93 protein-coding genes and 4 pseudogenes (2 of these 97 running past the window's edge) are annotated in these 115,343 nt (G+C 46.5%); 22 read left to right on the plus strand and 75 right to left on the minus strand.

From position 1 onward, the window contains the following. The 5 genes from AC58UW_RS07925 to AC58UW_RS07945 all read right to left on the minus strand — a co-directional run. Positions 1 to 1,909: the 5' portion of an MMPL family transporter gene (locus AC58UW_RS07925; protein ID WP_497420157.1), read on the minus strand. It extends 323 nt beyond the left edge of the window; 1,909 of the gene's 2,232 nt are visible here — the first part of the coding sequence; its start codon is at positions 1,907 to 1,909; its stop codon lies off the left edge, out of view. A 64-nt stretch (positions 1,910 to 1,973) separates the two neighbouring features. Beyond that, positions 1,974 to 3,107, minus strand: coding sequence for an HD-GYP domain-containing protein (locus AC58UW_RS07930; protein ID WP_497420158.1), 1,134 nt, complete (start codon positions 3,105 to 3,107; stop codon positions 1,974 to 1,976). A 119-nt stretch (positions 3,108 to 3,226) separates the two neighbouring features. After that, on the minus strand, positions 3,227 to 4,039 hold the full coding sequence (locus tag AC58UW_RS07935; RefSeq protein ID WP_497420159.1) for an undecaprenyl-diphosphate phosphatase: 813 nt from the start codon (positions 4,037 to 4,039) through the stop codon (positions 3,227 to 3,229). 103 nt (positions 4,040 to 4,142) lie between these two features. Next, positions 4,143 to 5,591 carry a bifunctional metallophosphatase/5'-nucleotidase gene (locus tag AC58UW_RS07940; protein WP_497420160.1) on the minus strand — a complete coding sequence of 483 codons (1,449 nt, stop codon included), beginning with the start codon at positions 5,589 to 5,591 and terminating at the stop codon, positions 4,143 to 4,145. Beyond that, the gene (locus AC58UW_RS07945; RefSeq protein ID WP_497420161.1) at positions 5,588 to 6,058 is read right to left on the minus strand and encodes a molybdopterin-binding protein; all 471 of its coding nucleotides are present in this window, start codon (positions 6,056 to 6,058) and stop codon (positions 5,588 to 5,590) included. Before AC58UW_RS07945 ends, AC58UW_RS07940 begins: the two co-directional genes overlap by 4 nt. 135 nt (positions 6,059 to 6,193) lie before the next feature. Here AC58UW_RS07945 and AC58UW_RS07950 point away from each other — a divergent pair, with 135 nt between their 5' ends. From AC58UW_RS07950 to AC58UW_RS07960, 3 genes are read left to right on the plus strand one after another with little or no spacing between them, the layout of a single operon-like run. Further along, a complete protein-coding gene (locus AC58UW_RS07950; protein WP_497420162.1) occupies positions 6,194 to 6,892 on the plus strand; it encodes a molybdenum cofactor biosynthesis protein in 699 nt (232 codons plus the stop codon). A 21-nt stretch (positions 6,893 to 6,913) separates the two neighbouring features. After that, positions 6,914 to 7,978 carry a ThiF family adenylyltransferase gene (locus AC58UW_RS07955; RefSeq protein ID WP_497420163.1) on the plus strand — a complete coding sequence of 355 codons (1,065 nt, stop codon included), beginning with the start codon at positions 6,914 to 6,916 and terminating at the stop codon, positions 7,976 to 7,978. Positions 7,979 to 8,024: 46 nt separating this feature from the next. Next, positions 8,025 to 9,068 carry an HD-GYP domain-containing protein gene (locus AC58UW_RS07960; protein ID WP_497420164.1) on the plus strand — a complete coding sequence of 348 codons (1,044 nt, stop codon included), beginning with the start codon at positions 8,025 to 8,027 and terminating at the stop codon, positions 9,066 to 9,068. Positions 9,069 to 9,075: 7 nt separating this feature from the next. On the opposite strand, the gene AC58UW_RS07965 is transcribed toward AC58UW_RS07960, so the two are convergent. The 14 genes from AC58UW_RS07965 to AC58UW_RS08030 all read right to left on the minus strand — a co-directional run bounded on the left by AC58UW_RS07965 (position 9,076) and on the right by AC58UW_RS08030 (position 20,569). Beyond that, on the minus strand, positions 9,076 to 9,465 hold the full coding sequence (locus tag AC58UW_RS07965) for a DUF350 domain-containing protein (protein WP_497420165.1): 390 nt from the start codon (positions 9,463 to 9,465) through the stop codon (positions 9,076 to 9,078). Continuing rightward, the gene (locus AC58UW_RS07970) at positions 9,462 to 10,115 is read right to left on the minus strand and encodes a signal peptide protein (RefSeq protein ID WP_497420166.1); all 654 of its coding nucleotides are present in this window, start codon (positions 10,113 to 10,115) and stop codon (positions 9,462 to 9,464) included. The genes AC58UW_RS07965 and AC58UW_RS07970 overlap by 4 nt, the downstream gene beginning before the upstream one ends. Next, positions 10,112 to 11,308: a glutathionylspermidine synthase family protein gene (locus AC58UW_RS07975; RefSeq protein WP_497420167.1), complete on the minus strand. Its 1,197-nt coding sequence runs from the start codon at positions 11,306 to 11,308 to the stop codon at positions 10,112 to 10,114. The genes AC58UW_RS07970 and AC58UW_RS07975 overlap by 4 nt, the downstream gene beginning before the upstream one ends. 4 nt (positions 11,309 to 11,312) lie before the next feature. Then, positions 11,313 to 12,065 (minus strand): hypothetical protein, encoded by a 753-nt coding sequence (locus AC58UW_RS07980; protein ID WP_497420168.1) that lies wholly within the window; start codon positions 12,063 to 12,065, stop codon positions 11,313 to 11,315. Next, positions 12,062 to 12,283, minus strand: a complete 222-nt coding sequence (locus tag AC58UW_RS07985) for a hypothetical protein (protein WP_497420169.1) — start codon at positions 12,281 to 12,283, stop codon at positions 12,062 to 12,064. The genes AC58UW_RS07980 and AC58UW_RS07985 overlap by 4 nt, the downstream gene beginning before the upstream one ends. Before the next feature lie 116 nt (positions 12,284 to 12,399). Beyond that, positions 12,400 to 13,509, minus strand: a complete 1,110-nt coding sequence (locus AC58UW_RS07990; protein WP_497420170.1) for a C40 family peptidase — start codon at positions 13,507 to 13,509, stop codon at positions 12,400 to 12,402. Between the two features lie 181 nt (positions 13,510 to 13,690). Next, complete coding sequence (gene sufB, locus AC58UW_RS07995; protein WP_167061261.1) at positions 13,691 to 15,088, minus strand: Fe-S cluster assembly protein SufB; 1,398 nt, start codon at positions 15,086 to 15,088, stop codon at positions 13,691 to 13,693. Positions 15,089 to 15,154: 66 nt separating this feature from the next. Next, positions 15,155 to 15,589 carry a Fe-S cluster assembly sulfur transfer protein SufU gene (gene sufU, locus AC58UW_RS08000; RefSeq protein WP_497420171.1) on the minus strand — a complete coding sequence of 145 codons (435 nt, stop codon included), beginning with the start codon at positions 15,587 to 15,589 and terminating at the stop codon, positions 15,155 to 15,157. Further along, positions 15,576 to 16,802, minus strand: coding sequence for a cysteine desulfurase (locus AC58UW_RS08005; RefSeq protein WP_497420172.1), 1,227 nt, complete (start codon positions 16,800 to 16,802; stop codon positions 15,576 to 15,578). The genes sufU and AC58UW_RS08005 overlap by 14 nt, the downstream gene beginning before the upstream one ends. Beyond that, positions 16,799 to 18,094, minus strand: coding sequence for a Fe-S cluster assembly protein SufD (gene sufD / locus AC58UW_RS08010; protein ID WP_497420173.1), 1,296 nt, complete (start codon positions 18,092 to 18,094; stop codon positions 16,799 to 16,801). Before sufD ends, AC58UW_RS08005 begins: the two co-directional genes overlap by 4 nt. A 57-nt stretch (positions 18,095 to 18,151) precedes the next feature. Further along, positions 18,152 to 18,982 (minus strand): Fe-S cluster assembly ATPase SufC, encoded by an 831-nt coding sequence (sufC, locus tag AC58UW_RS08015; RefSeq protein ID WP_145659645.1) that lies wholly within the window; start codon positions 18,980 to 18,982, stop codon positions 18,152 to 18,154. Positions 18,983 to 19,147: 165 nt separating this feature from the next. After that, positions 19,148 to 19,717, minus strand: coding sequence for a DUF1802 family protein (locus AC58UW_RS08020; protein ID WP_497420174.1), 570 nt, complete (start codon positions 19,715 to 19,717; stop codon positions 19,148 to 19,150). Between the two features lie 116 nt (positions 19,718 to 19,833). Further along, on the minus strand, positions 19,834 to 20,007 hold the full coding sequence (locus tag AC58UW_RS08025) for a hypothetical protein (protein WP_497420175.1): 174 nt from the start codon (positions 20,005 to 20,007) through the stop codon (positions 19,834 to 19,836). Positions 20,008 to 20,110: 103 nt separating this feature from the next. Further along, a complete protein-coding gene (locus AC58UW_RS08030; protein ID WP_497420176.1) occupies positions 20,111 to 20,569 on the minus strand; it encodes a Dps family protein in 459 nt (152 codons plus the stop codon). Positions 20,570 to 20,769: 200 nt separating this feature from the next. Between AC58UW_RS08030 and mtnK the strand changes: the two genes are divergently transcribed. Both mtnK and mtnA read left to right on the plus strand, forming a co-directional pair. Then, entirely contained in the window at positions 20,770 to 21,996 is a 1,227-nt protein-coding gene (mtnK, locus tag AC58UW_RS08035) for an S-methyl-5-thioribose kinase (RefSeq protein ID WP_497420177.1), read from the plus strand. Continuing rightward, positions 21,993 to 23,069 carry an S-methyl-5-thioribose-1-phosphate isomerase gene (gene mtnA / locus AC58UW_RS08040; RefSeq protein ID WP_497420178.1) on the plus strand — a complete coding sequence of 359 codons (1,077 nt, stop codon included), beginning with the start codon at positions 21,993 to 21,995 and terminating at the stop codon, positions 23,067 to 23,069. Before mtnK ends, mtnA begins: the two co-directional genes overlap by 4 nt. Before the next feature lie 313 nt (positions 23,070 to 23,382). On the opposite strand, the gene AC58UW_RS08045 is transcribed toward mtnA, so the two are convergent. The 16 genes and pseudogenes from AC58UW_RS08045 to ybaK all read right to left on the minus strand — a co-directional run bounded on the left by AC58UW_RS08045 (position 23,383) and on the right by ybaK (position 41,300). After that, positions 23,383 to 24,336: a cupin domain-containing protein gene (locus AC58UW_RS08045; RefSeq protein ID WP_497420179.1), complete on the minus strand. Its 954-nt coding sequence runs from the start codon at positions 24,334 to 24,336 to the stop codon at positions 23,383 to 23,385. 34 nt (positions 24,337 to 24,370) lie between these two features. Further along, the gene (locus AC58UW_RS08050) at positions 24,371 to 25,384 is read right to left on the minus strand and encodes a Gfo/Idh/MocA family protein (protein WP_497420180.1); all 1,014 of its coding nucleotides are present in this window, start codon (positions 25,382 to 25,384) and stop codon (positions 24,371 to 24,373) included. A gap of 103 nt (positions 25,385 to 25,487) precedes the next feature. Next, entirely contained in the window at positions 25,488 to 26,324 is an 837-nt protein-coding gene (locus AC58UW_RS08055; RefSeq protein ID WP_497420181.1) for a M15 family metallopeptidase, read from the minus strand. Positions 26,325 to 26,518: 194 nt separating this feature from the next. Further along, a complete protein-coding gene (locus tag AC58UW_RS08060; protein WP_497420182.1) occupies positions 26,519 to 27,814 on the minus strand; it encodes a homocysteine synthase in 1,296 nt (431 codons plus the stop codon). Between the two features lie 171 nt (positions 27,815 to 27,985). Continuing rightward, positions 27,986 to 28,870 (minus strand): ABC transporter ATP-binding protein, encoded by an 885-nt coding sequence (locus AC58UW_RS08065; protein ID WP_497420183.1) that lies wholly within the window; start codon positions 28,868 to 28,870, stop codon positions 27,986 to 27,988. Position 28,871: 1 nt separating this feature from the next. Continuing rightward, on the minus strand, positions 28,872 to 31,778 hold the full coding sequence (locus tag AC58UW_RS08070) for an ABC transporter permease (protein WP_497420184.1): 2,907 nt from the start codon (positions 31,776 to 31,778) through the stop codon (positions 28,872 to 28,874). Between the two features lie 21 nt (positions 31,779 to 31,799). Further along, on the minus strand, positions 31,800 to 32,834 hold the full coding sequence (locus AC58UW_RS08075) for an efflux RND transporter periplasmic adaptor subunit (RefSeq protein WP_497420607.1): 1,035 nt from the start codon (positions 32,832 to 32,834) through the stop codon (positions 31,800 to 31,802). Next, positions 32,824 to 33,513 carry an ABC transporter ATP-binding protein gene (locus AC58UW_RS08080; RefSeq protein ID WP_497420608.1) on the minus strand — a complete coding sequence of 230 codons (690 nt, stop codon included), beginning with the start codon at positions 33,511 to 33,513 and terminating at the stop codon, positions 32,824 to 32,826. The genes AC58UW_RS08075 and AC58UW_RS08080 overlap by 11 nt, the downstream gene beginning before the upstream one ends. 105 nt (positions 33,514 to 33,618) lie before the next feature. Further along, on the minus strand, positions 33,619 to 35,202 hold the full coding sequence (locus AC58UW_RS08085) for a response regulator (RefSeq protein WP_497420185.1): 1,584 nt from the start codon (positions 35,200 to 35,202) through the stop codon (positions 33,619 to 33,621). Beyond that, complete coding sequence (locus AC58UW_RS08090; protein ID WP_497420186.1) at positions 35,199 to 36,899, minus strand: sensor histidine kinase; 1,701 nt, start codon at positions 36,897 to 36,899, stop codon at positions 35,199 to 35,201. Before AC58UW_RS08090 ends, AC58UW_RS08085 begins: the two co-directional genes overlap by 4 nt. Positions 36,900 to 37,240: 341 nt before the next feature. Continuing rightward, positions 37,241 to 37,963: an amino acid ABC transporter ATP-binding protein gene (locus AC58UW_RS08095; protein ID WP_497420609.1), complete on the minus strand. Its 723-nt coding sequence runs from the start codon at positions 37,961 to 37,963 to the stop codon at positions 37,241 to 37,243. A 13-nt stretch (positions 37,964 to 37,976) separates the two neighbouring features. Further along, positions 37,977 to 38,624: an amino acid ABC transporter permease gene (locus AC58UW_RS08100; protein WP_497420187.1), complete on the minus strand. Its 648-nt coding sequence runs from the start codon at positions 38,622 to 38,624 to the stop codon at positions 37,977 to 37,979. 84 nt (positions 38,625 to 38,708) lie between these two features. After that, positions 38,709 to 39,500, minus strand: a complete 792-nt coding sequence (locus tag AC58UW_RS08105; RefSeq protein WP_497420188.1) for a basic amino acid ABC transporter substrate-binding protein — start codon at positions 39,498 to 39,500, stop codon at positions 38,709 to 38,711. 248 nt (positions 39,501 to 39,748) lie between these two features. Further along, a complete protein-coding gene (locus AC58UW_RS08110) occupies positions 39,749 to 40,051 on the minus strand; it encodes a YunC family protein (RefSeq protein ID WP_145659671.1) in 303 nt (100 codons plus the stop codon). Between the two features lie 107 nt (positions 40,052 to 40,158). Continuing rightward, positions 40,159 to 40,695, minus strand: a complete 537-nt coding sequence (locus AC58UW_RS08115; protein WP_497420189.1) for a YcxB family protein — start codon at positions 40,693 to 40,695, stop codon at positions 40,159 to 40,161. A gap of 125 nt (positions 40,696 to 40,820) precedes the next feature. Continuing rightward, positions 40,821 to 41,300, minus strand: a pseudogene (gene ybaK / locus AC58UW_RS08120) (Cys-tRNA(Pro) deacylase). A gap of 116 nt (positions 41,301 to 41,416) precedes the next feature. Between ybaK and AC58UW_RS08125 the strand changes: the two are divergent. Next, complete coding sequence (locus AC58UW_RS08125) at positions 41,417 to 41,920, plus strand: hypothetical protein (RefSeq protein WP_497420190.1); 504 nt, start codon at positions 41,417 to 41,419, stop codon at positions 41,918 to 41,920. A gap of 40 nt (positions 41,921 to 41,960) precedes the next feature. On the opposite strand, the gene AC58UW_RS08130 is transcribed toward AC58UW_RS08125, so the two are convergent. The 6 genes from AC58UW_RS08130 to AC58UW_RS08155 all read right to left on the minus strand — a co-directional run bounded on the left by AC58UW_RS08130 (position 41,961) and on the right by AC58UW_RS08155 (position 46,570). Beyond that, positions 41,961 to 43,805 carry a putative bifunctional diguanylate cyclase/phosphodiesterase gene (locus tag AC58UW_RS08130; RefSeq protein ID WP_497420191.1) on the minus strand — a complete coding sequence of 615 codons (1,845 nt, stop codon included), beginning with the start codon at positions 43,803 to 43,805 and terminating at the stop codon, positions 41,961 to 41,963. A 229-nt stretch (positions 43,806 to 44,034) separates the two neighbouring features. Continuing rightward, positions 44,035 to 44,400, minus strand: coding sequence for a DUF423 domain-containing protein (locus AC58UW_RS08135; protein WP_497420610.1), 366 nt, complete (start codon positions 44,398 to 44,400; stop codon positions 44,035 to 44,037). 36 nt (positions 44,401 to 44,436) lie between these two features. Beyond that, positions 44,437 to 44,739, minus strand: a complete 303-nt coding sequence (locus AC58UW_RS08140; protein ID WP_497420192.1) for a hypothetical protein — start codon at positions 44,737 to 44,739, stop codon at positions 44,437 to 44,439. Between the two features lie 91 nt (positions 44,740 to 44,830). Next, positions 44,831 to 45,751, minus strand: a complete 921-nt coding sequence (locus tag AC58UW_RS08145; protein ID WP_497420193.1) for an AEC family transporter — start codon at positions 45,749 to 45,751, stop codon at positions 44,831 to 44,833. Further along, positions 45,752 to 46,090: a DUF1904 family protein gene (locus AC58UW_RS08150; RefSeq protein ID WP_497420194.1), complete on the minus strand. Its 339-nt coding sequence runs from the start codon at positions 46,088 to 46,090 to the stop codon at positions 45,752 to 45,754. 36 nt (positions 46,091 to 46,126) lie between these two features. Continuing rightward, a complete protein-coding gene (locus AC58UW_RS08155; protein ID WP_497420195.1) occupies positions 46,127 to 46,570 on the minus strand; it encodes a MarR family winged helix-turn-helix transcriptional regulator in 444 nt (147 codons plus the stop codon). Positions 46,571 to 46,772: 202 nt separating this feature from the next. Between AC58UW_RS08155 and AC58UW_RS08160 the strand changes: the two genes are divergently transcribed. Further along, a complete protein-coding gene (locus tag AC58UW_RS08160) occupies positions 46,773 to 49,034 on the plus strand; it encodes an AraC family transcriptional regulator (protein WP_497420196.1) in 2,262 nt (753 codons plus the stop codon). Between the two features lie 49 nt (positions 49,035 to 49,083). On the opposite strand, the gene AC58UW_RS08165 is transcribed toward AC58UW_RS08160, so the two are convergent. The 3 genes from AC58UW_RS08165 to AC58UW_RS08175 form a co-directional block, all read right to left on the minus strand. Further along, entirely contained in the window at positions 49,084 to 50,652 is a 1,569-nt protein-coding gene (locus tag AC58UW_RS08165; protein ID WP_497420197.1) for an extracellular solute-binding protein, read from the minus strand. A 74-nt stretch (positions 50,653 to 50,726) separates the two neighbouring features. Beyond that, positions 50,727 to 51,620, minus strand: coding sequence for a carbohydrate ABC transporter permease (locus AC58UW_RS08170; RefSeq protein ID WP_497420198.1), 894 nt, complete (start codon positions 51,618 to 51,620; stop codon positions 50,727 to 50,729). A gap of 19 nt (positions 51,621 to 51,639) precedes the next feature. Further along, entirely contained in the window at positions 51,640 to 52,563 is a 924-nt protein-coding gene (locus AC58UW_RS08175; protein ID WP_497420199.1) for an ABC transporter permease, read from the minus strand. 252 nt (positions 52,564 to 52,815) lie between these two features. Here AC58UW_RS08175 and AC58UW_RS08180 point away from each other — a divergent pair, with 252 nt between their 5' ends. Continuing rightward, positions 52,816 to 53,754 carry a hypothetical protein gene (locus AC58UW_RS08180; RefSeq protein WP_497420200.1) on the plus strand — a complete coding sequence of 313 codons (939 nt, stop codon included), beginning with the start codon at positions 52,816 to 52,818 and terminating at the stop codon, positions 53,752 to 53,754. Between the two features lie 282 nt (positions 53,755 to 54,036). Continuing rightward, entirely contained in the window at positions 54,037 to 54,276 is a 240-nt protein-coding gene (locus AC58UW_RS08185; RefSeq protein WP_497420201.1) for an NHLP leader peptide family RiPP precursor, read from the plus strand. A gap of 41 nt (positions 54,277 to 54,317) precedes the next feature. On the opposite strand, the gene AC58UW_RS08190 is transcribed toward AC58UW_RS08185, so the two are convergent. Then, positions 54,318 to 56,219 carry an ATP-binding protein gene (locus AC58UW_RS08190; protein ID WP_497420202.1) on the minus strand — a complete coding sequence of 634 codons (1,902 nt, stop codon included), beginning with the start codon at positions 56,217 to 56,219 and terminating at the stop codon, positions 54,318 to 54,320. Positions 56,220 to 56,580: 361 nt separating this feature from the next. Between AC58UW_RS08190 and AC58UW_RS08195 the strand changes: the two genes are divergently transcribed. Next, entirely contained in the window at positions 56,581 to 57,057 is a 477-nt protein-coding gene (locus AC58UW_RS08195) for an Lrp/AsnC family transcriptional regulator (protein WP_497420203.1), read from the plus strand. A 39-nt stretch (positions 57,058 to 57,096) separates the two neighbouring features. Here AC58UW_RS08195 and AC58UW_RS08200 read toward each other — a convergent pair whose 3' ends face one another. The 5 genes and pseudogenes from AC58UW_RS08200 to AC58UW_RS08220 all read right to left on the minus strand — a co-directional run bounded on the left by AC58UW_RS08200 (position 57,097) and on the right by AC58UW_RS08220 (position 63,009). Next, positions 57,097 to 58,053: a 3'-5' exoribonuclease YhaM family protein gene (locus AC58UW_RS08200; protein WP_497420204.1), complete on the minus strand. Its 957-nt coding sequence runs from the start codon at positions 58,051 to 58,053 to the stop codon at positions 57,097 to 57,099. 324 nt (positions 58,054 to 58,377) lie between these two features. Further along, positions 58,378 to 58,725: pseudogene (locus AC58UW_RS08205) on the minus strand (TatD family hydrolase); the annotation flags it as partial. Positions 58,726 to 59,082: 357 nt separating this feature from the next. Next, positions 59,083 to 60,504, minus strand: a complete 1,422-nt coding sequence (locus AC58UW_RS08210) for an RtcB family protein (protein ID WP_497420205.1) — start codon at positions 60,502 to 60,504, stop codon at positions 59,083 to 59,085. A 15-nt stretch (positions 60,505 to 60,519) separates the two neighbouring features. Beyond that, on the minus strand, positions 60,520 to 61,302 hold the full coding sequence (locus AC58UW_RS08215) for a nucleotidyltransferase domain-containing protein (RefSeq protein ID WP_497420206.1): 783 nt from the start codon (positions 61,300 to 61,302) through the stop codon (positions 60,520 to 60,522). A 294-nt stretch (positions 61,303 to 61,596) separates the two neighbouring features. Then, a complete protein-coding gene (locus AC58UW_RS08220; RefSeq protein ID WP_497420611.1) occupies positions 61,597 to 63,009 on the minus strand; it encodes an RtcB family protein in 1,413 nt (470 codons plus the stop codon). A gap of 163 nt (positions 63,010 to 63,172) precedes the next feature. Between AC58UW_RS08220 and AC58UW_RS08225 the strand changes: the two genes are divergently transcribed. Together AC58UW_RS08225 and AC58UW_RS08230 are read left to right on the plus strand one after the other, a co-directional pair. Beyond that, a complete protein-coding gene (locus AC58UW_RS08225; protein WP_497420207.1) occupies positions 63,173 to 64,498 on the plus strand; it encodes a helix-turn-helix transcriptional regulator in 1,326 nt (441 codons plus the stop codon). Beyond that, positions 64,473 to 65,315, plus strand: a complete 843-nt coding sequence (locus AC58UW_RS08230; protein ID WP_497420208.1) for a WYL domain-containing protein — start codon at positions 64,473 to 64,475, stop codon at positions 65,313 to 65,315. Before AC58UW_RS08225 ends, AC58UW_RS08230 begins: the two co-directional genes overlap by 26 nt. A gap of 267 nt (positions 65,316 to 65,582) precedes the next feature. Here the strand turns inward: AC58UW_RS08230 and AC58UW_RS08235 are convergent, their stop codons facing one another. From AC58UW_RS08235 to AC58UW_RS08280, 10 genes are all read right to left on the minus strand, one after another. Further along, a complete protein-coding gene (locus AC58UW_RS08235) occupies positions 65,583 to 66,479 on the minus strand; it encodes an aldo/keto reductase (RefSeq protein ID WP_497420209.1) in 897 nt (298 codons plus the stop codon). A 49-nt stretch (positions 66,480 to 66,528) separates the two neighbouring features. Beyond that, positions 66,529 to 67,470 carry an aldo/keto reductase family protein gene (locus AC58UW_RS08240; protein ID WP_497420210.1) on the minus strand — a complete coding sequence of 314 codons (942 nt, stop codon included), beginning with the start codon at positions 67,468 to 67,470 and terminating at the stop codon, positions 66,529 to 66,531. Between the two features lie 1,040 nt (positions 67,471 to 68,510). Next, positions 68,511 to 70,889 (minus strand): glycosyl hydrolase family 95 catalytic domain-containing protein, encoded by a 2,379-nt coding sequence (locus AC58UW_RS08245; RefSeq protein WP_497420211.1) that lies wholly within the window; start codon positions 70,887 to 70,889, stop codon positions 68,511 to 68,513. A 77-nt stretch (positions 70,890 to 70,966) separates the two neighbouring features. Continuing rightward, the gene (locus AC58UW_RS08250) at positions 70,967 to 72,628 is read right to left on the minus strand and encodes a type 2 periplasmic-binding domain-containing protein (protein ID WP_497420212.1); all 1,662 of its coding nucleotides are present in this window, start codon (positions 72,626 to 72,628) and stop codon (positions 70,967 to 70,969) included. 115 nt (positions 72,629 to 72,743) lie between these two features. Continuing rightward, a complete protein-coding gene (locus AC58UW_RS08255; protein WP_497420213.1) occupies positions 72,744 to 73,643 on the minus strand; it encodes a carbohydrate ABC transporter permease in 900 nt (299 codons plus the stop codon). A gap of 22 nt (positions 73,644 to 73,665) precedes the next feature. Next, positions 73,666 to 74,520: an ABC transporter permease gene (locus tag AC58UW_RS08260; RefSeq protein ID WP_497420612.1), complete on the minus strand. Its 855-nt coding sequence runs from the start codon at positions 74,518 to 74,520 to the stop codon at positions 73,666 to 73,668. A gap of 352 nt (positions 74,521 to 74,872) precedes the next feature. Further along, a complete protein-coding gene (locus AC58UW_RS08265; protein WP_497420214.1) occupies positions 74,873 to 77,260 on the minus strand; it encodes a glycoside hydrolase family 95 protein in 2,388 nt (795 codons plus the stop codon). A gap of 119 nt (positions 77,261 to 77,379) precedes the next feature. Beyond that, on the minus strand, positions 77,380 to 79,713 hold the full coding sequence (locus tag AC58UW_RS08270) for a helix-turn-helix domain-containing protein (RefSeq protein WP_497420215.1): 2,334 nt from the start codon (positions 79,711 to 79,713) through the stop codon (positions 77,380 to 77,382). 389 nt (positions 79,714 to 80,102) lie between these two features. Next, positions 80,103 to 80,978, minus strand: coding sequence for an ABC transporter permease (locus tag AC58UW_RS08275; protein ID WP_497420216.1), 876 nt, complete (start codon positions 80,976 to 80,978; stop codon positions 80,103 to 80,105). Between the two features lie 30 nt (positions 80,979 to 81,008). Then, a complete protein-coding gene (locus AC58UW_RS08280) occupies positions 81,009 to 81,788 on the minus strand; it encodes an ABC transporter ATP-binding protein (protein ID WP_497420217.1) in 780 nt (259 codons plus the stop codon). A gap of 373 nt (positions 81,789 to 82,161) precedes the next feature. On the opposite strand from AC58UW_RS08280, the gene AC58UW_RS08285 reads away from it, so the two are divergent. The 3 genes and pseudogenes from AC58UW_RS08285 to AC58UW_RS08295 all read left to right on the plus strand — a co-directional run bounded on the left by AC58UW_RS08285 (position 82,162) and on the right by AC58UW_RS08295 (position 86,304). Then, the gene (locus AC58UW_RS08285) at positions 82,162 to 83,523 is read left to right on the plus strand and encodes an LLM class flavin-dependent oxidoreductase (protein ID WP_497420218.1); all 1,362 of its coding nucleotides are present in this window, start codon (positions 82,162 to 82,164) and stop codon (positions 83,521 to 83,523) included. Positions 83,524 to 83,583: 60 nt separating this feature from the next. After that, positions 83,584 to 84,933, plus strand: a pseudogene (locus AC58UW_RS08290) (LLM class flavin-dependent oxidoreductase); the annotation flags it as partial. Between the two features lie 315 nt (positions 84,934 to 85,248). Continuing rightward, positions 85,249 to 86,304 (plus strand): aliphatic sulfonate ABC transporter substrate-binding protein, encoded by a 1,056-nt coding sequence (locus AC58UW_RS08295; RefSeq protein WP_497420219.1) that lies wholly within the window; start codon positions 85,249 to 85,251, stop codon positions 86,302 to 86,304. Between the two features lie 375 nt (positions 86,305 to 86,679). On the opposite strand, the gene AC58UW_RS08300 is transcribed toward AC58UW_RS08295, so the two are convergent. The 3 genes from AC58UW_RS08300 to AC58UW_RS08310 all read right to left on the minus strand — a co-directional run bounded on the left by AC58UW_RS08300 (position 86,680) and on the right by AC58UW_RS08310 (position 93,940). After that, positions 86,680 to 87,528, minus strand: coding sequence for a hypothetical protein (locus tag AC58UW_RS08300; RefSeq protein WP_497420220.1), 849 nt, complete (start codon positions 87,526 to 87,528; stop codon positions 86,680 to 86,682). Between the two features lie 185 nt (positions 87,529 to 87,713). Then, positions 87,714 to 90,779 (minus strand): DUF4350 domain-containing protein, encoded by a 3,066-nt coding sequence (locus AC58UW_RS08305; protein ID WP_497420221.1) that lies wholly within the window; start codon positions 90,777 to 90,779, stop codon positions 87,714 to 87,716. Next, positions 90,755 to 93,940 carry a lamin tail domain-containing protein gene (locus AC58UW_RS08310; protein WP_497420222.1) on the minus strand — a complete coding sequence of 1,062 codons (3,186 nt, stop codon included), beginning with the start codon at positions 93,938 to 93,940 and terminating at the stop codon, positions 90,755 to 90,757. Before AC58UW_RS08310 ends, AC58UW_RS08305 begins: the two co-directional genes overlap by 25 nt. Before the next feature lie 309 nt (positions 93,941 to 94,249). Here AC58UW_RS08310 and AC58UW_RS08315 point away from each other — a divergent pair, with 309 nt between their 5' ends. After that, positions 94,250 to 95,512 (plus strand): HupE/UreJ family protein, encoded by a 1,263-nt coding sequence (locus AC58UW_RS08315; RefSeq protein ID WP_497420223.1) that lies wholly within the window; start codon positions 94,250 to 94,252, stop codon positions 95,510 to 95,512. Positions 95,513 to 95,567: 55 nt separating this feature from the next. Here AC58UW_RS08315 and AC58UW_RS08320 read toward each other — a convergent pair whose 3' ends face one another. Genes AC58UW_RS08320 through AC58UW_RS08330 form a run of 3 tightly spaced genes read right to left on the minus strand, consistent with a single transcriptional unit; the run spans position 95,568 to position 98,523 of the window. Beyond that, a complete protein-coding gene (locus AC58UW_RS08320) occupies positions 95,568 to 96,419 on the minus strand; it encodes an ABC transporter ATP-binding protein (RefSeq protein WP_497420224.1) in 852 nt (283 codons plus the stop codon). A 29-nt stretch (positions 96,420 to 96,448) separates the two neighbouring features. Then, the gene (locus AC58UW_RS08325) at positions 96,449 to 97,480 is read right to left on the minus strand and encodes a FecCD family ABC transporter permease (RefSeq protein WP_497420225.1); all 1,032 of its coding nucleotides are present in this window, start codon (positions 97,478 to 97,480) and stop codon (positions 96,449 to 96,451) included. Continuing rightward, positions 97,480 to 98,523: a FecCD family ABC transporter permease gene (locus AC58UW_RS08330; RefSeq protein WP_497420226.1), complete on the minus strand. Its 1,044-nt coding sequence runs from the start codon at positions 98,521 to 98,523 to the stop codon at positions 97,480 to 97,482. The genes AC58UW_RS08325 and AC58UW_RS08330 overlap by 1 nt, the downstream gene beginning before the upstream one ends. 278 nt (positions 98,524 to 98,801) lie before the next feature. On the opposite strand from AC58UW_RS08330, the gene yhbH reads away from it, so the two are divergent. The 5 genes from yhbH to AC58UW_RS08355 all read left to right on the plus strand — a co-directional run bounded on the left by yhbH (position 98,802) and on the right by AC58UW_RS08355 (position 104,736). Next, positions 98,802 to 99,959 carry a sporulation protein YhbH gene (yhbH, locus tag AC58UW_RS08335; RefSeq protein WP_497420227.1) on the plus strand — a complete coding sequence of 386 codons (1,158 nt, stop codon included), beginning with the start codon at positions 98,802 to 98,804 and terminating at the stop codon, positions 99,957 to 99,959. Then, the gene (locus AC58UW_RS08340) at positions 99,956 to 101,392 is read left to right on the plus strand and encodes a SpoVR family protein (RefSeq protein ID WP_497420228.1); all 1,437 of its coding nucleotides are present in this window, start codon (positions 99,956 to 99,958) and stop codon (positions 101,390 to 101,392) included. The genes yhbH and AC58UW_RS08340 overlap by 4 nt, the downstream gene beginning before the upstream one ends. Positions 101,393 to 101,658: 266 nt before the next feature. After that, positions 101,659 to 103,212, plus strand: a complete 1,554-nt coding sequence (locus tag AC58UW_RS08345) for an FAD-dependent monooxygenase (protein WP_497420229.1) — start codon at positions 101,659 to 101,661, stop codon at positions 103,210 to 103,212. 550 nt (positions 103,213 to 103,762) lie between these two features. Further along, a complete protein-coding gene (locus tag AC58UW_RS08350; protein WP_497420230.1) occupies positions 103,763 to 104,554 on the plus strand; it encodes a hypothetical protein in 792 nt (263 codons plus the stop codon). Beyond that, complete coding sequence (locus tag AC58UW_RS08355; protein WP_497420231.1) at positions 104,551 to 104,736, plus strand: hypothetical protein; 186 nt, start codon at positions 104,551 to 104,553, stop codon at positions 104,734 to 104,736. The genes AC58UW_RS08350 and AC58UW_RS08355 overlap by 4 nt, the downstream gene beginning before the upstream one ends. A gap of 223 nt (positions 104,737 to 104,959) precedes the next feature. Here the strand turns inward: AC58UW_RS08355 and AC58UW_RS08360 are convergent, their stop codons facing one another. From AC58UW_RS08360 to AC58UW_RS08400, 9 genes and pseudogenes are all read right to left on the minus strand, one after another. Continuing rightward, positions 104,960 to 105,790, minus strand: coding sequence for an aldo/keto reductase (locus tag AC58UW_RS08360; protein ID WP_497420232.1), 831 nt, complete (start codon positions 105,788 to 105,790; stop codon positions 104,960 to 104,962). A gap of 85 nt (positions 105,791 to 105,875) precedes the next feature. Continuing rightward, entirely contained in the window at positions 105,876 to 107,321 is a 1,446-nt protein-coding gene (locus AC58UW_RS08365; protein WP_497420613.1) for a nicotinate phosphoribosyltransferase, read from the minus strand. 19 nt (positions 107,322 to 107,340) lie between these two features. Then, positions 107,341 to 108,174, minus strand: coding sequence for an NAD(+) synthase (gene nadE / locus AC58UW_RS08370; protein ID WP_497420233.1), 834 nt, complete (start codon positions 108,172 to 108,174; stop codon positions 107,341 to 107,343). A gap of 63 nt (positions 108,175 to 108,237) precedes the next feature. Next, on the minus strand, positions 108,238 to 108,780 hold the full coding sequence (locus AC58UW_RS08375; protein ID WP_497420234.1) for a cysteine hydrolase family protein: 543 nt from the start codon (positions 108,778 to 108,780) through the stop codon (positions 108,238 to 108,240). A 70-nt stretch (positions 108,781 to 108,850) separates the two neighbouring features. Beyond that, positions 108,851 to 109,618 carry an NUDIX domain-containing protein gene (locus tag AC58UW_RS08380; RefSeq protein ID WP_497420235.1) on the minus strand — a complete coding sequence of 256 codons (768 nt, stop codon included), beginning with the start codon at positions 109,616 to 109,618 and terminating at the stop codon, positions 108,851 to 108,853. A 119-nt stretch (positions 109,619 to 109,737) separates the two neighbouring features. Beyond that, a complete protein-coding gene (locus tag AC58UW_RS08385) occupies positions 109,738 to 109,956 on the minus strand; it encodes a hypothetical protein (protein ID WP_497420236.1) in 219 nt (72 codons plus the stop codon). Positions 109,957 to 110,457: 501 nt separating this feature from the next. Next, positions 110,458 to 110,667, minus strand: a pseudogene (locus AC58UW_RS08390) (class I SAM-dependent methyltransferase); the annotation flags it as partial. 52 nt (positions 110,668 to 110,719) lie between these two features. After that, the gene (locus tag AC58UW_RS08395) at positions 110,720 to 111,046 is read right to left on the minus strand and encodes an SPW repeat domain-containing protein (protein WP_497420237.1); all 327 of its coding nucleotides are present in this window, start codon (positions 111,044 to 111,046) and stop codon (positions 110,720 to 110,722) included. Positions 111,047 to 111,201: 155 nt separating this feature from the next. Beyond that, on the minus strand, positions 111,202 to 112,332 hold the full coding sequence (locus tag AC58UW_RS08400) for a stalk domain-containing protein (protein ID WP_497420238.1): 1,131 nt from the start codon (positions 112,330 to 112,332) through the stop codon (positions 111,202 to 111,204). A 348-nt stretch (positions 112,333 to 112,680) separates the two neighbouring features. Here AC58UW_RS08400 and AC58UW_RS08405 point away from each other — a divergent pair, with 348 nt between their 5' ends. After that, on the plus strand, positions 112,681 to 115,343 hold the 5' portion of the coding sequence (locus AC58UW_RS08405) for a response regulator (RefSeq protein WP_497420239.1). The gene runs 1,096 nt beyond the window's last position; the window shows 2,663 of its 3,759 coding nt (coding positions 1–2,663); it begins with the start codon at positions 112,681 to 112,683; its stop codon lies off the right edge, out of view.

Raw genomic sequence — 115,343 nt, forward strand, 5'->3', positions numbered from 1 at the left:
CTTCATAATCCATCGAGATGCCGAACACAACACAAAAGATAATAACCGGCAGCGTTGCGCTGACATAACCAATGGACGTGATATGCAGCAAATCCGCCATATAGCCATGCTGAAACACTAACACTACGCACCCGAGACTTGCGCCCAGACTTAGCATATTCATGAGAACAGCCTTTAGAGGCAGCAGTATGGACCGGAACGCAATCAGAAGGACGAAATACGTAATCCCCATGACAAAAGTGAGCACAGTAGGTATTTCATTTTGAATACGATCAATAATATCAAGCCGGTAAGCCGGTCCGCCAGTGACCGCCACACCAAGTCCATCCTGCTCCAAGGTGCGAAGATCCCTCACAAGCCCATCCGTCGACGGGTCATCCGGGTCCTTCTCAGGCACAACAACAAGCAGCGCAGTGTGTCCCTTCGCCAGCTTGCCCCCTTCGATCTGATCTCTAACTCCGGGAGCCTTCAGCATTCCTGCTAATTCAGCATCTGTATGTTGTCCTAGCGAACTGAGATAGCTTTGAATTTCTTTGACGCCGGAAACGCCTTTCACTTTATCCTCGTATGCCCGAACTTGACGTATCGCCGACTCTTCCCATATCTCTTCTTCCGTATGTACGACGATTTGAATTGGCCCCATCATCCGTGGGTCATAAGCCGTTTTAAGCAAGTCCGATCCGTATCGCGACTCATAATTAGGAGGCAGCACCTCGGCATTAGGCACACTCAGCTTCATTTGACCAATGGGGGTCATTGCATAAATCAAAACTCCCCCAACCAGAATGACTAGCAGAACAGGCCGCTTCATTACCCCATAAGCAATCTTTTCCCAGAATCGGGACGTCTCCTGTTTGCGGAAGCGCTTAGGGAGCACCTGAAGCGAATTAATCCGCTTGCCGAGCAACCCCAGGAGCGCTAGCAGCATCGTGTTGGCGACAACGACAGATATGGATACGACAATGATCCCCCCTAAGCATAAGGAGCGAAAAAACGTGAGATCAACGAACAGCATACCGAGTAATCCGATCAGCACCGCAATGCCAGAGAAGAAAATGGATTTCCCAGCAGTCTGACAAGTCATGGCTACCGCCTCAGCTACACTCGGCTGTACCTTAAGTTCCTCCCGGAAACGGCTAACCAGGAATAACGCATAATCAATCCCGACGGCAAGTCCCAACATCGTCACCATATTCGGGAGGAAATTCGATAAGGACTGGTGCTGGGCAATAAAATAGGTAATTCCTAGCGTAAGCGTTACGCTCATGAGTCCCACGATCATTGGCAGCAGCGCCGCGACTAGCGTTCCAAAAACAATTAACAATACAATGAGCGCGATGGGTAAGCCTATGGCTTCAGATTTGGCAATGTCATGCTTGCTCGCTTCCTGCATGTCGTGCAAAATAGCAGGCCCTCCGGTTACATACACTTGCATGTCTGCAGGAGGATGCACACGCTCCTTCAATTCGGGGTATTTCTCTAGTGCCGGGTCCGTATCCAGATCCAGTGAAACGTTCACAGCCTGGACATCCAAATGCCCTTCATTTCGAGGCGTGGCAACGAAATTTACACTTTCTACATAGGAAAGTTTCTTTAATTCACTAAGCGAATCCATGATGACTTGCTGCTGCTCTTTCTTGGTCATATCGAGGCCATCCCCCGTATAGACCAGATTAATCATCGTAAGGGGTACGCCTAACTCATCCCGCAGCTGGATGAGGCCGAGATCCGATTCGCTTCCTTTTGGCGTAAATCCATTATCTTTGAGTATCCCGGGTGTTTTCTGTGCAAATAGCGCGAAACTAAGGAACAGCAGAACGCAAAGCGTAAGTACCAGCCAGCGATAACGATGCATGGCGTATCCCCATCTCCAAAATTTCCCTTTCACCGCTGATTCTCTCACATGCATCCCCCTGATCTGCAAAAAGAACCTGGGATCCCAGGTTCTTCATGTTCGTTATCTTTATTTTATCTCAAAGTAGCGTTGGCATACCCGATTCTGTGTCCAGTTCTTCTATTTTAATTTCACCGATTTCTGAAATTAGGACCGAATGCTTGATTGAGAGATCGATCTCATACGGTTCTTTGAGTTCTTTTCCCGCTTCATCCTGCAGGATACGTACGACTGGCCTCTGTGGAACCGTTAAATTTAATTTGGAAACAATCCCGAATTCGCCTGTGTTCAATTTCACTGTGATGCCAAGTGGGTAAATCGCAATTTTATCGCGAAACAAAGCAATTTGGCTTTGATCATACATCGTGCCTGAACCCGCAAAAAGCTGCTCCATAGCTTCATGAGGCAATAACGGCCTGCGATATACACGAGTTGTTGTCATAGCGTCGTAAGAATCTACCAAACCGATCCATCTTGCAAATTCATTAATATCCGGGCCTTGTAAACCCCGTGGATAACCGCTTCCGTTGATCCGTTCGTGGTGCTGAAGAGCGCAATGCGCAGACAACAGCGGTATATTGGGCTCATCCTTCAGAATTTGAAAACCATAGGTGGTATGATTCTTCATCTCCATGAATTCATTACTCGTCAACTGAGAAGGCTTGCGCAGGATGCCTAATGGAATTTTGGTCTTTCCAATATCATGCAGCAAAGCACCAAGTCCCAGCGTCTCCAACTTTTCACGGCTGTATCCATAACTAATTCCTAGCATGATGGCGTAAATACTGACATTCACCGAATGCTGGAATAGATAATTATCTTTAATATTCATATTGTTTAGCATGACCATTGCACCTTGATGAGCACTTAAATCATCAATAATCATGTTCATCACATCACGGAAATTACGTCCGATATCATAATAGCTAACAGCTCCGCGTTTGTTCGAATCTTCCATAACCTTCTTAAAGGTATGCCGAATTTCGTGAACAGCTCTGCTTCGCGTTTCATCTTGAATAATATCAACTTGAATAACGTCATCGGTCCGGGAATCTGCGATATAAATATAGTCGATGCCATATGAAAATAACCGATCGATTAGTCTCTGTGATAGTTCAACGTTGACAGCGAGTAAAACCATCCCATCTTCGTTGTAAATATTCTTAGCCAGCCTCATTCCAGGATGACACTTGTTGATCGGCATTAACAGCATGTAAGGACCCCCGAGTAGCTGAACGTTATTATCTATCTAAATGTAATAGATTTCACCTAAAAGTTCAACAAAAAAAACCGCATCTTTCGACGCGGTTCGCCACTTTATTTCAAGGAACATTACTTTAGTAACATATAGAGTACAAATACAATGGCTACGGCGAAACGATAGTAGGCAAAATAGGTCAATTTCATATTTTGAACAAACTTAATGAAAGAAACTACCGCTAACAGAGCTACGATGAAAGCCACCACAAACCCTACTGCGAAGAAAGCAAAATCATTGGAAGAAAGAGCTTCATAGTTTTTCAAAAAATAGACACCGGAAGCCCCGAACATAATCGGGATAGCCATGATAAACGTGAAGTCTGCAGAGGCTGCGCGGCTAACGCCTGAGAGCATCCCGCCTGCAATCGTTGAACCGGAACGGGAGAATCCTGGCCAGATCGACACAAGCTGCCACAAACCGATGAAGAAGGCTTGACGGTAAGTTAAGTCATCCAATACCTCGGTGCTTGGTCTCTCTTTCTTCTTCTCCGCAATGATTAGCAAAATACCACCCAGAATAAGTCCGATAACGACCGTCGTCGAATTAAACAACTTCTCATCGACAACATCATTAAACAAAAAGCCGATGATTCCTGCAGGTAAAATACCAATAAGAATATGCAGCAGATTCAGTTTTTTCCCGCTTCTGCTCTCGCTTTTTCTTTTCACTAAGCCAAACAATGATAAGATCCGTTTCCAATAAATAATGACGACAGCCATGATAGCCCCGAGCTGAATAACGAAATCAAAAGTTTTCATGACTTCGTCGTTTTGCGTGTTCAACAAACTTTGCGCCAAAATCATGTGTCCCGTTGAGGATACCGGTAAAAACTCAGTCAATCCCTCTACGATCCCAATAATGATCGCTTCAAAAATAGTATGCATGGTTTCCCCCTAAAGGTTAGAAATTATGGTCGGACTCCTGTCCAATTATTTATTTTACTTGGAACCTATGTGATCTGACAACTTTATTGACGAATTCGTAGGTCTAAACCCTCGCTGCCGAGGCCTTATGGTCATTAAATCTTGCTGAGTGGCAGCTTGCAATAGCCTCATGATCTGTAACCTCGCGGGCTAGCACGTCACGGATAAACTCCGGGAGCATGTACACCACATCTTTGCCACGGCTCAAGGATAAATAGCCAGATCCGAAAGTAAACATATCAATCGTGCCCACGACATAGTCACGGCCAGGGTCCAAAGGCTCTTCGCCCACATGCACGGCGATGATACGTTCATAAGGTGCGCGGGAGCTGTCCCACTCGACAGTGATGCCGTCGACGCTAAGCACGCCTAGCACCTCGCCCCGGAAGCCGAGCCCGCGAATCGGCTTCTCCATGAATTCACGCAGCAGCGACTCTTCGAGTGCCTGCTGCAAATCCGCGCCGCTGAGCAGCATGCGGCACGGGTTGATCGGCCCCGGGCAGATTTCCAGCAATCTGCCGCGCGTCAAGCGCCCCTCCTTCAGTCCCTGAAGGAGTTGGCCGCTGTTGACCAGCCCGATATCGGCGCTGGTCCAGCGGCGAATCCCGGCGGCAAGCAAGTTGCCGAGCGGGGATTCGCCGTGCCAGTCCAGGCGCAGCGGCTCCCGCAGCTGCGCCACTTCTTCGTCCAGCGCCGCTGCGCCGGCGATGCGGAAGCGTGCCAGCAGCGCGGCTACGCTGCTGTCTTCTTCGCTGCCCGTCGTCATCGGGACGACGCGGCTCTGGAACTGAGCGATCCGGCGCTGCGCCGGATCGTAGGCAAGTTCGATGTGGCCGGCATACTGCCCGAACTTGCCGGCCGCAGCCAGGTAGGTGCCGCTGATCAGGAGCGGCTCCTCCAGAACATGATGTGTATGGCCGCCTAGGATCACATCGATGCCTTCGATTTCCTCTGCTATGCGCCTATCCATCGGCAGACCGAGATGGGACATGACCACGATGAGGTCTGTGTGTGGGCGCAACTTCTCTGTAAGAGTCTTCACGGCCTCAAAAGGGTCCGTTACATCCCATCCGAGCAGCTCATAATAAGCCGGATAAGCCGCCGTCACGCCGATAATTCCGATTCTCAAACCAGACTTTTCAATCGTCAAGGAAGGCAGCATCCAGTCGGGAGTTACGTGCGTTGCTCTTTCGTAAATATTGCTTCCAAGAACAGGAAAACGCGCGTTCTCTTTGAAAGCCTTTCTTAAAAAGTCAGGCGTAAACGTCAGCCCTTCATTATTGCCAAGAACCATGGCATCATAGCCTGTTGCGTTCATGATCTCCAAATTTGCAATTGTATTAGTGCCTTCTGTCTCCGGACTCATCCGGTCCATATGATCGCCAATATCCAGCGTCAACACTTCACCCGATGACCAGTCCCGGCGAGCTTGGTTAAAGTAGCCACTAATTTTGGGCATCATGTCAAAATGGCTATGCAAATCATTCGTATGTAAAATCAGAAGTCGTCTCATTTCTTAATTTTCAACTCATCGAGTGTTACTTTATTTTTAAAACCAAAGGTGGCTTCTTCGCCAAGTGTGGCATCATGAAGAAACCAGATATGTACAACACTTTTGACATTGAGGCATTCACTGCTTCCATCTGGCACATACAGACGAATCGGGTACCCCTTCTTCAATGGCTCTTCGTCTTGAGCGTAGAGAATAAGAGCAGAGTCTACTTCCGACCACGACATTAATGCTTGAAATTCATCAACAGCCTCTACTTTGACATGCGTAGGCTCGCTTTCAGCTTGTCCGCCACGGCTGTTTTTCCAGCTCCGATACCAAGCTTTTAGATCAAATGCATCCCCTGAAACGTTCGGAACACGGTCCTCAAGCGCCAATTTCATCTCCGCCAGATCAACGAGTTCTTGTACTGTAAATGTTTCATTTGTTAGATGTGGGTCTGACACTTGTATGCGTAAATCTGCTTGCATCCTGACCATTCTCCTTTCATCTCATAAGCTCATTTTGCTTTTCCCAACGCCCCATCCATTATACCATTCCTTGGTCAAAATATGATATGCTGTAAGGGATTCTCACACTAAGTATTTAGGAGCAAAATTGTGAATATGAACATCCAACTTTTCGCAGGACTGGTTGAACTTTTCGGGACTAACGTCCTACATATAGCCATCGACGGCCAAGATTCCATGTCCATCGAGCAGCTTAGAAAACTGATCACGGATAAGTATCCGGAGGCAGCGTCACAGTTGCAAACTTGTTTTTTTGCCAAAAATCAAGCTTATGCAGACGAGAGCGATTTGGTCACTCCCGCCGATGAGCTTGCTCTCATACCACCCGTGTCGGGAGGTCAGCCTCTTTTATATGAAATCACCTACGATCCGATTGATGCTGGACAAGTTGCCGCCAAAGTAAATCATCCCAATCACGGAGCTTCGCTCGTCTTCATTGGGACAACGAGAGAGATGACGCATGGACAGCGCACGGTCCTCCTCGAATATGAAGCCTATGTTCCTATGGCGATCAAAACAATGGAAACTATCGGTCAAGAAATCACTGACCGATGGCCGGGCACACTTAGTGCAATGACCCACCGTTTGGGCAAGGTGGCGATTGCTGAGGCTAGCGTTGTGATCGCCGTTTCTTCCCCTCACCGGGCAAGCTGTTACGAGGCAAGCCGCTACGCAATAGAAAGATTGAAACAAATCGTACCCATTTGGAAAAAAGAAATTTGGGAGGATGGCTCGGAGTGGAAAGGCAGCCAAACAGGCCCTTGGAATCCGCTTCAAACGACACTTACGGATTAAAGTGAATTGGAGATGACTTACGTGGATACATTTTTACATACGGAGCAAGAAAATGGCGTAGATGCGCGTTATTCAAGACAAGTGCTATTCTCCCCTATTGGTCTAGAAGGGCAGCGTAAACTTATTGGCAGCCGTGTCGTTATCGTTGGTCTGGGTGCCCTGGGTACAGTGCTTGCCAATCATATGGTGCGCGCTGGCGTTGGATATGTCCGCTTGATTGACCGCGATTTTGTAGAAGCTAGCAATTTGCAACGACAAATGTTATACGACGAAGAAGATGCGGCAACGATGACCCCTAAGGCGATTGCAGCAGCCAAACGTTTACAGCTAGTGAATTCACTTGTCACAATCGAACCTCATGTCATGGATCTCAACGCCACGAATGCCGAAGATTTGTTAGGGGATGTAGATTTAATTTTAGATGGCACGGATAACTTCTCCGTTCGATTCCTTATCAATGATGTGAGTATCAAATTGGGCATTCCCTGGATTTATGGCGGTGCTGTTGCCTCAAGAGGCGTCTCTTTGACGATTCTCCCAGGACAGACGCCATGCCTGCGTTGTTTGTTCACCCAAGCTCCCGCTGCTGGCACGACAGAAACCTGCGATACAGCTGGTGTGATAGGGGGAATTATTCATGTTGTCGCTTCCTTTCAAGCAACTGAAGCTCTTAAACTACTAGTTGGCGCAACAGAGCATCTGAATCTTCGGATGCAGCAATGGGACCTTTGGTTCAATCAGCACTCTGCCATTCATGTGACTGGCGCACTAAAAGGGGATTGTCCCGCCTGTGCCAACAAACAGTATGACTATTTGGAAACCAACATTGAGAGCGACACCATTCAATCTTTATGCGGTCGTAACTCTGTTCAGATTCATCCTGTCCTTCCTGCTGCCAAGCCGCTTGCATACTGGGAAGAGCGCTTGAAACCATTAGGTTCGGTAGAGCGAAACCGGTTCCTTTTAAAGTTCCAGGCAGGCCCTGATTTGCACATGGTTATTTTCCCGGACGGGCGCGTCCTCGTTCAAGGAACGGATGATTTAATTCAAGCCAAAACTCTTTACAGCCGTTATATAGGGATGTAGTATAACAATATACCTACACGAATATAGGACTGGGAGAGGAATTTCAATGCATATACACGTACTTCAACTAATTGTTGGTGATAAACTGATTTCCGATTCCTACAATACAAAAGGACTTCATCTTCTATCAGCAGGTACCATGGTGGATGCGAGCGATATAATGATGCTTAATCGCCATAATGTGGAATATGTAGATATTGCCCCTAGGGTTAAAGAAGCCGTAATGGAGCCAGCAGAATCTTCAAAAGTAAAGCTGGCTCAATTAAACTCCTTCCATGATTGCATTACCGGCATTAAAGACATATTTCGTTCTGCAGAAAACGGGGAAAAACTTTCTATCGGAATGATAGAATCCGCTTTCAATCCGTTAATTGCGAGCATTGAGGAAGAGAACGATGTCGTAACTTTGCTGCTTTCATTAAGCAGTCAAGATGATTACACTTTTCAGCATAGTGTACAAGTAGGTATGCTGTCCTACTATATTGCTAAATGGATGAATAAGAGCGAAAAAGAAGCTCTTATTATTGGTACAGCCGGCTATTTACACGATGTAGGAAAATGTAAAATTTCCCAGGAAATCTTATTTAAGCCCGGTAAGTTGACAAATGACGAGTTTAATGAAATTCAAAAGCATACCATCTTTGGCTATGAAATCATCAAAAGCTCTTTAAAAGACAACGCGTTGGCGCTCGTTGCTCTTCAGCATCATGAGCGCATGGACGGCACTGGCTATCCGTTACGTAAAAAAAGCACAGAGATTCATTCTTATTCGCTTATCGTTGCTGTTGCAGACGTGTATAGCGCTATGATCAGCAAGCGTGTGTACCAAGATAAGCGTGACCTCTTATTCGTTCTTAAGGAGCTGCACCAGATGAGCTTTGGACAGCTTGATCCGAAGATCACACAGGTCTTTATTCGCAACATGATTCCTAACTTTATCGGGAAAACAGTGTCCCTTAGCGACGGTCGAGTCGGTACAATCGTCATGACCAATCCTACCGACTTTTTCCGACCTCTCATCAAAATCAATAATCAATTCGTAGATCTCTCGCTGTTTAGCGACGTCGAAATTACAACAATCGCGCTTTAAGGCTCATTTAAATAATAAGAGAGCTTACTGCAAGAGCAATTCCGATATATACGGCTGCCAGTAATGTGCCTACTGCTACATTGCCGTCTTTTAACTGATCGGATAGCTTCACGCCAGGCGTTAACCAATCAAATACCCAGTAAGTAGCAAGCAAGCAGACGTAACCTACCGCAAACCATAAACTCATGTGCCAGATCGAGGAATTGCTATATGCGGCAATCGCCAGCACAATGGCAGTTGCTATGAATTTGCCGCCCATCGTGATTCCAACGGCTACGTTCCCCTTGTTTATTTCTTCCATATCGCGGTAGGGCGTCATTAAACTAAATACATACATCCCTGCAAATTGCAGCAGGACTATAACGAATAAACTAATTACAATATTCAATACTATCATTCTGCCCACCCCCGGAATTTCGCCATAGATTGATCATAATTGCTGTAATCGTGTACTTCCTCTAAAATAACCTGAACTTCTTTCTTGTTTTTAAAACTTGTGTAACGATCCTCTGGAATTGGCTGCTTCACTTTTTGCCCTGTTGGCAGATCAGCAACTGCGAAATAGCGGAATTTGCCATCTAGCTCCGTTTTATATACGCCTATCAGTTTCACATCCGTCTTAATTTCAACCTTGAGCTCTGCCAGATCTTTATCGGCTTCTTCCTTCGTTTTGAACGTCTTAATCGGCTTCCATTGCGATAGTGTCACGTTGTTCTTCCCTTGACTGTCCGCTGTCATCGTTGCCTGCATATAGCTGAGCACATAAATTTGATCGCCAGTTGCAAAGTTCTGGTCATTCGATATGCGCTCATTATTCGGCAGCAAAACCATGTCCCCCTCGATCAAATCCCCTACTTTGGCTTGCTGCACCTGATAATCCCAAAGCACATCGCCATTCATGCTGCTACCGGGTGTCGTTGCCGAACTTCCAATGGCCGGTTTGCTTAAGACAGAAGGCTTCTTATTGAACAGGCTGCTAATGCCCCAGATCATCAGAATGACGACCAGGACGACTGACGCCATAAGCCAGAATCGTCTTTGTTTCAATGTGTTTTCACTCCAATCGGTACAAATTGACTAGCATTTCCTGTAATTTTCCCGCCTGCTCGACCTAAGAGCCCACAAGGCGTTCCGTTCAATACAAACAGCCCCGTTAATAAATGCCTATTTCCATGAGCAAAAGCTAGTTCGGGTAAATCGGCCCTTTGCTGATATACGCGCTTAAAAAAGATACTCGTATCAAAGCCTGCTTCGTCTTTAACCTCTAGCTCCCCCATTGCGTCATAGAGTTCAACCGAGCCTCCTTCTCTTCCAAACATCGATTTGGACACATAATCCCCCAACAACTCTGGAGAAAAAAAGGTAGGCAGCATATAAGCAGCTATAGCTTTATGCTCTTCCGCGGTGAACAACGCTGCGTGATCCCTGTGAAGTCCCCAGACAATGGCTTGCAGGCCCTTGGATTGCAGAATAATCGCATGCAAAGGATTAAACAATTGAATGAATTGTTCTTCAATCGCATAAGAGAGCGCCTCTCCGCCATCATCAATACCCATCCATTCCTTCGGATACAGCGCAAACATACTGGAAATGATTTGTTGCTCTCCGACCTTGACTACCCCTTCGTCAATCCACAAATCCAGACAATCAACACATGTCATGTGTCTTCCGCTATGAGCAACAAGCGCATCAATTGTTCCTGTATCTTCCGCGTGCTGGCCATAAGCAATGCATGCAGCGAAGTCCGGCGCCTCAATGTCCCATGCAGCGCGGATTAGGTTTTTCATCTCCGTATTCGGGGAGACATAACCTTTTTGCTCGCATAACCACGGTGTCGCAATCGACGCTTCCACATAACCTGTGGGAGTGTCTGCATTCAGCTCTAAGAGCTTGATTCTGCCCTTCTGATCCACGGTGAAGTCAAATCTCGCATAGCGGCTTATGACCCCTATGTCATTCAGTTCCAGCCGATCGAGTCCATCCCAAAGCACTTCGGGAATCGACAGCTGCTGGTATAAATACCTATTCCCTTTCACATAGCGAACAGCTTTATCAAATACGCGCCACAATACATCTGCCGCGAGAATTAGCTCGTTATAAGTTGATTGTTCCATAAGGACAATTTGATCAATCCAGTACGCTTCATCCTCTAAATTGGCCCATGTGAATCCTAGCTCATCGAGCTGTTGGACTCTATGCTCTCTATCTGGATCTGGCGTGCCTATGACTTCGAATACCACAGCACTAACCTCCTGAGCTTGATGAGGAGCTGAATCCACTCGATTTCCCGCCTATGCTGCCAGATGAAGTCGATGTTGATTTCGAGCTGGACGTTGTACCGCTGCTCGTGCCTGAACTGCTAACGGAACCTGTATTCCCAGTAGTTCCAGTGTTTCCTGTACTCCCAGTATTCCCGGTAGTTCCCGTAGTTCCTGCATTTCCTGTAGTTCCCGGCTTCGTGTTAGATGAAGATGACTTATTACTGTTCGTGGTAAATGTTCCAGACCCGCTTGACGTCGTTGGCGCTTTGGTCGTTGATCGATTAGAGAACGAGCTAGGTTGATATGTTTTTGTAACATAAGGTGTATTAGAGCGATAGTAATAAGAACGATGGCTGCTCCCCCAATTGCTGGAGGAATAAGGACTTGGGCTATTGAAAATAAGATGGTATAAGAGCAGATCATCCCATCCAAACCCGCTGCCTCCACCATAGTTATTAACGATTATAGGCGCCGTGCTTCCACCTGATGTACCACTACCGGCTGTCGGTGTTGGTGAAGGCGATGGCGACGCTGTTCCTGCTGCCGGAGGAACAGGTATATTCCAGTCAACAGCCGGGTCGAAATAAGTTTTCACTTCATCGGTCGACCATTCGACCAACTTGGATGAGGCTGCGTTAGGCGCCGGCGTCTCCGCGGCGTAGGCTGGTAATAAAAGCAGCTGTCCGACTAATACCAAACTTATTGAAGCTGAAAATACCTTGAGCGGTCTTTTCACTGCTTGTTCCCTCCCCCTTCGGAACCAACGGTAACCAATAAAAGTTCAAACACATTCAGATCTAAATTCAATCTTCCTTCAATCATTTCATATTCCTTGCCGCCAATGAGCACATAATTCGCTGCATCTAGAGCTTGCATCAGCTTTTCATCCCACGGACGTTCACTGATTTTCACTAGCTGTCCATCTGCCAACTTTTCGAAAAGTGTAATTGTCATTCGGTTTCATCCTCCCTCATCGATGACTTCATACTAGATAAAACGCACGAGCCGACCTTTTGTTTCATATTGGCAAAAAATAAAAAAGTCTACCCCTAAGGATAGACTTGATTGACTTAAGTTACAATACGTTTTGCTCGAAGGAACGTTTTTTTCCAGTACGCTTTGCTGATATTACTGATCTGCACCCCATTCTTCGGCTCTGGGGAGGCATGCAGCATCTTCATGTTGCCAATGTAGATACCCACATGTCCGATCGTTTTATTTGACTTAAACCGACCTGGGACATAGAAAAACATCAAATCCCCTTTGCGCAAAGATTTTCGGCTAACCAATTTACCCAATCCTGCTTGTTCGCGAGCTAGTCTCGGAAGCTTAACGCTGTATTTACCATACACGTATTGGGTAAAAGTTGAGCAATCAAATTTCCCGGTTTGAGGATAGGGACCCGTCCCGAATTTATATTTAACCCCTTTATATTGCTCACCTTTGTCAATCAAGGCATTAATATTGATGTTTTTCAGAACGGGAATGGCTTTCTCTCCGGAAGATGCCCATACCTGTAGATCATCATTCTCGTCTATACCCAATGAGGCTGGGTTCGCTCCATCCGTTGTACCTCCCTTGAAAGGATCATTCGGGTCGTCTGCAAATGCTAACTCAGGAGTATCCGCGCTAGGGTCAGGAGAATCTTCATTCTCAAGGGGAGAAGCGGATGAAGGATGAATGTTCAATTGATTGTCACTCACATCATAAGACATCTCATCTTGAAATAAATCCGCTATGGCCGAAACAGGCAAATAGAGGGCATCTCCTTCTTTGATGAAAGGCGCACCTACATTGATTTCGGCTCCTTCCTTCATCGCTTTATTGGAGTTTGCCGAAAGTTCGAAGTTCGCGTCATTGTCGCCAATGAGCAGCTTCTGAGCACCGGTATCCCACTCGGCTTGAAACTTCAGTGTTTTAATGAGTTCGTTCGCTGCTACGTATTTTACGTTGTTAATCACTTTAATGGGTAGGACAGCATCCTCATTGCCTAGACTCGTTATCCCGTTTCCTGTTTGCGACAAGCTGTGCGGCATCGCAGTGCCTGTACCTGACTGTGTCATTCCGTTCGGCGTTGGTGCTGAGTTATTAGGAGCCGCATTATCTTTCCCACAAGCCGTTGTTGTCGCTATAGCGATAGCCATACTCCCAATTGCTGCTAGTTTTAGCCTTTTCCACATAACTTCACTTCTCTCCTTTAGGGACACTTTAAGATCCTCTATAGGGTGAGATTTGAGGGAAATAAATATACGTTAGCCAAGTCCAGATTCACATGGAGCATGTTGGAAACAATGATTATCACCGTACTAGCTGCATAAAAAAAAGCGTACCCGATAAATTCGGATACGCTTTGTTGAAATCTTAACCGATGGAGCCTTCCATCTCGAACTTGATGAGACGGTTCATTTCCACGGCATATTCCATTGGAAGTTCTTTGGTGAATGGCTCAATGAAGCCCATAACGATCATTTGCGTTGCTTCTGCTTCCGTCAAACCACGGCTCATGAGATAGAACAATTGGTCCTCAGATACCTTGGATACCGTAGCTTCATGCTCAAGCGTAATGTTATCGTTCATGATTTCATTGTAAGGAATTGTATCGGATGTTGACTCGTTATCTAGAATCAACGTATCACATTTGATATTCGCTTTGGAACCTTGGGAGTTGCGTCCGAAGGAAGCCAGACCGCGGTATGTTACTTTACCGCCATGCTTGGAGATCGATTTGGATACGATTGTTGATGTTGTATCCGGAGCCAGATGCGTCATTTTTGCTCCTGCATCTTGGTGTTGTCCTTTGCCGGCTACTGCGATGGAAAGAACCATCCCTTTAGCGCCGCGGCCTTTCAATACAACAGCCGGGTACTTCATTGTCAGTTTGGAACCGATGTTGCCATCGACCCACTCCATAGTGGCGCCTTCTTCTGCAACAGCACGTTTGGTAACGAGGTTGTAGATGTTTGGTGCCCAGTTTTGGATCGTTGTATAACGAGCACGGGAGTTTTTGAGACATACGATCTCAACAACCGCACTGTGAAGTGAGTTTGTGCTGTAGATAGGAGCTGTACAGCCTTCTACGTAGTGCACAAAGCTTTCCTCGTCCGTAATGATCAATGTACGTTCGAATTGACCCATGTTCTCGGAGTTAATACGGAAGTAAGCCTGTAATGGAACTTCACATTTAACGCCTTTTGGTACGTAGATAAAGGAACCACCGGACCATACCGCACTGTTTAGTGCAGCGAATTTATTGTCGCTCGGCGGAATGATGGTACCGAAGTATTTTCTGAACAGTTCAGGATGTTCGCGAAGAGCTGTATCCGTATCTGTGAAGATAACGCCTTGATCTTCGAGCTCCTTTTGCATGCTGTGGTAAACAACTTCGGATTCGTATTGCGCGGATACACCAGCAAGGAACTTTTGCTCTGCTTCCGGAATACCCAGCTTATCGAATGTTTCTTTAATTTCCGTTGGAACTTCTTCCCACGTTTTACCTTGTTTCTCGGATGGTTTCACATAATACTGGATGTCATTAAAATCAAGATCATCCATGTTACCGCCCCAACGAGGCATCGGCATTTTAAAGAACTGCTCCAAGGATTTCAGACGAAACTCCAGCATCCAATCTGGCTCGCCTTTCATTCTGGAGATTTCTTCAACGATTTCACGAGTCAAACCTTTTCCCGACTGGAAAATCGATTTGTGTTCATCTCGGAAACCATACTTATAATCTTCGAGATCTGGCATTTGTTTTGCCATGGTTAATTCCTCCTTAGCGTTATAGGTTAAGATCAATAACAATGCTCTATGCGATCGCGAAATGCGTTAGTTATCGGTCTTTTGGGTATGTTCAATACCTTTGCGAAGAGCGTTCCATGCTAGGGTTGCACATTTAATCCGTGCAGGGAACTTTTTCACCCCGGATAAAGCCTCTATATCTTCATATTCAAATTCAACAGATTCGCCTTTCATCAGGCCGGAAAAGTTTTCAGCCATCTTCAGCGCCTCTTCGAGCGTCTTGCCTTTGACAGCATCCGTCATCATGGATGCGGAAGACAGAGAAATCGAACAGCCTTCGCCTGTGAATTTTGCATCTTTCACGACACCGTCTTCCACCATCATTTGCAGCGAAATTTTGTCACCGCAAGTTGGGTTATTCAGATCGATGGTTACAGCTTCACCAGACTCAAATTTCCCCCGGTTGCGAGGTGTTTTATAGTGATCCATAATGACTCTACGGTATAAATCATCCAATTGCATGGCCAAAGTACTCCTTTGTTTTTTGTAAGGCCATCACAAGACGGTCAATATCTTCTTCTGTATTGTATAGATAAAAGCTTGCACGAGCTGTACTGCTTACTTCAAGCCATCTCATCAGAGGCTGAGCGCAGTGGTGGCCTGCACGAATAGCTACTCCCTCAGCATCCAGAACAGTTGCCACGTCATGTGGATGCACATCACCCAAATTAAAGGTAACAAGTCCCGCACGGTTGCTAGTTGGCCCATAAACAGTCAGATCCTCGATCTGTGTCATACGTTCCATCGCATAATTCGTTAGCTGAATATCGTGTTTGAAAATATTGTCCATTCCGACTTCTTGCAGAAAATCAATCGCCGCGCCAAGTGCGACAGCCCCTGCGATGATTGGCGTTCCGCCTTCGAACTTCCAAGGCAGTTCCTTCCATGTCGATTCATAAAGATCCACGTGGTCAATCATCTCGCCGCCAAACTCAACTGGCTCCATATTTTCGAGCAAGGCCTTCTTGCCATACAATGCCCCAATTCCGGTTGGTCCACACATTTTATGACCGGAAAGCGCGTAAAAGTCGCAATCCAAATCTTTCACATCCACATTCATATGCGGTGTGCTTTGTGCGCCGTCAACCACCATTTTCGCACCATGTTTATGGGCAATTTGGGCGATCTCTTTGACAGGGTTGATAACACCCAGCACGTTAGAAACATAAACAACCGAAACGATCTTGGTACGGTCTGTTATCGTGTTTTCTACATCTGCCAGCGAAATCGTTCCGTCGGGCTGTAAGGGAATATATTTTAAAGTGGCGCCTGTTGCCTTAGCGGCTTGCTGCCATGGAATCAAATTGCTGTGATGTTCCATCGGCGTGAGGACGATTTCGTCGCCCTCGCGCAATACCGCTTTGGCATAGCTGCTTGCCACAATATTAATGGCTGTTGTTGTGCCTCTGGTGAAAATAATTTCTTGTTCGCTGGATGCGCCAATGAACTTAGCAACTTTCGCTCGAGCTCCTTCGTACGCATCTGTTGCACGGGAACCTAGGGTATGAACACCACGATGTACGTTCGCATTGTCCCATTCATAGTAATGCTTGAGTGCCTCAATCACCTGAATGGGCTTCTGGGACGTAGCAGCGCTGTCTAAATACACCAGTGGATGACCGTTCACTTCTTGTTTTAGAATGGGAAAAAGTTCACGTATCTCGGCTGTTTTCATTGTCCCAGCTTCCTCTCCACTAAGCTTTGCAGCTGTTCTTCAACGCTCTTAATCGGAATTTCGGAAACGACTGGCGCCAAGAATCCGTAAATGATCAAGCGCTGAGCTTCTTCTTTCGTAATACCGCGGGACATCAAGTAATGCACTTGCTCCGCATTCACTTGACCAACACTCGCAGCATGGCCTGCTTTAACATCGTCCTCATCAATGAGAAGGATTGGGTTCGCGTCTCCACGAGCTTTGGGGCTAAGCATCAACACTTTCTCCGTTTGTTGACCGTTGCAGCCTTGTGCTCCTTTTTCAATCTTCGTGATCCCGTTGATGATTGCCGTAGCGCTATCTCGCATAACAGCACGCGTAATCATGTCGCTCGTTGAGGCTTTGCCCCAGTGAACAGCGCGTGTCGTTAAGTTAAGCTTCTGCTCATGCGTACCGACACAAATGACTTTCGCATCGGAATCAGAACCTTTGCCTTTAAGAATAGACGTTGTATCCGACATCGTATTCCCATAGTTCATTTCCCCAACTACCCACGCAATGCTTGCATCATTGTCTAGAATAGCGCGGCGGTAAGTTAAGTCCGTAACGGACTCTTCAAAGTTGTGAACGGACGCGTAACTCACGCGTGAGCCCGGTTTCGCGAATACTTCAACGATCCCGTTGTGTACGAGTTCAACTCCCGACAGAGAAGATACAAAGTTATCCACGTAGGAAACAGAGCTGAATTGTTCTGCAACGATAAGCACGTGTGGAGCAAATGTAGCTTCAGCATCATCCGTAACAAACAACGCTTGAAGTGGGACTTCCACACGAACGTCTTTTGGTACGTAGATGAAAATACCGCCGTTCCATAGCGCAGTATGCAGAGCTGTCACTTGATTTTCGCTGGCTTCGACGGCTTTCATGAAGTAAGGCTTCACTAGATCGGCGTGGTCGCGAATCGCTGTTTCCAAATCAGTGAAAATAACGCCTTGCTTCTTGAGTTCTTCGGAAACTTGGTTGTACACAACTCCGGAGTTGCGTTGAACAATCAGGTTATCTGAATTCGTTAGACCTTGGGCTACCTCTGGTAAAGACTCAAGGGAAGTCAAAGGGGTTTGCGTTTTATAGGAACCGTAGGAGGAAATGCTCCAACGATCAATTCTTGTCTTTTCAAGCGTAGGTAATTCCAAAGAATTCGCTAATGCTAACCCTTCTGTACGAAGGGCAGTCATCCATTCCGGCTCCTGCTTGCTGCGGGAGAGCTCGATGACAGCATTAGTATCTATGGAAAGTTGTGTTTGAGTACTCATGGTATTCCTCCTAATATATAAGGACCTTTGACCCTAAGATCAAAGTCTCTCCTCTCTTTAGTACTTCGGCCCCGGCGTGTTCATTGGGATTTTGAATTCTTCCTCGTCTTGACCAACCGTCTCGTCCACGATGCCGAGTTCTTCTTTGATCCAATCGTAGCCTTCCGCTTCCAGACGCTCAGCTAGCTCTGGACCACCGGATTTCACGATGCGACCTTGCATCATAACATGTACAAAATCAGGTTTAACATAGTTGAGCAAACGTTGGTAATGCGTGATGATCAAGAAGCCGCGCTCTTCACTGCGCATAGCGTTAACGCCTTCAGCAACGATACGCAAAGCATCGATATCCAGACCGGAGTCAATTTCATCAAGAATAACGAATTTAGGCTCAAGCAAAAGCATTTGCAGGATTTCGTTACGTTTTTTCTCACCGCCGGAGAAACCTTCGTTCAAGTAACGGTGCATGAACTCAGGGTTCATTTCAAGCTGTTTCATTTTGGCTTCCATTTGGCGAATAAACTTGATCAACGAGATTTCGTTGCCTTCGCCGCGACGTACGTTGATTGCGCTGCGCAAGAAGTCAGCGTTCGTTACGCCCGTGATTTCACTCGGGTATTGCATAGCTAGGAACAAGCCTGCGCGTGCTCTCTCATCAACAGCCATTTCCAAAACATCTTCACCTTCTAGAGTAACAGAACCCTCCGTCACTTCATATTTCGGGTGACCCATCAAAGCGGAAGCAAGTGTACTTTTACCCGTACCGTTCGGTCCCATGATGGCATGAATTTCTCCGCCTTTGATTTCAAGACTTAACCCTTTCAAAATTTCCTTTCCTTCGACGTTCGCTCTAAGACCGTCTATTGTAAATGTTGGTGAATTTGCCATTTTCTTTAAGCCTCCATAATGTTTAAATGTACTAGATAAACGACAATCATAAAATGATTATCATTGATTCTCATTAGAATAATTCTATTATAACTTACTATGTCAAATCAAGAAAGAGCAATTGCTTGAAAAAGGTGGGCATTTTGTGAAAATGCAACCTTTTTTTTACGACAAAGTTCGCTTAATTTCAGCAACCTGTGCAGCAAAATCCTCATCGCTCAATACCGGAACTAACGAGGATTCAGGCGGTATTTCAGCCCCTAGCTCAATCCACGATTTACAGCCGATATAGGCCTGCTCAATTGGAATATGTAAAGGTTCTGCCAGTTTATACACTCTTAGCAACATGAGATGCAGCGGTTTATTACGTTTCCACTTCAATCTATCTTCCGTGAAATTTTCTGTCCAAATGTGAAAAGGATACAGCTTATTCAGCAGTTCTCCATCATTAATCTCAATATCCTCGATCATCCGGGCATACGAACAGATTGTGACCTGGTCATCCTGCGCACTCCAAGAGACCAAGGTATCATCAATTACACGTCGATAACTTTCCTTAAGCAATTCTTTTCTTTGGTGCTCGTAGGTAGGATAAAGAAAAAAATCATTCGATTCGACTTGAAAATCCCTCGTTTCTTCAACTATACCCCCTTTGCGCATAATAAAAATTTGTGTGCCGTCTTCCAGTGCTCTGATAGCCGAAGCCCATTCTTTCAAGGCCTTTGGTTTTTCCACCGACGCCAACTCCTTGTTCACCCAATAATCCACTTATTATAAGGAATTTGAAGAAGCAAAACAACACGGCATGAAAAGGCGAAAAGAAAGGGATGGCTCTCAGGCCATCCCTAAGTCTACTTATTTACATCTTCGGCGTAATACGATTGTTGTATACGGGCAAACTGTGTTTGATTCTGTTTCATCGGATTAGGATCTGCATTCTTCCCGGGTGCCTCCGCCTCGAAAGCCATGAATAATAAGAAAAAGCACGCCGCCATTACCAGCAGCACATTCAGGATTTTCATCATCATAAGATCCTCCGAAAGCGAATTTGCTACTAGTATAACGAAGTATCGTTAGGCTCATGTTTTTCCAGCTTAAAGAAATTGTAAAGGGGTTGGCTACTTGTAACTATCCGAGGAAAGATTGCAGCATCCAGCGGTGTTTCTCCAGTGAAGTCTGTATGGCTAGCAGCATATCCGAAGTCGTTTCGTCTTGCACTTCTTCACAGGCCTGCATGCCTGCCTTGAGCTCTTGGGTAAGAATCGTGAAATCCTCAATGACGGCTTCAACCATTTTGGTTGCCGTCTCGGTTCCTTGCGCTTCTTTTAGCGAGGACAGCTCCATATAGGCTTTCATAGTTGCCGCGGGCTGACCGCCAATCGAGAGAAGACGTTCAGCAAGTACATCAATGTGCAGCGCGGCTTCATTGTACAATTCTTCGAATTTGACATGCAGCGTGAAAAATTGGCTTCCTTTTACATACCAATGGAAGTTATGAAGCTTAACAAAAAGCAAGCCCCAGTTCGCAATTTGCTTATTGAGAACGGTTTGGATGGATTGAGCTGATGTTAGTGTTGTTGTTACCATGAAAAGTGCCTCCTAGTTGTTATTGTCGGTACAGCATGTACACGTTACTTTGCGTTCTTTGTGCTGATTTTATGTAATTTGTGCAACATTTCCGAAGAGAGTATTTCACGCGGCCCCTTTTTGTCTTATACTAGGGAAAGACGATTAATACAGAGTAAACTAGTTGGAATTAATTTTTATGACTCATTAGGAGGCAAGCCATGTCCACATATCATCCTTTAAGTGAAGCTCAAGCGATCGAATACGCTCGTCAAATCCCAGATTTGTTCCAATCTGGATCGGAACTGACCAGCCATGAAATCGGCGATGGCAACTTAAATCTCGTTTTTCGCATATCAGAAAAAGCTTCAGGAAAAAGCATTATTTTGAAACAAGCCCTTCCATATGCGAAGGTTGTCGGAGAATCCTGGCCGTTAACGCTTGACCGGGCACGTATTGAAAGCGAAGCGCTAATTATTGAAGAAAGATTAGTTCCTGATCTTGTGCCGCATGTTTATGCTTATGACGCGGATCTCGCACTGACGGTGATGGAGGATCTAAGCGATCATATCATTATGCGCAGAGGGTTAATTGAACGGAACGAATATCCGCTGTTTGCCGAGCATATTGGCCGCTTTATGGCACATACATTGTTTTTCACTTCGGATTTAGGCAAAAATCAGCAGGAAAAGAAAATCCAACAAGGCCGCTTCATCAATCCTGAGCTTTGCAAAATTACGGAGGATTTGATTTTCGATGATCCGTACCGCGATGCGGAAACGAATAGCTTTGAAGATCATATCCGCGATGCGGCAGAGCAGCTTTGGACGGACAGCGAGCTTCACTTCGAAGTCGCGATTCTTCGCCAGAAATTTTTGACGAGCGCGCAAGCTCTGCTTCATGGTGATTTGCATACGGGAAGTATTTTCATCAAACCTGATTCCACGAAAGTCATCGATCCCGAATTCGCTTATTACGGGCCAATGGGCTTCGATATTGGCGCTGTGCTCGCAAATCTGATTCTAAACTTTGCGGGACAAGAAGGCTGGAGTCAAGATCACGAAAGCCGTGAAGCGTACCGCGCTTACTTGCTGAATACCGTGAAAGAGGTATGGACGCATTTTGAAGCCAATTTCCGCGCTTTGTGGAATGAGCATGGTGTAGATCGTGTCTTCCAAACGCCTGGCTACCAAGACTATTTCCTTAATAATCTACTTCAGGATACAGTGGGCTTCACAGGTGCAAAAATGGTACGCCGCATCGTAGGACTTGCTCATGTCGCAGATATTGATAAAATTGAAGATAGAGCCGCTAGAGAGCGCGCTCAGCGTTTGGCGTTAGCGATTGGCACAAGCTTTATTCGCGCTAATCGTCAAGTGACTTCTATCGATGAGCTCATTGCCATCGTCACCAAAGAATCAGCAGTAGAAAGAGGATTTGTTCTATGACTAACAAGAATTTAGAAGGTTTAGAAGAGCAAGGTGCATTGCAATCCTTGCGTTGGAATGGTCAGCAGCTTGATCTATTAGATCAGCGTTTGCTGCCAGAAGAGATTGTATATTTGCCGCTGGAAACACCAATTGAGGTGTGGGAAGCGATTCGTCACTTGAAAGTTCGCGGCGCTCCGGCTATCGGAATCGCCGCCGCGTATGGTGTATATCTAGGTATCCGCAACGTGGATGCCGCGGTGGATGGGCTTCTGGCGGAAGTCCAGAAGCAAGCCGACTACCTGGCGACGTCGCGTCCGACAGCGGTGAACTTGTTCTGGGCGCTCGACCGGATGAGAGCGCAGGCAGGCACTTTGGCAGCGGCGGGCGTTAGCCCCGATGCGTTCAAAGCAGCGCTTCTTGACGAAGCGCAGAAGATTCAAGCGGAGGACGAGGAGACGAACCGCCAGATCGGCGAACACGCGTTGACGCTGTTCGAGGATGGCTTCGGCGTGCTGACGCACTGCAACGCCGGCGGTCTTGCGACAGCCAAGTACGGCACGGCGCTAGCGCCGTTCTACTTGGCTAAGGAAAAAGGCGTGAACCTGAAAGTGTTCGCGGACGAGACTCGTCCCGTGCTGCAAGGCGCGCGGCTTACAGCTTTTGAACTGCAGCAGGCTGGCGTCGACGTGACGCTGATCTGTGACAACATGGCCGGCGCGGTCATGTCCAAGGGCTGGATCCAGGCGGTCATCGTCGGAACCGACCGCGTTGCGGCTAACGGTGATGTTGCCAACAAGATCGGCACGTACAGCGTGGCAGTCTTGGCGAAAGCGCACGGCATTCCATTCTACGTGGCGAGCCCGATCTCCACGATCGATCTGAACACACCTACAGGCGGGGACATTCCGATTGAAGAACGCCATGAAGATGAAATCACGCAAGGCTTCGGCAAACGTACGGCACCGGCAGGCGTAAAAGTGTTTAATCCTGCCTTCGATGTCACACCGAACGAATATGTGACGGCGATTATTACGGAAAAAGGCATCGTTCGTGCTCCATATGCGGAGAACCTGCGTAAGCTATTTGAGTAATTAACATGATTGCTTGCTTGTAAATGTAAATAACGCCGAATACTCCTGCTATTTTGCTGTATTTGTTTCACTATTGCACAAATAACTGGACTTTCTACCGCTAATTTCAACAAATCCAGGGACTTTGGTCCGGCAGCGGCGGTTTTGATGGAGTTTTTCCATCTATTTCCTTCCTTGGGCCGACACAGCTCCGATTAGCGGTAGTTTTTCCAGTTAAGTGCAACAGAGTGGCATCGCCCGTCGCCACCAAAAAAGGCTGTTCCCACCGTATCGTAGTTGATTGACTACGAGAACGGCGGGAACAGCCTTTTTCTTATCCATGCAGGCGTTCACGATACCTGTTCGGCGTGACACCATGGGCTTTTTTGAAAACATAATGCAAATAATTACTGGAAGCAAATCCGCTCTTCTCGGCAATTTTCTCCAAGGTCATAGTCGTTTGCAGCAGCTCTGTACACACATGTTTCAAGCGAACCTGCTCCAAATATTCACTGAAGGATATGTTCGCTTGTTCCTTAAAGATGCGCTGAAGCTGCCGCGAAGAGATCTGCAGTCGCTCAGCAACGCCTTCAAGCGTCAATGGACGCCGGAAGTTGTCCTCGATGAATTGTATAGCAAGTTGGTAGCGGTAGCTTTTCATATCGCGCGCTGGCAAATTGAGACCTTGATGATCCGCTTTATAAGCTCCTATTGTTCTCAGCAGCATTTGGATAATCGATTGTTTGATGATCGTATATTGTCCAAGCTGGTTGTCCCGCCAAGCTTCAAAAGCGACCAGAAAGCATTTCATCGCTTCCTGCCGGTCAAAGGCAGGGATATGCGGAAGCTCGCTTAGCTGCTTGATGCAAGCATCTGCCTCGGCTATCTCCCATGCTTCTCCCCAAGCCTGCGCCTCGCTCCCAGAGCCATCACTCTGCGGCGCAGGCTCTTCCAACCTCACAAAGTCAACATGCAAACACAACTCATCCATCTTTTCGTGTTCATCCGCCTCTTGGCGGTGCGAGAGACCTGGAGCTGTGACATACAGCATCCCTTCCTGCAAAGGGTGGGTAATCCCATCCAAAATGACTATGCCTTTTCCGCTAGGGATATAGTGAATCTCGAATTCGGAATGATGATGAAAATCGATTACCGTTCCAGCCGGAAAGGAGGTCAGATGACAGCGGAGCACGCGGATTCCGTAAGAACCCCACCGAAATCGCAAGTCCAAGCGATCGAGTGCCGTTGGATTTTCAAGCATCGGTTCAAAGTAAAAGGGCTGACTCATGCTGAACCTCCTTCCATCCTGTACAGCTCAGCTATTACTGAGCCAAGGAATCAATACGTACTTGTTGTTTGGACTCAGCGGAGCGGTTGGAAGCCTCCATCAGCTTGGTCAAGTCCACAGCCAGTTGAATATTTTCAGTGGCTTTTGTTCCGTTTTGAATGTGGTCTACCCATTGATCAAAGGCAGACGGCTTCTCTTTCGGACCGTTCTCGTAGGCTGTCCAGCCAGCGTCAGCATGCTTTCTCGTACGCAGCAGAACTCTTCCGTCATGATCAGAATACAGTACGCTGCCTTCGGTACCATGAACTTCAATCACGAATGGCGAGTGAGCGTTCACAAAACCAGCCTCAACAATGCCCAGAGCGCCATTCGCATACTGAAGCGTAGCTACAGCATTATCTTCAACTTCTCTGCCCGTCACATAGCCATAAGAAGCGCTTACAGCCTCAGGCAGACCCAAGAAAAGACGAGTAAGGTACATTGGATGGCAGCCAAGGTCGATTAACGCGCCACCGCCACATTGTTCAGCATTGTAGAAATGCTCAGGCAGCCAGCCTTTCGGATTCGCCTCTGTAGAAATACCGCCATTGTGAGAGAGACGAGTGCGCACTAGCGTAATCGAACCTAGGAGTTCCTTCTCGATAATTTCTTGAACCGCTAATGTATACGTTGGATTCAAACGCGGCAATGAAACTGTCAAAGTTACACCAGCTTCATTGACCGCATCCAAAATCTCATTCACTTCATGTAACGTTGGAGCAATAACTTTCTCCGTAAAAATATGTTTACCTGCCTTGGCAGCCGCAACCATAACATCACGGTGCATGTTCGTCGGGGTGTCAACAACGACGCCGTCAATCTCCTTATTTGCCAGTAACTCAGCAAGATCCGAATAAAAGGCAACACCACGCTGCGACGCTTCTGCTTGTCCGCGCTCAGGAATTTCATCCCACACTGCTACAATCTCGGTATCTTTGTGCTCGGTAACCTGTTTGGCATAGTCTCTTGCATGTACGTGCCAAAAACTTAACATTGCTACTTTAATCATGTTAACCTCCAAATAAGTGACTTGGCTTTATTTTAACATGCCTTGGCAGCTTGATAAATTTCGAATTAGCGACAGATGAGGGTGCAAAATAACGACACCCCATTTATTTACTTACAGGAACCGCATTGTAGTACTCTTCCATGGTCATCTTCTTGGCTACCATATCCTTAGCCGTATCCGTACCTACATAACGAATGTGCCATGGCTCGTATTGGTACCCCGTAATTTTCTCTTTTCCTTTGGGGTAGCGGATAATAAATCCGTACTCCTGGGCATGCTTCTCCAGCCAGTTCGCTTCTTTCGTCCCTCCAAAGCAATCCTCGGCGGCACATTTCCCGTCACTGCCGGATACATCAATCGCAAGTCCTGTTTCATGTTCGCTTGTTCCTGGCACGGCGCTGTACGTTTTTGCTTTTTCCTCCCCATCCTTCAGGACATAACGTTGGAATAGGGACTTCTGCGTGGCGTATGAGCGATAGGCCGAAACGCCCGCTAGATTGATACCATCTTTTTTCGCGCCAGCAACCAGCTTTTCAATTGCATCCGCCGCGACGGTGCGCATTTTGCGTTTTTCAATCTTCTCCGTGAATGTAAAGGGAATATCCGGGTAGACCAAATCCGTCGGCTCGTAGCTCGAAGGAAGTGAAAACTGTTTATTCACCAGAACCGTCACACTTTCCGGCTTGGCGATAACTTGAAGTCCATCACTTTTGGAAGGCGCGTTGGATGCCTTCGGAGAAGCTGAAGGACTCGGAACCGGCGTAGAGCTTGTTGGCAGTGAAGCTGTTGGCGTTGATGTGGAGGTCGCCGTATTTGGCGTAGCCGTTGGCGTTGCGCTCACAGATGGGCTCGCGCTTGGTGCAACTTTCTCTTTGCTGCAGCCCGACAGTATGGATAACGCCACCAGTAGGGCGAGCGAGTATTTTGTCATTTTGTTCATGCTCAGATGAATGCCTCCTCGAAGTTGAAAACTTACACATGAAATAGACTTCTCATCGCTAGTAAAAGTTGCATGAAGTCGAATTTCAACGTAAAAAAGACTGCCATTTAGGTTTTGCGCCTAAATCGCAGCCTTCTCATATTTTATGCATAACGTATCATTGTTACAAGTTTTATTCTTTTTCCAGAAATTGCTTAAGCCTGACTCGCGGCAATCGCCTGCTCTAAATCGTAGATGATATCTTCGATCGCTTCAGTTCCAACGGATAAACGAATAAGTCCAGCTGTCACGCCTGCAGAAAGTTGTTCCTGTTCACTCAATTGGGAGTGTGTTGTGCTTGCAGGGTGAATAATGAGTGATTTGGAATCTCCTACATTAGCTAAATGTGAAAAGAGCTGGACGGAATGAATCAGCTTCTTACCTGCTTCAACGCCGCCTTTGATCCCGAAGCTCAAGATAGCCCCTTGACCCTTAGGCAGGTATTTCTTAGCTAACTTATAGGAAGGATGGCTTTCCAGTCCGGCATAGCTAACCCACTCCACAGCCTCATGGGACTCCAAATATTGAGCCACCTTCAGGGCATTCGTGCTATGACGCTCCAGACGCAAATGCAAGGTTTCCAGTCCTTGCAAGAGCAAGAACGAGCTGTTCGGTGAAAGCGAAGCACCCAAATCGCGAAGCAGCTGAACTCTTGCTTTGATAATGTAAGCGATTGTCCCTACCGCCTCGGTGTACACAACGCCGTTATAGCTCGGATCAGGCTTCGTTAGACCTGGGAATTTGCCGCTTGCCACCCAATCAAACTTGCCACTGTCAACAATGACGCCACCGATCGTAGTTCCATGGCCGCCAATAAACTTAGTTGCCGAGTGTACAACAATGTCAGCGCCGTGCTCGATAGGTCTTAGGAGGTAAGGACTTGGGAACGTATTATCAACAATCAATGGAATGCCATTCTCATGTGCAATCGCTGCGACAGCTTCGATATCGAGGATATCTCCTTTGGGATTGCCGATCGACTCCGCGTAAATCGCTTTCGTTTTATCCGTAATGGCGCTGCGGAAATTTTCGGGATTACTTGGGTCAACGAACTTAACGTTAATCCCTAGCTTAGGCAATGTATTTGAAAATAAATTATAAGTTCCGCCATACAAGGAAGCAGCCGATACAATTTCATCTCCAGCTTCAGCAATGTTCAAAATCGCAAACGTAATAGCAGCCTGACCGGATGCTACGGCAAGAGCCGCTGGCGCACCTTCCAAAGCAGCAATCCGCTTCTCAAAAACATCCGTCGTTGGATTCATAATTCGCGTATAAATATTACCAAACTCTTTGAGTGCAAATAAATTTGCGGCATGGTCCGTATCGTTAAAAACGTAAGACGTTGTTTGATAAATCGGAACAGCTCTTGAATTCGTTGTAGGATCGATCTCTTGACCTGCATGAATGGCTAATGTTTCCGGTAAGTACTGGCGTTTGGAATCTGACATTGCACATGCCTCCTTGGATGGTAAATGGATAAGTTGACAATAACTCGATAATTCCTACTGGATTAGTATGTATTTATTCTAATGGAAATATCTAGTCATAGTCAATATACCATATTGACATTTTTTTCTATACTTGTTTCATAGAAAGAGAGTGTTCCTGCTAGTTTCCCTCTATGCCTTGTCAGGCGGCAGTAATACGATCCGTCCATCTTCCATTGCAACGCGCACTTTATTCGTCCGGGAAGCTCCAATCGAGTCGAGGAAATTGGCCGGAATTTGCAGTCTGCCCGCCTTGTCAACGACGGCATACTCAACATGGGAATCCTCTTCGGCAGCCAGGATACCCTGCTCAAGCTCCAGCAATTCCTCTTGATAGGATTTGCGCCGCAGAATCTCCGAGGACGTTTTGCCGTCCCGAATCGCAACCACGCGGTCTACCTTCTTGGCCAAAAGCGGATCATGCGTAACAATAACAACCGTTAATCCAAAACTGCGGTTCAGCTCGCGAAACAGATCGAGAATTTGATTCGCCATTTTCGTGTCGACAGACCCTGTGGGTTCATCCGCCAATAAGAGCCTTGGCTGATTCGCAAGCGCAATGGCAATAGCGACACGCTGCTGCTCCCCGCCAGAAAGCTCATTGAGCTTATTGTTTCTACGATGGCTTAAACCTACAGCTTCCAGCAAATCTAAAGCGCGATGGCGCTTGCGCCGCCCCTGGAGAAGGATAGGCAGCTCCACATTTTCCAAAGCTGTCAAATAAGGAATCAAGTTTCTCGCATTATTTTGCCAGACGAAGCCAACGGTTTCCCTTTTATACTTGACCAGATCGGATTCCTTAAATTTCAGCAAATCCTTCCCATCCACACGAAGATTACCTGCTGAGGGGCGATCCAGCCCTCCCAGCATATTCAACAACGTCGATTTCCCGCTGCCGCTGTTACCGATAATCGCCATCAGCTCACCTTCCTCAACGTGGAGGTCAAGCCCTTGCAAAGCAACGACTTCAAGATCAGCTGCCTTATAGATTTTAACCAAATTTTCACAGTGAATCATCTTAATCCTCCCCAAGCTTAATGGCTTGATGAATCTTAATTCTGGAGAGCATCCCGCCTAGCAGCAGTAAACCAATCCCTATCATAACCAAGACGATGACGTATAAATGCAGCTGATCGTTAGGATCGAAGCTCACTTGAAAAGGCGGCACTTGACTCGATGAGTCAAACGTTAACTGGAACAAGGGAACGTACAAACGGCTAGCCGTGTTCCCCGTGACCATACCAATCAGGACAGCTGCGCCGGAGGTTAACAATTGCTCGGCAACTAGCATTCCGATCAACTGAGCATAAGAAATCCCCATCGCGCGAAGCACGCCGAATTGTAAAATTCGACCGGATAATGAGAGCACCCAGTACAAAAGAAAGCCCATAAAGCTGATGCCGATCGCAATCAAGAAACCAAGTGTCATAACGCCGTTCACGGCCAGTTGGAAAGGATCGTTTTTGGAACGGACTAACATTTGCTTCGTATCAACCAGGCTTGTAATCTCGATGTGTTTACTATCTAACGCTTCATACAAAGCTTGGCTGGTCATGTCAGGTTTTAGCTTAAGCCATACATCATACGGTTCCACAGCCAAATTATTTTGGAAGTAGGAAAGATGTCCAACGACAAGCTTGGGTGCATCCACTTTAGTTTTCTTCGTCGAGCCTGACGTGCTTCCCGTACTTGATGAGGCTGTCAATATCGGATTAGGATTCCAGCTTGGCCAGTAATCGATAATCCCATAGACGACAGAGGCGGTTCCTCTTACATCTCCCCAACCAATATTCACCGTATCGCCAACTTTAGCCCCTGTTTCATCAGCAATAGACCGAGAAATAAGCACAGCCTTGGAATCTCCAGCCAGCAAGTTCAAATACTCATAGAAGTGATGATCCAGCAAATGATCGCGAAGCCAGGCCGTTTGACCGAATTCATCTGTATCAATCCCCATCAGCGTTGTCCGTTTCGTTTCTTTGCCGATTGTGAGGTAAGCATCTTTCTTTTGAAAAACACGAGCAGCGGATTCAACACCTGCCAGTTGGGTAAAAGGCAGAAACGGAGGCTCCGTATATTGCACTCGTTTCTTGACAACAGCTTCACCTGCAGGAGAACCAGCATCACCCGAAGGTCCAGACGGGCCTGACTGTGGAGGCGGTGCATCATTATCCCAGGGTGTTTGCAAAACAATATCCGTCCCATTCGTATAGCGGATCTTCTCTTCGATGTTTTTGTTCATCGTCCGGGCTGCGCTCGCACTGAACAAACCGGTTGCCAGTGTCATCACGATAAACAGCATAATGAACTGGTATTGTGTCGTAGACCTGCCTACCTGAAGGAGCGTCGAATACAGATAAGGCGGCCACCATTTGCGTCCAACCGTATAGATCAATTGAATAATCCACGGATAGATCCGCAGGAGGAACAGGCCCATTGCAAAAATGAATAACGCCGGCACAACAAAAAGGAGGGGATCGACCTTCATGTCCATCGAATCCAGCCCAAGAGCTACCAGATCCGTCATTCGCCGGTTAAAGCTCTGCAATAAATAAATCGATACGGCTAATAAGACAACATCGAGAAAGATTTTATGAACAAAAGAGAGCCTGTTCTTCCTCGCGAGGGACTGCTTATGACCAACAATGGTCGTGCGAGTCGCCATTACGGCAGGAATGAGCGTCATGCAAACCGAAGCTACCACGGCAACCAAAGCATATTGGTAAGCTTCTTTATTCAGCTTAACTTCCATTGCAGCGCGTTGAACAAATTCCAGAAACCCATTGGAAGCGCCAAGAATTTTGGTCAATTGCATCCCGATGGCAGGTCCAACTAGAAGAGCAATCCCCCCTAATAAAGCCCCCTCCAGCACATAGCCCAATAGAATCTGAGTACGGCTTGCTCCTCTGCTGCGCAGAACCGCAATTTCTGTTTTTTGCCTTTCTGTAATCAAATTAGCAACCATGAATAAATAGAAAGCTAACAAAATACTTACAGGCACATTCAGCGACCATAACATCATTCTTAATTTTCTCTCTTTCTCACCATACACTTTCAAGGTAGGAAGCGAGGGATTCTCAGCTTTATAAGAATTGAACCGACTGCTTAAGTAGCCTTCCATTTGCGCATGTGCAGCGGTGTAGGCTCCCAACCCTTCCAGCTTTAATTGGTGATAATCGAGTATATAATTCCAAAAGCAATACAGGCTGGTAAACTCTTTGTTAGTGGTAATTTCTTTCTCAAATAATCCAAAGGGAATGAAAAATCTTGATCGCAAATCATACATATTATTGGTCCAATACGGATCGGCGTAATCGCTGCGATCAATGACCCCTACCGGTTTAACGCGAATGTTTTGCTTCAAATCCGCGTCTGTGATGGTTAATTCATTGCCAAGTACAATCTTCATCTCCGTCAGCAGCTCAGGGAATACCCACGCTTCATACACGCCATTCACAGGCTCTGCGGAGGGCATAACACCGTCAACAAGGCGAATATGCTTATCTAACTCCGACATCGTTGTCAGCTCGCCTAGACGCTTCACACTAGGATCGACTTTACTAGGATCACTCGGTTTAAAATTGAAATTCATCGTGCTGCGCGTGGTGGTCGAAAGAAGAATAGGGACACCAAATGCTTTGCTTTTTTCTGTCAAAAAAGCGTCCGTTTCCGCGAGAAGACGATCTGTCTCTGGCTCCTTCTCGGATCTTACAAAGTACGCGTAATTATACACTTGCCCCGGATATTGTCTGGTGTCTGTTTGCAGAAATTCCAAGTCCTTGATCAGCATGCGCTGTAAAATGGCGTGCGTATAAATAGGCATCGAGCTTGCGAGAGCTACTGAAATAATAAGCCCTACTAATAAACTAAGCTCGAGCCAGCGATTTTTAACCATTTTACGGAGAATCATCAGAAATAAAGCCATTGCAATCCTCCTATGAAAGTACTAGTTCTCTAATATGACATTTTGGCCTTCCTTGAGACCTGTTCGAATTTCAACTTCCGTAGGGGTGACAAGGCCTTTTTCGACATCGACTTCTTTGCGGCTTTCCCCATTCAGCACTTGCACATAATCTCTGCCCAGATAAGTCCGCAGTCCTTTTCTCGGAATCACAATGACATTCTCTCGCTTCTCAACAACAATCGTCATGTCTCCGGATGCGCCAATCTCTGCACCCTCTGTTCCTAAAGGAACTCCAACGATAATCGTTTTGGCATTTCTTTCGGCTTGTGCCTTGTTATCTGTTGGGGGAGAGCTGGATGGTGTTCGCAGCACTTTGCCCTGCACCGTATTCACCGATTTCGCGAGCTTGACTTCTACATTCATTCCAACTTCTATACCCGTAAGTGTTCCGATATCTGTAGCTTCATAGGAGAGCTCTAGATGCTCAGGATCGGACAGAACCACAAGCGTATTGAAGGCATCCACTAGACTTCCTTGCTGAGTATTCGTTACGAAAGTGACCACTCCACTGGACTCTGCCACTAACCTTGTCTTATCCAGCTGCGCTTGCAAGGATGTCAGTTGCAGCTGCGCAGCTGCAATATCAATATCCTTCAAACGAAGCGCCAGCGATTGATTGGGATCAGCCTGCCTGGATTGCACGCCAGCAATCTGGGCTTTCTCCAAATTCAATTTCTGAAGGGCAATGCGAGTTTCTAAATCCCCCTTCTCCAATTCAGCAAGCACATCACCCGGCTTAACCACATCGCCTAATTTGACGCGTAAACCTGCTAAACGATGGTCTGACTCTTTATAATAGTAATTGCTCGTTTGGCTCGACTTGAACGTCCCCATAAAAGCAGCTTTTTTCGTTATGCTGCCTTTCTTCACTTCATAAAGCTCAAAGTTTTCTTTCACTGGTTTGACTAACGGCGGCTTTAGCGCCTCCTCTTCTTTGGGCAGCAGCGAGCACCCTGCTAGTAAAAGCACAACACCCGTTATAAGAACGATTTTAGACGCAAATGGACTAACCTTCATCGACAATGGTACCATCCTCCAATGCATACACTTCATCTACAATTTCCATAATGGCGAGATCATGTGTGGTCAAAATAATGGTCATTCCTTCTTGCACTAAATCTTTGAACAATTTAAGCACTTGGAGCCCCATTCTGCTATCCAGCTCCGCTGTAGGCTCATCTGCCAAAATCAGCTTGGGTTTGTGAGCGATCGCTCTGGCAATCGCAACCCGCTGCTGCTCGCCGCCAGAAAGCTCATAAGGACGATGCTTCATTCTCATTTTCAAACCAACGAAATCCAGTGCCTCTTCCGCTAATTGCTTATAGTGCTTGGGATGAATACCCGATATGCGCAGACCAAACTCAACATTCTCGTAGGCAGACATATAGGGGACTAAAGCAAAGGATTGAAAAATAAGACCGATCTGCTTCCGTCTGACTTCATTGCGCTTCGCCTCAGATAAACTGCTGATCTCCATGCCCTCTAAATAAACGGCGCCTTCCGAAGGATGGTCGAGTGCCCCGAGGATATTGAGCAGCGTTGTTTTACCGGACCCCGATCTTCCGCGCAGAGCGACAAGCCTGCCTTTGGGAATACTGAGATGAGCTCCCCGCAGTGCGTGAACCGCTCCCGATCCTTTACCAAATACGCGCGTAACACCAATTGCTTGCACCATAGGCACCTGATCTACCTGCATAGTCAAAGTTAACACCTCATCTTTATTCCTAAATCATGGAACTCTCTCTCTAAATGTAAACCTTTGCATAATAAAAAAATAGACAACCTTTGTTGGAAAAGGTGTCTATTTGTTCTGCTCGAATTCTTTGGGCGAGCAGCCGACTACACGTTTGAATGTCTTGGCAAATGTCTTCGCATCTGGAAATCCGACGGCATCAGCCACTTCATATACCTTCATTTCGCCTGTTCGCAGTCTGCGTTTCGCCTCTCCCATGCGGATTCGCGTCAATGTTTCACTCAGCGATTCTCCCATTTCCTTACTATATAAATCACTCAAATAGCTGCGGCTCAGTCTGACATATTCAGCCATATCCGATGTGCTGATGGGGGATGCATAATTGTCCATCATATAAGTCAAAACCTTACGAATAAAGGGATTGTTTGAGCGGTGAATCGACTCTAATCCAACAGGCATCGTATTCTTCATCAGCATGTTCATCGCTTGAAGAACCACTTCCCTAACCTGCTCGAACTTGCTGCAGGCGCTCAGAGATTTGTTATTTACGTATAGCTCCTCATATTGCTCAAGCGCTGCGCAGCCGCGTTCGCGCGCGTAACCCGCTGCAAGCGCAAGCAGCTCCTGGATAAAGAGCAACACCTTATCCTTGTCATGGCGCTGCTCCTTCAACTTGCGGCAAAGCGCCTCCGCATGGTGCTGATAGCCCTCGCTGTTATTGTGCAAAACACAGCGCAGCAGGTCGCTGCGAATCTCAAAAGGCAGCGCAGGCACTTCCCCGCATGCTGCCCCCGGCGCAGGCACAACCAAGCGATTCCAGCTGGAGCTGTAGAATCGCTCCTGCACCTGCCGCGCGTGCAGCGCCGCGGCAGGCTGCACGTCCGCGAGCCGGCGGATCACGACGCCGGCTCCGATAAACCAGTCCGGCGCGTGCGCGAGCCGGACCTCCGCGGCGCGCTCAAGCGCCGCGGCAGCGGCATAGACGCCGCCATCTCCGGCGGCGTCATGCTCTTCGGCTGCTGCTGGGAGGAACAGCAGCGTGCTGTCGGCGGCCAGCGGCAGCGCCGCCAGGCAGCCGGTCCAGCGCCAGTCTGTGACGGCGGCGCTGGTCCCGGTGTGCAGCAGCAGGCTGATGAGGCTGCTGCTTGCTCCGGCAGAAGCGCTCTGCGGCGCGCCTGCCCCGAAGAGCTCTGCCTGCAGCTCAGCTTCGCCAAGCTTGGTCTGTAAATAGACCTGCAGCCTGTTCGAGAGCTGCATTTGCTTCGTGGAAGCCAGCTCAAGCTCCCGAATCTGCTGCGCTCTCTGGTCATTCCGCTGAGCTTCGAGCTCTCGCTTGACACCCAGCAAGATGTCGATTAGCGATTCTGGCTCCATCGTAGGCTTGAGAATATAGTCCTTCGCCCCAAGCTTCATCGCTTCTTTCACATAGGTGAAATCATCCATGCAGCTCAGAACGATGGTGCTGATTGGTCTTGTCCAATCTCTTAGCTTTCTTATGAGCGCTATGCCGTCCATACGCGGCATAATCAGATCGGTAATCACAATGTCGATTTGGAGAGACTCCAACAGTTCAACTGCTTCTAGCCCATCTTCTGCATCCCCGGCATAATGAAAACCGTGCATCTCCCAATCCACCAATGTACGCAATCCTAAACGAATGATAGGTTCATCATCCACAACGAGGACATTCATTCAGCTTCCAACTCCTCTCCCTGATGGATGGGAAGGGACATCCTGATCATGGTTCCTTCCCCAGGTTTGCTAGCAATATGCATTTTGAATTCCGGCCCGTAGTAAAGCTTGATTTTCTCGCGAATATGAGATATACCGACGCCGCTCATTCGTTCTCTCAGCATCCGATCGGATCGGGTACCTCCTGCAGCCTGCATGGCCTTCCAGCCAGAACTGCCCTCTTCCACCTGCATCCCGACACCATTGTCCTCTACTTGGCAAAATAAAAGGTCTCTATCCAACCATGTTCGAATGGTTATGACGCCTTCCCGCTTCGCTGGCTCGATACCATGGATAATCGCATTCTCCACAAGCGGCTGCAGGAACATCCTTGGGACCAGACAGCCCAAAGTTAACTCATCCGCTTGAGTGACGACCTGAATGCGATCCCCATAGCGAAATTTTTGAATCTCCATGTAATCGCGGATCAGACCAATTTCTTCACGCAGTGTAATAAATTCGCCCTTCTTACCTAAGCTAGCTTGCAGCAGGCGAACTAATGCACTGACAACCTCTGAAATCTGAGGTGTTTTATGTATTTTAGCAACCCATTTTATCGTGTTCAAAGTATTGTAGAGAAAATGCGGGTTTAGCTGATAATGGAGTGCTTCCATTTCGGCTTCCTTTTTCAGCGATTCCTCTCTTTTTACCTGCTTAATAAGATCTTCGAGCCGATTCAACATTTGATTATAGCTTTGACCTAAATGTGCCCACTCGGTAAAACTCTTGGATGTCCAATACGCTCTTAAATCACCAAGCTCTGCTCGATTCATCAAAGCTTTTAACGCATGGAGAGGCCTCGTGACATAAATCATGAACAGGAGTGAGCTGCCTGCACTGAGCACAATAACCAGAGCCATTAAAGCAATTAACCAAGCGCGATAATAGGGAAACGCTGATGCAAACGATGGAATTGCGGCTTCATAGTAAGATGTCCACTGGACTCCCCCTATCATATCTACGTGTTTCGCAGAATGAATTATTGAATCCTCCGTGTGCAAATAGTCCGTTTCACGCCCAGCGTTTTGTAATTCTTCGCCCGTGTATAGGCCATTCCGATAAACCACGTTATTATTCTGGTCCTTCAGGACGTAGGCTTGAGAAGTACTCTTAACGGGTACTTCCTTCATCAACTTGTTCATATTGATCCATAACGTAACCCTTCCAAGTTCCTGCAAACTAGACTTATCTCTAATTGACTCCGTATAGGTCAGCAAATAAGCATCAAGTTTACTATACTCGGCTATTAATGGTTCAAAACGATTCTCTGCTGTTCTGATCCGTGTATCCAGCATCCCGATACCCTCTGCGCTCTGAGTACATAACGTTCGATTCGATGTCTGTAAAGTCAAGCAAACCTGCTCTAGATAACGGTTCTGAAGCATTTGATCAGACAGCAGGCTGTTCGTATATTCGTTCAAATCTTTTCCTTCTTGGGAAGCTGCCTCTTTCATTTTGACAAAAGTTACAACGCCATAATCCTCCGTGACTCGGTGCGCTATTTCTGATGCGCTGCGCAGTCCCTGATAGATGCTACTAATCACTTGATCGTGCTTTTGATTCGTTGAAAGAGTGAACTCTTTGTTGCTGTAAGCGGAAAATTGCTGATGAAATGCATACATGACCGAAACTAATGGCATTGAGATAACTAGAAGCATATAGAGAAACTCACGAAATTGAAAGCGATTAAATACATGTCTGATCAGCGATCGCATACATCACCTTTCATGTTGCAGTTGATAGTTATTTCATTATAAATCTATCTTTTACCAAAAAGATAGGTCACTACAGGGAACTACAGGGCTCTATTTTGGATAAATGAGCTGTTTTTTGAGGAAGCGGAATCTACAGGTAATCGTGCGAGTCACAGAAAATAAGGGACTGTAGTTCCTATTGCTGTTTGCCCCCGTTTCAGCTTCACAAAAAAAGAGGCCACTCATCCGGTCATTCCTGCCCGTATGAGATAGCCTCTTATTTCCTACTATTGTTATTCACCGTACTAAAGCACCTTGGACAAAAAGGACTTTGTCCGCTCTTGTTGCGGGTTTTCGAAGATTTGATCAGGCTTGCCTTCTTCCACAATAACGCCTTGCTCCATAAACATAACGCGGTCGCCAACCTCGTGAGCGAAGCCCATTTCATGGGTCACGACAACCATCGTCATCCCTTCCTTAGCCAGCTGCTTCATTACCGCCAGCACTTCACCGACCATTTCGGGATCCAAAGCGGAAGTTGGCTCATCAAACAGCATAATCTTCGGCTCCATCGCAAGTGCGCGAGCAATCGCAACACGCTGCGCTTGACCTCCGGAAAGCGAATCTGGATAAGCATCAGCTTTATCTACGAGCCCAACCTTCGTTAGAAGCTCCATCGCTTTTTTGCGCGCTTTATCCTCTGACCATTTACGCACTTGAATCGGCGCCAGCGTAATATTATCAATGACCTTCATATGCGGGAACAAATGAAAACGCTGGAACACCATGCCGAGCTCCATGCGGATCTCATTGATTTTATTCGTCGGATCCATAATGTCTTTGCCATCGATCTTGATGGAACCGCCGTTAGGCTGCTCCAACAGGTTCAGACAACGTAGAAACGTTGATTTCCCCGATCCAGAAGGACCAATCACAACCAGAACCTCTTTGTGCTGAATATCTGTGGATATATCTCGCAATACAACGTTATTGCCGAATGCTTTGTTAAGATTTCTAACTTCAATCATCGCGTTCATATTTCTACACTCTCCTTTCCACATAGCTAAGCAGCTTGCTTAGTGAATAAGTGAGGATGAAATAAATTAATGCAGCAGTCAAGTAAGGCTCCCACACTGCGAAATATTGGCTGCGCATCGCATTCGACCAATACATCAATTCTGGAGCAGCGATAACCGCAAACAGAGAAGAATCCTTAATCAATACGATAAACTCATTCCCAAATGGAGGAATCATCCGCTTAATCGCTTGCGGCAAAATGACCTTTTTCATCGTTTGATAGTGTGTCATTCCTAGTGACTGCGCCGCTTCCGTTTGGCCTTTATCGATGGACTGAATGCCTGCCCTGAAAATTTCGGCCATATATCCCGCAGAGTTCAAAGTTAAAGCAACAATAGAAGCAATGATGGCATTGGTTGTACCCAGAAATAATGGAACGACCCCGAAGTGCACGAGCAAAATTTGTACCAACAGCGGTGTGCCGCGGAAAAAGTTCACATATATGCTAGTTGGCCATCTTAAGTATCCACGACGAGACATTTTGCCTAATCCAACAGCCAGTCCCAGCACGGAACCGAAGCAGATGGACAGAATGGATATCCCAATGGTCCAAAGTGTACCTTTTAATAAAAGCGGTAAATATTCAATAATAATGTCAAAACGAAACTCCATTCCACACTTCCTTTCTTACCTTATTATGCCTAAAACAGAACAACAGCATGCGTAGGGTTGAAGTCACGCATGCTGCTTCTCTTATTATTTTTGTTCAAGCAACTTTTTCGTGTCAGGCTCTTGACCGAACCATTTTTTATACACCTTTGCATAAGCCCCGTTTTCAATCACTTTCTTGATTGCCGGGTCAAGCTTCGCTTTAAGTTCGCTGCCTTTAGGAAGCAGAATACCGTAGTATTCGGACTCAAAGTTTTTCGCATCGGAAATGGTAACGAATTTTTTGTTCGGATTATTTTTCACATATTCACGAACGATTGCGATATCCGCTACAACCGCGTCTACACCGTTATTTTCAAGTTCCAACAGTGCAAGCGTGTTGTTATCAAGACGTTTCAAGGATGGGTTCTTCTCGCCCATGATTTTGCTCATAAGCGTATCTGCTGTTGTAGAGATTTGAACGGCAACCTTCTTGTCCTTCAGGTCTGTCGCGCTTTTGATCGGGCTGCCTTCTTTGACAAGAATCATGTTGGTTGATTCGAAATACGGGATGGAGTAATCGTAGGATTGTTTACGCTCATCTGTAATCGAAACGCTGGAAATCCCAGCTTGGTACTCTTTCCCTTGTTTAACGCTTGTAAGCATCGTGTCCCAACCCGTATTCGTTACATCGTAGGAAAGTCCTGCTTCTTTCATAACTTCTGCAAGAAAATCGATGTCGAACCCGGTCATCTTGTCTTTATCCATATATTCCATTGGCGCATAAGCAGCATCTGTCGCAAACTTGTACTTCGTGCCGCCGCTATCTTTAGCTCCTCCACAACCCGTTAATCCAATAACTAGAGCTGCTGTTAAAACTAAAAAAGATATTTTTTTCATTGAGATTCCCCCCGTGCTATGTATGGAACGAATCATATTTTAACATCTGGTTAATAAAATGACAATGTCTGTGTTTAGAAAAGTAATAAGGAAAATGCAGGCAACCGACTTTCGTGTTCATTTTTGGTTTTTTGCACAAAAGAATTGGACTACCTTTGTTCTTTTTACCTATAAAAAATAGAAAAACGCCCGGATCTCATGATCCAAGCGTTCAAATTCCATAAGTTGCTGTTGTCGATTGCTGACCCTTACATCATTTTTAAAATGGCTTCCCTTCCCGTCATTCCAGCAAAAATGCCCAGGTCTTCCGCCGTGTGCGTCACCGATTCCAGCGGTGCTTCCAGAAGCTCCTCAATCGTGCGCACGCCAGTTGCCCTTGCTGCGACAATGTTGCGTTCACTCAAACGCTCGTTGAGCAGTGCAACGTCTAATGCACCGCACATAATGTATCCTTTATCTGTCGTTACTACCAGCAGCGTCGTCTTGGGCAATTTAACCTCTATCGCAATTGCAGTATGTCCCTCAAGGAGAATAGGTTCTACGCGCATCATGCTCTGCACAGCTCCTCTTTGCAGTCTTACGGTAGTATATGCGCGTGCGGCTAGTACGGTGTGATGTTTGGTGGAAAAAGAATTTTTGTTTGTGGCTAACAAGCCAGCTACCTATGTTTGTATTGTTTGACAGACAAATTAGTGCTGAGTAAACTTTCAAATTTATTTATTTGCTCGGCATCATCAAAAAATGATCTGGGAATGATTAATGCTTTATTTTTCGCAATATAGATTAAGTGCAGTTTCTTATTTTGCTTCACTTGATATACTTCTTCCCATTTAAATTTACCATTACCTACCTCAGAATCTGTACGGATGCCTTCATCATCGAGTATGTATGAATATTCTTTTTGAAGCAGTTTATCCGTTTTAAATACACTTTGATATTTCATATTCATTAATAATTTACTAACTAGTGCAATAGCCAGACTTACAAGGATACCGAACGGAATAAACACAGGCAGCAACGTTGTATCAAATGAGGATGCATAGAGCACGACTGCCATGAAAATAACAAATAAATAAACAATTTGGAATAACATCTTGTTTTTTGAATGGAGAAGCTGAAAGTCCTTATAATCCTGAAAGGAAATTTGACCTATAAAGCTTACTTTTTGGTGATTGGATAAAGGTTGATTTATCATTGTTTACTCCTCTATAGTTAATACCAACTATTTCTAATACTAAGGGAACAATGTAAATCTTCATAGTGAAAAATTTGTCGAATCGTGTTGCAAATAATCAATTTATGATAAATATTGTACCGTTATTACAATGTCGTAGCTATATCCACAAGCCGCCCCTCAGAGGCGGCCACCAAATCTCCACCCTGCAAGAAAATCTGCAACCCCCGGCGCCCGCCGCTAATACTAACCAATGCCATCGATTCGACAGAGGCATGTAGTTAAAAGGGATACTTCTTCTTCATCCCCAGAGGAGATACGCCGCCCCGTATATAGCCAGTAAGCGATTGGATGTCTTTGACAGCCACCATTTCAATCTTCTTATTTCCGCTTACAGAAGCTAGGCTCTTTAAGTTCAGTTCCTGGTCACCGGGAATGCAGGCTGCAAGAACACCCGTTTTGTCCCCTTTTAAGATGAGGGTTTTATACAACTGGCTTGGCTTTAGGCCCACTTTTGCGGCAACGGTAGTGGCATCCAATTGATCTTCGTCCCAATCATATTCGTGAAGCGAATAAGTGATATGGAGAGAATCGAGGATTCGGCAGGCATTCGTTTTGTTTGACATAAGTTCCTCCTCTTTTGTATACAAAAAGTTGCACGAATGAAAAACCAATCTATATTTGGATATCATAACATGATATAGTTAGGACATGAGCAATTTCTAGGCTGCAAGGAGGCCATATGAGTCAAGGTAAACCCAACCAAACAGGTCATTTATTCACTGTAGAAATTTTAATTGAAGAGGCCACGAATGGTCTTGCGATGGAAAAGCTCCTTCATCTTCTTAACGCACAGACACAGACGGTCAAAGACTATCAAATCCTCAAGGGCATCGAGCTCGGTAAATTAATCGAATTAAATACAACTCAAAAAGAGAGCACGCCTCCTTCATATACTGGCAAAAAGGCAGTAACTTCTCCCCCGCCTGCATCTCCCGCGCCAACAATGAAGTCAACAGCGCCAAGCGGAGCGGCCGATCACATTATCACTCAGCTAGAAGGCTTCAAAGCCAACAACACGTTAATTCGACTAACCGTTATCAAAGGCCAGGGCATTAAGCTCAATCTTCCCTGCCGGATTTTGAATTATGACAGCAGCAATCAAAATGTTGCCGTGTATCATGTGGATGAGAAGAAAGTTTATTCATTTAAACTCAATGAAATCGACGATTACGTCGCTTTCTAACAGAAAGAGGATGTCCCTGACCAGGGACATCCTCTTTCTGTTAGTTGCCCGAAGCCGCGGCATGAACCCCATGACTTAGCATATTCTCCAGCTGGGCTGCGTTCACTGGCGGGCTGAACCAATAGCCCTGCACTTCATTGCAGCGGTTCTGATGCAGGAAGTGCAGCTGCTCTTCCGTTTCTACACCTTCCGCGATGACTTTCAAGTTCAGATGGTGCGTCATCGCGATAATAGTAGTAACGATCGCCGCGTCATTGGGATCCACCATAATGTCACGGACAAAGGAACGATCAATCTTCAGCTTATCAATCGGGAATTTCTTCAAATAATAGAGGGAGCTGTAGCCGGTCCCGAAATCATCGATACTCACATGAACACCTAGCTCCTTGAGTTCCAACAAGGATTGAATCGCGTGATCGACGTCCATGGTCATGCTTTCAGTAATTTCAAGCTCCAAATACTGCGGTTCAAGCTCCGTTTGCTCCAGTACATGAGAGATCTTGCCCTTCAGATTATGCTGGAAAAACTGCCGCATCGACAGATTAACGGAAATCGGCATCTTGGGGAAGCCTTGATTTTGCCAGGCTTTATTTTGCTTGCATGCCGCGCGAAGCACCCATTCCCCGATCGGCACGATCAAACCGGATTCTTCGGCAAAGGGAATGAAATGGTTCGGCGAGATCAACCCCTTCTCTGGGTGATTCCAACGAATCAACGCCTCTACTCCGACAATGCGTCCAGTCTCAATATCAACCTGTGGTTGATAGAATAATACAAATTCTTCCCCAGCAATCGCTCTGCGTAGCTCATTCTCTAACTTGAGCCGATTGATGGAGACGGATTTCATATCAGCGTTGAAAATTTGAAAATCATTGCGCCCTTTCTCTTTCGCTCTGGCGAGTGCGATGTCGGCATATTTCATTAATGTATCCGCATCTTCATCATCTACCGTAGAGATGGCAACACCAATACTTGCTGTAATATGCAGTTCATACTGCTCAAGAACAAATGGTTTTTCCAGGACGCGGTTAATCTCCGCGATGACAGCAATGACATCATTGGAGTCAGCTACATTCGTGTAGAAGAAGGCAAATTCATCGCCTTCCGTCCGTGCCAAGTAATCATTTTCGGTGGTGCATCTTGTGAAGCGTTCGGCTAGCTGCAGAAGCAGCATGTTGCCATAATCGTAGCCGAAGCTGTCGTTGACTAATTTGAACCTATCGATATCTAAATAAAACACGGCAACCTGCTGCCCCACAGATCTAGCTAGGCTCAATCGCTCGTTCAGGTTGTCTCTGAACATGCGCCTATTAGGCAGCCCCGTCATGTCGTCATAATACGCCATATACCGAACTTGCTCATCTCCGCGCTTACGTTCCGTTATATCCTGGCAGATGAGAATAAAGCCTCTACCCTCCGTGCTCAGTTGAACAGGAACAGCCGTTGCATGTAGATCAACCCGATAACCGCTTTGATGAGACACAGAAGTTTCAAAGGTAAGTGGCTCTCCATCCGTCGCCAGCTGAAGTTGACTGCACGTCAACTCATACTGCTCTTGCGTCACAAAGTGGCTGAAGCGTTTCTCCAGCAACTCGGATGCCGAGTACCCGAGGATCGTTTCCGCGGCGGCATTAACCCGAATGAATGTCCCTTCTTGATCAAAAATCCCAATCGCGTTCGGATTATGCTCAAATAAAGAATCCAGCACATGATGATGCTGCAGATCTGATTTTGATGAGTGCTGCATGTCCCTTTCTTTTCTCAAAAGCTGAATAAACAGAGGCAGGGCAGCTAGAACACATATCCATACAGCATACGGCTTTACGTAAAGGCTTACGAATATGGCGACAATCAAGTATCCGCCAATATAGAGCCGGTTTTTCACAACTTTGCCTCCTCTTACGATCTCACTCTAGGTAATCGGAAGCGTCTCACTGACTGCCGTTCCTTCTCCCGCTCTTTGTGTGATTCATCCGACATTCCTGTAAAAGTCCATATGTAGGTTAAAATCATTTCCATTAAACACTACTTTCTACATAAATCGAGCTTTTCCTGCAAATACGGCACAAAATAAAGAAAAAAGAGTCGGAATCTCCTGACTCTTTCCAGATTTATTATTTTAGAGCGGCAATGGCTAACAGAATCCATCCCACTAAGAAACTCAATCCGCCAAGCGGTGTAATCGGTCCAAAAAATTTGATTCCTGTCAAACTAAGCGCATATAAACTGCCCGAGAATAAGATGATTCCGATAAAAATCGCCCAACCGGAAGCATTCACCATCGAAGTGTTCCCCAGCTTGTCCGACAAAATGGCAATGGCAATTAGCGCAACCGCATGAATCATGTGATAATGCACACCTGTTTGAAAAACGTCTAGTTTTTCTGGCGTTAATTTTTGTTTCAAGATGTGTGCCCCGAAAGCGCCTAGTGCGACAGAAAGAAAAGCATTCAAACTGCCGATTAGCACAAAAAGTTTCATCATGGTTTCCATTCTTCCCTTCTCTAAAGCTTCAATTTATTCCACTTGGCCGATATCATGTTGCCCGACGATTAAGCGTACTGGCTCTAAATAGACCTTGGTGACTGTCGGTTGTTTAATTAAATCGATCTCAATATCTACAATTTTATTGCGGGCTATTTTGCCTTCTCTTTTGTCATAGACGACTTCGAACTGCTTAAGTCCCAGTTCATAAATCAGGACGGAAGAACCAATGGAAAGAGCGCTAGACTCGAACTCCCCGTGTTCAAATAATACCTCGGATAAAATTTCTTCATTCATGTCCACAATCGTAACATACTGGCAAATTTGGTACTTCATCAATAATTGCCCCCTCTAATTAGTAAAGTTTATTTACCAATTCGCCGGAAAATGTCGAAATTCCTGCATCATTCCGTATGACCAAGAATGTTCACAGAAAACCCACAAAATAGATGACGATTGGAATCGTAAACATGCTAAACAAGGTGGATGTAAACACCGCCTGTGAGGAAAACTCTGGTTCATTCTCATACTCAATCGCCAGCAGCACGCTGCTAAGGGAGGTTGGCACGGCACATGAAATGACTAGCGCCTGTGCAGTCAGCCCATCGATTCCAAGTATCCACACGACAAAAAATCCGAGCAACGGTCCCGCAATTAGCCGCAAAATATTCGAGACAACCACATTGGAGAAATGAAATTCCCACTTCATCCCGCCTAACTGTACACCAAGAGTTAAGAGTGCAGTTGCCATGAAGGCATCGGAAATATACGTCAGCGGCAGATGAATGGAAGAAGGGACTGGCAAATGGAAATATCTCAGCAGCAATGCAACTGGGATCGCATATATGACGGGTAAAGATAAGATCGTCTTCATCGTTGCCTTCCAGGTTGATTTGTGAGCATTTAACGTGTAGATCCCGTACGTGTTAGGAATCAAATTTTGCATAATCATAATGATAATTTGAATGGAAAGGGTATAGGCATTCCCGCCGAATACGGTTTGATTAAGCGGCAGCGCGTAATTGGCGCTATTATAGAAAATAACACTATTTCGCATGGCAATCCGCATGCCTCTCTGCATTTTTCTAATCCGTATATAGACCTCTATTACTGCAAAAAGAAGGCTAAAAAACAAGACGAAAAACAAAAGAACCTGCATAATGACATTTAGGTTCATTTCAGACTCATACAGCTTTACGAAAACGATTGCGGGAGAAAAAACATAGAAATTGAGCTTGGATAATGTTTTAATATCTAGATGAAAAGCACGATACATGACGGCACCAATCGCAATCATGATCGAGATTGGCACAATATTATTGACTAAAATATAAACAAAATAACTCATTTATGATCCTCGCTTAAATGAAGTTCCGTTGCTGTAGTACGCATCCTTGCTGTAGGTCGTAAAAGCAACTTCAACCTCAGGCAAGCCAAGCCCAAGGACATGGGTTGTAACTGCCGTAGCGACGGCATCCCTGATCTGGTCCCCTCTTTCAAACCAGGCGACTTCAACAAACGGGTAGGCTGGAACGATTTTACCACCGAATATAGCCGGATGCTGCACACACTCTAGTGTAAAATTATCGGTGTCACATTCGCAAATAGCAGCAAGCTGTTCAACTAAGCTCTCACTCATTCCACAAACTTGTTCGACGGATACTCCTCTAAACGTTAATCTAGGCATGCTTCTAACTCCAATCCGTTATTGCCGTAAGGCTTATCACTTCGCTGATGCGTTTACGCTTGTAATAATACGTTTCAATTGAATATTGAAATTATGAATCTCTTCTAGAGACAGTCCGCTTGATTCAAGCAGCGTCTGCGGTATGCAAAATGCTTTTTCATATAGCACAAGGCCAGCTTCCGTAATGACAATGTTCACAACACGCTCGTCTTCGATTGACCTTTTCCGCTCTATCAACTGCTGAGCTTCCATCCGTTTGAGCATCGGCGTCAACGTGCCTGAATCTAGATCCAGCTTCTCGCTAAGCTCCTTAACGGTGCTCTCTTTTTGATCCCAAAGAACGAGCAGCACCAAATACTGAGGATAGGTAATTCCCAAACCCTCAAGAAAAGGACGATACATCCGTGTAATAGCTCTCGAACTTGCATATAAACTAAAGCAGAGCTGATTTTCAAGTTTTAATAATTCATTGGTGCTCATGTGATCGGCTTCCTTTCCAAGTCATATTGTGAACAATCGTTTTGTTTCAAATGTATATAAAAATAACCCCACTGTCAATGTGAATAGTCAGATAAGTTCATAAATGTTGTATGATTTCATCTTGTGCCATTCTCTATTAGGGTGATATGGTATTACTACTTGAAATCACTGTAACCGTTAGTCCGTGTGGGGAGGCGCGCCTGTGAATGTGAATTTTTCCGGTGACAATCGCAAGTTGTACATTAAACTTTTACTGACTACAATTCTCTGTACGGTTCTTACGCTGCTTGTATCCTCCACCATTTATTTTGTGAATTACAGAAACATTAACTTGAACCAGGTCTATCAAACCGATTTAGAGAATTTAACCCAAACGAGCCGCGAAGTGATCTCAATGACGGAAAGTGCGCAATCGCTTACATTTCAATTGTACCGGAACGGCAATATCAGCAAACTGATGTTTTATGAAAACCCAGATATCTATGATACCACTGCTGCCATGCGAGAATTGAACAATTATTTAAATTCCATGCCTTACATTGCTTCCATCTATGTCTACAACCCGAAAGCCAATTATGTCTACATAGCCTCGGGCTCTGGGCAGAATGGTTTAATGACCAAAGAAGAGTTGGTCGACAAAGACATTTTGAACGTATTGGATCATTTCCAAGAGTTCAAGCCCTTCGTGCCTATACCGCGTACCTACTTAAAAAGTGCGTCAAGCACACAAAAAAGCAATGTCTACACGTACCTATGTTATGATGCAATCGGCAATAACAATGCGCTCAATTCAGCCATTATCGTCAATATCACAACGGACTGGATTAATAAAGATATCGGCAAGCAGCAAAGTAATGGAACAAGCAGCTCGTTTATTATTGATAATAAAGGCAGGACGCTTAGCGGCGATCTTCCCAATTATGCAGAAGCATTAACAGCCGAATCAACAATTACCAAACATATTATGAGTAGTAAAGGCTCCGGTTACTTCATTGATACAGTGAGTGGCAAGAAATCCTTAATTTCATTTACAGCGTCCGATTCCTTAGAGTGGCGGTACATCCGTATCACACCTTATCAAACGATAACGGAGAAAATCAATAAGATTCGAACAACGACAATTTACATTGGCATCTCCATTTTAGTCGCTGGATTGTTGGTTTCCTGGCTCTTATCTCGCAAGCTTTATGTCCCTATTGATCGTATTGTTACGAAAATGAATTCCTTGGAATCCGATAAGCGAAATTCTTTATTTACATTAAAGCAAGATGTCTTGCGGAAACTGATTCAAGGTCACGAGCCGATTACGGCGAAAATGATGCGGGAAAAACGCAGCGAGCTAGGCATTTCGTTCGATTTCCAAAGCGATTATCGTCTGATCCTGCTTCGAATTGATGGTTTTCAGCCCTTTTTGCATAATCATCAGGACGACCTTCACGTGTACAAATATGCAATTATGAATATTTCCTCGGAAATAGCTTCGCAAGCGTACCAAGTGGAAACGGTCGATATCGGGAATGACAGCACGGTGCTGCTGATTAATGCCCGAAGCACGCCTCTCGATGGTGATCAGAGCATGCTTCTAGCGCTATTAAAACAAATTCAAAAAGCTGTTGTCGAGCTGCTCAAAATAAGTCTCTCCGTCACCTACAGTCCGCCCAGCTCTCAGCCTCAGGATTTGGTGTCCCTGTATCGAAGTGTTGTCGGAGCCTCTGAGCATCGCGTGTTTCTTGGACCCGGCTGTTTAATATCTTCCTTGGATCATCAATATCCAGAAACAGACGACTACCTATTTACTGTTGAAAAAGAGAAGAAGCTGATTGATGCTTTAATGGCCGGCAAAATTGCTGAAGCTAAGAAATTGTACAGCGTGATTATTGAGGAAACAAGACCTTATCCGATAAGTGTTTTTCAAGCAACACTGTCCCGATTAACGATTACTTTAAATGGCGTCCTTCATACAATTCTCAAAAACAATTCCCTCGATGCCCCAATGAGCATACAGTTATCCAGAAATGCCTTAGCCAAGTTGGAGACGATTGAGGGAATTGAAGCCGTCGTTTTCGAACTGTTCGATGAAATGAAGAAGCGGTTAGATGACAAGCGAAGCATGAAGCAGGACGATCTTATTCGTAAAATCAACGATATGATTGAGCAGCATTGTGGCAATCCGAACTTATGCTTAAATTGGATTGCCGATGAGATGGATATGTCGCGGATTTATTTAAGCCGCGTCTACAAACAGAACACCATGAACGCTGTCGTGGATGTCATTAACTGTATGCGAATGGACCGCGCCAAAGATTTGTTGAAGCACTCGGATTTACCCATCGCTGATATCGCCGAAAGGATCGGCTATACCAACAGCTCATACTTCTACCGAATGTTTAAGAAGAATTTTGGCATAACCCCCACCGATTACCGCAAAACCGGACTCGAACCCGGCAATCAAGCTTCAACCTGAAATAAACGGCCGCCCTGCAACCAGTTCGCTGCAGGGCGGCCGTTTCCTGTTATTTAATTCCTTTTTCGCTCACATACTGGAGCCATTGCTTTTTATACTCTGCTTGCACCTTCTCAAGTCCGGCTTGCTTCGCCTTTTCCATGAATGTTTTCATGCCTGCATCCAGATCAGCAACAAGACCCAATTGCAACGGCCATAAATACTGCTTCTCCACTTGCTCCAACGCAGCTTTTTCTGCTTGATATGAGCTGTAATCCTCAGCAAACCCAGTGAAGATATCTGGTTTTTGAATTTTATCCAGATCCTTATAGATCGCTTTTACCCCATCAAAGCTTTTCTCGAACAGCATGAAATCAGGGTTGCGCCAAGCCCAGCTGTTCATCGACTCACGAGGGAAGCCATTGGAATTGTTATCGCCAACCATTTTGTAGTAGCCATTTTCAACTTGGAAGTTCTTACCTTCGATACCGTAGGAAGTAAGCCAATTGTACGCTTTATCGGTAACCATTTTCTCATAGAATTCAAGTGCGCGTTCAGCATTTTTACTGCTCTTAGGAATGGCAAAGCCATTGTGAATCGGGTGAACAGGCTGCGCATAACCTTTGATAGTCGGGAATGGATAATAGTCAAGATTCCAGTCTGGATGTGTCGACTTCATTTTGTTCAAAGAATCGTTAAAGCGTGCCGGATTATCGCCAAATTCTGCAGCAGCTTTGCCGCTGACTAGCTGATCCCACGTCGAATCTTTCACGTTCAGAACGTTTTTCGGGATAAAGCCTTTATCCATCCAACGCTTGGCGATTTTGATGTCGCCCATGTGCTCTTCAGAGCCCCAGTAGGAGTAAACTTCACCTGGTTTATTGTAGTTGATCCCGATGCCGTAAAGTGGTGCTCCAACGCTGTTGTGAACGACGTCACGAAGCCCATTAACGATCAAATTACCATCTCCGCCGCTGGCAAAAGGCAGGATGTTCGGCTCATTTTTCTTGATGCCGTCCATGTATACCTCGAACGTTTCAATAGAGGTAGGCTTTGGCAAATTGTATTTGACCCTCAAGTCTTCACGCCAAACGAAGCCATTGGTGACATACTCTTTGAATGTTGCCGGTACGGTATAGATTTTGCCGTCAATTTTCACGGCCTCCCACATATCCTTCGGCACATATTTGTTCAGCGTCGGCGCAGCCTTTGGCAAAATATCATCAAGCGGCAGGAAAGCACCTTTTTTCGCGTAGGATTGATATTGTGTCCAGTCGGCCGTAAAAATCAAGTCCACTTGCTGACCAGAGGAAAGCAGAAGCTTATATTTCTGATCCCAGTCCGTCCAAGTTGTATAGTTGAATTTCACCGTTGTATTTAAATCTTTCAATGCTAGCTTGTTGACCTCGTCCTGAATGATTTGCAGATCCTTGGGAGCGTTACCTAGCATGTAGAATTGAAGCTCGACCTTCTCTCTCTTCGGCGCATCCACTTTGGTCGCTGCCGGCGCAGCCGCACTAGCTGCCGGTGCTGCGTTCCCTTGCTTAGGCTCTGGCGAACTGCTGCAGCCTGTAAGAGCCGTGATAAAGAGCGCCCCGGAAAGAATGGCGGAGAATCGGTGTGTTGCCAACATTTTCATTTGAATCCTCCCTTTAGATGTGTAGTTATATGTCAGCCGAGAAGGTTGCCAACCTGCATGCTCCTTCTTCGGTTCTAACCTTTGACAGCACCGATTGTCAATCCCTTGACGAAATAACGCTGAACGAACGGATACAGAAACAGAATCGGTCCTGTAACGATAATAGCCATCGCCATTTTCGTTGACTCCGTCGGCATTTCGCCAGTCATAACAACCCCTGTGCCAGCGCCCATCTGAGAGACAAAGCGCATCGTGTTGATCACGTTGTACAAGTAGTACTGCAGCTCATACTTATTAGGATCATTGATGAAGAGTGATGACAACAGCCAGCCATTCCAATAATGCAGGGCAAGGAACAGCCCAACGGTCGCGATACCGGGCATCGACAATTGGAGAACGACACTGTAGTAGATTTTGAAATCATTGGCACCGTCGATTTTGGCAGATTCAATGAGCTCTTCGGGAATAGCTGATTTCATGAAGCTTCGCATCAAGATAATCAGAAACGGACTCATGAGCCCTGGCAGCACAAGTACCGCATAGGTGTCCGTCAGCTTCAAATAGCTGGCCAGCAGGATATACCAAGGGACTAAGCCTCCGCCAAATAACGTCGTAAAGTAAATATAGAACGAGAAATGATTGCGGTATCGGAAGTCCTTACGCTGTAGAACATAGCCCGCCATCGTCATGAAAAACAATCCAAGAGCTGTACCAATAAGAGTCACGAAAATGGTTACAGCGTAAGCTTTGAGCACCTGCTCTGGAAATCGAAATACCGTCTTATACCCCTCTATAGAGAAAACCTTCGGTATAAAGTGATATCCACTTCGAATAATGGATTCATTCTGTGTGAACGAAGCCGAAATAATCATCAGGAAAGGAAACAAGCAGACTAGAAAAGAGATGATGATCACGGCATAAGCCATTGTTTGGAACAAATACATATATTTCTCGTCCTTGATTCTCAAGCCAGCAGCACCTCTTTCCCTAAAATAGAGCGTAATCGTCGTTAATTTTTCGAATGATATAGTTGACGGTAATGATCAAGATGAATCCGAAGAGGGATTGGTACAGCCCTGCTGCAGTCGCCATCCCTACATCGAAAGTGACCTTCAGTGAGCGGTACACATAAGTGTCAATGATATCGGTTGCATTAAACAAAATCCCGTTATTTCCAATTAACTGGTAAAATAAATCGAATTGGCCTTTCATAATACTGCCTAGAGAGAATAAGAGAAGCACTACAAAAGTCGGCTTCAGCATAGGAATCGTAATGTGCCAGACACGCTGGAAAATATTCGCGCCGTCGATTTTGGCAGCTTCATAGTATTCTTCACTGATACCCGTGATGGCCGCCAGATAGATGACCATGCTGTACCCGAGATTTTTCCACAAATAAAAGATAATAATGAGGAAAACCCAAGCCCAAGGCGTGTTGTACACATCGACTGGTTCAGAGCTGAATTCCTTCAACATCGTATTGAGAAACCCGCTCTCATAGTTGAATAAGTTGTAAACGATGACGCTCAGAATAACAAAAGAGATGAAATAGGGCAGGAACATCACCGACTGGGCTATTTTTTTAAACCAAGCGCTGCGAATCTCACTAAGCAGGACAGCGCATAGAATGGCGAAAACATTGCCAAACACGATGAATGCTAAATTATAACCAAGTGTGTTAAGCGTTAATTTAACTAAAATCCCTGATTTCCATAGAAAAGAGAAATTGTCTAAGCCTACAAAAGGACTGCCGAACAGGCCGGCATTGAAATCAAACCGTGTGAATGCATAATAGATGCCAACCATCGGAATATACGAGTTAATAAAGAAGAAGATCAGGGTTGGCAGCAGCATGAGAAACAATATTTTGTTCGTTACGATTTCATAAAGAAAACCTCTTCGTTTGAGCATGTTTGGGTGCGATCCTCCTTGGGGCAATGTGTCTTGAGACGATCATAAATCAGCGCATAGAAGCCGGGTAGTGAAGCTTCGCTAGGAGTGTGAACAATATGGTGAATTGGCGTATGAACAATTTTAACTTCAGTGAACTGCGTGTGATAAATCGTTGATACGACGAGGTTTAATAAAGGAATAGGATTGTGTCCTCTTCGTATTCATGCTACGATTGTTTCAAAAATATACCAATAAAGGGGGATATGACCTATGGATTGGCTCTCTGAACATAAGGAGAATATGGAAGGGGTATTTGCAGAAGCGGAAAGCCTTATTCGCGCATTCCCCGAGCCGCTGAATCATCACGGACTAGTCTATTTCTCTAAATTTGATGTGCGTCAGGAGAAGAGCACGAAAAATTATATCTGCTATTTGCTTCCTTATTGGATGCAGGAAGTAGCTCATCTGCCGGATGATACGGTCAAAAGGCTGAGCTTAGCTAACGTTTTCGTTATGCTCTACTATTTTGTTGTAGATGACATTATGGATGCTGCCAAAGGGGAGCATAGGGACAAGCTACCGCTCGCGAACTTATTTCAATTGCAGTTTCAAATGATGTATAGAGCGTTGTTCCCGCCGCCGTCCCCTTTCTGGCCTTATTACGAGACTTACGTACTGGAATGGGCCGAAGCAGTTACAGGTGAGCTAGGTGGCGATTACTTTCACACGGATCAAAGGAAGGTTGCCTGGAAAGCAAGTCCTGTCAAAAACGCCAGCACTGGAGCGCTGATTCTCGCGGGTCGGGATGAGCTGATCCCTGTCGTGACGGGGGCAGTTGAACAGGTGCTTGTGACCCTGCAAATGCTGGACGACTGGGCGGATTGGGAGGACGATTTGGACGAGGGTTCTTATAATTGTTTGCTTGCTTTTTTGCGAGGAGATGACAGGCGTACAGAGAGTGATTCATTGACGTCCGAGTGGGTCAAACAGCAAATATATGTCCGTGATCAACTGGAGGGATATAGCGAGATTGCTTTTTTGCATCATGAGAGGTTGCTAGCGTTAGAGATATCGATGAAGGAGCTTACACTATTTCATCTTGGTCTTGTGGATAGTTTGCGTATGAAGGCAAAAGAGATCAAAGAGAAGCGGAACCAACTTCTTTCTGGCGGTTTATACTATTTCTTGTCGGATTCTAGCAATTTTTGATAGAATATTTAGAATATTCGTGCTATAATTCTTTTATTGGTAATATTAACCAGCGGTTCACGTGAAGAACGCTGAGCCTAACGGACTGAAATGCCCCTATTCATGACGTTTCAGCACGAAACAGGATTTAACAGACCCGTGCGACGTTATTCCTCTCGAAATACCCCATAACAAGGGTACTAACAGTGAATAACGCCCCCTCAGTCCGATAACATCTAATTTCGATGCTAATAATCAGAAATAGCGGCTACCATGTCCGTTACATTTAAAGGGGGGCTTGTCATGTCATCGAATGAACAATTAAAAGCGAAAATTATTCAAAAAGCATGGGAAGATGAAGCATTCAAAAACCAACTACTTGCAAACCCAAAGGCAGCATTAAGAGAAACCTTCGGTATTACGCTCCCCGATGATTTTACAGTGAAAGCGGTAGAAGAAACCTCGACGGAGTTTGTGCTTGTTATTCCGGCTAATCCGGCTAAGGTTTTGGTGACTGCGGGTGCTGATAGAGAATGGTGGTAATACAAAAAGGTGCCGCATGCAGTCTAAGCAGCACCTTTTTGTTATTTTTTTTCGAGAGCGGGAAATCTCAGGATAACCTCCGTACCGATATTTTTTTGGCTTTTATACTCAATAGTTCCGTTCATCTTTTCAATGATACGAAAAGAGACCAAGAGTCCGATTCCTGTACCCTTTTCTTTGGTTGTGTAGTAAGGTTTCCCTAACATTTCTAGTTTTGAAATTTCGATGCCTTCCCCATTATCTTTGATATGAATAAATACTTGACCTTGCATTTCATACGCCCATATACTAATCAATCCATCATCCCGGAAAGCTTCGATGCTATTTTTAATAATATTAATCAGTACCTGTTTCAGCTTCGATGAATTTCCTTGGATAACTAAATGATCAGCGATGTCGACGGATATCCTACCACTGTGCAGCACGACCAAAGGATCAATGATTCCTTCAATCTGCCTAAATTCCTTGGATAGATTCAGTTCCACAACCTCATCTCCATGCGGTTTTGAAAACGTAAGGAAATCCGTAATAATGACAGAGGCTCTATCCAATTCTTCGATTGCAATTTCCATATATTCTTTACTCTTCTCATCCGAACGCGTAGCTATAAGTTGCAAGAAGCCTCTAGTTACCTGCAACGGGTTTCTGACCTCATGTGCAATAGAAGCAGCTAGTTGGCTGATAATTTCCATCTTCTCCGATTGTTGCAGTTGATGATTATAAAATTCAAGTTCTTTGGCATATTTAATCATTTTCTCATGATTACTGGAAAATCTTTTACATAAGATCAGAATTAGAGCAATAATAAATCCCAAAACTCCCCATTTCCAAAAATGAAATTGGTACATTTGTAGGCTATCATAGTAGAATATAAGGTCCAAAGTACACATGAAAGCAAACGAAGCAAAACCAGCCGAAAAAATAATTGCTTCTTTATTTCCTTTCAACACGAGAATAATTGATGCTCCAATGATGATAGTAAACTGAAGTAGCATAATGTATCCTAGTAAACTGACTGAAAAAAAGAAATAAATAGTATAAAAGCGATAATCAGTTAGTATATTAGTAAACTTAAAAACTATTATAAATAGGGAATACAACATTTGAACCCTTCTAAACCAATAAATCAATTTGAATTTTCTTGTAAGAAATATCCGTTCGAAATAATAGGTTAATGCAGGTAAAAACACGGCAAGTGAAAAATCAAATAATAGACTGTACAATGCCGCATAGTTAGAGTAGTTCGTAAACATAAAAGGAGAGTAAGTGATAAAAATAGTACCGAGTGATAACAGCAAGATGCTAAGCAAAAGCCAATCAGTGCGTTGGTTTTTTTTCAAAAAAACAGCACTGATTAGTAATATTGCTGCAATTGATAGTAAAGCGCAGCCTAAAATGATATTTTGATAATCCGTTAGCACATAAGTTTTTAACAGATCAATGTAAAGATCTAGCTTTATATCTGAAAGTATTCCCGCCCTCCCTAATGAATTCTCTATTTTTAAGAACACGGTGCTCCCACTATCTTCATTGCTAACAGAAAATAAAGTGCTTTGTTGATCATTTGGATAATCTAGTGACACTTCTTGAACTAATTTTTGTTTGATGTAAACTGAGAGTTTTTTTGCATAAATCGTTTCTATGTATACGCCATAATCCTTAGGAATGTTCGAGGGCAGCTGAATCCTTATCCACGCAGTCGTTATATCGTTCGGTTTCTTAGGAATAGCTTCACCCTTCTTAACCGTTATCCACTGTGGAGAAGACGCGTCAGCACTGACGTCTACAATTCCACCAGGCGGATTCCCCCACATAATTGAATACTCCGAAATCGTTTGCATTCTATCTGAAAGTTCGCTGGCAAATGCTCGCGGCATCAAAAAAGAACTACTCAACACAACAACAAGTACCACTAACCAAAGCGTTTGAGAAAACCGCTTCATGTGTTCACCATCCCCGTCCAAACTTTAACTTACAATGTTTAACAATAAATGAAATTCGACAGAATACGCACTTTCCCTTCTTTTACCAAGTAAACAATAGTCAAACAAATATAGACCACTCTTACCAATTAAGAGGTGATAATTACTTGAGATATTCTCGGCTCTGTGGTGATACATATTTCTCTCTTCACTCCACCGTTCTGACGCATTAATTTATATTACATACATTTAAAATAATCTATATTTTACGTTATGTTTATTAACATATAAAGAGACATCAACCGCTCTTCTTAGTATTTTTCGTAAAATATCATCTTTATCATCAACTGAATATATTTTTCTATGTAAGGAGTTATATCATATGGAGCTTTCCCATCTCGATCAAGTGGATAAAGAAATTATCAGGCTGCTGCATAACAATGGCTGCCTTTCCTACGCCAAAATTGGCGAAATACTCAACCTTTCGCGTGTGGCTATTCAAAAAAGAGTAGAAAACCTGATCGACAATGAAGTCATCGAGAACTTCACCATTCGATTAAATGCTGCAAAATTAGGAAAGGTGGTCAGTGCCTTTTTCGAAGTGGAGGTAGAGCCGCGTTTTACCGAAGAGGTGGGCAATCAGCTTTCAGCTGATCCCAATGTCATCTCGGTTTATCAAATGACAGGAAACAGTTCGCTGCATGTGCATGCTCTGCTGAAAGATGAAGCTGCATTAGAGGCATTTTTGTATCAAAACATCTATAAACGGAGTGGCGTTGTTCGCGTGAACACGCAAGTGGTAATCAAACGGTTTAAGCAGGGGAAGGGCTGGGGCTTTGAACCTTACTCATTAACCTAAAAAAACCGTCAGGGCTTCAATAGCTCTGACGGTTTTTCCTTATAAATTCAAACGATACATCGCCTTATTCTCTAATCCGCGAATCATAGGCGTCCATGCGTCCGTGTCCGGAGTGACTTGCAAAGTATCCTCGACCATCTGCAGCTTCGCATCCATCGAATCGATATAATGCAAAGCAACAGCTTCGGGAATTTGCGGCAGCACCGGGCTTCCCCATTCCGGCAAATTATGATGCGACAGCACGATATGCTGCAGACCGATAACGACATCGGATTGCAAATCCAAGGCATGGTACAAAGCCGCCTCCGTAATCCAATTCGACGCCATCGAAATATGCCCGAGCAGCTTGCCCTGCACGCTGTACTCCGTAACGATACCCAGCTGCGCAATCATCTCCTCTGGCTTCGCGATATCATGCAAAATGATGCCTGCCTTGATTAAATCCGGATTAAGAAATGGCCGCTGTTTACATATGAATTCGCCAATTTCCAGCATCCGCACAATGTGATAGGCTAGACCCGCGAAATAGGCATGATGGTGCGTTTTGGCAGCAGGATAATGATTAAGCTTCTCCCCAACCTTCGCCACGCAAAAAGAAACAATCGATTTAATGTTTGGATTCTCGATGCTTTCCAACACGCCATTTATGGTATGAATAAGATCGACTGGAGAGATAGGAGCCGACCGGATGAAATCAGTCATTTGTACGCCATCTTCCGGCAGTACCTTGCGTATTCTACCAATTTTCACTTGCAATCTATCGCGATAGGTTTGAACCAGCCCTTGAACCTTCACCAATGTCATCGGGAAAAAGGTTTCCTTATCTGCGGCGCTGACGTCCCACATTTTCGCCGAAATCTGCCCGCTGGCGTCGCATAGAACGATATCCATGAAATCCTTAGCAGGCGTCGTGTTCGTTTGCTTAACTTCTAATTCTTTAATGAGATAAAAACCAACAAATTCTTCTGGTGCTTGAAGCTGCTTAATTAAAGTCATTTTAGTTCCTCCACATGTCATTAGGAACTATTATACTATGAAAAAGACTAAAATGGCTGAATTCATTCATAGATTCGCCTCTTCACTCAAAATTTCCCGCTATCACGTTGACTGCCCGGACACCTTTGAGGAACTACAGTCCGCTATTCAGCAAATTCAGCCCTTTTCCGCATCCAAGAGGAACTACAGGGCTTTATTCGCCCGCCAAACCCCGTTTTCTCTTCGAAAACGGACAGATAGCGGACCACAGTTCCCCCTCCACGCGTATAGGCAGCATTTCAAAGAAATAGCGACCTATAGTTCCCTCAATCTCCAGCCTGAACGCTAGCTCAGTCCAAAAAATGCCTTCGCCGTACCCGTTGTTGCTTCCGCAACCTCCTCCACCGTAATACCTAAACATGCAACAACGCTTGCTGCCACATGAGGAAGAAACACCGGCTCATTCCGGCCATCCTGCGGCATAACAGGCAAATCACGAGGCGTCAGGAAAGGGGCATCGGTTTCCAGCATCAGACGATCCAACGGTATTCGCTTCACCAGCTCACGCAGATGCTTGCCTCTACGTTCATCGCAAATCCAACCGGTAATCCCAATATGCATGCCCAACTGCAGATAGACTTCAAGCTCCTGAGCTGACCCCGTGAAACAATGGACAACAGCCTCATAAATCCAACCCGAACCTCCGAGTCATCCTTCAGCCATGACATCGACTGCCCCTTTTGCAAATCTGATTTCATTGACTTCACCAGCTTGTCTATATCCACAGTCTGCTCGTAATGCCATTGAAGCGCTGCTGCTGTGTACAATTCATTTAACTGGGCAAAAGTAAATCCTTCCGTCTGCTTCGCCGTTACCATCATTACATCATCGGTTAACAGTCTGCCAATCCCTTTTTGCTCCCAATATATCTGCCGAAGCTGCACATCAAGAAGCTTAATTTCGTAGGCGCGGTCAAAACGCCCTGCGCGGTTCTGGGAACGGATACAGCCGCCGCAGTTACTTCTCTTAGTTTCACCTTGTAATCCCTCTTCATTTGGCACCTTTTACTGTCGCCATGGGCTTGCACTTTGCTACAACCTGAGCCAAATCCGCTCCGACGACACTCTCTATAATTTGATCGACATCTTTGTAAGCTTGAGGTGATTCATCAAGAATGGCCTCTAATGACTTTTGATTCACAACGATTTCATCCATGGTCCCGACACGCATGGAGGCGGCAAATTCGCTCAGCGTAATCAGCCTTTTCGTTGCACTTCGCGAGCGGATGCGGCCTGCGCCATGGCAGATCGAGTGAAAGTTGGCTTGACCGCCTGGCGCTCCAACCATGATATAGGAAGCCGTTCCCATCGAACCCGGAATCAGCGCGGGGTGACCCGTGTGCACATAGGGCTGCGGATTATCCGGGTGCCCTGCGGGGAGCGAACGCGTCGCCCCTTTGCGATGTACAAAGTAGGACTCGCCCTCATGTTTCTCCTCCCAGGCATAGTTATGCATGAGATCATATAAGGTCGTCATTTCAAACTTTGAGCCAAAAACATCTTTTCCAGCCTCACGAATCGCATAAGCGATGAGATGGCGATTCACAACGGCATAATTCAGCGCTGAATACATCAAGTTAACGTAGGTCTGAGCTGCCGAATGCTCGAGTGGAGCAAAAAGCAGCTTCGGATCTGCGGTTCCTAATCCCAGCGTCCGCATGACTTTCACCATGTCGCTGCTGCTTACTTGGCTGACGGAGCCGCCCCAAGCGCGTGATCCGGAATGGATCATCACAACGACTTGGCCGTCAAACAGGCCCCATGCTTCCGCCACTTCGCGGTTCTCTTCAGCGATCTCAATCGCTTGTATTTCGGCGAAATGGTTCCCATTGCCCAGCGTGCCGAGCTGACGGTGCGAACGATGCCAGACCGCATTCGGGAAGCGATTCAACACATTTTCATCCAATGTAAATTTGCTGCACTCGACATGGGTAAGGGAAGTCGCCTTCCTAGGTGTGTAGCCATCCGGGATATATTTTTTCGGCAAGCCGTGCAGACCTTTGGTCACAACATGCTCCAAACGGACATCGGAGAAGTGACCACGCGCGTGATCCTCCACAGGCAAATATTTCTCAATGGTCTTCACGAGTTTGCGGCGCAGCTTCACATCTTTGAGCTCATCCTTATGCAGATTCGTCAGATGCACTCTCATGCCGCAGCCGATATCGCTGCCGACAATTGACGGCGACACATAACCATCGTGGGTCTGCCAAGCAGCCGTTGTACCGATGCAAGTGCCTACACCGACATGTACGTCTGGCGTGTAGCTCATAAATTTTTGATTCGGAATCTGCAAATTGTTGTTAGCCATCTGAAAAATTTGATAATCTAACGTTTTAAACAGCTCAGGCGCTGCATAAACATGGACAACCCCCGAAGGAAGCTGAACCTGTTGGACATAATTTTCTTTCATTTACGTTTATCCTCTCTATGAACCCCAAACCTCCCTCAGCGCATCTCGGAACAAAACATCTAAAGCATGATCCTGCTTTTCTCCAGAGACTGAAATGTGTATGGCGGTTTCTTCAAAATAAGCGATTTGCCGCTCTAAAAAGTCATTGATCACCGATATTTTCGGCTCTAAGTCGAATTCGACGCCAGCCTTTTTGCGAGTCAACAAGGTGTATACTTCTTGTTTTAATGTCGAGATTGGAAGCATTTGCTCCACGAGCTCTTCAAATTCCATCGGCGGCATCGTGCCATACTTCTCAATCCATCCGCATGCGAGTATGGGCCGCAGCACATAGAAATATTTTTTGATTTTAACGAGATCGCCTTGCAAATACTCCCGGAAATTTCCTTTAGCCATGTGCAAGTAGTGATACATAGTCGATCGCGGGGAAAAAGTCAGTGAAGAGAGCTGGCGGATCTTCTCTGTCACGCTGAACGACTCTAGATATAGAATCGGCGATTGAAGCCATTCGAGCAGTGGCGGGTTCGATTTACGAAACAAATTCAACGCCTTCTTCAAATCCCAACCGTTGATGTCGAGAAGATCGCTGATTGGGCGCTCGATCACATCCCGTTTCTCTAGGATAGACAAGTACCATTCCACTGGTCTTACATAGATGAACCTCACATCATAATCACTATCCTTGGACGGAAATCCCCACGCCCTACTGCCAGATTCACAGGCATATATGATCCGAACGCCTTCCGCTTGTTCGATTTGTTTAAGCTCTGCGTGTATTTTGCTAAGATCCAACGTCACCCTACTCACCCTTTCTTCTTCAAAATGCGCATACAAAAAAGCCATAGACCAACAGCGTCTACGGCTTTTCATGTCAAATTTAAACGAAGCCACTCCACAGAGGACTTACGTATTCGTCACAAACCCGGCTGAGACCGAAGGTAATCTGCTTAATTCTATTGTCACGTTACGGATAGAAATTTGATTGCGAATCATATCGTCGGCCTCCTTCCCATTCATTTACAAACATCATACGAGCCAAACCTACACCACGTCAATCACCCTAAGGCGGAAAGATTAGTTATACTTATTTGTCTACACCCCTTTGATCCCAACCATAGGCTTACAAGTCGCCACCACATCCGCAAGGGAAGCGCCAACCACACTGTCAATGATCTGATCCACATCCTTATAGGCTTGCGGACACTCATCCAGAATCGTTTGCAGGGAACGATGGTTTACTAGTATTTCTTCCTCTGTACCCACTTTGAGCGATTGCGCGAATTCATCGACTGTGACCAACTCTTTCGTTGCTCTTCGTGATCTGGCACGGCCGGCGCCATGGCATATGGAGTAAAAGTTCTTGAGCCCTTCCTCTCTTCCCACCATGATAAAAGAGGAGGTTCCCATCGAACCCGGAATCAAGGCCGGATGACCGGTAGCTTTGTACGCGGCGGTATTTAGAAAATGTCCCGCTGGCAGCGCCCTTGTCGCTCCCTTGCGGTGAACAAGCATCGGCTGATTGCGATGAAATTCCTTTAGCGCATAGTTATGCATGAGATCGTAGAGCACAGGCAGCTCTTCCTTTTCGCCAAAAACCTCCCTGAATGCTTCACGCACGCCGAAGGCAATCATGTGCCGGTTACTTACCGCAAAATTTAAGGCGGAATACATCAGATTTAAGTAAGTCTGGCCTTCAACGCTCGAAATCGGAGCATACAAGAGATTGCGGTCAGGATTTTCAATCCCCCAGCTTTGCATCGCTTCTCTGAAAACTTTGGTAAACTCTTGGCCTAATCTAGCCCCCCATGCACGAGAGCCGGAGTGGATCATGACGACCACTTGACCATCGAATAATCCCCACTGTGCTGCCAACTGTTGGTGCTTTTCGGCAATCTCCAAGTATTGGATCTCAATAAAATGATTTCCTCCACCTAGCGTTCCTAGCTGGCCATGCGCATATTTGCCGATTTTTTCAGGCAATCTTTCGAGGTAAGTAGGGTCGAACTGGAAGGTAGATTCCTCGACATGCGTCAACCACCGTTCACTCGGGATATACGATTCTGGAAGTCCTTTCAACCCATGTTTCACGACTTCCATAATGTCAATATCAGCGTAATTTGTGTTTGTGCGCTCATTCGTCGGTACATACTTCTCAATAGCTTTGATCAATTCCCGGCGCACACCCTTGTCTTGGATATCTTTTTTGTGCAGTGACGTTGTATGAACGCGCATCCCGCAGCCGATGTCCACGCCCACAATGGAGGGGGAAACGAAGCCGTCTTTTAGACCCCAAACTGCTGTTGTACCGATGCAAGTTCCAATCCCCACGTGGGCATCCGGCGTGTAGCTCATATGCAAATTGCGGGGAATCCGCAGATTGTTGTCCGCCATTTCATAGACACGATTCTCAAAAGATTGGAACACCTCGTTGTTAGCAAAAACGTGAAGGCGGCCATGCGCCAGCTCCATTTCATAATGATTGTTGCCGTGATGATTCATTTTCATTTCCATATCGGTTCTCCTCCGTTTGTCTTCTGCACCTATCATCGCTTATTTAGGATGAGACGAACATGGCGAAAGTATGACGACAACCGAAAAGTTTTCCATTTTCTCCTAAACGCAGCCCTGCTACAATAAGATCAGGCTAGAGGAAGAGCGAGGGGATTGTGTGGCTAGGGAAAGCTTTGATAAAGAAATTCAGTTTCTGCGGATGTTCGTGCTGACAAACGGGGCATACAGCCGGCAGCAATTTGCTGAGAGACTCGGGATTTCGGTGCATACCTTTGATAAAACATTACGCCGATTAAAAGAAATCATCTCGCACGTGTACCAGCAAGCACCGGATACACAGCGCAAAGAATTCGCCGATATGATGCGCTACAGTTATTTCGATTCAACAGACCCTATGCTGCTGTTCTTATTCCGGGCCAAATCGCTGAAAGAGTCGGAAAGCCAGCGGATCGCTGCACTGCTAGCGGCTTTGAATGAGCAGCCTTTGACCGCTATTGAATTGCTTGAAGCTTGCAGTAAAGGTATCCCCAGCGAGGCAGCTCTTCCGGATGAGAAAACGATTCGAAACGATCTGAAATATCTGGAGGAAGTCGGCGTCATTACGAAAACCTCGGTGTCACGCCCCTATCGGTACCGCATGCACAATGCGTTCATAGACGAGCTTTCGCAAGATGAGCTTATTGATCTCTATGATTTTATAGATGTGATGGCCAATACTCAGGTCCCTTCTGTGCAAGGCTATTTACTTCGTGACGGGCTTAAAAAGCATATGAATCGGACCTCAGCCGAACTAATGGCTGCAGAGCCATTTCTGTATAAATATCAGTATTACTCCCGGATTTTGGACGAAGCCCATTTGTCCGGATTGTTATCAGCGATTACTCAGCGGCGCAAGGTCCAATTTCTTTATTTTTCACCCAAAAACGGCCAATCTTACGCTTCAAAAAATACGAATCCCTTATTCGAACGGGAAATGGAAGGTAAGCTGCAGAAGGCGCTGCCACTGCGAATCGTGCACGATCACCAATATGGTCGATGGTATTTGCTGGCCCATGATTCGCGGCATGGCATCCGTAAATTCCGGATCGAAGGAATGACACAGATTGAGCATGACGAGCTGGTCGATGCCGCTTTTTTCAATGAGAGAAGGTTGGATTTAGAAGAGCGAATCAAGCTAAGCTGGGTCATAGACACAGGGAGTGCCGTTGCGGTAAAAGTGCGCTTCTACAACCCTGGCCGATCTGGACCAAATTTCATCAAAGAGCGCGTACATCTTCAAGGGCAATGGGGAGAAATCACCGAGGAGCTGGAAGATTCGTTCGTTTACGAGATCACCGTCAATGGGACTACGGAAATAAAGCCTTGGATTCGAAGTTTTGGATCGAGCTGTGAGGTGCTGGAACCTAGCGAATTCCGGCAGGAGATGATTGCGGAGTGGAAGGAGTTATCGGGCTATTATGAACCTGTTCGAGAAAATATTTAACTATGATATGATCACGAGATTAGAAAATTCAGGAACGTTCATGGTGACTTCTGTGGAGCGGTCATGGCTGAAAACGATGCTGAGTCACAGCGCTGCCTTGCATGCCTTCACACCTGCTGCGCTGGAGAAGCTTCAGAGGGTTCTGGATATTGAACCTGCCTTGGATTTGTCTGAAGCGTTCACGGAGAAAGCGAGAAGTAAAGAAATACATGTGTTTCATCCACAGCTGCGCACACTCCGCCGAGTGATTACACGACAAGGTGCTATCAGGCTTACTTATCGGGTGAAGGATGAGCGTACTTTTACCAATGAAATGGCTTTTCCGTACAAACTCGAATATTCGCAGGTCAAAAAAGATTGGTACTTGCTCTGGTATCATCTCAGACACCGGACAATGATGAGCTCAAAGCTGGACAACATTGAAGCCATTCATGATCTGCCATTCTCCCCCGAGCGGGCTGCCCAAGTACAAGTACAAATTGAAAAGCTGCTGCAAAAACGTCACATTCAAGCAACCATCACTGTCATCAAAACATACAATCGGGAATTGTCACGGATTCTATATGCGTTCTCTTGCTTCGAGAAGCAAGTCGATTATGACGACAAAGAGGGTACCTATACTATCCGACTAACGTATCTAAACAATGAAGCCGAATATGTGTTAAGCAAGCTGCGGTTCCTCGGCAAAAGGGTGCGAGTCACGCAAGGCGAGTATTTGCAAAAGAGGATGCTGGAGTCTGCTCAGAGGGCATTGGCTAGGTATGAAAGGACAGTTGGAGTCGAGTCTGCTGAGGATGCCGCAGGAGGAAGCTTGTGAGGATGTAAAAAAGGAGCGCTCCCAAAGTCATCCCAATTCCAACAGAACGATCCGATTGAGGGTGGCACAGCTGAAACAGATGTAAAAACTACCGTTAATCTGCGTTGCACAGTGGCAAGGAATAAAATAGCGGTAAAAACTACAGCTAACTCGTCGGTAGCTACCGATCTTCACACGCCAGAAAAAGAGGCTTCCCCAAAAGTCATCAATGACTGAGGGAGAGCCTCTTTTTTAACTTTTGAGGCAGCCTTTTGAAGGCATACCTGTTTAACCTTTGCCGATCCAATCGACTTCAGCAATCTCCTGCCATCTTTTACGAATAGTATCATATGCTTCTTGCGGTAAATTCCCTCGTTCCAGCAGCTTCGCATTTTCCAGCCAACGCCCCGGATTAGCCGTACCGACAATAGCGGTATGGACACCTGGCACAGACAGCGTGAAACGCAGAGCAACTTCAATAGATTCCTGCAGTTCCGTCTGCAGAAAATCGTATTTCAATTGTTGCAGACGATCCCAATAAGCATGATGATAGGCACTCTCCGGCTTCTTGCCCGTTTTCCAAGCTGCATTTGCAATAGGGCGTTTCACAACCACACCCATGCCTCTTTCAATAGCTTCCGGGATCGTAAGCTCGATAGCTTCTTGATCGGCAATATTGATCGAGGTCTCCAACGAATCGAATAAGCCGGATTGAACCGCATACTGAGCCGCTATGTGATCACCGCTGTAGCCGATGAAACGCGTTTTCCCTTGCTCCTTCGCGCGCTGTAAAACCTCAATGACTTCGCCTCGCCGAAGTAATTCTTCCGAGCAGCTGTGCAAATGAATCACGTCGATATAGTCCGTGTTCAGACGTTTTAAGCTGCGGTCAATGCTTAGTTCTAACAGCTTAGGATCCCAATCAGGGAGATCAAGGCCAGATGCATGGCCGCATTTGGTGAATAAATAGTAGTCATCCCGGCGGTGCGATACCGTTTTACCGATTAACTCTTCGCTGACGTTATAGCATTCAGCTGTATCGATCACGTTTAGACCAGCATCTAGCGCACTGCCTAGAAGCTTGTCCACGTCTTCCGATGAAGCCGAAGAAAAACCGATTTCGGCGCCACCAAAGCCTAGAACGCTAACTTGCATGCCTGTTTTGCCATAAAGACGCTTTTCCATGTTAGCTATTCTCCTTTGAAGAGATTTGGTCATTATTACTTCGTTATTATTACTTCGTCATTATCGCTTCTACACGCTCTAAAACGTCAGTAGATAATGTAATATCCGAAGCTTTCGCATTGTCTTCAACCTGTTCAGGACGGCTCGCACCTACTAAAGCGCTAGAAACATTCGGCTGACGCAAGATCCAAGCAAGCGCTAAGTTCCCGATAGAAATGTTCAAATCTGCAGCAACCGCTTCAAGTTGTTGAACTTTAGCAATATTCTCCTCGGTCAAACCTTTGCGGAAATTATCCAGCTTCGCTGCTCGGCTATCTTGAGGAATGTCAGAAACGGATTTGTATTTACCCGTTAGCAAGCCTTGCGCCAATGGCGAGAAGACTACTTGACCAATCCCCTGTTTTTCACCTAAAGGAATAACCTCTTTCTCGATATAACGGTTAAAGAGGTTATAAATAGGCTGATTTACGATGATCTTATCCAATAAATATTTATCAGCTACGGCTAATGCTTGGGCCATTTGAGTGGCTGTCCATTCACTTACCCCGATATACAGCGCTTTCCCTTGTGTAACGAGATCATCGAGTGCCCGCAGTGTTTCTTCAATTGGTGTTTCTGTATCATAGCGGTGGCAATAATACACGTCCACATAGTCCGTGCCAAGCCGCTGTAAACTCGCATGGAGCTGTTCAAAAATATGCTTGCGAGAAAGACCTTTATCATTAGGTCCGTCACCCATTTTACCGAACACCTTGGTAGCAAGCACGTAGGAATGACGCGGATAATTTTTCAGAACCTCGCCCACGACTTTCTCGGCTTCACCACGCTCATACACATTCGCTGTATCAAAAAAATTAATCCCCAATTCATAAGCTTTATGAATGGAGTTGACTGCATTCTCACGCTCAACGTAACCACCATATGTCAACCAGCTGCCTAAACTAATTTCACTTACGTTTAATCCTGAAAGCCCTAATTTACGATATTTCATCTCATTTCATCCTCCTAATACTTTCAATTTCAGGCTCTACTATTATATCAATAGTTGGTTAAGGAATATAAGTAGTGAAAAGTTTCTCACATAATATCAAATAATTAAGTTAGTTACTTATAGGTAACTAGTAATTACCCCCTCAATTGTTTAAAAGCGAAGCTTCGTGGGGGGCGCTCAGCCTCACGATTGAGTTAAGGTGGCTGGTTCTGCCACCTTTGAGGAACTATAGGTCGCTATTTCGCAGAAAGCGGCGATAGGGTTGATGTTGGGGAACTACAGGACGCTATTTCACCGTATTTGGCGAAATTACGCCAAATAGCTTGAAATAGCGGATCATAGTTCCCCTTCTCTGTGAAAATGGGCGCACTTCGCAGAAATAGCGCCCTGTAGTTCCCATCAGCGGCCATGCTTAGCTGATGGGGGTATTCGCGAGGGGCAAATTCCCCCTCAACTGTTAGGCTAGTTTAAGAGCGAGCTATGTGCGACTTTCGGAGGGGTGAGCGTGTGAACGCTGGTGAAATCAACGGTCAAGAGATGCGTCGTGGGGGCGCTCAGCCTCATGATTGAGTTAAGGTGGCTGGTTCTGCCACCTTTGAGGAACTATAGGTCGCTATTTCGCAGAAAGCGGCGATAGGGTTGATGTTGGGGAACTACAAAGCGCTATTTCACCGTATTTGGCGGAAATTACGCCAAATAGCTTGAAAAAGCGGATCATAGTTCCCCTTCTCTGTGAAAATGGGCGCATTTCGCAGAAATAGCGCCCTGTAGTTCCCATCAGCGGCCATGCTTAGCCGATGGGGGTATTCGAGAGGGGGCAATTTCCCCCTCAACTGTTAGGCTAGTTTAAGAGCGAGCTATGTGCGACTTTCGGTGGGTTGAGCGTGTGAACGCTGGTGAAATCAGCGTTTATGTTAAGCTTCGTGGGGGGGGGAGGGGGGGGCGGTCTCCGACACACCACGCCAGCAAGCGCACCTAATTTGCGATAGAAAAAAGCCTGATTCCCAGCCCTTCGGCTCAGAGATCAGGCCCTATTATGTTTAACTCGCCGCAACTTTAGCGTTAGCTTTCACCAACCGGATTCTCTCGCCCGGGCTTGTAGACAACTGAACGATGTCATCATAGCTGGTTACATCTCCGCTTGCTTGCTTGCACACAGCCCCGTGCTCCCATGGATTGTAGAACCTCAGCTCAGCACCCGCTTCACTCTCGATCTCAACCCACTGCACTTCGCCGCCAGAAATCGATGCGCTCACCAGAAAAGCTCCAACCGCCCGTAGCGTGGCAAATTCGGCATCCTGCTCGCTAGGCCAGTTCGGGAACAGGCGAAGAATACCGTTATAGCTCTGCAGCAGGCACTCATTAATGACGACCGGCAGCGCGAAGTTCTCGAACCAAATGCCGACCCTGCTCATAAAATCAAAGCTCAGTGTATCACTGTACCTACCGCCGGACAGCAGAACACGGTCCGTGCACGTGCCGTTAGGCAGCAGGCAGTAGCTAATTTGCCGTTTGAACTTTTCCAGATCCAGATGTCCCATTCGTGCTCCTGCAAGATGATAGAAAACAAGCTCGTTGCCGCCTTCATTCCGATGATTCAGATAGGAATTGACCGCCGTTTGGTACGCTTCACCTGTTGAGTGAAGGCCATGCTCCTCCCCTGGGAAAATCGTCATAATACCGTTTGGCGTGTTATAGACAACCTCTGCATCCTCCCCTGGTACGGAGACGAACACTGTACCACGCTGCGATTCCGCCGTTGGGTATTCAGGGAATTTGCTTAGTATCTCTTGAACGCTACTTAGCAGTGCTGCCTCTTCTTGCTCTACACCGAGTGTTTCACAAGCCTCCTTAAAGGCATGAAATACAAATTTGGTCAGCGTCAAATCAACAAGGCAATCGTAATTCCTCTTGAAACCAGGCGTCAATTCATACAGCTCAGGAACAACAGTAGGGAAAATGTGATAACGGTCATCCCCCCACGCCTCCCCGTGCGTATCCGGCCTGCTCATGTAATCGGCCATAAACAACACGGCTTCCTTGATTGGCACAAAAGCTCGATTCGCCAGGAAATCCTGGTCCATCGTGTAAAGGTAATGCCACCACAGGCTCTGCACCGTCCACGGAGTTTCACAGACTTCCCAGCCCCAATGCGGCACTGGATAAGGCATTATGTTCATTTCGACAGGGTAAGCGGAGTGCGGATAATAGGCTCCACGCATGCCGTAGTATTCGCTTGCCCATTTTCGGCTCACAGGAAGAACATGATCTACCATGTTGACATAAGCCAGATGCTTATCGACATGATTACTGGAAAAAGCAAGCCAGAACGGCTGCTGCGTATTGTAATTCATATGGTAATCGCCATGCCACTCCGAGCCAATGGAACGGTAGCTCCAATTCGCGAACAGACCCGGACAGGTCGCTTCGGGTTTGACAGAGCAGTGATAGAAATATAAATTCCAATACCAGATTCGCTCTAGGAATTCATCGCCGAGACTCACGCCTGAGCAATTCCAGTACGATGTCCAATTGTTCTCGCAAGCAGCCAAGGCGGCGGCAATCCCTTGCTCCGTAGGGGCTATCAGCTCCTGCAGCCCTGCAGTAACGGAACTATCTAAGCCTTCTGTCAGCTCCACGCAAGCCAGGAACGGCGCAGTTTGGAGCAGCTTAGCTTGTACGCCGCCTGCGGTATCCGCAGCTTCGATGCCCTCGGCTACACGAACATCCAAGCGGAACACTTTGTCCTTCGGATCACGCTCTTTCCCCTCTGGCGCACAAGGAAGCGTCTGCCTGAAGCTGAGTTGACTCCGCTCAGCCTCTACCGCCATCTGCGCAAGCGGCAGTTCCTTCGGCGTATCTGGATCGGGGATGAGCTTGACCCGATCGAACAGTCCGCCGATGGCGCCTTCCGGCGAAACAAGCTTCATCCACATCCGATCCGCCTCAGGCTCGATAAACAATTGCAAGGTGGCCTCCCCCGCCTCCAGCTTGAAATAAACTTCACAAAGACCATTGTGAATATGTATTGTATGGCCTAACACTTCCGCCTTGCGCCGATCATAGCCGAGGAGAAGCGAGCCGCACGGCATAGGCCGAGGATATGGCTTGCTGTAGTTCTCTGCCGTCATATCACAGTATTCGCGATACCAATCGTTCTCTCGGAACGTTTCCAAATCATTCGGAATCTGCTTCAATTGCTCGAATACGTCTTGAAAAGTCCCAATCTTGTCTTGATTATTCTCTGCAATTCGGATGTCCCACACATTGTTATGTCCAAAATGGATGACAACCGCATCTGGACGTGTTGTGACCACGGCGCCAAGGCCGCCGTTCCCCATCAATGCGCCCTCAAAAAAGTCAGGCGCCGGCTTCTCATAGCTAATTGGGTGTCGCTTCGCTTGCTCATTTCTATTCATGGTTACTCTCTCCCTTATCCATCATGTGGCAGCGTAAAAGTCCTGTACGACCACCTGGGCCGTACAGGACCATCGCCTTATTTTTTAAATGATTTATCGTAGGATTGCTGCATGATTTCCATGTAGCGTTTGAGGTTTAATTTATTCAAACCGGCTACATAGGCATCCCAATCCTTGTTCAAATCTTTGGCGCCTGTGACGAACTGCAGCGAATTCTGATCGATGTAGTTTTTAATATTCGTTTTCAGCATAGCAGCTTCGTCCGCTGTTGACGGATCGATCCAGATCGCCCAGTGCGGGAATACATCTTTTGGCTGCTTGCCATCATACACATGCGTAGCTTCTTGCAATCTGCGCTCATAGCCAGTTGTGTCATAGATATCCGTAGCCGCAACCCAGCTATCCCGGAATGCCTTCGGTTGGAAATATTGGGCCATCGGGCCCCAAGCCGAGTTGTGCGGGGTTTCCCCCGTCGGCGTTGGAATCGTCGCCAGAAGAGGAGTCGCTGACTTCTCTACAGGAGAATCGCCATCCTTCGGTTTCCGCCAGTCCTTCCCTTCTTCGCCGAAGTGACCGCGGATTTGGCCTTCCTGCGTAAACATGTAATCGACTAATTTAATGGCTGCGATTTGAGCTTCCTTGCTTGCTTTATTCGTAAGAACGAAGGTTGCACCTGGATCGCTGGGATAATTATAAGTCGCAAACGCCCCATTCGGCCCTATCAGTGGTGGAACGGCATCATACGTTTTAGAATTATCCGATCCGCCCGTGACGAAAATGTAAGGGTGCATAGCGGCGCCGGCGCCCAGAATTTGCGCATCCGCATTGTCGCCAATTTTCTTGTAGGCTGTAGCATTTTGTGTAAATGCCCCCTTATCAATTAAGCCTCCGTCATACATGGACTTCACGAACTGCAAGCCTTGCTTCCATTCTTCCTTGTTTGCTGCTACATCCACTTTCCCATTGTTCAGCAGGAGATAAGTGCGATCGTCGTCATAGATATACCCATTCATAAAGTAAGGGATGATGTGAACCCCATAATCCTCGATAGATCCGCTAAGCGGTACTTCATCCGCTTTGCCATTGCCGTTCGGGTCTTTGGTCTTGAACGCTTCCAATACCTTTTTGTAGTCATCCAGCGTTTTGGGCATGGTTAGATTCAGCTTTTTCAGCCAGGACGAATTGATCCACATTTTATTTGGATACGAACAGTGGTAGCACTCGACCAATTGCGTTAAACCATATATTTTGCCGTCCGGCGCGGTGTTCATCGCCTTAAAGTAAGGATATTTATCCAAAGCAGATTGAACATTAGGCGCATATTGCTTAATGAGATCGTCAAGCGGAAGAATCACGCCTTGCTGGGAATATCGAAGAATATCGGTTTGTGAAAATTTATCAACCCACGGAATCAGCATGTACAGATCCGGATAATCGCCGCTGGCCAGTGAAATTTGTCTTTTCTCAGCTGCACCATCGAAAGGAACCGTCTGCCATGAAAATTTAATATTAAATTTCTGCTCTGCAAATTTGGAGAAGCTGTTAGTCGCCAGATCGATATTCGCGTCTTGTTGGGCAAAAATCTTGATCGGAACCGGAGCGCCCGTGCCCTCCGATGGTTTCGCAGCGTTCGTTGCGCCTGGCGTACTGGTATCAGAAGCAGTTGGGGATGTACAAGCTGTGAGAACTAAGCTGATCGTTAGCAGCATTATCCATAAAGTTGAAACTGTTTTTTTCAAATGCGCCCTCTCCCTTTCGTTGTCAAATGGTAACCCCTGCATGTGCTTTTATCCAAGTTTTCAAGCCTTGTTCCGTGTGATCCCGAGTCGCACCGCCTCCTCTCTTAGGTGTCTCTTATCCTTTCACAGAGCCAATCAGCATCCCTTTTACGAAATACCGCTGTACAAAAGGATAAATGATCAAAACGGGTAAGCTTGCTATGACAATGAGCGAGTATTTGGTCAAATCGGCAAACTGCTGTCTCCTCAGCTGCTCAGCCGCATCAATGTTGCCTGACGCCGCCGAATTGAGAATCAGAATACTGCGAAGAATCAACTGTAACGGGTATAAACTTTGTGTTTTCAAATAGATCAAAGCATCAAAGTAAGCATTCCACTGCCCGATGGCATACATCAAAATCAGCACAGCGATGATAGGTTTGGACAAGGGAAGCACAACACTCCACAGAAAACGAAAGTCGCTGCAACCATCCATTTCGCTCGCTTCCGCCAGTTCATCCGGAATGGAAGATTGGAAAAACGTCCTGGCAATAATGATTTGCCATACCCAGATGGCTTGCGGGATAAGCAGGGCCCACCTCGTATCGAGCAGACCAAGCTGTTTGACGACCAAATAGGTAGGAATCAGACCGCCAGAGAATAGCATCGTAAAGGTAATGAACATCATAAGTGCGCTGCGTCCAAAAAAGGTTCTTCGAGATAGCGGATAAGCCAAAATAATCGTTAACGTTACGCTAATTAATGTGCCGAAGAAGGCATAGAATAACGAATTTCCATAGCCCTGAAGTACCTGCGGATTGCTTAATACAACCTTGTATCCTACGAATGTAAGATCCACTGGCCATAACCATACACGTCCTGATGAAACAGCGAGCGGACTGCTTAAGGAAGAGCTGACAATGAATACTAGCGGATAAAGAACGACGATCAGTGCGATCCCCAGAAAAATGTACACGCCCGTAAGGAACAGCCGGTCCCCAGTCGATTCACGAATGCGACGCCCCATCTTGATCATTTGGCGGGTCCTCTCCCTTCTTTTACCAAAGACTTGTACTAGAGATTTTTTTGGCTATGGCATTAACCAGCAAAAGCAGAATCAAGTTAACAACCGAATTGAATAAACCGACTGCCGTTGCGAAGCTGAAGTTCGCATTCAATAACCCGATTTTGTAGACATAAGTAGCGATAATCTCAGCCGTTTCGAGATTAAGCGGATTTTGCAGCAAATAAATTTTTTCAAACCCGACAGACATAATGTTCCCTACGCTTAATATCAAAATGATGACGGCTGTGGGCATAATGCCAGGAATATCAATATGAATTATTTTCTGAAACCGAGAAGCTCCATCGACTTTAGCCGCTTCGTAGAGCGACGGGTCCACCCCAGCCAGTGCGGCCAAGTAAATAACCGCTGAGTACCCTGCACCTTGCCATACGTCAGACCATACGTAGACACTACGGAACATGCTCGGGATGCCAAGAAAGTTGATCGTTTCTAAGCCGAAGCTTTGTAAAATGATATTGATCACGCCTAATCTCGGGGAGAGAAGCAGCATAATCATGGAAACCATTACAACGGTTGAAATGAAATAAGGCGCGTAGGTGACGAGTTGAACGGCTCTTTTGAAAAGGCCGTTCCGGATTTCATTTAGTGCCAAAGCGAGCAGAATAGGAACGGGAAAACCAATAGCGATCTGATATAAACTAAGAAACAGCGTGTTCTTAATCAACACCCAAAATTGCGGGTTATTGAAGAAGAGATGGAAATGCTTGAACCCGGCCCAAGGGCTGTGCCAAATTCCTTTGACAACGCTATAATCCTTGAAGGCGATGACCGCGTTCACCATCGGAATGTACTTAAAGATTAGAAAGTAAAGAACAGCCGGTATAATAAGTAAGTAGAACTGCCAGTGCTTCCGAAAACTCTTGCTCGCCTCCATCCACAGCCTGGACTTCTTCTTGGCCACACTCGGAGCGCGCGTTTCTCTGACGGATACGGTATCCAGATCAATCCCTCCTGTTTGGTAGCGCTTTCTATCTCTACAAGACCACATTTCCCCCTCCAGCGTAAAGGTACACCTCAAAATAGTGCGTACACCCGCTGAAATCAGGAAAGGTACAGCTCGAAATAGTGCGTACAATCGCTAAACTCATGAAAGGTACACTTGGATTTGGGAGGTACTTTTCTCAGAAGAAACAGCAAACGGCGGATCCGGATGGAACCCGCCGTTTGATTACAAGCATTTATACACAGCGCAGCGTATACGTTCGACCTGCCTCTGTATCGAAACGAATAACACCGTCCATCACATGTTCAAAAGGTACTTGTTTGCCTTCCGATTCGATCGAGTGCAAAGTCTCCTTGGTGCGAATGCGGCAGCTTCCACCAAATTGTACTTCGATCTCTGCCTCCTGAAGAGCGCCTCCCTCCCACGAGAGACTAACACCTATCGCTCCTCTTGCTCGAAGGCCCTTCACATAACCGATAGGCCATGCGTCTGGCAAAGCAGGCAGCAAGGAAATTTCGCCGGCATGCGATTGAACAAGCATTTCCGCCACACCAGCGGTAAATCCGAAGTTGCCGTCAATTTGGAATGGCGGATGCGCATCGAACAAGTTGGCATAAACGCCACCGCGATGATAGTTCGTCCCGTCTTCCTCCACCAGCTGAAGCAGATTGGAGATCAACTGCAGCGTTCGGTTCCCGTCTTGGAAACGTGCCCATAAGCAGATTTTCCACGCCAAGCTCCACCCCGTGCCGCCGTCACCCCGCCGCTCCAAGGAATTTCGCGCCGCCTGATACAGCTCCGGCGTTCCCTGTTCCGTCAATTGACGTCCAGGGTAAATACCGAACAAGTGCGACACATGGCGATGATGGACGTCCTCATCCTCCCAGTCCACCGACCATTCCTGAAGCTGGCCGTATTTGCCGATTTGCATCGGCTTCAGCTTCTCTAATGCTGTTGTCATCTCGTCTCTAAAGGACTCATCACCCGTTAACTTCAGCACCTCAATCGCCTCGATGCTGCTCATAAACAAATCCCAAATCAACGACATATCCATCGTCGTTGCCTGACTCACACCAGCCTTCTGTTCGTCTGCCGTTACAAACTTGTGCTCCGGCGACGTGGACGGCGACGTGATCAAATGGCCGCTTTCGTCCGTATGAAGAAAGTCCAGACAGAAAAGCGCCGCTTCTCTCATAATCGGATAAGCGTGCTCACGCAGATAATGCTCATCCTTAGTGAACGCATAATGCTCCCAAAGGTGCTGACACAGCCAAGCTGCTGACATCGGCCACAGCGCCCACGTCGGATCACCTTCTCCATAATCCCCGACTGGCGCAGTCTGGCACCAGAGATCTCCATTATGATGCGCGACCCAGCCACGGCAGCCATAATTCGTTTCAGCCGTTTTCCGCCCATTGTTGGACAAATTCTGTATGTACCCGAGGAGTGGCTCATGGCATTCGGATAAATGGCACGTCTCCGCAAGCCAGTAGTTCATCTCTGTATTGATGTTCAACGTCAAATTACTGCTCCATGGCGGTCTTAACTCTTTGTTCCATATTCCTTGGAGATTGGCGGGCTGCGACCCGGCGCGTGAGCTTGCAATCAGCAAGTACCTGCCATAATGAAACAGCAGCTCTACCAGCCCGCCATCCTTCGCCCCGTACTGCTTAATTCGCCGGTCAGTCGGCATCTCCTCAGGAGCCTCAGAAGCGCCAAGACTCAGCTCCACACGATTGAATAACACCGTGTAATCATCGATATGAGCTTGCCGCAATTGCTCATAGGATTTGCTCAGCGCCTGCTCCAGCCGCTCTTCGTTAGCTGCGGCTATTTCGCCGATTTCCCTCGCAGGAGGCTTGTCGTAGCCTTGAAAGCTAGTTTCTGCGCTGAATATCAGCGTTACAGCACTAGCTTTTCTAATATGTAAGCCATCATGATCCATGGTAGCAGCGCCATCTTCCAGACGAACGCCAAGTCGACCTTCAAAGCGCATGGCCTCCGTTGTTTCAGGATCTCCGTACAGGACAGGCTGATCCCGGTTGTAATAATTAGGATCGACATGCTCCGGGCAGATGCCTTGCAGGAAGAGATGCTCTGCACTCGTGTTCGTTCGATAGGGATGCGGACTATCCAGCCGCGCTGAGAAATTCAAAGCGCCTGGAGCGCTTGCTTCAATACGAATCACAATGACTTGATCCGGAAATGAAGCAAACATTTCGCGCTTATACACGATTTCCCCAATCTGATACGCCACCCCCGTGATGGCAGTCGTCAAATCCAGACTGCGCTCATATGCGCGAACCACTCCACCGTGGAGAAACTTCAAATGAAGATCGCCAAGCGGCATATAGGATTGATTGTATGGCCCCATCATTCCCTTGCTCTTCTCGTCCGCTTCCTCATAACGGCCCTCAGCAAGAAGCCCGCGAACTTCTGCCAGAACGTTCTTCGCATTCGGGTTGTTTCCGTCAACAGGCCCACGGCCTGACCAAAGCGTATCTTCATTCAGCTGCAAATGCTCGGCTTCCGGTTCGCCAAAAACCATGGCCCCGAGACGGCCATTCCCGATAGGAAGAGCTTCCGTCCACGCCTTTGCGCAGCTTTGATAACGTAATTTCAAAGTTAACAGCTCCTTTTTTTACGAGTGGAATCAATCATGAACTCCCCCAATAAATCACAAAACAATCCTCTTGTATAGGTACACTTCTATCACTAGGGTACGCTTATACGGAAACAGCCTTAATTGACCGTTTTTCGGTAAAAGCTAGGGGAAACACCCGATACGCGCTTGAAAGCTCTTCGAAACGCATGCGCGCTGTTATAGCCGACATATTGAGAAATTTCATCAATCGTATGCTGGCTGTTGAACAGAAGATCCGTAGCCTTTTTAATCCGTATCTTCTCCAGATAGTCGGATAAGTTTTCACCGGTGTGATCCTTAAATAACTGTGAAATGTACTTCTCCGGCAGCTCGACGACAACCGATATCTTATACAAATTCAGATCTGAATCTGAATAATGCTCATCGAGGAAATCCACAATTTTGCTAATCATTTCCCCCGTACTATCCTCTTTTTTCTTTAGCACTCTACTGCAAAACGCTTCGAGAAGCTCAAGAATGTCATTGCGGAAACGATCGAGGCTAGCTGAGAGCTGCAAATGCTCAATTCGCGCTTTCAGCCCTTGTGATACTGCTTGATCCGTGAATGGACTATGCTGCAGCAGCTTAAAGAACGTCCCTTTCAATTCACCGAATAATTGCTGAACCATCTCCGCTGATAGCTGCCGTTCTGTGAAGTTGTGTGCCAGCAGCTGTTCAAAAATACGGTGAACCTCTTGCAGCTCGCCGATCTTGACCGCATTCAACATGCGCAGCTCCATATCAATCGGGTAGTAATAGGTCGTTGATTCCTTAATCACATCCCGATACCAGATCGTTTCCGCTTCTTCCATAAAGACCGAATAATCAAGCGCGCCTCTTGCTTCCTCAAAAGAGCGACTGCTATCGGAAAGTGACTGGAAGCTGCCGCCAATGGCAACCGTCATTTGAATCCGATACTCCTCTTTCACATATTCTCTAAGTTGTTCAAACAATCCAGACAGGTTACCCGTCATGTCCTCCCCTTCCAAGTGGACGGCTTCTTCCTTTAGCGTCATAAGAATCCCGATTTTATCCGAGTCGATATCCGTTACATTGAGTTGGAACATACTGCTCGAATCAACCAGACATTTTTTGATCAAAAGCCTTGCCGCATTCAGCTCGTGAATGATTTCTTTGCTGACCAAGCCGCTGTAGCCGTTAATCCGAATGATCGCGACATGACCGGTTTCTCTTTTTAAATTCATGCTCGGCAGTGAGTGCATTAATGTCTGGACTTCCTGGAGAGAATCAAATTCCCCCTTCAATAGCCGCTTTACAAAGGCATCCTCTAATAAAGGCAGCTGGCGCTTAAGCTCCTCTTCCAAAGAACGCTGACTGGCTAACAAATCAGAAATATTTCCTTGCAGAAAATCGAACGCATTTTTCCCTTTGTAGCCGCCTTGACCAATTTGCTCCCGAAAGACCGAAACAATCCGATTGAAAGGGGCACTGTTCCTGTAAGCAAATAATAATGCGGCCACTATGCCTAGCAATAACGTTGAAATCGTGATCGCCCAGGTTACCTTTGCAATGAACGCCGACTGCTTCAAGACGACACTTTTGGGTAAGCCGACAACATACACCCAGCCGTTATAGGTTGATTTCGAGGAAATAAGCAGCGTCTCGCCTTCGACAATGTTACCAGGTTGCTGACCGATCAACTGCGGGATATTCATCGCTTGAATTTGAGCATCATCAATGCCAACTCTGGCTATCGGATGACCGTCCTTATCACTGATATAGGCCCAGCCCCCATACTGCTTCGGAATGCGTTCCAGCATTTTGGCTATCTCATTTTCATCAATCAAAATAACAGCAGTACCGAGCGAATGTTGAAAGCTATCGAACGGAATCGACTGCAAATAGGTGATGACGTTGCTTTTCTTACCATTACCGATAAACGGCTTTGAGGGCAACGTTTCCCTGCGATGAATAGTGCCGAGTAGCCCCTGCTTCCACTTGATCGGATCTACATCCTCGTAATGATACAGGTCGAAGAAATCATCAGGGCGCACATACACACCGGACGGCGTAAAAATAGCATGATAATTGTTTAGATAAATGTAGAAATCCTCCAGAAAAGTGTTCGTCAAGCTATACGCTGCCGTATTACGCCATGATTTCCATAGTGCATATACGTCGTAGTGATCGACATCCACTTGCTGAGTCAGCACATAGTTCAGCTCTTGGTCCAACGATAGTTGTCTCGTGATGCTTTCGACCTCTTCCATTCTGCGATCCAGAACGTCTTTACTTTGGTTTAGCATCATTGCGCTTGCCTCAAGTGAGTTAGACTTAATGATGTTCGAGGAAACATAATAGGAGATGAAACCCGTCACCATCGGAATAAACAGGATGAGCACATAGGAAATAAGAAAACTTCTGAAAATGGGGGAATGTTCCAGCTTTAGATTGTAAGTTAGCTTTATCATAACTTGTTCACCTCATCTACTTGTAGGTCCCCATTCACGTAAGCGTTTTCAATGTACCTCCTATCATAAAATAAAAGCTGGATTTTGTCTGTCGAAATAAGGCAGTCGACTAAAATCCAAGACATGCCGGTTTAGACGCTATACTCCACCACTTCATTGGATGAAATCCAATGAGAGGGCCGTTTCTGCTGCTGAATTCCAGTTTTCATTGGATGAAATCCAACGAAAACACATGATTGGCCGTCATTATCGCTCCAAAGCCGCAGCCTCCTTGGATTTTGTCCAATGAACACAACGTTTTAACGACAAAAACAAAACGTTCATTGGATTTTATCCAATGAACGTCCCTAATTCGCCATTGCCTTTAAAGTTGCGTGAACCTAATGAACCTACCCATTAAAGCTATCGCGCCATTTCAGCAGCTTCTTTTCTAGAATACGCACCAAGGAATCGGAACCCTTGCCTACAAAAGCAAAGATTAAGATCCCAACAAACACAATCGCCGTCTGGGAGAACTGTCTCGCATCCAGAATCAAGTAGCCAACGCCTTCGCTTGAGCCCATGAGCTCAGCTACGACCAAGCCTAACCATGCAACGCCGATCGACAGCCGTAAGCCAAGCAAAATATTCGGCAGCGCCGCCGGCAATACCAGCTTCGTAATTTGCTTAAACTTACTGAATTCCAGCACTCGGGCTACATCGAACAACTTAGAATCCACGTTTCGGATACCTAGAAAAGTCTGTACATACAGCGGGAAGAACGCCCCTTTCGCAATGAGCAGCACCTTAGAGAATTCGCCAAAGCCAAACCATAGAATAAAGAGCGGTGTGATGGCCAAATGCGGTATTGTCCGCAGCATCTGAACGGAAGGATCAAGCGTCTGCTCGAATTTGCGGAACAAGCCGACGAGAAGGCCAAATGCCAACCCTAAACTTCCGCCAATTAGAAAGCCGACGGCCGCACGCCAAATGCTGATTCTCACGTGCCTGAAAAGCTCACCGCTAATGAGCAAGTCGTAAAAAGCCTGCCCTATCGCATAGGGCGTAGGCAGCAGGGTTTTGGACACGATGCCTAATGACCCGAAAACCTGCCACAGAATTAAGACGGTCAGCGGCAAGATGCTCCCCCGCACAACGAGTTCCCATTTGGCTTCTTTCCTTTGCGGCTTTGAAAGGCTAGGCTGTTCGGACGAAACGGGCGGTTCCGCTGTCTTCGACCGGGATATGGGCTGATTTTTTCCAACAATAACTTCTGCTTGACTCATCGCTGCTCCCTCACTTTCATTCTCATTTAGTTAAATACCCGAGCTGTCGATCAGTTCTAATTCATCGATAGGTTCAAATTCGCTGAGTACCAGCTTGCGCAGTTCTTGGAACGAAACGGTTGTCTTTTTACGTGGATAAGGCAGATCGACTTGAATGATGTTACGGATTGTGCCTGGACGCGCATCCATCACGACGACTCGGGTAGCCAGAAACACAGCCTCATCGATATCATGCGTAACAAGTATCATCGTAGTCCGGTTCTTCTCCCAGATGTCGAGCGCTACCTCTTGCAAATGCGAACGCGTGAAGGCGTCCAACGCCCCGAACGGTTCATCCAACAAGAGCACCTTCGGGTTCCGGAGCAAAGCTCTTGCAATAGCAACGCGCTGTGACATGCCTCCCGATAGCTCTCTCGGATACGATTTCTCGAAGCCTTGCAGCCTTACAAGCTCGATCAGGTGATCTACGCGCGCCCTGACGTCAGGATCTTTCAGGCTAAGATCAGCGGCAATATTCTTCTCAACAGTCAACCAAGGGAATAAGCGATGCTCCTGAAAAATAAATCCTTTATCAATACCAGGCTTTTCTACCTGTTTCTGTTCGAGAAGCACCTTTCCATTATGTTCGGTATCCAGCCCGGCGATGATTTTGAGCAGTGTGCTTTTACCGCAGCCGCTTGGACCTATGATTGTTATAAATTCGCCTTCTTTAATTTTTAATTGAATGTTATGAAGCGCTTCTACTCGGTGTCCCTGTGGCGTCTGAAACCACTTGCTCGGTAAATCAATTTCTAGTGAAAGTACGCTCATCGAGCTTTCCCCCTTAGCCAATTAGTCAATCCAATGATTCAATCATAAAAAAAGAGACCTCCATAAGAACCCCTTTAAGGGGAAGTCAGGAAGTCTCCAGATACCTGGTCGACACAATTCAATTCAATTCATAGTGATTAACTTGGATATAAGGGGATCATATCACCACAAAATATGGAAGTCAATCCTTAATTCTTATATAACCCACTTGTTTTATCGGAATTAATATGCTAGCATAACTAATCAATAACCCATACAGCCCATTGGTCAACCAAAGGCTCTCCTAGCACCGCTACTAAGCGGAAGGCTTGCGAGGGCCTTTTTGTATACACGGGGGCCTATATGAAACGACATTATTTTGGAGGGATGAAGGATGAGTACACCAGAGCAGCGACAACTGCGTCTAGGAGCATTTCTATTCCAAGTGGGCCACCACGTAGCGTCTTGGCGTTATCCGGATACTGATGCCCAAGGCATTCTACAGCATGAGTTTTACGAGCATTTTGCCCAAACGGCGGAACGCGGCAAGTTCGATATGATTTTCCTCGCAGACACCCTTGCGGTCGTAGATCGTTTTAAGACGAACATCAAGCATACCGTGACCGTTCGGCCCGAACCCATTACGTTGCTTTCCTATCTGGCAGGCGTTACTGAACGTATCGGATTGGCTGCAACCGTATCTACTTCGTATCATGAACCATACAATTTAGCGCGCGAATTCTCCTGCTTGGATCACTTGAGCGGAGGGCGCGCAGCGTGGAATGTCGTGACCTCAGGCCGGGATGAAGAGTCCCATAATTTCAGTCAAGAGCGTCACCTCGCCCATGATAAAAGATATGAACGAGCACGTGAATTCGTTGATGTCGTCACCTCGCTCTGGGATAGCTGGGAAGATGGCGCTATTGTGGCTGACAAGGAGAATGGCATTTTCGCTGATCCAAGCAAAGTGCATGAGCTGAATCATCGGGGCGAATTTTTCGCTGTACGCGGTCCTTTGAACTTGCCCCGCTCACCGCAAGGCAGACCGGTTGTGATTCAAGCGGGAGCATCGGAAACAGGGAAACACCTTGCCGCTCAGACGGCGGAAGTCGTCTTCACGGCTTGGCAAACGCTGGAGGAAGCGCAGCTATTTTACCGGAACGTCAAGGAGCTAGCTGTCACCTACGGCAGATCGCCGAATGACATCCTCATCATGCCGGGCATTTTCCCGGTCATTGGAGCAACCGAGGAAGAGGCGCGCGAGAAAGAAGCGCTTCTCCAATCCCAAGTGCTGCCAGCCGTCGGCTTATCCATGCTCTCTGCATCGCTGAATGTCGACTTGACCGGCTATCCGCTTGATGGCCCCCTGCCTGATCTTCCGGAGCTGCAGCAGGTGAATGGCGGCAAAAGCCGCTTCCAGCTCGTCTCCGATATGGCGCGCCGTGAAGGCTTGACGATCCGCCAATTGATGTATCGGGTGACAGGCGCTCGTGGTCACCGGACCATTTATGGCACACCGGTCCAAATAGCCGATCAGCTCGAAGAATGGTTCAAGGGCGGCGCTTGCGATGGCTTTAATATTATGCCTCCTTATTTGCCGGGCGGTTTGGAAGAATTCGTGGATCTCGTCATTCCTGAGCTGCAGCGCAGAGGGTTGTTTCGCACAGAGTATGAAGGAAGCACCTTGCGCGATCATCTAGGGCTGACTAGACCGCAAAGCCGTTTTCAAAAAGCTGAATCTGCAAGTGGATACTGAGTGATGAGTGATAAGTGATGAGTGATAAATCAGCATTGAGAATTGGGGGCGAATGTATCAATGAGAACTAACCATCAACAAAGACAGCTTCATCTGGGGGCTTTTATATTTGGCGTAGGCCATCATATCGCGGCTTGGCGTTATCCTTTGACAGATACAGGCGGGCTTCTGAAGCTTGACTTCTACAAGCAATTTGCCCAAACAGCGGAACGCGGCAAGTTCGACCTCGTTTTTATCGAAGACATTCCTGTGCTGCCTGAGCCGCTGAACAGAGCTGTCCAGTACACGCTGCCGGTCCGGGCGGAACCGTTGACTCTGCTATCTGCGCTGGCCTCGGTCACCAAGAAGATCGGACTTGTCGGAACCGTATCGACTACCTATAGCGAGCCCTTTCATGTGGCGCGTAAATTCGCTTCCCTCGATCATTTAAGCGGCGGGCGGGCAGGCTGGAATGCCGTCACAACCAGTATGGAAAATACGGCCAAAAACTTCGGGCGCGACCATCACTTGGATCACTCCCTCCGTTATGAACGAGCCAAGGAATTCGTTGATGTCGTAACAGCTCTCTGGGACAGCTGGGAGGAAGGCGCGCTCCTTATCGATAAAGCCACCGGCCAATTCGCAGATCCTGATAAGGTTCATGAGATCAACCATGTTGGCGAACACTTTTCCGTGCGCGGCCCCTTGAATGTTCACCGTTCTGTGCAAGGACGTCCCGTTGTCGTGCAGGCGGGCTCTTCCACGACGGGTCAAGCCTTTGCTGCTCAGACGGCTGAGGTCGTTTTCACCGCGTGGCAGACATTGGAAGAAGCGCAAAGCTTCTATGCCTCCCTCAAGGTTCAGCTTCCCGCTTATGGACGTTCGCCGGATGAGCTGAAAATATTGCCTGGCGTCCTGCCCTTCATCGGCGCGACAGAGGAAGAAGCGAAAGCGAAGGAAGCCGAATTTCAGAATCTTGTCCTCCCTGCCGTCGGCCTGGGGATGGTGCAGAACATCCTGAGAGTCGACCTTTCCGGCTATCCGCTGGACGGACCGCTGCCAGAATTGCCGGATGCCACCGATATTAATGGCGGCAAAAGCCGCTACCAGCTGCTGCTGGATATGGCTCGCAGAGAAGATCTCACGATTCGCCAGCTCATCCACCGCGTTACCGGTGCCCGCGGACATCGAACCATCGCTGGAACACCTGTCCAAATTGCGGACCAGTTGGAAGAATGGTTCGTGAATGAAGCCTGCGACGGCTTCAACATTATGCCGCCTTATTTGCCCGGCGGGCTGGATGAATTCGTCGATCTCGTGATCCCGGAATTGCAGCGGCGCGGCTTATTCCGCTCCGAGTATACGGGACGTACGCTGCGCGATCATCTTGGTTTAGCTGAGCCTGCGAATCGCTTTGCTCAGCGTTCGGCGGCAGGAGCAGAGATAGCTGCAGCGACAGTAAGAGCAGGGGCAGGGGCAGAGATAGCTGCAGCGACGGTAAGAGCAGAAGTAGGAGCGACAACAGTAGTGCCAGCATTAGCGTCCGAGCCGACAGCAGATGCAGTATCAGCACCGGAGCCAACAACAGCGCAAGCAACAACAATTGCAACAGAGACAACAGCACCAACAACACAGATAACAACTACAACAACAACAACAACAACAGCACCAGCATCAGCATCAGCATCAGCATCAGCAACATCTGCTCACTAAACATCGCTTTATTAGGAGAGGGGTCATGTCCGTATGAAACAGAAATCATTTTATAATAAAAGCTTATCCTTCCTGGCAGTTATCACGTTAGTCCTTTTATCCGCATGCGGGGCCAAAACGGCGGGCGCCCCGACAACCGGGGCTTCCACTACGCAAAGCAGCAATGCGGCCTCTACCCCCGCCGCTGCTTCGAAAGAGAAGGTTGTCGTTAACATCGGCATCCAAGGCAAAACAGGCGTTCTGAACTTCGCTCGTGAGAAGGGATACTTCGAGAAAGCATTTACAGCTGTTGGCGCTGAAATCAAATGGAATGAGTTTGCCAGCGGTCCTCCGCATTTTGAGGCGATAGCAGCAGGAAGGCTAGATTTTGGCGCCACTGGCGGAACTCCCCTAATTTCCGGGCAAGTCGGCGGGGTTGATTTTAAAGGCATCGCTGTGACAAGCGACGGCAAAAAAGGCAACATGATTATCGTGCCGAAAAATAGTCCCATCAAGGAGTTAAAAGATCTGAAAGGCAAAAAAGTCGCCGTAGCCAAAGGCAGCAGCGCCTATAACTTCCTGTATATGGCCATCGATAAGGCCGGATTAAAAGGCGATGACGTCAAAGTTATTCAGCTTCAGCCCGATGAAGCCAGACCCGCTCTCGACAGCGGCGCCATCGACGCTTGGTCCATCTGGGAGCCTTACGCGACTACAGCCGTTTATCAAACAGGAGCATCTATTTTAGTCACAGGTGAAAATCTAAATATCAACGCACCATCTTTCTTGATTGCTCGTACCAAATTTACACAAGAGCATCCGGATCTAACCGTGCTTTTCCTCAAAACCTACGAAGAAGCACGTAAGTACTACGTCGATCATCAGGATGAAATCGCGGATGAGCTCTCCAAGTCGCAGAAGCTGGACAAAGCCATCATTGTCGATGTTTTGAAAAACACATTCCCGATCCTCTCTTCGATTACACCGGAGTTCGCCAAAGCGCATCAGGAACAAGCTGACTTCCTGCTTTCTGTCGGCGCTATTACCAAGAAGCTGGACACTTCACAGGTCCTTGAAAGCAAATTCATAGATCAAGCGTTGAAGAAGTAAGAGTTAGGGCTGCCTTAAAGTAGATACGTCTACTTGCGGGTAGCTTTTTGTTTTTGTTTATAGTGAGGTTGGAGGCAATTTGTTGCAATTAACGCCGATTACTCCTGCTAATTCCCCGATATGATCTACTTTTACCCTAATAACTGGAATTTCTCCAGGTAATATTGGCGAATCCAGCTGATTTCGGCCAGCTACCGACGATTTAGATGGAGCTTCTCCCGTTATTTCGCTCCCAGCCACCGAGCAGCATAGATTAACGGGAGATTTTCCAGTTATTCCCGACAGCCTCCACTTTCGAATTCACAGGCAAACGGAAAAAGCTACCTCATCCAGTCATCTCTGACCAAATAAGATAGCCTTCTACCACTGCTAATGTTAAGTCACTGCTGTTTTAGACGCAGCAGCCTTATCCGCAGCTTCCTGTGCCAGCTTCGCCCTGATCTGCGCCTTGCGCTCTTCGCGTTCACTCGGCTTCAGCCGTGGGCACGTATAACAATAACTGCCGCCTTCCGTGCAGTAAAACATGCAGCAACCCGACTTCATCCGCAGCTGAGTATCCGGTTCACCGGGAGCACCCGGGTAGTCAAGGTAGATAAACTTGACGTTCAGCGGATTTCCCGCACGTCCGAAAACTTGGCCGTTCAACTCTTTCGAAACAAACGTCCATTCTTCCTCGATGCGCTGCTGCTCTTGCTCGGAAGCAGCTTGTTCTTTCATACGGTCGAACATGTAACGCATCCGAGTCGGAAACAACTTCCATAAATGTGTGATATCCATATCTGCAGCCAAGGAAGCCGCTTCTACAATGGGTCGAATGTGAGTGCCGTACCAGCGGCTTAAGCGTTCATTGCGCCAAGCGCTGCGCTCTCCCTCCCGAGGTCCTTCCAGCTGCCGAATATCATGAAGCACATAGCGGAACTCAGCATATCCCTGGTTGTGCATGTAGATTTGCAGTGTCCAATGCTCCGGAGCCAGATCGATCAACTCATCCTTCAACACCATGCCATGCATAGCCATGTTCAAAACACCAAGTCTACTCATAAAATACACACAAGCCGCCGCAGGCTCAAGCGCCTTCATAAGCGGTGAATAAGCGCTAATTAGCTCCCGCATACCAGCCTCTGTGGAGAGACGGCTGCCTGCTATTGCAAATAACGGCTGTGGATGTAACTCCGTAGTAACCCCGAACTGCTCCGCGAGAACATGCTGTAAAGATGAACTCATTGTCTGGCCTCCTTCATGTAGCACCGATAACAGCTACCTGTTCGGATGATGTCATAACATCCATCCTATTCATAGAGACCATTGTACCACACGTGATAATGATTATCATTACTGATTTTCTCCTAAATAAAAAGCCTGCCCCATGATCTTTTTACAGACGTTTGGGACAGACTTTGGTTATTATTTTATTTTTTTAAAGTTAACGCCCTCAAGATGACAGTTGCTGCTTCTGCTCTTGTTGTATTTCCTTTAGGTCTTAACGTACCATCCTCGTAACCATTCAATAATCCCGTCGAATTGGCTGTAGAAATCGCTGCTTTCGCCCATTCAGAAATCTCGGAATTGTCCTTATAGCTAGTGACTTCAGCCTTCAAACTGATTTGAGCGGCACGAACAATGATCGTCGCCATCTGCTCGCGGCTAATGTACTCGTCAGGACCAAAGGCCGTATCGCTATAACCATTAACAATACCCTGTGATGCGGCTGTAGCTATGAAATTTTTCGCCCAATGGCCGCTTGTATCCGCGAATACCTTACCGACTTGCTCCTTGAGGTTAAAAGCTTTTACGATAATCGCAACGAATTCAGCTCTAGTAATGTTATTATTCGGTTTAAAAGTTCCATCTGGATAACCACTAATAGCGTTCTTTTGAACTAGCTCTATAATGCTTTTTTCCGCCCAATGTCCCTTCGTGTCAGTAAACGCAATAGGGATAACAGGTACTGGTTTAGCAGTAGCTAGAACGGCGAACTTCGTGAAATGATTCGTTGAACCAGTTACCGTAGCATCCGTACTATTCACCTGTGGGTTCTCTAATGGAATCCATTTATTAGTTTCTTCATTCAACCAATAAATACCAACTACTGATTGATTCATATCAACTTTGTTTTTATCGAAAGGCAAAGTAATTAGTAGAGATTTGCCGAACTCACCAGTGAAATCTTTGCTAATTTCAAAAACATCGCTAATTAGCTTCGACGATGCATCAATTGGTAAGCTGGACGTATCCGTAACTTTATTTACAGTGATCTTGAAGTTGCTAATGTTGCCATTAACAGCTCCAGCTGGTACGACGATTTTAACCCCATTCAGAGTTACTGTACCGCCATTGGATGCATTAATAATTTCTGCATTTGGTGCTAACTCATCTCCGCCACTGCCACCTCCCCCAGAAGGAGCGGTTGTCAACTTCACCAATTCTTTCGTGTTGCGGACACGGATTCGAGTACCCTCTGTATTTTTGCTTGCTAAGCCTACAGCCTCAAAGGTATCGCCAGTCACCAGGCTCGGAACTGCTCCACTTTGATTCACAATATATCCATCTGTAAAAACAAGAACAGGTCCAGTTCCATCATCGATAACATACGAATTATCATCAAATTTGGAAACCACTGTTCCACTAACTTTCACCAACAATCCTTGATTTTGCTCTAGTGTAGCCTGATTTGTTGTTAATTTCAGTGGTGTAACTGGGTCCGTGTGGCCTGTTTTGATGACATCTAAATTAAAGGCATTAAAATCTAATTCTTTATTATTTTCAAAAGTCTTCATTTGCCCATAAATTCTCACAGTATCGCCTTCAACCAATGAATTCTCCGGCAATTCCTTAAAGGCCATAATCCCGCCGGTTGCATCTTGAACATAGAAAGCATCGAAGAAAATGTTGGACCCTGTCACTACTGTACCCTCAATGACTGCAGGAGTTCCGTCTGGCATTGAACGGACGTTAGCAATGGAATCAATCCGGGTGTCACGATGAGCCAACCAATTAATCGCATTTAAGCCCAGCTCGTTATTGCCTTTGGGATTATACGACTCGTCCATTTGCTTGTCATTAAAAGCATTCATTCCCGAGACGATAATTCTTCCGTTTCCGACCTGTTCAGAAGCAATCGCCGGTATTGCGGAACCGCCTCTTCCGTCATCCGTCGTATCATATACGAATCCGCCGCTGCTAATTTTGTCTTGGAACGTTGTCTCGTTTCCTTTAACTAGAATCGTCACCTTATCGGTATCTGTCAGCGCCTCATGACCGACTTTCTCCAGACTTGCCCCACTGTAATACTCTAGGGTCAGCGAACGATCCGTAATATAATTTTTAACAATTCCAGGATGTAATCGAACAGTAAATGTATTGGTACCAATCGGAGGTGTCCAGAAATTCCCGTCTAAACTTGTATCAAAAATACCATCATTGCTTACTTGGATCGTCGATCCCATCTGCTGGAGCAAGTTATTGCTAATGGTTGGATTCGTGCTGTTATTGCTTTTCTCCGTTAATAAAAGCGATCCTCCAGCTTGCACGAATGCAGCTATCGCTGCGCTTTCATCCGCAGTTACCGCAACGCCTGGGTGAGTAAACATCAGTACTTTAACATCACTTAGTGATGTAGAAGTAAGTGGAGATGTATTCTCAACGACAGTATAACCTTCTTGTCGCAGCTGGTTTGTGAAACTTTTCAAGTTATCTTTGTAAGTTCCGGAATCTTGTGTTGTATTCTCATTTTTGTGAGAAGCATCTATCATCACTTTAATACCCAATGATGCCTTGATCGTCACCGATTGGTTGAACTGGTTATCTAGCGGCGAATCACCTGGGATAGTATCAAGAACAGCGATTAATGTATGATCTCCCTGCAACGGATTCATCCAAGTAACTCTGGCTGTAGCCGTTCCTTTGGATGTGATCGAAGCAACTGTAGCATCGCCAATCAAATGTGTAGCATCGACAGTATCAAAGTAAAAATGAACATTTAAGTTGGAAAGGTCTTGCGATCCTAGGTTAGTAAGACCTGCTTCCAATACGGATGGGCTTCCAGCGACTAAACTATTCCCAACCACATTGATTCCGCTAATCTTTACGTCTGTTGTTACGATTTGGGACCAGATTGGAGCTGAATAAACACGTTCGCCATCCATTTGGGTTACTCTAACTACAAACCACTGTTGACCACCCTTGATATCCACTGTTGGATTCCAAGTAAAATCCTTAGACATTGGAGTGATGGTTTGAATCACTTTATTGCCATTCGTAATCAATTCTACTTTGGCAACGCGATCATCCGATTTGTAAGTACTGCTAAGGTAGCTGTACTCAGGCATTGTCTTTGCCTCTACGACTGGGTCTTTACCAGTAACCGTAAAGTTCAACGTACTGCCCTTAACAGTTGCACCCATATAGCTGCCATTGGCAAGGAAATCCAAGCTAAAGTTCGGATCTTCACTCATGTAAACCCGCATGTTACGCATGGATTGAAGTAATGACTCCTGAGATAGGTCATTAGCCACGATAACGGTTCTAGCGTTCGTTTGGCCCCATTGTCTTCACCATAGGTCGGTGCAACGTGCCAACCAAGATCCAACGCTTTGAAAAACTTCGCTTCAGCATTCGCATAAGCGTAGTGACCTGAACCATTCCCAACTTCAAACATCGTAAACAATTTATCCACATTGCGATCATATGGCATGAAATTATTGAACGCATTAGCCGACATATCCGGGTGATTAAACTGTGCAACCACATCGTCGTAAGTCAAGACCCATGCATAATATTTACTCAAATCTTGATATTGGCCTGCATTTTGCTTGCGGTCAATGAAGTTTTGCGTTCCAAAAACGTTCGAATGTCCCCAAGTCGTTGATGTCATCTCAAAAGCAGGGAATACAACAAATTTATCATTCTTTGTATATTGGTTTGCTAAATTCTTGGTAAGCTGCCAATCGGCACCACCCGTACGTTCAGGTGATCCTTTATGGTCTACTGTATCTTGACCCACTAGCGCTGCATCAATGTCATGAGAGTGGTCTGAAAAAGCAAAGAAATCATAATTATGCGCTTCAGCTGCTAATAAAGCATCTTCCGGCGTACCTGCTGCATCGTGTGAAATGTTGGTATGATTATGCGTTGTACCTCTGTAGTGCGTGCCTCCAGTAAACACTGGAACTACACTGAAACTCCACGCATACGAACCTGCATTCCCTTTGGTATCCTTCACATTTACAGTAACGGCATGATCGCCGATAGCCAGATCTGAATTGATTTGCAGCTGAATTTGCTCTCCTGTGGCTGTTGCTTGCACAGGTTGGTCATCCAGTGTTACAGCTAACGTTGCTAAGTCAAGACCGCTTGGTTCAACATACTGAACAGAGATTAATGGCTGTCTATCCTCTGTTTTCGTACCTTGAATCGGTGTTTCATCTAGAAACTCCGGCGCAAATGTGTCCGCTACCACTGAAATGACGTAAGGCGCAGCTGGTGAACCCGACTGCTTTGAAGTTGTAGCGTCCTTAGCCTCAATATAATATTCAAAAGTGCTTCCAGCAGGCACCGATGCTACCGGCAAAGTGACGTTATACGAACTTTGATCTGTTGAAGTCATTGGTAAAGTCAAATATGTAGTACCACCAGTTGCTCTGTAATTGAGCGTAACTGAACTTGCATTTTTGGCGCTAGCCACGAACTTAATGTCTGTATTGATATAAGCTTGAGTTACCGCTTGATGCGTTAGCGATAGTTCCTTAATCTCCGTCACATCAGCTAACGATCTTGGGAATACCTGATACCCGCTGGTATAAGGTGAAGAGGAATCATATTGACTGAAGATACCAGTGAACGTATACGTAGAATCTTTTTGAATGTCTGATGTCGTATTAATGCCGCTTGCGGTCGTTACCCTAAGTGTAATTGTTTTACCTGCCGCATCAGCTACAGTCACGTTATATCCATTCCCGGAAATAGCTGGGATGTCGGTAATCTTGCCTGTAAATTTAACCAACGAACCTTCCAGCAGTTCAGCCTTTGTGCTGTCAATTAAGTTAACGATTGTAGTTTCCTGAGGAACAGGAAGTGGAGCTGTCCCTTTTTTAACTACGGTAGTAGGTGTGATTTCTGTTAAACCATTATAGAATTGAATCGCGCCTGTTACAGTAACAACATCTCCCTGGGTAACTGTTACGCCCTGAGGAAGCGCCCCGAATGCAGCAATACCTCCAGTGCTATCCTGCATATAGAAAGTGTTCGTTGCTGTAATCTCATTATTACCAATGACTACGCCTTCGATGGTAAATACTTGATTAATCTTATCTGACTTTCCAGCGCTGTCATTTGTCCGTAAGCTGCTGATCGGTGTAACAACCGTATTATCAGCTTTCGTAATCTTCGTCGTTGGGCCTTCCAAGTTGAGACCATTCGCACTAGTCGTTAATTGAGATACAAATACGTCGTCTGTCCCAGCGTTAAATGTGAAGGTGAACGAACCGTCTGCACCTGCAACTGCGTGGTCTTGGCCTGTTGTTGAGTTAAAGCGGGTGCCGCCTGCAACAAGGTTATAGACGTAAATCTGTGCGTTAGCCGCTGCTGCGCCTGCAGAACCTACGACTTTACCCACCAGACCAGCATCAAGGAAGTAAGTCAGCTTGCCAGCGTTAAGGCCAGCACTGGCTGCAGCTAAATTAATCATAACTGAGCTGCTTTCTGCTTTATTTGCATCCTTGGTTGTCAGATAGACTTGTGAGTTGTTAGCCGTATTATCGAATGTCAGGCTAAATTTACCATTGCTATCCGCATATACAGCAGCAGTAACAGCTGCGCTTGTCGTATTTGGATTACTTACATACAAGGAAACATAGGTGGATGCTGTAACAGAAGCTGCGTCCCCAACCAATCTGCCCACTGTTCCTTGATTGGTAAACTGAATCTGCTGTGGAATCGGCTGAGCACTTTTGGTGACAACTACTGCCGAGGTCGATGTGTTTCTTGGAGGAATAATCGGTCCTACTACGAAGTCAGATCCGTTATTACCGGTATCCCAACCAGCGCCTTTACCGACTGCTGAGTTGCTGCCATCTTCTGCCTTACGCTGTGCGCTTGTCGCATTTCCCAATGTTGCTGTAGGAGCAGTGCCTTCAAAATCATTAGCGCCACCAAACCCTACAAAATCAATCACGGCGAGATCCGCTTTTCCCGTAATGGCCGTGCCTTTATTGGCTACTACGACTTTACCTGCGGTACCTGACATGTTAATACTTCCAGTGGCATCAGGTGTCGGAAGACTTGCCATCGTTGTACCTGTTCCCGCAGCTTCTTGAATCAAATAAAAACTATGTGCTTTAATTGTTCCACCAAGCGCTGTAATTGCCCAAGTTGAACCCGCAGAAGATGCATATTGAACAGAATACCCATTCAAACTTACGTCAGCATCCGTAGGATTATATAGCTCAATAAAATCGTTCTTGTAGGTAGCCCCTGAGTTGCCTCCCCCACCATTCACCTGGCTGATCACAATGTGATCACTGGCTGCGGAAGCTTTAGGTAACGACAATCCACTCATTGGAAGCAGCGAACCAACAAACAAACAAGTTGCTAACCCAACGCTCGTCCATTTCTTCAATCTAGTAAAAGATGCGATCATCGAAACAGTCCCTCTCTTTCATGTCTACCTGAATGCCATGCGCATGGTTAACTAACATCGTATGATTCTTCCTTCCTGTCACTTCCTCTTTTCTTTCTCTACGATGATTGTCCCCTTCATTTTTAATGAGCGCGCCTCTTTGATATTACATGTTTAACGTGTGCGTATTATTAACCCGAGGTTTAATATTTGTAAACGCTTTTACTTGGAGTTTACATGAACGTAATACTGAGAAGAAGATTGTCGATTATTATTTAGTAACATGTTCTATTTTTATTACTTCATGTTTTACTTCGAGGAGGAGCTTTTTTGTTAACCCAAACTTGTCATTTGATATCTAAACGCGCTATCCGTCTTTCTCTGAACTTGACTATAATGATTGCTTTCTTATTGTATGCTTTCAATTCCAATGCCTCTGCTCATGCACTGAGTGCTAGCTATACGACCATTACTTTTGAGCAAGATAAAACGAGCTTCACCTTTTCACTAGATGTAATTTCGGTTATTGAAAGTATGGAGGTAGATGCTAATAATAATGGTATCTTGGATACAGAGGAACTGGAGAAGAACAAACATCGATTAGAAGAATGGATTGACGATAGTTTAGTCCTCGAGAAAGACGGGAGAGAACAATCTGCGGAACTTACGGATATGAAGCTCGGCAAGAAAGGGGACAAGGAAGTCCTTACTTGGGAATTGACGTATCCTGCATTTACGCCAGGGCAAACGATCAGTGTCATCGACGGACTGTATTCCGCTCCTTCGGCATCCGCCTATGTGAATTTGATCACTTCTCGGCATGGCAATCAAGTTAGCGAAACTGTTTTGCAAGGAAAGAACCGTACGTGGACCACTCTTCTTGCAGAAGAACAACAACAACAACAACAACCTGCCCCATCAACATCTGCTGGTACTGCCCAGCCGGATCAATCGCCTCAGCAACCTAAGACCAACAGTAGCGGAACTAATTCAACGGTTCAAAACCAAACTACTACACAGGTGAAATCCGACGTTCCAGCAAATTCAAATTCATCCTGGTTTTCCTTCTTTACGCTGGGCATCAATCATATTCTTACTGGATACGACCATATGCTGTTTCTACTAGCGCTCCTGCTCCGCAAGCAAAGTTTTAAACAATACGCATCTATTATTACTGCTTTCACCCTTGCTCACAGCATTACATTAACACTCGCTGTACTTGGTTTCATCAGCCTTCCTTCACGGATAGTTGAGTCTGTCATTGCCTTAAGTATTTGTTATGTCGCACTGGAAAATATCTTCCGCAAAGAATTGCGCAGTCGGTGGATTGTAACTTTCTTATTTGGTCTCATTCATGGGATTGGCTTCTCAGATATATTACGTGAAATGAATCTGCCAAAAAGTCATTTAGCCGTAGATCTTATTAGCTTTAATGTGGGGATTGAATTTATTCAGTTATGCCTGGTACTCGTCCTTCTTCCTCTTCTTATCTTTGTACAGAAAAAATCGTACTTTAAACCAGCCATACAAATTGCTTCCTATTTGATCACAGCATTAGGAGGTATATGGCTTGTTGAACGCATGTTTTTTTAGTTAGAAAAACGACCCTTCCCCGTGCTTTGGCGAGGAAAGGTCGTTTTATCAATTTTTAGCGAGATTCGCCAGCCGCCACCGTGGCTCTAACTAGTTCTTGCTCCTGCTTCTCCGATTTCTCTGTACCTACTAGATCATACGGGATACAAAGCGGTACGCCCGTACGCGGATCCTTGACGATATCCGCCTCAATGCCGAAGACTTCGCGAAGTACCGGCTGCGTCACAACCTCTTCCGGCGTCCCTTCGCTTACCACCTTGCCCTGTACAATCGCGACCATGTGATGCGCATAATGAGTCGCATGGTTCAGGTCATGAACGACCATAATAATGGTCCTTCCTTCTTCCTTATTCAGCTTCTTCAGCAGCTTCAATACCTCAAGCTGATGCGCCATATCAAGGAACGTCGTCGGCTCATCCAAGAAAAGAATGTCGGTCTGCTGCGCCAATGCCATCGCAATCCATGCCCGCTGACGCTGACCGCCAGACAGTTGATCTACTGGTCGATCGGCAAACGGCATCATCCCCGTTACCTCAATCGCCCAGCTGATCGTCTCCTTGTCTTCCTTCGTCATAGAGCCGAAGCCTTTCTGATGCGGGAATCTTCCGTAGGACACCAGCTCGCTCACCGTCAAACCTTCAGGCGCAGTCGGATTTTGCGGCAAAATCGCCAATTCCCGTGCGACTTCCTTCGTCGTCCGTTGGTGGATAGACTTCCCGTCGAGGTACACCTGGCCGCCTTTTATTTTCATAATGCGCGCAAGTGATTTCAAAATGGTGGATTTGCCTGAACCATTGGCGCCAACAAGTGCAGTAATTTTGGCATCAGGTATGGATAGATTTAAGTTGCTGACAATCAAACGATCATCGTAAGCGATGTCTACTTGCTGTGTGTACAAACGAGTCATAGGGATGTCTCCTCTCAAAATTAGCTTTCTTAAGCTTTGGATTTAGCAAGCAAAAATAAAAAATAGGGAGCTCCGATTACAGCTACGACAATGCCGGTTGGAATCTCACTCGGCTGCAGAATCCAGCGGGCAAGCGTGTCTGCCACAATCAGCAGGAGACCTCCAGTTAGCATCGAAGCTGGAAGCAAATATTGGTGCTTTGGGCCTACCAATTGTTTGGCAAGATGAGGACCAATTAAGCCAACAAAACCGATACCACCGCCGACAGCCACACAAGCGCCTGCAAGAGCAACGGCTGCAGCTAGAAGACCAAGTCGTTCCCGTTCGACAGATGTCCCAAGCCCGCTCGCCAACTGATCTCCCAAATGCAGCACGTTCAAAGTCTGAGCTTTATATAGGACATATGGGATCAAAATAATAAGCCAAGGCAGAAGTGCCATTACAAACTTCCAGTTCGTTCCCCAGATGCTGCCTGCCAACCATATTGCAACAAACTGGTAGTTCTGAGGATCCATCTTGATCGTAAGCACAAGCATCACTGCGCTGATTCCAGCCGCTACCGCAATACCTACCAGAACGAGTCTCGTTGGCGAAATGCCGATACCTTTTTTATAGGCTAGAACATAAATCAGTGCTGCTGCAGCTCCAGCCCCAAGCATCGCGAGAAGTGGCATCATGTAAACAGGAGCTGCCTGTTTGACAGGGAAGAACGATATAAACAGCACAACCGCAAGCCCCGCTCCGGCGTTGATGCCAAGAATCCCTGGATCTGCCAGCGCATTACGCGATAGCCCCTGCAGAATAGCTCCTGATAAGGCGAGTCCTGCACCAACCAGTACTGAGATAATAATGCGAGGCAATCGGAACTCAAATAGAATCAGTTCTTGTTTAGCCGTTCCTTGACCGAACAACGTCCGAAGCACGTCCATCGGAGACAAGCGAATGAATCCTGTATTCATGCTGATGATAAAAACAAGCGCAATCGCCACAAGCAATATCGTTAACATCGTATAGGCTTTAACTGATCGCTTGCGCGTTGAAATTTCTACCAGAGAGGCCATTATAGTTCTCTCCTTTCCTTACGAGCCAAATAGAGGAAAAATGGTACGCCAATGAGCGCAATCAAAGCGCCAATCGGCGTCTCAAATGGCGGGTTAACCATCCTTGCACCAATGTCGGCGGTCACCATAAGCAACGCGCCAAGTATGCCCGAGCAAGGAATTATCCAGCGATAATCGACGCCGACTAATGCCCGTGCCACGTGTGGAATAACTAGCCCTACGAAGCTGACTGCACCGACTGCCGATACGGATGTACCTGCCAGCACAAGCGACAGCAGCATGCCGGCTACCTTCACCCAGCCCGTGCGCTGCCCTAATCCTGCGGCAATTTCGTCACCGAGACTCAGCACCGTAATCGATCTGGATAAGGCAAGCGCACCGATGATGCCGCCGATAATCCATGGCCAGACGATTTTGATTTGCAGCCACTTCGTTCCGGCTACGCCTCCGGCATACCAGAACGCCAAATCCTGCGAAATGTGAAAATAAATCGCAATCCCTTCGCTAAGCGCTACAAGCAAAGCACTTACCGCCGCTCCTGCCAAGGCAAGCCGAACGGGAGATAATCCGCCTTTGGACATGGAGCTTATGCCATACACAAGCCCAGTACCAATTGCAGCACCTGCAAAGGAGAACAAAATCAAATAATGAAAGGGCAACCCTGGGAAAAAAGCAAAACACAACGCAAGCACAAAGCCTGCGCCAGCATTAATCCCGAGCAATCCCGGATCAGCAAGCGGATTCCGTGTCATTCCTTGCATGATTGCGCCAGAAACAGCAAATCCAACGCCAACCAGCGCTCCGGCCAAAGCCCGTGGCAGTCTCAACTCCTGAATGATTTGATGCTGGGTCAATTTCGGGTTGAAATGAAACACGGCTTCCCATACAGTAGACAGCTTAATATCAGCCGCTCCTACTGAAACGGAAACAGCAAGCCCAAGCAGTAAAGCAGCCAGCCCTCCGAAAATAATAAATGAAGCTACAAGCGGTCGGCTTCGCAGCTTAGGACGCGGAGCATCGGTTGATGCTGCAGATAAACTCATGAACAAAATCTCCTTCCGATATGTACCCCGATCAAGATCAAATAAGCTCCATCTTACTCATGAAAAACATTATAACACAGGTGATAATGATTATCATTATTAAATTGAATTTGAATAACTAAAAAACGACCTTTTCACATTCATCACATATCCCCCGTGCTCTTGAATATATTTAGTAACAAGCTTTTTTTCACATCTAAATCATTGCTTTGTGCATGCCATACGATAAGGGTAAGCTGCTACTTGCCTAGGAAGATCACCCCCAAGGAGGTGTCAACATGACAGAACCCCTATTTACCGTTTCCCGTGAGGATTGGTCATTGCACCGTAAAGGGTACCAAGATCAAACACGACACCAAGAGAAGGTCAAAGATGCCATTAAACAGAACCTCCCTGATTTGGTTACAGATGAAAGCATTGTAATGTCCAACGGGAAGCAGGTTGTGAAGGTACCTATTAAAAGTCTGGATGAGTACCGCTTTCGGTATAACTTTAACAAAGGGAAACATGTCGGACAGGGAGACGGAGACTCGCAAGTGGGGGATGTGCTTGGAACCGACCCTCAGCCCGCTCAAGGACCAGGGAAAGGCGAGGGTGCAGGCGATCAGGCTGGCGAAGACTATTATGAGGCCGAAGTCAGCATGGAGGAGCTGCAAGCGATGCTGTTCTCTGAGCTGGAGCTGCCGAATTTGCAGAAAAAAGAGAAGCGCAACATGACGACTACAGAAGTAATTTTCAATGACATACGTAAAAAAGGCATTATGTCCAACATCGACAAGAAACGGACGATTCTCGAAAATATGCGTCGCAATTCCCGCTCAACTTCACCTGGCATTCATCACATCAGCCCTGATGATTTACGTTTCAAAACCTGGGAGGAGATCGAGAAGCCGCACTCGAATGCCCTCATCATTGCAATGATGGATACGTCAGGTTCCATGGGATCCTTTGAGAAATATATCGCACGCAGCTTCTTTTTCTGGATGACGCGGTTTCTGCGCACAAAATACGAGAATGTGGAAATTGTGTTCATTGCCCACCATACGGAAGCCAAAGAGGTTACTGAAGAGGAATTTTTCACAAAAGGAGAAAGTGGCGGCACGATCTGCTCCTCCGCGTACCAAACCGCCATTGATATTATCGATAAAAAGTACCCGCCCTCTCAGTTTAATATTTATCCATTCCACTTCTCAGATGGAGATAACTTAACGTCGGATAACGAACGCTGTGTGAAGCTCATCTCCCAATTGATGGAGCGCTGCAACATGTTTGGTTATGGTGAAGTCAATCAATATAACCGCAGCTCCACGCTGATGTCCGCTTTTCGCCATATTCACGATCCTAAATTTCTGCATTATGTCATTCGCGAAAAAGGCGAAGTTTACAAAGCGTTGAAAACCTTTTTTACCAAGCAGGAGGGAGTGGCTGTTCCGTGAGTAAATCCGAAATTCAGCAGCTTGAATACGCCATTGATGAGATAACGGAGATTGCCAAAGGGTTTGGGCTCGACTTCTATCCGATGAGGTACGAAATTTGTCCCGCCGAAATTATTTATACGTTTGGGGCTTATGGGATGCCGACCCGTTATAGCCATTGGAGCTTCGGGAAAAATTTTCACCGCATGAAGACGCAATACGACCTGGGGTTAAGCAAAATTTACGAGTTGGTCATCAACTCCGACCCCTGCTATGCTTTTTTACTGGATGGCAACTCGCTTATTCAAAATAAGCTCATCGTCGCTCACGTGCTCGCGCACTGTGATTTCTTCAAAAACAACGTCCGCTTCTCCAAAACGAACCGCAATATGGTCGAAAGCATGTCCGCCACGGCCGAACGTATTCGCCAGTATGAAATTGAATACGGCATTGACGAAGTTGAGCAATTCATTGACGCTGTACTCGCGATTCAGGAGCATATTGATCCTGTGCTAACCCTTTCTTACAGGCAAACACGCAATCGCCAAGAAACCAACAAAGCCTCAGCCCCTGCTGCGAAATCGGAAGCAACTTACGGTTATGAAGATTTATGGAGTTTGGATTCTAAAAATAAACCCGCTCCTACAGCCGAGAATAAAGAGGAAGCCAAGCGCTTCCCGCCAAAGCCTGAGAAGGATATTCTCCTCTTTATTGAAGAGAATGCGCCCTATATGGAGGAATGGCAGCGGGATATTTTGACCATGCTGCGCGATGAAATGCTCTATTTCTGGCCGCAGCTCGAGACCAAAATCATGAACGAAGGCTGGGCTTCTTACTGGCATCAACGCATTTTGCGCGAGCTGGATTTGACCGAAGAAGAGACAATTGAGTACTCCAAACTCAACTCGTCTGTCGTTGTTCCCTCCCGTCATACGCTAAACCCGTATTATTTGGGAGTTAAAATTTTCGAAGACATCGAGAAACACTGGGATAATCCGACCGATGAGGAAATCCGGATACAAGGCCGTAAGAAAGGCGAAGGCCGGAGCAAAATGTTCGAGGTGCGCGAGTACGAATCCGATACCTCCTTTATCCGAAACTATTTGAACAAACCGTTAGTGGAGGAACTGGATTTATACGTTTTTGAGAAGAAAGGTCCTGAGTGGAAAATCACCGATAAAACATGGGAGAATACCCGGGATCAGCTATTCGCATCGCGTGTCAACGGAGGGTTCCCGTATATTGTCGTGGAGGATGGCGACTATCAGCGGGGTGGCGAGCTGTACTTAAAGCATTGTTACGAAGGCGTCGAACTGGATCTCAAATACGTTGAGCGGACGCTTCCCTATATTTACAAGCTCTGGGGTAAGTCCATTCATATGCACACGGTTGTGGAAGAGAAGCCGGTTTTGTTCACTTTTGACGGTAAGAAGCATCATCGTAGATTTCTATAGCACACACAGAAATGCATAGCAAAGAAGCTTCCAAAGACCTCCAAACCATGCGTTTGGAGGTTTCTTTTCTGCGCACCTGTATAAGCCACTCGCTCCATCGTCGGTTTCTACAAAAACCACATTGACAGAATGAGTAAACCAACGTAATATTGTTTCCAGGAAACATAATGTTTCTTGGAAACAATATTTTATTTCATTTACCTCCTCTTAGAATTAAAACTTACAAATAAAACCATTAAATTTCTTTACGGAAAGGAAACTTATTAATGACAAACCATGTATCTGATGGGTTAAAAAATCAACAAGATATCGACGTACTTATCGCTGGGGCAGGTCCTACCGGCTCCACACTAGCTGCAGACCTGCTCCGACGCGGCCTTCGTGTTCGTCTAGTTGACAAGGCACCACATTCTTTTATGGGCTCCCGTGCCAAAGGAGTTCAACCTCGGACTCAGGAGGTCTTTGAAGACCTCGGTATACTGAGTGAGGCACATAAAGAGGGCAGCTCCTACCCCCTCTCAGGCCTCCATTTCGGACCGATTACTGTGCCGTGGCGGATGCAAAAGCAGAACAAACAGACACCTGATGTGCCATATCCAAACATCCTGTTACTATCTCAACGTCACACTGACGCCATCTTACACCGCCTATTAAATCGCCAAGGGCTAAGCATTGAGTTCAACACCGCGGCAGAAAACTTCGCACAGGATGCTGATGGGGTAACGGTTACGCTCTCTTCCGGGGAGCAGGTTCGTTGCAAATATCTGATCGGGGCAGATGGCGGCTCGAGTATCATCCGTAAAGTTTCAGGTATTCGGTTCGTCGGAGAGACCGATGACTCCGACCGTATGCTCATTATTGATGGAACAATTGACGGACTATCTCGTAATCGGTGGCATATGTGGCCTCGAACTAACGGAAAGTCGGTCGCTGCTTGCCCGCTGCCCCACTCCGACCAGTTCCAGGTGATGATCAAGCTGACACCAGACGAGACACCAGACCTCGACGAAGCTCTACTTTCTGCAAATTTTCATAAGCTCACGGGTTTCAAACTCTATAACATCACCTGGACATCTGTTTTTCGCCCTAACGTCCGACTCGCTGATCGCTATCGTGCAGGAAGAGTGTTCCTAGCCGGTGATGCTGCCCACGTTCACACTCCTGCTGGCGGACAAGGCCTCAACACTGGCGTCCAGGACGCTTACAACCTCGGATGGAAGCTCAGCCAGGTTATCGCCGGCGCCCCCGACAGCCTCCTTGACAGCTACGAGGCCGAACGGCGGCCGATTGCCGCCCATGTTCTAGACAACTCCAGCAAACTATATGCTGGGCTCAAGAAGCTGCGCTTCTCCAGCCTCAAACGTGGAAACGAAGAGCGACAGCTCGGAATCACTTACCACCGTGGGCCTCTTGCACCCGAGGTCTCGTCTGTTACCAAGACACTGCATGTAGGTGACCGAGCACCGGACGCACCTTGTATGGGTCCTAACGGAGCACGACGGCTCTTTGACATATACAAAGGTGTCCACTTTACACTGCTTGCCTTCGGACCAACAGCCTCCAAAGCGCTTCCCAAGTTGACCTTACCGACCGAAGGTGCCGAAATTCGCTGCTTTATTGTAGGCAATGAGAGTAAAATCGACGACAATTACATGAATGACGCCACGGGCATTCTGGCCAAAATCTACGGTATTACCAACGACACGATGGTCTTGATCCGGCCTGACGGTTACATCGGAAGCATCATCACAACTAACTGGGCGACAGCTTTCAACAGTGTGGTCAATATGTTTACCCCGACAAAGTCCAATATCTTCTGAAGTATTCCCGCGTAAAATGCGTCACCCTAAGAAAGACCAGCTGCCGTACCTATCCATCTCACTTCCAACTGACAAAAACAGTGATTTTCCGACAACGCTAATCGACGGACATCCTATTCAAAGAATGTTATTCTTAGAACTCAGTTAATTGATAATAATTTTCATGTCAGGAGATGAGTTGAAAGTGAGAATGAATATTTTATTTAACAAGAGACCAATTTCTGTAAATTTTATTGGAACGGACCACAAACTAATTCCATCTCTGATCAACGCTCTTCGTTATAACAAATTTACTACTACGAACCTTGGTCATACTTTAGAGCATGTAGATTTATTTAGCTCCGAAGCCATTTTATACGCAAAGGATGGAAATAAAGCGAGAATTCCAATTTTTTAATAGGATCTAAGATCTGCATATACAAGTAAAGCCTATTCGCTAGAGTGACTCATTCACTTAACGGATGGGCTTTTTTCGTGCGACTAAGCATAATTTCTTTCTGAGTTTCATAGACTAATAGAAATCAAATGATGAAGAGATAGGAGTTGCCTTATGTCTACGATCCGTCTCGCCAAAAATAGAGCAGCCTCCCTACTTATCTATCTCCTGATTATGATAACTAGTTTCATATGGACCATCATCTGGGGAATGCAGGGGCATGTCAAACCGCCGAACCTCCCCATTTCTGAGTATCGCATCGACCAGGCAAGCAATGGCGTCGCCCTCCATACCATTCGAACTCCGCCGCAAAATATAGGACTTAAGGCCATCACAGCGAATATAACGGACTTGAGCGAAAATGGGATCAACGGCGGATTTTTCTGGCAGGGTTATCTGCTGAGCATTGCCGTCATTAACGACCTCCCGGTCAAAGGAGAACCTGGCGATTACGGCTCCGGCTGGTATAATATCGACCGCAAGCGGGGGACGTTGGTCTGGGATGAAAAGGCGCAAACCTTCACGATTCAAGTGGTCGAAAATGCCAATGAGCTGAAAGTCATGGACCGCAATCATTACTGGGCGCAGGGCGGTGTAAGCATGGGGCTCGCGAATCCGGACGGATGGGCGACCCAAGCCGTTTCGGAAGAGATGCCTGTCATTGACGAGAAGCGCATGCGCTCAGGTATCGTATATGACAGGAACAATAACGTGTACCTGGTCGTGGCCCCAACGCCATGCACGGGTGAACAATTCCGCACAGCCATACTGGAGCAAGTGGGGAGCGGACAGCTAGTGGACGGCCTGTTTCTGGACGGCGACGGCTCCTCGCAGCTCAGAGTCGCAGATTACCTGCTGCCCGGCGATCATCGCGAGGTGTACCAGATGATTACGCTGCTGAAGTGAGTAGAGGCAGTGGGGGACAAGCCCCAAACCACGAACATGACAAGGACAAAGACAAAGACAAAGACAAGGACAAGGACAAGGACAAGGACAAGGACAAGGACAAAGATAAGGACAAAGATAAGGACAAAGATAAGGACAAGGACAAAGATGAAGACAAAGATAAACTCGCGACGGAACTATGATCCGCTATTTTAACAAAATCAGCCCTTGCAGCTGCTAAGCGGAACTACAGGGGCTTATTTCACAGAAAAACCACGGATTCGGGACAAATCCGACCAAATAAAGGACCATAGTTCCCATGCAACCGCATAAAAGCTGTTTCGCAGGCAAATAACGCCCTGGAGTTCCCCCTCAAGACAAAAAAAAGGAACTCCCGCCAACAAACCGCGGAAATTCCTCCGTACTCTAGAACATCACGTTGTCCGGATCCGCTCCGATTCGTTTGTTCTGGTTCAACGAATCCACGAGAGCCATATCCTCAGCACTCAGCTCAAAATCAAAAATATTCGCATTCTCGCGAATCCGATGCTCTGTCACTGATTTCGGAATCGTGACGACACCGTTCTGTATGTCCCAACGGAGCACGATTTGTGCCTCCGATTTCCCATGCTTAGCCGCGAGCTGCGACAGCACGGGATGATCGAGATTCCCTTGCATCAGCGGACTCCAAGCTTCCAGCTGAATGTTATTCTCGCGGGTGAAGGCGAGCAGTTCTTTTTGCGCCAGCTGCGGATGGTATTCGACTTGGTTCACAGCGGGCACGACACCCGTATCCTCAATCACGTGCTGCAAATGATGAATTTGAAAATTGCTAACCCCAATAGCACGTACATGGCCTTCTTTGTACAAATGAACAAGGGCTTTCCAAGTTTCTCGATACGTCGCCGGTTTAGCCCAGTGAACTAAATACAGATCGATCGTCTCGAGGCCGAGCCGTTTGCGACTCGCTTCAAAGGCCTGCAGGGTGGACTCATAGCCCTGATCCGCGTTCCATACTTTGGTAGTGACGAAAATCTCGTCGCGCGGCACGCCGCTTTCACGCAGACCCTGACCGACACCTTCTTCATTCTGATAAATTGCTGCCGTATCAATACTGCGGTAACCCAGTTGCAGGGCCGTTCTCACAGCGTTAATGACTTCTTGGCCTTCTTTGCTTTTCCAAACACCTAATCCGAGCCATGGCATATGCACACCATTATTGAGCTGAACGCCTTGAGTGAATGCTTGCGTCGACATTGGATATTACCTCCATCAGAAAATAGGGTATGACGGCTCTAGAAAGAGTACGCACAATCCCTATCATACCATTCGGGGTATCCAATCACATAATTGTATGCGCATGAATCAAATTCATCTTAAGCTCCCATAGCTCTGTGCTTAAGTTTACGCGATAACCCTCTGGATTGAGCTTACGTAAATACTGCGGCCAAAACATTCGGATTTGCTCCTTGTGATACGACCGAATCTCATCCAACGTGGGCAGCTCATAGACAAGCTCGCCTCCCGCAAAAATTGCCTTAAGCAGCGGAACCGCTTCATAGTTCTCAATATACTTGTAGATATAGGTATGCGTGGGATCGAACAACTTCACCCGCTCGCCTCGCTTAATATCGGCCTCGTGCTGCATGGCCAGGTAATCGGCTTCCGCTTTACCGGTTTTTTTATTAACAATCCGGTAAGCTTCCTTGAAGCCGGGATTGGATACCTTCTCGGGGTTGCCCGAAATCTTGATAACCGGCTCGAACTCGCCGTTCTTCTCCAGGGCAACTAGCTTATAAACCCCGCCGAGCGCAGGCTGGTCGGCAGCCGTAATAAGCTGGGTGCCTACGCCCCAGACATCGATTTTGGCCCCTTGGGCTTTCAGCCCCTCGATGATATTCTCATCGAGATCGTTCGAGGCGACGATCGCCACCTCGGGAAAGCCCGCCTCATCCAGCATCTGCCTCGCCTGCTGGGATAAATACGCCAAATCGCCGCTGTCGAGGCGAATGGCGTTCATGCGCTTGCCTTGCTGCTGCAGCATGCGCGCGATCTTGATCGCGTTCGGCACGCCGCTGCGCAGCGTGTCGTACGTATCCACGAGCAGCGTCACTTGCTCCGGCAGCGCCTCAGCATACACACGGAAGGCTTCCTCTTCCGTGTCGAATGCCTGCACCCATGCGTGCGCGTGGGTGCCCTTGGTCGGGATGCCGAACAGCATCCCGGCCCGCAAGTTCGACGTCGCGTGGAAGCCCGCGATGTAAGCGGCTCTTGCCCCCCAGATCGCGGCGTCAGCCTCTTGGGCGCGTCTGGTCCCGAACTCGAGCAGCACCTCGTTCGGGACGACCTGTTTGATCCGCGAAGCTTTCGTCGCGATGAGCGTCTGGTAGTTCACGAAGTTGAGAATCGCCGTCTCTACAAACTGCGCCTCAAAGATGCTAGCCACGACGCGCACGAGCGGCACATTCGGGAAAACAAGCGTACCTTCCGGTACGCATTGCAGATCGCCGCTGAACTTGAACGCGCGCAGCGCTTCAAGAAAGTCTTCGCGGTAATGCTCTTCCTGCTCCCGCAAGTAAGCAATTTCGTCATCCCCGAAATGCAGATGTTGGATATAATGAACGAGCCGCTCCAAGCCAGCGAAAACTGCGTAGCCGCCGTCGAAAGGCAGCTTGCGGAAATACACTTCAAACACCGCTTTCTCTTGATGAGTGCCTTTCAGCCAATGCGCGTACATCATATTGATTTGATATTTATCCGTGTGAAGCGTCAAATTTTCGTAGTTCATTTCATATTTCATATCGAACTCATCCTTTCCACCAAGTGTCGTAGCAGGTTACAGGTCCTCTGCGTTTATGTTCCGTAATCGCGAAGCGTTCCTCAATTTTCTGAGCAACATCAGATGGGAGGGGGCGGCCTTCCAAATAGTCATCCAATTGCACATAGCTAACACCAAGTGCTTCTTCATCCGGGAGACCCGGTTTCAAATCTTCCAAGTCAGCCGTAGGCTTTTTCAAATACAAATGCTCCGGACATCCTAGACGCTTCAGCAGTTCCTTGCCTTGCCGCTTATCAAGTCCGTAAATAGGGGCCACATCGCAGGCGCCATCCCCGTGCTTCGTATAAAATCCCGTAATGGCCTCGGCGGCATGATCCGTCCCCAGCACCAAAAGCCCGTAATGCGCAGCCAAATCATACTGCACCTTCATACGCTCGCGAGCTTTGACGTTTCCTTTCAGAAAATCGCTCAGCGTTTCGCCTGTCGCTTCCGCAAACTGCTTCACCGAAGCATCAACGGCTGATTGAATATTGACAGTAACAACCCGGCTGGCCGCAATAAACTGAATAGCAGCCTGTGCATCTACTTCATCTCTTTGGATACCATAAGGCAGCCTTACCGCTATAAACTGATACGTGTCGTTACCGCTCTCCGCATTCAGTTCATCGATCGCCATTTGAGCAAGCTTGCCTGCTAATGTGGAATCTTGACCTCCGGACATGCCCAGCACGTAACCTTTGGCTCCTGTATTTCGAAGATAAGCTTTAAGAAACTGTATACGGCGCCCTATTTCGTTCTCCGCGTTAATCTCGCTCTGTACGTGTAATCTCGATTGAATTTCAACTTGTGTAGGATGTGTCATAGGGGTCATCTCCTTATTGATATTGGATTATCTTAGCATTCCTGTTCATGCGGCTGTTTCATACTACCAACCGCGAACAACTTTAGCCCCAAGTGTATTTTCAAAATGCTGCAAAGCCCACGCATGGCCTTGGCTGTTAAAGCTGGCAACCGCATCCTCATGCACCACGATGTCAAAGCCTTTATTATAAGCATCCACCGCTGTATGCAGCACGCAAATATCTGTGCAGACGCCAACCAGATGAAGTTCCTGGATGCCTCTAGCCCGGAGCTTCAGATCCAGATCCGTACCGCAAAAGGCGCTATATCTCGTTTTATCCATCCAAAAAATTTCGCTCACATGCTGTTCGTACACCGTTTTCAGCCGGCCGTATAAATCGCGTCCCGTCGTGCCGCGGATATTGTGCGGCGGGAATAGCTTCGTCTCCGGATGATAGGGGTCCTGTTCATCGTGCAGATCGACGGCCATGACTACAAATTCCTGCTGCTTGGCGAATGCCTCTGTGATCTCACACATCCGCGTTTCAATGGCCATGCCAGGCTCCCCGCAAGGAAGCTTCCCGTCAACAAAATCGACCGTATAGTCAATAATAATCAGTGCTTTCATCATAACCAGCTCCTTCATTTAGTATGTTTGATACTATTAATAAGACAATATCAAAGGTTAAAAGAGAGGCCTAGCTGTAAATGGACAGCTGAGGCACATAATCGGTGAAACGGTAGAGCTGGGCGGCACGTTGGGAATATCGGTTTGACATTTTTCCTTCTCCGTTATGATCCAGTACCTCTTCGATAATCCCTTTGCGGCTTTGCGTTGATGTAATTTTACGGATAAAATTTCGTTCATTGAAGGTAGGGACGACCGTCTGAATCACTTGATACAATTCGCTGATTGTGAATTCCTCTGACAAAAACTCTTTGGCGATCGTCGTCGTGAGCATCTTCATCTGAATTTGTGCAAGTGCATCGCGAATAATGATTTCGTGGTCAAAAGCGAGATCCATCGCGAGTGCTTCATCCACAGGAAACAGCCGGACATCTGCTGCATCATCCGCTGCTTGGCGCTTCTCCAGAATGCGCTCATGGACTAACGCGAAAAACGCGTGAGAGATGATCCACCCCCTGGGATCGCGTTTCGGCGTGCTGTACACGTTGAAATAGGCCAGGTGGACATCCGAAACTCCCGTTTCCTCTGTCAGCTCGCGCCGCGCGCTCTCATGAATCGTTTCGTTCTCGGATGAGAATCCGCCTGGGAGCGCCCATTGTCCTTCGTACGGCCACTGCTTTCTTTGAATGAGCAGCACTTGCAGCTCTCTGAGCGGTAGCGACTTCTTCACGGAATCCCTTCCTTCCGAGGTGATCGTGAAGATCACGATATCGGCAGGCGCACCGTCTGGCGTACGATATTTGCTTACTTGATAATTGCTTTCATTTTCTGCGTTCAAGGTGATCACCTGCTTGGATGCGATTAATTATATTGTCATTTTGATATTTTCATTATGACATAATAAAATGACATGTGCAATAGTTTTTTCCCGAACAGCTGCTCGCAAACGCCTATTTTTCAATAACAAGTGCTGTCTGGCAGCGCAACCACGGTTCCACTTTCATCCAACAGATTTACTTTACCCTGCAGCGCTTCCGTGTATCCTTCCAGCAGGAAATGCCTTTTCTCAATAAATGTATATGTGTAGAGAAACTCCATCGCATCATTTACTGGCAAGACAACTTTATCCGCCTCAACAACCTTAGAGAATCTTTCGTATACCGTTAACGAACGCAATCTCTTTATTGGAAGGATCCTTCTGGACGAAGCGGCTGTCTCAAAAGCAGAGCAATCTGATATTGGGAACGTCTATTTTGTTTCTGCTGAGTCAATGCCATATCAAAAATTGGGATTGATGCAAGGCGTAAAGGAACTACAGGACGCTATTTGAGATATATTCGTAGATTTGAGAGTCGAAGCGGAACTACAGGCCTTTATTTGTCCGAATAACCTTGCATTTCATTTGAAGTAGCGAGAATAGAGGATCATAATTCCCATATACGGAGCAAACCGATATATTCCTAAGGAATAGAGGATCGTAGTTCCCTTTCACAGGCGGTTAATGCAAAGTGGCCATCCCCTAGGTCATTTCAGTCCTTGAGACAGCCTCTCTTTATTATGTGTAAAAATTATGTGTTCCCATAACCAAAATTTGTCGCCTTGTGAAATAATAAATCGATCTAACCAAATTTCAAAAGGGATTGAAAGATGTATGGCATGCTCACCAATTCGTTTCTTTGACAGTGCAAGCTTGTCCAATTTGAGCAGCGTGCGCTCTACATAATCAAGAACAGGGTTCGCCTGAGCCAGCTCCCGGATCGACTGTATGCGCTCGAAGTTCACGATGCGCTCTTCCGCCGATCCCATATAGGTTAGCCATTGATGCTCAGCAGCTGCTGTGGTGTCCCCTGTTCGATAGTTGTGTATCAGTTCTAATGAACGGAGCATATCTATGTGTTTCCTCCTATAGAAAGCTGTGACTTAACATCCGTATAATCGATCATTGCTCGTCTGCATACAGATTCGCGTAATTGACGAGTATGGTCAAAAAACCAAGGACAACAAATAAGAAATAGGCCATCAACCCTACGTGGAACACATTCGGAAAGAGAATGAAAAAGGCACCAATCGTCAGGCACAGCCAATTCTGCCAAACCTGCTTCCCAGATTTGCCTAGCGCCAGCAGAGATCCCACGAATTGCACGCTTCCAAGCAGCACACAGACAAAAAACATATTCGTTTGATCTTCAAATCCAAACACCCAGGGGCTGAGCAAAAACCAGAGTCCCATGCATGCGGATAATACATTTTTTAAATACATGGTCATCTTCCACCTCCTACAAGTTTTGGTAACGTAAAAGAAAACCTTTTACGAGATATCATAGTATACGCAAACGCTTTCAAATATGTGATATGGAAAAGCCTCCAGCTCACCCATTTATTTTGGGCGGACTAGAGGCTTCATGGTTAAGAGTCTATAAGTTATTGTTCAAAGTGTAAAACGCCCGCATCGCCTGTTTTCACTTCAGCCTTCAAAATATCTGAAACGAACTTGAGCGGCACATACAAGGTATCATTCTGAATGACCGGGGCTGCTCCCAGGGAGATAGGTGCCATTTTCGCATAAAAATAGCTGTCTTTGCCCACGGACACACTCGTCCATTGCGCTCCCTTGCGGAGTTCTGCCGCATACGCGGCTTGATTCCAAGTTACTTCATAACCAAGACCTTCTGCTACCTTGCGGAATGGCACAAATGTTACGCCTTCTGCACTCTTTACGCTGTCACCTGCCGCCAAATCCAAGGTCACTTTGGGAGCCGGCTCCGTTTTGACAGGAATGATCAAATCCGCAGCAAGTGGAAAACGGAATTCCGGTGATCCCATCACGCCCGGTGCAATCGCATATTTCGGGAATACGACGACAGCCTCTCCTTTTTCCACATAAAAGCCCTGTGACTCTCTAATGCCCTTAAATTCATCTTTAAAATAGTTCTCTGGATGTTCGTCCATTGCCGCTCGGACGCCAGCATCAACGGTTTCTTTGTAAGTGTTGCCAAGCACATCCTGCAAGGTCACGCGCTGGGCTTCTTCACGATTTAACACATTGTAGGTATCTACGCGCGGCATGCCAGTTCCCCCAGTGGCTCCATACGTCGTAATTTGTAGGGAGACGAGCCCCGCCGGGAAACTCGTGCCATCCGACTTCAACACATAATTAATGGTGAGTTCATATGGACGATAAGTAAACCCTTTGGTTTTGGCATCGGCTGCAGCTTGATCCGCCTCTTTCTCCCAGTTCGCCAAATCTTCATTCGCATGGGACAAAAGAATATCGTTCAACTGTTCTTGATATTTCGCGTCCAACATCCCTGTAAGCTGAGGGACTTTGACATTTGTTTTCAAATTTTCCGTCTTAGAGGTAAGCACTTCCTCTTTAATTTGAACTGCTGTCGCTTGGACGGTAACTGCAGGAGTCACCTTCGCGCTAATGGGAACAGCCGTCACCGTTTCAGCTGAAGCAGATCCAGCCGTAAGGACAGTTCCGCTTACACCAACTAACATCGCACATCCGAGCACACCTAATTTCAACATGTTAAAAGGATTCTTTCTCATTTCACAACACTCCTCATTCGTAATGGTAAAGTCATCTGTAGTTGTTCTAACCTTCACGATAACAAGACGCACGAGCGAATGAAAAAGTCGGGAATTACTTTATGTATTTCAGGATATTCGAAAAGCCGTCACAACTTGATGCAGATCCTGGGCTATACTTGCCAGATGATTTTAAAGTATATCGCATGAATGAAATCCCTCCAAGTAATGAATGAATGATCCAACAATGTTGTATACTCAAATCATCCTTTACCTACGATCATAAATCGAAATCGTTAAATGAATTACGGACTACCCTGATCCAAATTGTAAGTTTTCCTAACATTTTGACGATTCTTGGAGGCTCTGATGTCATCTTCTTTACGTTTCAAGCTCGTTGCGTTGCTTGTACTCATCACTACCATTTCATTAACTGTTGTAGGTTTTACGAATTATAAGTTATCGAAAGATAAATTAATTGGACAACTAAAAACACAATCCATTGCCTCGGTCTCCAATTCCGCGCAAAATTTATACGACTTCCTATCCATTCGGCTAGCCGAGGTTGAAATGGTTAGCCGTGTTACCGTCATGAAACGTGGAACTGTTCAGGAACAGCTGGCCTATCTAACCCAAGAACTGCAGACAGGGAATAACCGCTTTTATGCAATGGGCGTCGTGGATCCGGATGGAAATCTGCTTCTTACTTCCGGTGAGAAGCTGAATATCAAAGGTCAGCGGAGGTTTGAAGAGGCTTTACTTGGCAAAACCTACATTTCAGACCCCTATATCGGGGAAGTGTCAGGTAAATATATCCTCACCATTACTGCTCCTGTTTGGAATGAAAACAGAGAAGTAACAAGCATCGTCGATATCTCACTTGACGCAGAAGCTACCTTTCGTGAACACCTTCATCCACCACTTGAAGGGGTGCAGACCGTCATTGTTAGCCACGATGGAACCATCTTGTATCATACGAATGCCAACAAAATTTTAAATCAAAATATTGTCACCAATAATCCCTCACTGGCTTTTGTGTTAGATGAAGCCTTTCACCAAGATGCCGGTTATTTGGACGAATACTTGGATAACGGTCAAAGAGCACAATGGTTCTATGCCCGTGTGCCCAATTTAAACTGGCATCTCGCTTATTCAATGCCGGTTACTGTTTTCCAAGAACCCGCCAGTACATTGCTTTGGTGGACGGTAGGATTAATCGTTGGAACAGCCGCTATTTTGTTTCTACTTATTTGCTTAACTGCGAACACGCTCATCATCTCACGGATTCAACAGATTCTACACGTTACGGAATCTGTCGCTGCAGGCGACTTCTATATCAAGCCGCTGATATTCAAAAGCAAGGATGAGCTGGGCGCTCTTGCACATTCTGTGAATGGCATGATTGAAAACCTGCGCGAGCTTTTCGAACCATTTGAAGCTTTTATTCAGCACAATCAATATGCGATGATCGTCACAGACCCGCATTTCACCATCAACCACCTGAACCGCCGGGCGACCGAACTCCTTGGCTATACGTTCACAGATGTACACAAAAAAGCTACTCCACTGGTATGGTTGAATCATGACCAGTTAGTTGAAAGAGCTGCCAAATACACGATTGAACTCGGGGAATTCGTTCCTGCTGATTGCACAGCCCTCGTAATCCGTACGCTTCGCCATCTGAAAGAAGATAGCGAGTGGATTTGGCATCACAGAAACGGAACCCGGCTATTTGTCCAATTGAGTGTCAGCGCTATTACGCATCCGGGGGGCGATCTCAAGGGCTACGTTTTCATTGCCCGCGACATCAGCGACATTAAAGAGAGCAATGAAACGAAGATGCGGCTTCTTACGATTGTGGAAAGCGCACGAGACGCCATCCTTTCTTTTGATCAGATGGGCTACATTTTCTATATGAATCAAGCCGGTAAAAACTTAATTGGCTTAGACAATGAACAAACGACGAAATATCATTTCAGCGAGTATGTAGATATCCGAAGCAACATCGATTTCGAAGAAGGGCTTCTTACTGCGATACGCGAAGGGTTCTGGGAATTCGAGGCTGAAGCGTTAACGAAAGAGCAGCGCCGGATTTTCATCTCCGTTACGGTTGTTCCTCATACGCCTGCTGAAAAAGGAGAACGCTATTTCTCAGCCATTTCGCGGGATATTACAGATCAGCTGCAGGCGAAAGATGAGCTCATTCTGGCGAAACAGGAAGCCGATGATGCCAATCTGACCAAGGGCATTTTCCTTGCACGGATGACCCATGAAATTCGAACACCGCTCAATGGCATCGTCGGGTTATCCTACTTGATGGAACGAACCGCGATGACACCGTTGCAGAAGGATTATATGGCCAAAATCACAAAATCCTCGCTCTCCCTGTCGCAAATCATCAGCGACATCCTGGACTTCTCCAAGCTAGAGGTGGACAAGCTGGCCATTGAGCATCATGCCTTCCTGCTCGATGATACGATCGACCGTGTATGCGAAACACTTAGCGTCCTGCTTGGGCATAAACCGGTCGATTTTATTTGTGATATCGAGGAGCAAGTGCCCCTTGGCCTCATCGGCGATTCCTTAAGGCTGTATCAGGTACTCTTGAATTTAACCAGCAACGCCATTAAATTCACAGAACAAGGAACCGTCACGCTGCGCGTTCATGCCCAGGACCTTCAGGAAGAAAAAGTGTCTATTGGCTTCACCATTACCGATACCGGGATTGGCATGAATGATGAACAGCTCGCCAAGCTATTCCAGCCCTTCGTTCAGGCTGATGAAGTCACGAACCGTAAATACGGGGGGACAGGACTTGGACTTGTCATTTCCAAGAGCATCATCGATAACATGGGCGGCACGATTGAAGCCTCAAGCCGACCTGGCGTGGGCAGCGTGTTCCGCGTCAGCATCCCTTTTGCTTTAACCTTGCAAACAACAAAGTCACAGACCCGCTTCCCGCTTCGTGCTTTTCTTGTGGAAGATCACCCCCAGCTGCACCGCGTGCTGCTGCAAACTCTGCAATCCATGTG

Source organism: Paenibacillus sp. J22R160 (assembly GCF_059692135.1).

What these genes read in the sequence shown, in the direction of transcription:
- AC58UW_RS07930 (WP_497420158.1), bottom strand. Translation starts at nt 3,107, where the DNA reads ATGCTGTTAATGCCGATCAACAAGTGTCATCCTGGAATGAGGCTGGCT.
- AC58UW_RS07935 (WP_497420159.1), bottom strand. Translation starts at nt 4,039, where the DNA reads ATGCATACTATTTTTGAAGCGATCATTATTGGGATCGTAGAGGGATTG.
- AC58UW_RS07940 (WP_497420160.1), bottom strand. Translation starts at nt 5,591, where the DNA reads ATGAGACGACTTCTGATTTTACATACGAATGATTTGCATAGCCATTTT.
- AC58UW_RS07945 (WP_497420161.1), bottom strand. Translation starts at nt 6,058, where the DNA reads ATGCAAGCAGATTTACGCATACAAGTGTCAGACCCACATCTAACAAAT.
- AC58UW_RS07950 (WP_497420162.1), top strand. Translation starts at nt 6,194, where the DNA reads ATGAACATCCAACTTTTCGCAGGACTGGTTGAACTTTTCGGGACTAAC.
- AC58UW_RS07960 (WP_497420164.1), top strand. Translation starts at nt 8,025, where the DNA reads ATGCATATACACGTACTTCAACTAATTGTTGGTGATAAACTGATTTCC.
- AC58UW_RS07965 (WP_497420165.1), bottom strand. Translation starts at nt 9,465, where the DNA reads ATGATAGTATTGAATATTGTAATTAGTTTATTCGTTATAGTCCTGCTG.
- AC58UW_RS07985 (WP_497420169.1), bottom strand. Translation starts at nt 12,283, where the DNA reads ATGACAATTACACTTTTCGAAAAGTTGGCAGATGGACAGCTAGTGAAA.
- AC58UW_RS07990 (WP_497420170.1), bottom strand. Translation starts at nt 13,509, where the DNA reads ATGTGGAAAAGGCTAAAACTAGCAGCAATTGGGAGTATGGCTATCGCT.
- sufB (WP_167061261.1), bottom strand. Translation starts at nt 15,088, where the DNA reads ATGGCAAAACAAATGCCAGATCTCGAAGATTATAAGTATGGTTTCCGA.
- sufU (WP_497420171.1), bottom strand. Translation starts at nt 15,589, where the DNA reads ATGCAATTGGATGATTTATACCGTAGAGTCATTATGGATCACTATAAA.
- AC58UW_RS08005 (WP_497420172.1), bottom strand. Translation starts at nt 16,802, where the DNA reads ATGAAAACAGCCGAGATACGTGAACTTTTTCCCATTCTAAAACAAGAA.
- sufD (WP_497420173.1), bottom strand. Translation starts at nt 18,094, where the DNA reads ATGAGTACTCAAACACAACTTTCCATAGATACTAATGCTGTCATCGAG.
- sufC (WP_145659645.1), bottom strand. Translation starts at nt 18,982, where the DNA reads ATGGCAAATTCACCAACATTTACAATAGACGGTCTTAGAGCGAACGTC.
- AC58UW_RS08025 (WP_497420175.1), bottom strand. Translation starts at nt 20,007, where the DNA reads ATGATGAAAATCCTGAATGTGCTGCTGGTAATGGCGGCGTGCTTTTTC.
- AC58UW_RS08030 (WP_497420176.1), bottom strand. Translation starts at nt 20,569, where the DNA reads ATGGTAACAACAACACTAACATCAGCTCAATCCATCCAAACCGTTCTC.
- mtnK (WP_497420177.1), top strand. Translation starts at nt 20,770, where the DNA reads ATGTCCACATATCATCCTTTAAGTGAAGCTCAAGCGATCGAATACGCT.
- mtnA (WP_497420178.1), top strand. Translation starts at nt 21,993, where the DNA reads ATGACTAACAAGAATTTAGAAGGTTTAGAAGAGCAAGGTGCATTGCAA.
- AC58UW_RS08045 (WP_497420179.1), bottom strand. Translation starts at nt 24,336, where the DNA reads ATGAGTCAGCCCTTTTACTTTGAACCGATGCTTGAAAATCCAACGGCA.
- AC58UW_RS08050 (WP_497420180.1), bottom strand. Translation starts at nt 25,384, where the DNA reads ATGATTAAAGTAGCAATGTTAAGTTTTTGGCACGTACATGCAAGAGAC.
- AC58UW_RS08055 (WP_497420181.1), bottom strand. Translation starts at nt 26,324, where the DNA reads ATGAACAAAATGACAAAATACTCGCTCGCCCTACTGGTGGCGTTATCC.
- AC58UW_RS08060 (WP_497420182.1), bottom strand. Translation starts at nt 27,814, where the DNA reads ATGTCAGATTCCAAACGCCAGTACTTACCGGAAACATTAGCCATTCAT.
- AC58UW_RS08065 (WP_497420183.1), bottom strand. Translation starts at nt 28,870, where the DNA reads ATGATTCACTGTGAAAATTTGGTTAAAATCTATAAGGCAGCTGATCTT.
- AC58UW_RS08070 (WP_497420184.1), bottom strand. Translation starts at nt 31,778, where the DNA reads ATGGCTTTATTTCTGATGATTCTCCGTAAAATGGTTAAAAATCGCTGG.
- AC58UW_RS08075 (WP_497420607.1), bottom strand. Translation starts at nt 32,834, where the DNA reads ATGAAGGTTAGTCCATTTGCGTCTAAAATCGTTCTTATAACGGGTGTT.
- AC58UW_RS08080 (WP_497420608.1), bottom strand. Translation starts at nt 33,513, where the DNA reads ATGCAGGTAGATCAGGTGCCTATGGTGCAAGCAATTGGTGTTACGCGC.
- AC58UW_RS08085 (WP_497420185.1), bottom strand. Translation starts at nt 35,202, where the DNA reads ATGAATGTCCTCGTTGTGGATGATGAACCTATCATTCGTTTAGGATTG.
- AC58UW_RS08090 (WP_497420186.1), bottom strand. Translation starts at nt 36,899, where the DNA reads ATGCTTCTAGTTATCTCAATGCCATTAGTTTCGGTCATGTATGCATTT.
- AC58UW_RS08095 (WP_497420609.1), bottom strand. Translation starts at nt 37,963, where the DNA reads ATGATTGAAGTTAGAAATCTTAACAAAGCATTCGGCAATAACGTTGTA.
- AC58UW_RS08100 (WP_497420187.1), bottom strand. Translation starts at nt 38,624, where the DNA reads ATGGAGTTTCGTTTTGACATTATTATTGAATATTTACCGCTTTTATTA.
- AC58UW_RS08105 (WP_497420188.1), bottom strand. Translation starts at nt 39,500, where the DNA reads ATGAAAAAAATATCTTTTTTAGTTTTAACAGCAGCTCTAGTTATTGGA.
- AC58UW_RS08110 (WP_145659671.1), bottom strand. Translation starts at nt 40,051, where the DNA reads ATGATGCGCGTAGAACCTATTCTCCTTGAGGGACATACTGCAATTGCG.
- AC58UW_RS08115 (WP_497420189.1), bottom strand. Translation starts at nt 40,695, where the DNA reads ATGATAAATCAACCTTTATCCAATCACCAAAAAGTAAGCTTTATAGGT.
- AC58UW_RS08125 (WP_497420190.1), top strand. Translation starts at nt 41,417, where the DNA reads ATGAGTCAAGGTAAACCCAACCAAACAGGTCATTTATTCACTGTAGAA.
- AC58UW_RS08135 (WP_497420610.1), bottom strand. Translation starts at nt 44,400, where the DNA reads ATGAAACTTTTTGTGCTAATCGGCAGTTTGAATGCTTTTCTTTCTGTC.
- AC58UW_RS08140 (WP_497420192.1), bottom strand. Translation starts at nt 44,739, where the DNA reads ATGAAGTACCAAATTTGCCAGTATGTTACGATTGTGGACATGAATGAA.
- AC58UW_RS08145 (WP_497420193.1), bottom strand. Translation starts at nt 45,751, where the DNA reads ATGAGTTATTTTGTTTATATTTTAGTCAATAATATTGTGCCAATCTCG.
- AC58UW_RS08150 (WP_497420194.1), bottom strand. Translation starts at nt 46,090, where the DNA reads ATGCCTAGATTAACGTTTAGAGGAGTATCCGTCGAACAAGTTTGTGGA.
- AC58UW_RS08155 (WP_497420195.1), bottom strand. Translation starts at nt 46,570, where the DNA reads ATGAGCACCAATGAATTATTAAAACTTGAAAATCAGCTCTGCTTTAGT.
- AC58UW_RS08165 (WP_497420197.1), bottom strand. Translation starts at nt 50,652, where the DNA reads ATGAAAATGTTGGCAACACACCGATTCTCCGCCATTCTTTCCGGGGCG.
- AC58UW_RS08175 (WP_497420199.1), bottom strand. Translation starts at nt 52,563, where the DNA reads ATGCTCAAACGAAGAGGTTTTCTTTATGAAATCGTAACGAACAAAATA.
- AC58UW_RS08180 (WP_497420200.1), top strand. Translation starts at nt 52,816, where the DNA reads ATGGATTGGCTCTCTGAACATAAGGAGAATATGGAAGGGGTATTTGCA.
- AC58UW_RS08185 (WP_497420201.1), top strand. Translation starts at nt 54,037, where the DNA reads ATGTCATCGAATGAACAATTAAAAGCGAAAATTATTCAAAAAGCATGG.
- AC58UW_RS08190 (WP_497420202.1), bottom strand. Translation starts at nt 56,219, where the DNA reads ATGAAGCGGTTTTCTCAAACGCTTTGGTTAGTGGTACTTGTTGTTGTG.
- AC58UW_RS08195 (WP_497420203.1), top strand. Translation starts at nt 56,581, where the DNA reads ATGGAGCTTTCCCATCTCGATCAAGTGGATAAAGAAATTATCAGGCTG.
- AC58UW_RS08200 (WP_497420204.1), bottom strand. Translation starts at nt 58,053, where the DNA reads ATGACTTTAATTAAGCAGCTTCAAGCACCAGAAGAATTTGTTGGTTTT.
- AC58UW_RS08210 (WP_497420205.1), bottom strand. Translation starts at nt 60,504, where the DNA reads ATGAAAGAAAATTATGTCCAACAGGTTCAGCTTCCTTCGGGGGTTGTC.
- AC58UW_RS08220 (WP_497420611.1), bottom strand. Translation starts at nt 63,009, where the DNA reads ATGAAAATGAATCATCACGGCAACAATCATTATGAAATGGAGCTGGCG.
- AC58UW_RS08230 (WP_497420208.1), top strand. Translation starts at nt 64,473, where the DNA reads ATGAACCTGTTCGAGAAAATATTTAACTATGATATGATCACGAGATTA.
- AC58UW_RS08235 (WP_497420209.1), bottom strand. Translation starts at nt 66,479, where the DNA reads ATGGAAAAGCGTCTTTATGGCAAAACAGGCATGCAAGTTAGCGTTCTA.
- AC58UW_RS08240 (WP_497420210.1), bottom strand. Translation starts at nt 67,470, where the DNA reads ATGAAATATCGTAAATTAGGGCTTTCAGGATTAAACGTAAGTGAAATT.
- AC58UW_RS08245 (WP_497420211.1), bottom strand. Translation starts at nt 70,889, where the DNA reads ATGAATAGAAATGAGCAAGCGAAGCGACACCCAATTAGCTATGAGAAG.
- AC58UW_RS08255 (WP_497420213.1), bottom strand. Translation starts at nt 73,643, where the DNA reads ATGATCAAGATGGGGCGTCGCATTCGTGAATCGACTGGGGACCGGCTG.
- AC58UW_RS08270 (WP_497420215.1), bottom strand. Translation starts at nt 79,713, where the DNA reads ATGATAAAGCTAACTTACAATCTAAAGCTGGAACATTCCCCCATTTTC.
- AC58UW_RS08275 (WP_497420216.1), bottom strand. Translation starts at nt 80,978, where the DNA reads ATGAGTCAAGCAGAAGTTATTGTTGGAAAAAATCAGCCCATATCCCGG.
- AC58UW_RS08280 (WP_497420217.1), bottom strand. Translation starts at nt 81,788, where the DNA reads ATGAGCGTACTTTCACTAGAAATTGATTTACCGAGCAAGTGGTTTCAG.
- AC58UW_RS08285 (WP_497420218.1), top strand. Translation starts at nt 82,162, where the DNA reads ATGAGTACACCAGAGCAGCGACAACTGCGTCTAGGAGCATTTCTATTC.
- AC58UW_RS08295 (WP_497420219.1), top strand. Translation starts at nt 85,249, where the DNA reads ATGAAACAGAAATCATTTTATAATAAAAGCTTATCCTTCCTGGCAGTT.
- AC58UW_RS08300 (WP_497420220.1), bottom strand. Translation starts at nt 87,528, where the DNA reads ATGAGTTCATCTTTACAGCATGTTCTCGCGGAGCAGTTCGGGGTTACT.
- AC58UW_RS08305 (WP_497420221.1), bottom strand. Translation starts at nt 90,779, where the DNA reads ATGCGTAACATGCGGGTTTACATGAGTGAAGATCCGAACTTTAGCTTG.
- AC58UW_RS08310 (WP_497420222.1), bottom strand. Translation starts at nt 93,940, where the DNA reads ATGATCGCATCTTTTACTAGATTGAAGAAATGGACGAGCGTTGGGTTA.
- AC58UW_RS08320 (WP_497420224.1), bottom strand. Translation starts at nt 96,419, where the DNA reads ATGACTCGTTTGTACACACAGCAAGTAGACATCGCTTACGATGATCGT.
- AC58UW_RS08325 (WP_497420225.1), bottom strand. Translation starts at nt 97,480, where the DNA reads ATGGCCTCTCTGGTAGAAATTTCAACGCGCAAGCGATCAGTTAAAGCC.
- AC58UW_RS08330 (WP_497420226.1), bottom strand. Translation starts at nt 98,523, where the DNA reads ATGAGTTTATCTGCAGCATCAACCGATGCTCCGCGTCCTAAGCTGCGA.
- yhbH (WP_497420227.1), top strand. Translation starts at nt 98,802, where the DNA reads ATGACAGAACCCCTATTTACCGTTTCCCGTGAGGATTGGTCATTGCAC.
- AC58UW_RS08345 (WP_497420229.1), top strand. Translation starts at nt 101,659, where the DNA reads ATGACAAACCATGTATCTGATGGGTTAAAAAATCAACAAGATATCGAC.
- AC58UW_RS08350 (WP_497420230.1), top strand. Translation starts at nt 103,763, where the DNA reads ATGTCTACGATCCGTCTCGCCAAAAATAGAGCAGCCTCCCTACTTATC.
- AC58UW_RS08360 (WP_497420232.1), bottom strand. Translation starts at nt 105,790, where the DNA reads ATGTCGACGCAAGCATTCACTCAAGGCGTTCAGCTCAATAATGGTGTG.
- AC58UW_RS08365 (WP_497420613.1), bottom strand. Translation starts at nt 107,321, where the DNA reads ATGAACTACGAAAATTTGACGCTTCACACGGATAAATATCAAATCAAT.
- nadE (WP_497420233.1), bottom strand. Translation starts at nt 108,174, where the DNA reads ATGACACATCCTACACAAGTTGAAATTCAATCGAGATTACACGTACAG.
- AC58UW_RS08375 (WP_497420234.1), bottom strand. Translation starts at nt 108,780, where the DNA reads ATGAAAGCACTGATTATTATTGACTATACGGTCGATTTTGTTGACGGG.
- AC58UW_RS08395 (WP_497420237.1), bottom strand. Translation starts at nt 111,046, where the DNA reads ATGACCATGTATTTAAAAAATGTATTATCCGCATGCATGGGACTCTGG.
- AC58UW_RS08400 (WP_497420238.1), bottom strand. Translation starts at nt 112,332, where the DNA reads ATGAGAAAGAATCCTTTTAACATGTTGAAATTAGGTGTGCTCGGATGT.